The sequence below is a fragment of the Plantactinospora mayteni genome, assembly GCF_016862935.1.
GTDB lineage: Bacteria > Actinomycetota > Actinomycetes > Mycobacteriales > Micromonosporaceae > Plantactinospora > Plantactinospora mayteni.
The window spans coordinates 57672-173014 of record NZ_BONX01000044.1 but is presented as its reverse complement, the minus strand read 5'-3'; the positions used below and the strand labels follow the sequence as shown (position 1 = coordinate 173014).

109 protein-coding genes, 4 tRNA genes, 2 pseudogenes and 1 riboswitch (2 of these 116 cut by a window edge) are annotated in these 115343 nt (G+C 71.4%); of the genes and pseudogenes, 98 read left to right on the top strand and 17 right to left on the bottom strand.

Going from position 1 to position 115343, the window contains the following annotated elements:
- Positions 1 to 358, top strand: partial view of a ferritin-like fold-containing protein gene (locus Pma05_RS29430; RefSeq protein ID WP_203860727.1) — the 3' portion only. Its footprint begins 347 nt before the window's first position; 358 of the gene's 705 nt are visible here — the last part of the coding sequence; its start codon lies off the left edge, out of view; it ends in the stop codon at positions 356 to 358.
- A 64-nt stretch (positions 359 to 422) separates the two neighbouring features.
- Here Pma05_RS29430 and Pma05_RS29425 read toward each other — a convergent pair whose 3' ends face one another.
- Together Pma05_RS29425 and Pma05_RS29420 are read right to left on the bottom strand one after the other, a co-directional pair.
- A complete protein-coding gene (locus Pma05_RS29425) occupies positions 423 to 650 on the bottom strand; it encodes a DUF3107 domain-containing protein (protein WP_203860726.1) in 228 nt (75 codons plus the stop codon).
- 66 nt (positions 651 to 716) lie between these two features.
- On the bottom strand, positions 717 to 1355 hold the full coding sequence (locus Pma05_RS29420; protein WP_203860725.1) for a TetR/AcrR family transcriptional regulator: 639 nt from the start codon (positions 1353 to 1355) through the stop codon (positions 717 to 719).
- Positions 1356 to 1503: 148 nt separating this feature from the next.
- Here Pma05_RS29420 and Pma05_RS29415 point away from each other — a divergent pair, with 148 nt between their 5' ends.
- The 7 genes from Pma05_RS29415 to Pma05_RS29385 all read left to right on the top strand — a co-directional run bounded on the left by Pma05_RS29415 (position 1504) and on the right by Pma05_RS29385 (position 10424).
- Complete coding sequence (locus tag Pma05_RS29415) at positions 1504 to 4683, top strand: hypothetical protein (protein WP_203860724.1); 3180 nt, start codon at positions 1504 to 1506, stop codon at positions 4681 to 4683.
- Between the two features lie 145 nt (positions 4684 to 4828).
- A complete protein-coding gene (locus tag Pma05_RS29410; protein ID WP_203860723.1) occupies positions 4829 to 5797 on the top strand; it encodes an alpha/beta fold hydrolase in 969 nt (322 codons plus the stop codon).
- A 116-nt stretch (positions 5798 to 5913) separates the two neighbouring features.
- Positions 5914 to 6810 carry a DUF3152 domain-containing protein gene (locus Pma05_RS29405; RefSeq protein WP_203860722.1) on the top strand — a complete coding sequence of 299 codons (897 nt, stop codon included), beginning with the start codon at positions 5914 to 5916 and terminating at the stop codon, positions 6808 to 6810.
- 203 nt (positions 6811 to 7013) lie between these two features.
- Positions 7014 to 8216 (top strand): adenylyltransferase/sulfurtransferase MoeZ, encoded by a 1203-nt coding sequence (gene moeZ / locus Pma05_RS29400; protein WP_307836932.1) that lies wholly within the window; start codon positions 7014 to 7016, stop codon positions 8214 to 8216.
- 146 nt (positions 8217 to 8362) lie between these two features.
- The gene (locus Pma05_RS29395) at positions 8363 to 9334 is read left to right on the top strand and encodes an ABC transporter ATP-binding protein (protein WP_372441575.1); all 972 of its coding nucleotides are present in this window, start codon (positions 8363 to 8365) and stop codon (positions 9332 to 9334) included.
- Positions 9331 to 10182 carry an ABC transporter permease gene (locus Pma05_RS29390; RefSeq protein ID WP_203860720.1) on the top strand — a complete coding sequence of 284 codons (852 nt, stop codon included), beginning with the start codon at positions 9331 to 9333 and terminating at the stop codon, positions 10180 to 10182. Before Pma05_RS29395 ends, Pma05_RS29390 begins: the two co-directional genes overlap by 4 nt.
- Entirely contained in the window at positions 10182 to 10424 is a 243-nt protein-coding gene (locus Pma05_RS29385; RefSeq protein ID WP_203860719.1) for a helix-turn-helix transcriptional regulator, read from the top strand. The genes Pma05_RS29390 and Pma05_RS29385 overlap by 1 nt, the downstream gene beginning before the upstream one ends.
- Before the next feature lie 38 nt (positions 10425 to 10462).
- Here Pma05_RS29385 and proB read toward each other — a convergent pair whose 3' ends face one another.
- Positions 10463 to 11653 carry a glutamate 5-kinase gene (gene proB, locus Pma05_RS29380; protein ID WP_203860718.1) on the bottom strand — a complete coding sequence of 397 codons (1191 nt, stop codon included), beginning with the start codon at positions 11651 to 11653 and terminating at the stop codon, positions 10463 to 10465.
- A gap of 71 nt (positions 11654 to 11724) precedes the next feature.
- Between proB and Pma05_RS29375 the strand changes: the two genes are divergently transcribed.
- Complete coding sequence (locus tag Pma05_RS29375; protein WP_203860717.1) at positions 11725 to 12048, top strand: MGMT family protein; 324 nt, start codon at positions 11725 to 11727, stop codon at positions 12046 to 12048.
- 110 nt (positions 12049 to 12158) lie between these two features.
- Here the strand turns inward: Pma05_RS29375 and Pma05_RS29370 are convergent, their stop codons facing one another.
- Entirely contained in the window at positions 12159 to 12806 is a 648-nt protein-coding gene (locus Pma05_RS29370) for a hypothetical protein (RefSeq protein ID WP_239313315.1), read from the bottom strand.
- A 173-nt stretch (positions 12807 to 12979) separates the two neighbouring features.
- Between Pma05_RS29370 and Pma05_RS29365 the strand changes: the two genes are divergently transcribed.
- Positions 12980 to 13921 (top strand): TAXI family TRAP transporter solute-binding subunit, encoded by a 942-nt coding sequence (locus Pma05_RS29365; protein WP_203860806.1) that lies wholly within the window; start codon positions 12980 to 12982, stop codon positions 13919 to 13921.
- 122 nt (positions 13922 to 14043) lie between these two features.
- Here the strand turns inward: Pma05_RS29365 and Pma05_RS29360 are convergent, their stop codons facing one another.
- Both Pma05_RS29360 and Pma05_RS29355 read right to left on the bottom strand, forming a co-directional pair.
- The gene (locus Pma05_RS29360) at positions 14044 to 15420 is read right to left on the bottom strand and encodes a sensor histidine kinase (protein WP_203860716.1); all 1377 of its coding nucleotides are present in this window, start codon (positions 15418 to 15420) and stop codon (positions 14044 to 14046) included.
- 13 nt (positions 15421 to 15433) lie between these two features.
- Positions 15434 to 16090 (bottom strand): response regulator transcription factor, encoded by a 657-nt coding sequence (locus Pma05_RS29355; protein ID WP_203860715.1) that lies wholly within the window; start codon positions 16088 to 16090, stop codon positions 15434 to 15436.
- A gap of 225 nt (positions 16091 to 16315) precedes the next feature.
- Between Pma05_RS29355 and Pma05_RS29350 the strand changes: the two genes are divergently transcribed.
- The 8 genes from Pma05_RS29350 (at position 16316) to Pma05_RS29315 (ending at position 28159) form a co-directional block, all read left to right on the top strand.
- Positions 16316 to 18910: a M14 family metallopeptidase gene (locus Pma05_RS29350; protein WP_203860714.1), complete on the top strand. Its 2595-nt coding sequence runs from the start codon at positions 16316 to 16318 to the stop codon at positions 18908 to 18910.
- Between the two features lie 72 nt (positions 18911 to 18982).
- A complete protein-coding gene (locus Pma05_RS29345) occupies positions 18983 to 20362 on the top strand; it encodes an MFS transporter (RefSeq protein ID WP_203860713.1) in 1380 nt (459 codons plus the stop codon).
- A 225-nt stretch (positions 20363 to 20587) separates the two neighbouring features.
- Positions 20588 to 22081, top strand: a complete 1494-nt coding sequence (locus tag Pma05_RS29340) for a pyridoxal phosphate-dependent decarboxylase family protein (protein ID WP_203860712.1) — start codon at positions 20588 to 20590, stop codon at positions 22079 to 22081.
- Between the two features lie 150 nt (positions 22082 to 22231).
- Entirely contained in the window at positions 22232 to 22975 is a 744-nt protein-coding gene (locus tag Pma05_RS29335; RefSeq protein ID WP_203860711.1) for a lytic polysaccharide monooxygenase, read from the top strand.
- 108 nt (positions 22976 to 23083) lie between these two features.
- On the top strand, positions 23084 to 23701 hold the full coding sequence (locus Pma05_RS29330) for a DUF305 domain-containing protein (RefSeq protein WP_203860710.1): 618 nt from the start codon (positions 23084 to 23086) through the stop codon (positions 23699 to 23701).
- Between the two features lie 73 nt (positions 23702 to 23774).
- Positions 23775 to 24353, top strand: coding sequence for an NADH-quinone oxidoreductase subunit B (locus Pma05_RS29325; protein WP_203860709.1), 579 nt, complete (start codon positions 23775 to 23777; stop codon positions 24351 to 24353).
- Between the two features lie 197 nt (positions 24354 to 24550).
- Complete coding sequence (locus Pma05_RS29320; RefSeq protein ID WP_203860708.1) at positions 24551 to 25867, top strand: DUF2252 domain-containing protein; 1317 nt, start codon at positions 24551 to 24553, stop codon at positions 25865 to 25867.
- A gap of 147 nt (positions 25868 to 26014) precedes the next feature.
- Positions 26015 to 28159 (top strand): thioesterase domain-containing protein, encoded by a 2145-nt coding sequence (locus Pma05_RS29315; protein ID WP_203860707.1) that lies wholly within the window; start codon positions 26015 to 26017, stop codon positions 28157 to 28159.
- Between the two features lie 15 nt (positions 28160 to 28174).
- On the opposite strand, the gene Pma05_RS29310 is transcribed toward Pma05_RS29315, so the two are convergent.
- Positions 28175 to 29221, bottom strand: coding sequence for a glucose 1-dehydrogenase (locus Pma05_RS29310; RefSeq protein WP_203860706.1), 1047 nt, complete (start codon positions 29219 to 29221; stop codon positions 28175 to 28177).
- A gap of 102 nt (positions 29222 to 29323) precedes the next feature.
- Between Pma05_RS29310 and Pma05_RS29305 the strand changes: the two genes are divergently transcribed.
- Complete coding sequence (locus Pma05_RS29305; RefSeq protein ID WP_203860705.1) at positions 29324 to 30193, top strand: NADH-quinone oxidoreductase subunit C; 870 nt, start codon at positions 29324 to 29326, stop codon at positions 30191 to 30193.
- Positions 30193 to 31158 carry an NADH-quinone oxidoreductase subunit NuoH gene (nuoH, locus tag Pma05_RS29300; RefSeq protein ID WP_203860704.1) on the top strand — a complete coding sequence of 322 codons (966 nt, stop codon included), beginning with the start codon at positions 30193 to 30195 and terminating at the stop codon, positions 31156 to 31158. The genes Pma05_RS29305 and nuoH overlap by 1 nt, the downstream gene beginning before the upstream one ends.
- A 113-nt stretch (positions 31159 to 31271) precedes the next feature.
- Here the strand turns inward: nuoH and Pma05_RS29295 are convergent, their stop codons facing one another.
- Positions 31272 to 31532 (bottom strand): hypothetical protein, encoded by a 261-nt coding sequence (locus Pma05_RS29295; protein ID WP_203860703.1) that lies wholly within the window; start codon positions 31530 to 31532, stop codon positions 31272 to 31274.
- Between the two features lie 304 nt (positions 31533 to 31836).
- On the opposite strand from Pma05_RS29295, the gene Pma05_RS29290 reads away from it, so the two are divergent.
- The 8 genes from Pma05_RS29290 (at position 31837) to Pma05_RS29255 (ending at position 41106) form a co-directional block, all read left to right on the top strand.
- Positions 31837 to 32427 (top strand): NuoI/complex I 23 kDa subunit family protein, encoded by a 591-nt coding sequence (locus Pma05_RS29290; protein ID WP_203860702.1) that lies wholly within the window; start codon positions 31837 to 31839, stop codon positions 32425 to 32427.
- Positions 32424 to 32927 (top strand): NADH-quinone oxidoreductase subunit J family protein, encoded by a 504-nt coding sequence (locus Pma05_RS29285; protein WP_203860701.1) that lies wholly within the window; start codon positions 32424 to 32426, stop codon positions 32925 to 32927. The genes Pma05_RS29290 and Pma05_RS29285 overlap by 4 nt, the downstream gene beginning before the upstream one ends.
- The gene (gene nuoK / locus Pma05_RS29280; protein WP_203860700.1) at positions 32924 to 33448 is read left to right on the top strand and encodes an NADH-quinone oxidoreductase subunit NuoK; all 525 of its coding nucleotides are present in this window, start codon (positions 32924 to 32926) and stop codon (positions 33446 to 33448) included. The genes Pma05_RS29285 and nuoK overlap by 4 nt, the downstream gene beginning before the upstream one ends.
- On the top strand, positions 33445 to 35385 hold the full coding sequence (locus Pma05_RS29275; protein ID WP_203860699.1) for an NADH-quinone oxidoreductase subunit 5 family protein: 1941 nt from the start codon (positions 33445 to 33447) through the stop codon (positions 35383 to 35385). Before nuoK ends, Pma05_RS29275 begins: the two co-directional genes overlap by 4 nt.
- A complete protein-coding gene (locus tag Pma05_RS29270; protein ID WP_203860698.1) occupies positions 35382 to 36905 on the top strand; it encodes a complex I subunit 4 family protein in 1524 nt (507 codons plus the stop codon). Before Pma05_RS29275 ends, Pma05_RS29270 begins: the two co-directional genes overlap by 4 nt.
- Positions 36906 to 36933: 28 nt before the next feature.
- A complete protein-coding gene (locus Pma05_RS29265) occupies positions 36934 to 38529 on the top strand; it encodes an NADH-quinone oxidoreductase subunit N (RefSeq protein WP_203860697.1) in 1596 nt (531 codons plus the stop codon).
- Positions 38530 to 38659: 130 nt separating this feature from the next.
- Entirely contained in the window at positions 38660 to 39544 is an 885-nt protein-coding gene (htpX, locus tag Pma05_RS29260) for a zinc metalloprotease HtpX (RefSeq protein ID WP_203860696.1), read from the top strand.
- A gap of 293 nt (positions 39545 to 39837) precedes the next feature.
- A complete protein-coding gene (locus Pma05_RS29255; RefSeq protein WP_203860695.1) occupies positions 39838 to 41106 on the top strand; it encodes an MFS transporter in 1269 nt (422 codons plus the stop codon).
- A 104-nt stretch (positions 41107 to 41210) separates the two neighbouring features.
- On the opposite strand, the gene Pma05_RS29250 is transcribed toward Pma05_RS29255, so the two are convergent.
- Positions 41211 to 41705: a YajQ family cyclic di-GMP-binding protein gene (locus Pma05_RS29250; RefSeq protein ID WP_107269378.1), complete on the bottom strand. Its 495-nt coding sequence runs from the start codon at positions 41703 to 41705 to the stop codon at positions 41211 to 41213.
- A gap of 145 nt (positions 41706 to 41850) precedes the next feature.
- Between Pma05_RS29250 and Pma05_RS29245 the strand changes: the two genes are divergently transcribed.
- The 4 genes from Pma05_RS29245 (at position 41851) to Pma05_RS29230 (ending at position 43986) form a co-directional block, all read left to right on the top strand.
- A tRNA-Tyr gene (locus Pma05_RS29245) sits at positions 41851 to 41934 on the top strand.
- Between the two features lie 289 nt (positions 41935 to 42223).
- A complete protein-coding gene (locus Pma05_RS29240) occupies positions 42224 to 42634 on the top strand; it encodes a hypothetical protein (protein WP_203860694.1) in 411 nt (136 codons plus the stop codon).
- A gap of 343 nt (positions 42635 to 42977) precedes the next feature.
- Positions 42978 to 43586: a cadmium resistance transporter gene (locus Pma05_RS29235; protein WP_203860693.1), complete on the top strand. Its 609-nt coding sequence runs from the start codon at positions 42978 to 42980 to the stop codon at positions 43584 to 43586.
- 238 nt (positions 43587 to 43824) lie between these two features.
- Positions 43825 to 43986 carry a hypothetical protein gene (locus Pma05_RS29230; protein ID WP_203860692.1) on the top strand — a complete coding sequence of 54 codons (162 nt, stop codon included), beginning with the start codon at positions 43825 to 43827 and terminating at the stop codon, positions 43984 to 43986.
- A gap of 131 nt (positions 43987 to 44117) precedes the next feature.
- Here the strand turns inward: Pma05_RS29230 and Pma05_RS29225 are convergent, their stop codons facing one another.
- Together Pma05_RS29225 and abc-f are read right to left on the bottom strand one after the other, a co-directional pair.
- Positions 44118 to 45017, bottom strand: coding sequence for a Vgb family protein (locus Pma05_RS29225; RefSeq protein WP_203860691.1), 900 nt, complete (start codon positions 45015 to 45017; stop codon positions 44118 to 44120).
- Between the two features lie 108 nt (positions 45018 to 45125).
- On the bottom strand, positions 45126 to 46760 hold the full coding sequence (gene abc-f / locus Pma05_RS29220) for a ribosomal protection-like ABC-F family protein (protein WP_203860690.1): 1635 nt from the start codon (positions 46758 to 46760) through the stop codon (positions 45126 to 45128).
- Positions 46761 to 46972: 212 nt separating this feature from the next.
- Between abc-f and Pma05_RS29215 the strand changes: the two genes are divergently transcribed.
- The 58 genes from Pma05_RS29215 (at position 46973) to truA (ending at position 92979) form a co-directional block, all read left to right on the top strand.
- A complete protein-coding gene (locus Pma05_RS29215; protein ID WP_203860805.1) occupies positions 46973 to 47545 on the top strand; it encodes a TetR/AcrR family transcriptional regulator in 573 nt (190 codons plus the stop codon).
- Between the two features lie 441 nt (positions 47546 to 47986).
- A complete protein-coding gene (locus tag Pma05_RS29210) occupies positions 47987 to 48148 on the top strand; it encodes a hypothetical protein (RefSeq protein WP_203860689.1) in 162 nt (53 codons plus the stop codon).
- A 66-nt stretch (positions 48149 to 48214) separates the two neighbouring features.
- The gene (locus Pma05_RS29205; RefSeq protein WP_203860688.1) at positions 48215 to 50746 is read left to right on the top strand and encodes a putative bifunctional diguanylate cyclase/phosphodiesterase; all 2532 of its coding nucleotides are present in this window, start codon (positions 48215 to 48217) and stop codon (positions 50744 to 50746) included.
- Positions 50747 to 50863: 117 nt separating this feature from the next.
- Positions 50864 to 50936: transfer RNA gene (locus Pma05_RS29200), tRNA-Thr, on the top strand.
- A gap of 25 nt (positions 50937 to 50961) precedes the next feature.
- Positions 50962 to 51034, top strand: a tRNA-Met gene (locus Pma05_RS29195).
- Positions 51035 to 51166: 132 nt separating this feature from the next.
- Positions 51167 to 51334: a 50S ribosomal protein L33 gene (gene rpmG / locus Pma05_RS29190; RefSeq protein WP_203860687.1), complete on the top strand. Its 168-nt coding sequence runs from the start codon at positions 51167 to 51169 to the stop codon at positions 51332 to 51334.
- A 273-nt stretch (positions 51335 to 51607) separates the two neighbouring features.
- Entirely contained in the window at positions 51608 to 52054 is a 447-nt protein-coding gene (locus tag Pma05_RS29185) for a MaoC family dehydratase N-terminal domain-containing protein (protein ID WP_203860686.1), read from the top strand.
- Between the two features lies 1 nt (position 52055).
- Positions 52056 to 52448, top strand: a complete 393-nt coding sequence (locus tag Pma05_RS29180) for a MaoC family dehydratase (RefSeq protein WP_203860685.1) — start codon at positions 52056 to 52058, stop codon at positions 52446 to 52448.
- Positions 52449 to 52639: 191 nt separating this feature from the next.
- Positions 52640 to 52712 (top strand) — tRNA-Trp (locus tag Pma05_RS29175).
- A gap of 276 nt (positions 52713 to 52988) precedes the next feature.
- Positions 52989 to 53378: a preprotein translocase subunit SecE gene (gene secE, locus Pma05_RS29170; RefSeq protein WP_203860684.1), complete on the top strand. Its 390-nt coding sequence runs from the start codon at positions 52989 to 52991 to the stop codon at positions 53376 to 53378.
- Positions 53379 to 53416: 38 nt separating this feature from the next.
- The gene (gene nusG / locus Pma05_RS29165; RefSeq protein ID WP_203860683.1) at positions 53417 to 54136 is read left to right on the top strand and encodes a transcription termination/antitermination protein NusG; all 720 of its coding nucleotides are present in this window, start codon (positions 53417 to 53419) and stop codon (positions 54134 to 54136) included.
- Positions 54137 to 54319: 183 nt separating this feature from the next.
- Positions 54320 to 54751 (top strand): 50S ribosomal protein L11, encoded by a 432-nt coding sequence (gene rplK / locus Pma05_RS29160; protein WP_203860682.1) that lies wholly within the window; start codon positions 54320 to 54322, stop codon positions 54749 to 54751.
- A gap of 90 nt (positions 54752 to 54841) precedes the next feature.
- Complete coding sequence (gene rplA, locus Pma05_RS29155; protein ID WP_203860681.1) at positions 54842 to 55555, top strand: 50S ribosomal protein L1; 714 nt, start codon at positions 54842 to 54844, stop codon at positions 55553 to 55555.
- A gap of 170 nt (positions 55556 to 55725) precedes the next feature.
- Positions 55726 to 56877, top strand: coding sequence for an ATP-binding cassette domain-containing protein (locus tag Pma05_RS29150; protein WP_203860680.1), 1152 nt, complete (start codon positions 55726 to 55728; stop codon positions 56875 to 56877).
- Positions 56874 to 57563 (top strand): hypothetical protein, encoded by a 690-nt coding sequence (locus tag Pma05_RS29145; protein ID WP_203860679.1) that lies wholly within the window; start codon positions 56874 to 56876, stop codon positions 57561 to 57563. The genes Pma05_RS29150 and Pma05_RS29145 overlap by 4 nt, the downstream gene beginning before the upstream one ends.
- A 381-nt stretch (positions 57564 to 57944) precedes the next feature.
- Positions 57945 to 58487, top strand: a complete 543-nt coding sequence (gene rplJ, locus Pma05_RS29140; RefSeq protein ID WP_203860678.1) for a 50S ribosomal protein L10 — start codon at positions 57945 to 57947, stop codon at positions 58485 to 58487.
- A gap of 62 nt (positions 58488 to 58549) precedes the next feature.
- On the top strand, positions 58550 to 58933 hold the full coding sequence (rplL, locus tag Pma05_RS29135; protein WP_203860677.1) for a 50S ribosomal protein L7/L12: 384 nt from the start codon (positions 58550 to 58552) through the stop codon (positions 58931 to 58933).
- A 663-nt stretch (positions 58934 to 59596) separates the two neighbouring features.
- A complete protein-coding gene (gene rpoB / locus Pma05_RS29130; protein ID WP_203860676.1) occupies positions 59597 to 63028 on the top strand; it encodes a DNA-directed RNA polymerase subunit beta in 3432 nt (1143 codons plus the stop codon).
- Positions 63029 to 63160: 132 nt separating this feature from the next.
- Positions 63161 to 67048 (top strand): DNA-directed RNA polymerase subunit beta', encoded by a 3888-nt coding sequence (locus Pma05_RS29125; RefSeq protein WP_203860675.1) that lies wholly within the window; start codon positions 63161 to 63163, stop codon positions 67046 to 67048.
- An 86-nt stretch (positions 67049 to 67134) separates the two neighbouring features.
- Positions 67135 to 67494 carry a hypothetical protein gene (locus tag Pma05_RS29120; protein WP_372441573.1) on the top strand — a complete coding sequence of 120 codons (360 nt, stop codon included), beginning with the start codon at positions 67135 to 67137 and terminating at the stop codon, positions 67492 to 67494.
- A 182-nt stretch (positions 67495 to 67676) separates the two neighbouring features.
- Positions 67677 to 68777, top strand: a complete 1101-nt coding sequence (locus tag Pma05_RS42930) for a hypothetical protein (protein ID WP_239313308.1) — start codon at positions 67677 to 67679, stop codon at positions 68775 to 68777.
- A gap of 491 nt (positions 68778 to 69268) precedes the next feature.
- Positions 69269 to 69643: a 30S ribosomal protein S12 gene (gene rpsL / locus Pma05_RS29110; RefSeq protein ID WP_101368150.1), complete on the top strand. Its 375-nt coding sequence runs from the start codon at positions 69269 to 69271 to the stop codon at positions 69641 to 69643.
- A 1-nt stretch (position 69644) separates the two neighbouring features.
- Complete coding sequence (gene rpsG / locus Pma05_RS29105) at positions 69645 to 70115, top strand: 30S ribosomal protein S7 (protein WP_203860674.1); 471 nt, start codon at positions 69645 to 69647, stop codon at positions 70113 to 70115.
- 98 nt (positions 70116 to 70213) lie between these two features.
- Complete coding sequence (gene fusA, locus Pma05_RS29100) at positions 70214 to 72310, top strand: elongation factor G (RefSeq protein WP_203860673.1); 2097 nt, start codon at positions 70214 to 70216, stop codon at positions 72308 to 72310.
- A 236-nt stretch (positions 72311 to 72546) separates the two neighbouring features.
- The gene (gene tuf / locus Pma05_RS29095; RefSeq protein WP_203860672.1) at positions 72547 to 73740 is read left to right on the top strand and encodes an elongation factor Tu; all 1194 of its coding nucleotides are present in this window, start codon (positions 72547 to 72549) and stop codon (positions 73738 to 73740) included.
- 355 nt (positions 73741 to 74095) lie between these two features.
- Positions 74096 to 74404 carry a 30S ribosomal protein S10 gene (rpsJ, locus tag Pma05_RS29090; RefSeq protein ID WP_007073037.1) on the top strand — a complete coding sequence of 103 codons (309 nt, stop codon included), beginning with the start codon at positions 74096 to 74098 and terminating at the stop codon, positions 74402 to 74404.
- Positions 74405 to 74415: 11 nt separating this feature from the next.
- The gene (gene rplC, locus Pma05_RS29085) at positions 74416 to 75081 is read left to right on the top strand and encodes a 50S ribosomal protein L3 (protein WP_203860671.1); all 666 of its coding nucleotides are present in this window, start codon (positions 74416 to 74418) and stop codon (positions 75079 to 75081) included.
- The gene (rplD, locus tag Pma05_RS29080; RefSeq protein WP_203860670.1) at positions 75078 to 75731 is read left to right on the top strand and encodes a 50S ribosomal protein L4; all 654 of its coding nucleotides are present in this window, start codon (positions 75078 to 75080) and stop codon (positions 75729 to 75731) included. The genes rplC and rplD overlap by 4 nt, the downstream gene beginning before the upstream one ends.
- The gene (rplW, locus tag Pma05_RS29075) at positions 75728 to 76030 is read left to right on the top strand and encodes a 50S ribosomal protein L23 (RefSeq protein ID WP_101368144.1); all 303 of its coding nucleotides are present in this window, start codon (positions 75728 to 75730) and stop codon (positions 76028 to 76030) included. The genes rplD and rplW overlap by 4 nt, the downstream gene beginning before the upstream one ends.
- Before the next feature lie 12 nt (positions 76031 to 76042).
- The gene (rplB, locus tag Pma05_RS29070) at positions 76043 to 76882 is read left to right on the top strand and encodes a 50S ribosomal protein L2 (protein ID WP_203860669.1); all 840 of its coding nucleotides are present in this window, start codon (positions 76043 to 76045) and stop codon (positions 76880 to 76882) included.
- Positions 76883 to 76897: 15 nt separating this feature from the next.
- Complete coding sequence (rpsS, locus tag Pma05_RS29065; protein ID WP_101368142.1) at positions 76898 to 77179, top strand: 30S ribosomal protein S19; 282 nt, start codon at positions 76898 to 76900, stop codon at positions 77177 to 77179.
- 37 nt (positions 77180 to 77216) lie between these two features.
- A complete protein-coding gene (rplV, locus tag Pma05_RS29060) occupies positions 77217 to 77705 on the top strand; it encodes a 50S ribosomal protein L22 (RefSeq protein WP_203860668.1) in 489 nt (162 codons plus the stop codon).
- Positions 77705 to 78565 carry a 30S ribosomal protein S3 gene (gene rpsC, locus Pma05_RS29055; protein ID WP_203860667.1) on the top strand — a complete coding sequence of 287 codons (861 nt, stop codon included), beginning with the start codon at positions 77705 to 77707 and terminating at the stop codon, positions 78563 to 78565. The genes rplV and rpsC overlap by 1 nt, the downstream gene beginning before the upstream one ends.
- Before the next feature lie 3 nt (positions 78566 to 78568).
- Positions 78569 to 78994: a 50S ribosomal protein L16 gene (rplP, locus tag Pma05_RS29050; RefSeq protein ID WP_192765393.1), complete on the top strand. Its 426-nt coding sequence runs from the start codon at positions 78569 to 78571 to the stop codon at positions 78992 to 78994.
- Positions 78994 to 79230 (top strand): 50S ribosomal protein L29, encoded by a 237-nt coding sequence (rpmC, locus tag Pma05_RS29045; RefSeq protein ID WP_101368138.1) that lies wholly within the window; start codon positions 78994 to 78996, stop codon positions 79228 to 79230. Before rplP ends, rpmC begins: the two co-directional genes overlap by 1 nt.
- The gene (gene rpsQ, locus Pma05_RS29040; RefSeq protein WP_203860666.1) at positions 79227 to 79502 is read left to right on the top strand and encodes a 30S ribosomal protein S17; all 276 of its coding nucleotides are present in this window, start codon (positions 79227 to 79229) and stop codon (positions 79500 to 79502) included. Before rpmC ends, rpsQ begins: the two co-directional genes overlap by 4 nt.
- A gap of 116 nt (positions 79503 to 79618) precedes the next feature.
- Complete coding sequence (gene rplN, locus Pma05_RS29035) at positions 79619 to 79987, top strand: 50S ribosomal protein L14 (protein ID WP_007073026.1); 369 nt, start codon at positions 79619 to 79621, stop codon at positions 79985 to 79987.
- 3 nt (positions 79988 to 79990) lie between these two features.
- Entirely contained in the window at positions 79991 to 80305 is a 315-nt protein-coding gene (gene rplX, locus Pma05_RS29030) for a 50S ribosomal protein L24 (RefSeq protein ID WP_203860665.1), read from the top strand.
- Complete coding sequence (gene rplE / locus Pma05_RS29025; RefSeq protein ID WP_372441572.1) at positions 80302 to 80871, top strand: 50S ribosomal protein L5; 570 nt, start codon at positions 80302 to 80304, stop codon at positions 80869 to 80871. The genes rplX and rplE overlap by 4 nt, the downstream gene beginning before the upstream one ends.
- 41 nt (positions 80872 to 80912) lie before the next feature.
- A complete protein-coding gene (locus tag Pma05_RS29020; RefSeq protein ID WP_007073023.1) occupies positions 80913 to 81098 on the top strand; it encodes a type Z 30S ribosomal protein S14 in 186 nt (61 codons plus the stop codon).
- Between the two features lie 154 nt (positions 81099 to 81252).
- Positions 81253 to 81660 carry a 30S ribosomal protein S8 gene (gene rpsH, locus Pma05_RS29015; RefSeq protein WP_093403619.1) on the top strand — a complete coding sequence of 136 codons (408 nt, stop codon included), beginning with the start codon at positions 81253 to 81255 and terminating at the stop codon, positions 81658 to 81660.
- Between the two features lie 16 nt (positions 81661 to 81676).
- Positions 81677 to 82219: a 50S ribosomal protein L6 gene (gene rplF, locus Pma05_RS29010; protein ID WP_203860663.1), complete on the top strand. Its 543-nt coding sequence runs from the start codon at positions 81677 to 81679 to the stop codon at positions 82217 to 82219.
- Positions 82216 to 82605, top strand: coding sequence for a 50S ribosomal protein L18 (gene rplR / locus Pma05_RS29005; RefSeq protein WP_203860662.1), 390 nt, complete (start codon positions 82216 to 82218; stop codon positions 82603 to 82605). The genes rplF and rplR overlap by 4 nt, the downstream gene beginning before the upstream one ends.
- A 68-nt stretch (positions 82606 to 82673) precedes the next feature.
- Positions 82674 to 83288 carry a 30S ribosomal protein S5 gene (gene rpsE, locus Pma05_RS29000; RefSeq protein ID WP_101368132.1) on the top strand — a complete coding sequence of 205 codons (615 nt, stop codon included), beginning with the start codon at positions 82674 to 82676 and terminating at the stop codon, positions 83286 to 83288.
- Entirely contained in the window at positions 83288 to 83470 is a 183-nt protein-coding gene (gene rpmD / locus Pma05_RS28995) for a 50S ribosomal protein L30 (RefSeq protein WP_013735939.1), read from the top strand. The genes rpsE and rpmD overlap by 1 nt, the downstream gene beginning before the upstream one ends.
- A complete protein-coding gene (rplO, locus tag Pma05_RS28990; RefSeq protein ID WP_203860661.1) occupies positions 83470 to 83913 on the top strand; it encodes a 50S ribosomal protein L15 in 444 nt (147 codons plus the stop codon). Before rpmD ends, rplO begins: the two co-directional genes overlap by 1 nt.
- Positions 83914 to 84150: 237 nt before the next feature.
- Positions 84151 to 85482 (top strand): preprotein translocase subunit SecY, encoded by a 1332-nt coding sequence (gene secY, locus Pma05_RS28985; RefSeq protein ID WP_203860660.1) that lies wholly within the window; start codon positions 84151 to 84153, stop codon positions 85480 to 85482.
- Positions 85483 to 86136 (top strand): adenylate kinase, encoded by a 654-nt coding sequence (locus tag Pma05_RS28980; RefSeq protein ID WP_203860659.1) that lies wholly within the window; start codon positions 85483 to 85485, stop codon positions 86134 to 86136.
- Positions 86137 to 86146: 10 nt separating this feature from the next.
- Entirely contained in the window at positions 86147 to 86998 is an 852-nt protein-coding gene (gene map, locus Pma05_RS28975) for a type I methionyl aminopeptidase (protein WP_203860658.1), read from the top strand.
- A 176-nt stretch (positions 86999 to 87174) separates the two neighbouring features.
- Positions 87175 to 87762, top strand: coding sequence for a DUF1707 SHOCT-like domain-containing protein (locus Pma05_RS28970; RefSeq protein ID WP_239313305.1), 588 nt, complete (start codon positions 87175 to 87177; stop codon positions 87760 to 87762).
- A 214-nt stretch (positions 87763 to 87976) separates the two neighbouring features.
- A complete protein-coding gene (gene infA / locus Pma05_RS28965) occupies positions 87977 to 88198 on the top strand; it encodes a translation initiation factor IF-1 (protein WP_007073013.1) in 222 nt (73 codons plus the stop codon).
- A gap of 127 nt (positions 88199 to 88325) precedes the next feature.
- Positions 88326 to 88439, top strand: a complete 114-nt coding sequence (rpmJ, locus tag Pma05_RS28960) for a 50S ribosomal protein L36 (protein WP_012184307.1) — start codon at positions 88326 to 88328, stop codon at positions 88437 to 88439.
- A 219-nt stretch (positions 88440 to 88658) separates the two neighbouring features.
- Positions 88659 to 89039: a 30S ribosomal protein S13 gene (gene rpsM, locus Pma05_RS28955; RefSeq protein ID WP_203860657.1), complete on the top strand. Its 381-nt coding sequence runs from the start codon at positions 88659 to 88661 to the stop codon at positions 89037 to 89039.
- A 208-nt stretch (positions 89040 to 89247) separates the two neighbouring features.
- Entirely contained in the window at positions 89248 to 89655 is a 408-nt protein-coding gene (gene rpsK, locus Pma05_RS28950; protein ID WP_030329919.1) for a 30S ribosomal protein S11, read from the top strand.
- A gap of 16 nt (positions 89656 to 89671) precedes the next feature.
- Positions 89672 to 90298, top strand: coding sequence for a 30S ribosomal protein S4 (gene rpsD / locus Pma05_RS28945; RefSeq protein WP_203860656.1), 627 nt, complete (start codon positions 89672 to 89674; stop codon positions 90296 to 90298).
- Between the two features lie 114 nt (positions 90299 to 90412).
- The gene (locus Pma05_RS28940; protein ID WP_101368124.1) at positions 90413 to 91435 is read left to right on the top strand and encodes a DNA-directed RNA polymerase subunit alpha; all 1023 of its coding nucleotides are present in this window, start codon (positions 90413 to 90415) and stop codon (positions 91433 to 91435) included.
- A 68-nt stretch (positions 91436 to 91503) separates the two neighbouring features.
- The gene (gene rplQ / locus Pma05_RS28935) at positions 91504 to 92058 is read left to right on the top strand and encodes a 50S ribosomal protein L17 (RefSeq protein ID WP_203860655.1); all 555 of its coding nucleotides are present in this window, start codon (positions 91504 to 91506) and stop codon (positions 92056 to 92058) included.
- 81 nt (positions 92059 to 92139) lie between these two features.
- A complete protein-coding gene (truA, locus tag Pma05_RS28930) occupies positions 92140 to 92979 on the top strand; it encodes a tRNA pseudouridine(38-40) synthase TruA (protein ID WP_203860654.1) in 840 nt (279 codons plus the stop codon).
- A 61-nt stretch (positions 92980 to 93040) separates the two neighbouring features.
- On the opposite strand, the gene Pma05_RS28925 is transcribed toward truA, so the two are convergent.
- Positions 93041 to 93976, bottom strand: a complete 936-nt coding sequence (locus tag Pma05_RS28925; RefSeq protein ID WP_203860653.1) for a hypothetical protein — start codon at positions 93974 to 93976, stop codon at positions 93041 to 93043.
- Positions 93977 to 96029: 2053 nt separating this feature from the next.
- Between Pma05_RS28925 and Pma05_RS28920 the strand changes: the two genes are divergently transcribed.
- The 5 genes from Pma05_RS28920 to Pma05_RS28900 all read left to right on the top strand — a co-directional run bounded on the left by Pma05_RS28920 (position 96030) and on the right by Pma05_RS28900 (position 101796).
- Entirely contained in the window at positions 96030 to 96635 is a 606-nt protein-coding gene (locus tag Pma05_RS28920) for a class I SAM-dependent methyltransferase (RefSeq protein ID WP_203860652.1), read from the top strand.
- Between the two features lie 84 nt (positions 96636 to 96719).
- Positions 96720 to 98399: an ABC-F family ATP-binding cassette domain-containing protein gene (locus Pma05_RS28915; protein ID WP_203860651.1), complete on the top strand. Its 1680-nt coding sequence runs from the start codon at positions 96720 to 96722 to the stop codon at positions 98397 to 98399.
- Positions 98400 to 98518: 119 nt separating this feature from the next.
- A complete protein-coding gene (locus Pma05_RS28910; protein WP_203860650.1) occupies positions 98519 to 99640 on the top strand; it encodes a lysylphosphatidylglycerol synthase domain-containing protein in 1122 nt (373 codons plus the stop codon).
- A gap of 45 nt (positions 99641 to 99685) precedes the next feature.
- Complete coding sequence (locus Pma05_RS28905; protein ID WP_203860649.1) at positions 99686 to 100957, top strand: glycosyltransferase; 1272 nt, start codon at positions 99686 to 99688, stop codon at positions 100955 to 100957.
- Positions 100954 to 101796: a class I SAM-dependent methyltransferase gene (locus tag Pma05_RS28900; protein ID WP_203860648.1), complete on the top strand. Its 843-nt coding sequence runs from the start codon at positions 100954 to 100956 to the stop codon at positions 101794 to 101796. Before Pma05_RS28905 ends, Pma05_RS28900 begins: the two co-directional genes overlap by 4 nt.
- 110 nt (positions 101797 to 101906) lie before the next feature.
- On the opposite strand, the gene Pma05_RS28895 is transcribed toward Pma05_RS28900, so the two are convergent.
- The gene (locus Pma05_RS28895) at positions 101907 to 103718 is read right to left on the bottom strand and encodes a hypothetical protein (RefSeq protein WP_203860647.1); all 1812 of its coding nucleotides are present in this window, start codon (positions 103716 to 103718) and stop codon (positions 101907 to 101909) included.
- Positions 103715 to 104662, bottom strand: a complete 948-nt coding sequence (locus Pma05_RS28890; RefSeq protein ID WP_203860646.1) for a glycosyltransferase family 2 protein — start codon at positions 104660 to 104662, stop codon at positions 103715 to 103717. Before Pma05_RS28890 ends, Pma05_RS28895 begins: the two co-directional genes overlap by 4 nt.
- 290 nt (positions 104663 to 104952) lie before the next feature.
- Between Pma05_RS28890 and Pma05_RS28885 the strand changes: the two genes are divergently transcribed.
- On the top strand, positions 104953 to 105900 hold the full coding sequence (locus tag Pma05_RS28885; RefSeq protein WP_203860801.1) for an aldo/keto reductase: 948 nt from the start codon (positions 104953 to 104955) through the stop codon (positions 105898 to 105900).
- A gap of 128 nt (positions 105901 to 106028) precedes the next feature.
- Here the strand turns inward: Pma05_RS28885 and Pma05_RS28880 are convergent, their stop codons facing one another.
- The 3 genes from Pma05_RS28880 to Pma05_RS28870 all read right to left on the bottom strand — a co-directional run bounded on the left by Pma05_RS28880 (position 106029) and on the right by Pma05_RS28870 (position 113897).
- Positions 106029 to 106967: a type IV toxin-antitoxin system AbiEi family antitoxin gene (locus tag Pma05_RS28880; RefSeq protein WP_203860645.1), complete on the bottom strand. Its 939-nt coding sequence runs from the start codon at positions 106965 to 106967 to the stop codon at positions 106029 to 106031.
- Between the two features lie 325 nt (positions 106968 to 107292).
- Entirely contained in the window at positions 107293 to 107850 is a 558-nt protein-coding gene (locus tag Pma05_RS28875) for a hypothetical protein (RefSeq protein WP_239313303.1), read from the bottom strand.
- Positions 107851 to 108038: 188 nt separating this feature from the next.
- A complete protein-coding gene (locus Pma05_RS28870) occupies positions 108039 to 113897 on the bottom strand; it encodes a ThuA domain-containing protein (protein ID WP_239313301.1) in 5859 nt (1952 codons plus the stop codon).
- Positions 113898 to 114283: 386 nt separating this feature from the next.
- A riboswitch (TPP riboswitch) is annotated at positions 114284 to 114394 on the top strand.
- On the opposite strand from Pma05_RS28870, the pseudogene thiE reads away from it, so the two are divergent.
- Positions 114389 to 115009, top strand: a pseudogene (gene thiE, locus Pma05_RS28865) (thiamine phosphate synthase); the annotation flags it as partial. (Overlaps the previous riboswitch by 6 nt.)
- A gap of 98 nt (positions 115010 to 115107) precedes the next feature.
- Positions 115108 to 115343 (top strand): annotated as a pseudogene (thiO, locus tag Pma05_RS28860) (glycine oxidase ThiO); its annotated part runs 886 nt beyond the window's last position; the annotation flags it as partial.

Below are 115343 nucleotides of genomic sequence, written 5' to 3'. Positions count from 1 at the left end.
GTACGTCGGGGACGCCGTCGCCGACGACTTCCTGCGGGAGATGGCGGGCTTCCTGGCCGAGCCGGACCGCCAACTCGTGCGCGACGTGCTGCACGGCTCCCGGTACGACGAGTTCGCCGGTCAGGAGATCCGGCTCGCCATCCAGGCCGACCCGAAGATCGCGAACCGGCTCTCGATGTGGGCCCGGCGGCTGGTCGGCGAGGGACTGTCCCAGGCGGGACGGACCGCCGGCGAACGGGTGGCGCTGACCGCCCTGATCGCGACCGGCTTCGACGACCAGTCGGGGGTGCAGGCGCTCTTCAAGCGCCTGACCGCCGCGCACACCGCCCGGATGTCGGCGGTCGGCCTGAACAACTGACCCCGGCAGGTCGGGTCAAGGATTCCGGCCTGGTCGGCTGGTCGCTCGGCCTGGCCGGTGTGGGTCAGCGGGCGACGAAGCCGACCGCGCGGGGCGAGGCCTCGGCGATCTCGACGTAGGCCACCTTGCCGACCGGCACGATGACCCGACGGCCCTTCTCGTCCGTCAGCGACAGCGTGCCGTCGTTGCTGCTGAAGGCGTCGGTCACGATCTGCTCGATCTCGGCCGGCGTCTGCGCGCTCTCCAGTACCAGCTCGCGCGGCGCGTACTGCACGCCGATCTTGACCTCCACGTGACCTCCTCGTTCGGGGCGAAAGATCCGCCGTCGGAAAGGCTATCCGATCCGCGCCGGTTACGTTCAGGCTGACTCGCCCTGCAACGGAAAGCTCGCGATTCCGCGCCAGGACAGTCCGGTGAGCAGTGCCTCGGCCTCGGCCTTCGGCACCTGCCGTCCGCCGGCGAGCCAGAACTGGGCCGCGGTCTCGGCCGCGCCGACCAGTCCGGAGGCGAGCAACTCGGCCCGGGACCGGCTCACTCCGGTGTCCGAGATGATGGTGTCGGTGATGGCCGCGATGCAGCCCTGCTCCACCCGTTCGACCCGCTCGCGTACGGCCGGCTCGTTGCGCAGGTCCGACTCGAACACCAGCCGGAACGCGCCGCTCTCGTGGTCGACGAAGTCGAAGTACGCCCGGACGGCCCCGCTGACCCGTTCCTTGTTGTCGGTGGTCGCGGCCATCGCCTCCCGGACCTTGGCCACGATCGAGTCGCAGTGCGTGTCCAGCAGCGCCAGATAGAGTTCCAGCTTTCCCGGAAAGTGCTGGTAGAGAACGGGCTTGGAGACCCCGGCCCGCTCGGCGATGTCGTCCATCGCGGCCGAGTGGTATCCCTGGGCGACGAACACCTCCTGGGCCGCCGCCAACAGTTGCTTTCGCCGTGCCGAGCGCGGCAGACGCGTTGGGCGGCCGGCCGTCTGCGCGCCGTTTCCCACCTGGGTCATGGTCACCTCCGCTTCACCTCCCACGCCGTCGACTCATTCCGACCGGGAGCAGGGATCCGTCACTCGACTGCCGAATTAGCCCGCCGCTGTAACTTATCGGCACTGCCACCACACGGTAGCCTCAGCGGGGGCGACCAAGGAGCGCACGGTGGACGAAACAGGGCAACCCGGAGCCCCCACACCGGGAGAGAACGGTAACGGGGCAGGCCCGCAGGGTGACCCGGCCCGTCCGGCCAACGGCTGGGCGGCCGACGCGGGCTGGTCCGGCGCCGAGATGGGCGTCGATCCGAGTGGACGGCGGTGGCACCAGGCGGTCGAGCCGGCGGTGAGCCGGGGCTGGGGTGACCGCGCGGCCTACAGCCCTCGGCCGCTACCGGCGTCGCCCGGCATCCCGATCCACGAACTCCGGCAACCGGTCAACGGCGTGCACCTGGGCGAGGTGCCCGAGCCGGAGCGGGGCTGGAGCGGCGGACCGGGCTATCCGTACGAGGCGGAGGGGGTCGATCCGGCCGGCCGGCAGGGAGCCGGGCCGGAGCTGCCGAGCGCCGCCGTCACGGACTATCCGGGGCAGCCGGGGCAACTCCTTCCGCCGGGCGAGCCGGATCTGGCCGGTACCGCCCGGCACGCCTTCGGCGACCCCGGTTACGGCGAGCCGGAGCGCGCAGGCACCGGGCCGGCCGGCCAACCGCCGCGCTGGGCGGAGCCGCCGTCATCGGCCCACCCGGGTCCGACCTCCGCCCCGCCGGCCGCGGTCTCGGGACCGCCCAGCGCCGCGCAGGCACCACCGATGGTGACGTCGGGCCCGCCGGCAGCCATCTCCGGACCGCCGGCCGTGACCTCCGGGCTACCGGCCGTGACCTCCGGGCCGCCGCTCGGACCGCCCGGACAGGTGGGCGGCGGCGCATCCCCCGACTACCTGGTCGCGACGGACTTCGAGCGCGGGCATGGCTTCCGGCCGCCGTCCGAGCACGACCATCCGCCGGTGACCGAGATGACCGCGCTGATGCCCGCCGTACCCCGGCAGCCGGACCGTTCCTCGGCCCCGCCGCCCGGTCCCGAGCAGGTCGGCCCGGCGGCGGGACCGGGCTGGCGTCCGGCGGAAGCTGACGAGCGCGGGCCGGTGCCGATCCATCCGGCCGAGGTCCGTGGCCAGGAACCGGCGAACTGGTCGCCCGGCTGGGCTCCGCCGTGGGCCCCGACCGGCGTGCCCCCGGAGCAGGAGAGTGCCCGGCACCCGGAGAGCCAGCACCCCGCCGACGCCGTTCCGCAGGCCGAGCCGGCGTACGAGCCGGAGATGCCCGGCGGGCGCGAACAGCACTGGTCGCCGAGCTGGGCCGACCAGTCGGCGCAGCGGGTGGCCGAATCGCCGACCGGGCCGATCTCCCGGGAGGGACACGCCCTGTCGCCGTCGACCGGGGCGGGCTTCGCCGCCAACCCGGCGGCCCCGCGGAACGTCCCGACGATGCCCGAGAGCGCGGGCCGGCGGGCGGTGCCGAACGAGCCCACCGGCTATCCCGGGCCGGCCGCGCTCGGGCCGGACGCACCGGGTTACCTGCCGGGTCCCGGTGGGCTGTCCGGGCCGCCCGGGCCGGAGCCACCCCGCTACCTGACCGGGCCGGCCGGGCTGGCCCCCTCGGCGCCGCCGGGCGCGGAGCCGCTGGGCCCGCCAGGCCCGCCAGGCCCGTCGTCCGGGCCGACCCTGAGTACGGAATCGGCGAATCATCCGTCGTCCGGGCCCGTCCCCGGTGCCGAACCGGCTGGCTATCAGTTCGGCCCGCCGCCGAGCGTGGAACCGGTTGGCTATCAGTCCGGCCCGCCGCCGGGTGCCGAACCGGCCGGCTATCCGTCCGGGCCGCCGCAGAGCGTGGAGCCGGTTGGCTATCAGTCCGGGCCGTCCGGGCCGCCGCAGGGTGTGGAGCCGGCTGGCTATCCATCCGGGCCGTCCGGGCCGCCGCACGGCGTGGAGCCGGCTGGCTATCCATCCGGGCCGTCCGGCCCGCCGCACGGCGTGGAGCCGGCCGGTTATCCGCCGGTCGGGCAGGCGCCCGGGTACCCGTACCGGCGGGAGGCCCTGGCGTTGCCGACCGGGCCCAGCTATCCGGGTGCGCCGTACCGCTATCCGGAGTCGGCCCCGGCGGAGCCCGCGCCCGCCGCCCGGCCGGCGGATCCGGGCGACGTGTTGCCGCAACGCGTCCCCGCCGAGCCAGACGTGCCCACCGTGCCGGAGCCACCCGCCGTGGAGCCGCCCGCCGAGACGCCCGAACTGGCCCGGATCGCCACCCATCTGCGTCGGGAGGACGGAGCGGCACAGCTGCGCGAGCGACCGGACGGCTTCGACGTCAACGCGATCCTGGACGCGGTCCGGGGAGTCGCCGGGGTACGGGACGCCTCGCTGCGTACCACCCCGGCCGGGGCGCACAGCCTGCGCCTGGACCTCGCCGACGGCGCCGATCCCGCCGAGGTGAGCCGGCACGTGGCACGGCTGCTCCAGGAACGGATGGGCCTGGCCGCCGCCCCGCAGAACCTGCCCGGCGCGCCGCCACCGACCCCGCCCGGCTTCACCGGGACGGCCGCGCCGACCCCGCCCGGCTTTACTGGGACGGCCGCGCCGACCCCGCCCGGGTTCACCGGGACCGCCGCGCCCACCCGGCCCGGTGTGGCGCAGCCCCGGCAGACGCCGCCGGCCGAGCCGGACCCCCGGCCCCAGCCGGCGACCGAGGAGCCACGCCGCCGGCACCAGGCACCGGGGCACCGGGGTCGGGCCACCGTCGGCGAGCCGGCGACGGTGCAGCCCGCGGAGGCCACCCGGGGCGGGTCTCCGCTCGGCGTGCAGCCCAGCACCGGGGGCAGTTCCTATTCCGGCAGCCCGGTGACCAGCACCGAGACCGCGCCGTCCCGGCCGCTGAACCCGGGCTCGCCGCCCGGTCCCCGGGTGATCATCGACCACGTGCAGGTGAGCACCTTCGGCCTGGACGCCACCGTCGAGGTACGCCTCGCCGCCGGGAAACAGCCGGCGGCCGGGCTGGCCACCGGCCCCGCCGTTGACGGGTACGTGCTGCGGCTCTGTGCCGTGGCGGCGGCTGCGGCCATCGACGAGCTGCTCAGCGCCTCCACCCGGGTCACCGAGCGGGGTCGCTGCTTCGTCGAGCACGCGGCGGTGGTGCCGTTCGGCAGTTGCGAGGTGGCCACCGTGGTGGTGCTGCTGGTCTGTGACGGCTGGGTCGAGCAGCTCGCCGGCTCGGCGCTGGTCTCCGGCGACCCGCGTCAGGCGGTGGTCCGGGCCACCCTGGCCGCGGTGAACCGCCGGCTTGAGGCGTTGCTCACCTGACCCGAGCGCCGGCCGGTCCGACCGGCGGGGCAAACGGAACGAACCGGGGCGGAGTCATCCAGACGATGCGTCCGCCCCGGACCGTTCCCGCCCCGGCCTGCTCCGGCCCGCCTCGTGATCTCCGTACGGCCGGCACACTTGGTTCATGAAACGTGCGCTGCTGGCGGCGGACGAGTCGATCGCCCGGGACGAGATGCCGCCGCCCTGGCCAGGCCGGGGCGTACGGATCGACGGCTCGATCACCCACGTCCGGGAGACCCCGGCCACCCGGTCGGACGCCGAACCGGCGCTCTACGTGCACGGGCTGGGCGGCTCGGCCCAGAACTGGACGGATCTCGCGGGTCTGCTCGCCGACCGGCTCGACGGGCACGCCATCGACCTGCCCGGCTTCGGGCTCAGCGACCCGGCCCGGAGATACACCATCCCGGCCTTCGCCGACCGGGTGATCCGGTATCTCGAACACGCCGACCGGGGACCGGTGCACCTGTTCGGCAACTCGCTCGGCGGAGCCGTCTCGGTACGCGTCGCCGGCCTCCGCCCCGACCTGGTGCGTACGCTCACCCTGGTCTCACCGGCGATGCCGTTCCTCGACCCGCGCCGGTCACTCCAGGGTCGGGTACTGCCGCTGCTGGCGGTGCCCCGGGCGGAACTGTTCGCCTCGCGCTGGCTGACCCAGTTGCCGCCGGAGGAGATGGCCCAGCAGGTGATGGAGGCGTGTGTCGCCGACACCGCGCGGATCTGCGACCAGCGCCGGGTGGAGGCGGTCGAGGAGATCCGGATCCGGTACACCGCCGCGCACTACCCGAGGGCCTACCTGGGTACCCTGCGTGGCCTGGTCGGCAGTTTCGTCCGGGCGTACCTGCCGGGGGCCGGCTCGCTGTGGCGGATCGCCAGCCTGATCACGGCGCCGACGCTGGTGATCGGCGGCGGGCAGGACCGGCTGGTGGACGTCCGGGTACCGGCCCAGGTGGCCCGGCTGATCCCGGACAGTCGACTGCTGCTGCTGGCCGGCGTCGGGCACGTCCCGCAGATGGAGGTGCCCCGGACGGTGGCCCGGGCGGCGTTGGCGCTGCTGGACGAGACCAGCCCGCTGCCGACGACCGTCCCCCGCTGACCGTCCCCGCTGACGGTCACCCGCCAGCCCAGGAGTGATCATCGTCTCCCGATCTCGGCAGGTGATCCGGAGTTATGGGTGCAACCAACCGGGTGGGTCAGGCGTACTAAGTAAGCGTGTGGAACAGAGAGCGTCGCCGCCCCCCGGCACCGGGTGTCGTACCCCAGGCATCCGACCAGCCGCACCGGCGACGGACCCGGCGGTTCCGGCACGGCCGGGTGCTGGCGGTGCTCCTGCTGGCGGTGGCCGGCGCGGTCGGTGTGGTGGGAATCCTGGTCCCACCGGCCGAGCGGTTGACCGGGGACGAGTCGCAGGCCGCCACCCAGCCGACCGCGCCGACGACGACGCCGGCCGCCCTCCCGACCCTCACCCCGACTCCCACGCCGAGCCCGGTGGTGACCCCGGTACTGCGGCTCAGCGACCCGGTGCCGTCGACCGGGCCGGGCAGTTTCACCTACGCCACCGGCCGGGGCGAGGTGCTGGGCCGGGCCGGGACGCTGCGGCGCTACCGGGTGGCGGTGGAGCGGAACGTCGACGAACACGTCGCGGAGTTCGCCGCGAAGGTGGACGCCTCGCTGGCCGACCCGCGCAGTTGGATCGGCTCCGGGCGGCTGCGGTTGCAGCGGGTACCGGACCGGGCCGGGCACGACTTCACGGTGTACCTGGTCACCGCCGGTACCGCCCGGCAGATGTGCGCCGCGTCCGGAGTGGACATCCGGGTCGGCGGCAAGCCGTACACCTCCTGCCGGGGCAGCGGTCGGGTGATCATCAACCTGGACCGCTGGATGCGGTCCGTCCCGCACTACGTCTCCGCGAAGGTGCCGCTGGAGCGGTACCGGACATATGTGGTCAACCACGAGGTCGGGCACGAGTTGGGGCACGGCCACGAGCGCTGTCCCCGGCGGGGTCGGGCCGCCCCGGTGATGATGCAGCAGACGCTCTTCCTCAACGGCTGCGTGCCGAACCCGTGGCCGTACCTGGAGGGGGAGCGGTACGCCGGCCCCTCGCTGTAGCCGGCCGGGACGCGATCCTGGCCGCTGACCCTTCGGCATGGAACGGAGGCGGTGGGTCGGTCCGCCGACCCCCTGACCGGCGGTCGTATTCCCCGCTCCCGGATTTCGGGCAGGTGTTTCAGCTCATGGTCTATTCGCGCCCGGGCGAGGAACAATGGCCGAACATGCCACTGTCGATGCGCTCAGCCGCCGGCTGAGCGAGGATCCGAACCGGGGAGTCCACCGTGTCGCTGCCCCCGCTCGTCGAACCCGCCGCCGAGCTGACCGTTGACGAGATCCGCCGCTACTCGCGCCACCTGATCATCCCGGACGTCGGGGTCGAGGGGCAGAAGCGGCTGAAGAACGCCCGGGTGCTCTGTGTCGGCGCCGGCGGCCTCGGCTCGCCCGCCCTGATGTACCTGGCCGCGGCCGGGGTCGGGACGCTCGGCATCATCGACTTCGACACCGTCGACGAGTCGAACCTCCAGCGGCAGATCATCCACGGCCAGTCGGACGTCGGCCGGCCGAAGGCCGAGTCCGCGGCGGCGAGCATCCGCGAGATCAACCCGCTGGTGCAGGTGGAGATCCACAACACCGCACTGGACCGGGACAACGTGCTGGAGATCTTCGGCCAGTACGACCTGATCGTCGACGGTACGGACAACTTCGCCACCCGCTACATGGTCAACGACGCGGCCGTACTGCTCGGCAAGCCGTACGTCTGGGGGTCGATCTACCGGTTCGACGGGCAGGCGTCGGTGTTCTGGGCCGAGCACGGCCCCTGCTACCGCTGCCTCTACCCGGAGCCGCCGCCGCCCGGCATGGTGCCGTCCTGCGCCGAGGGCGGGGTGCTCGGCGTACTCTGCGCGTCGATCGGGTCGATCCAGGTCACCGAGGCGATCAAGCTGCTCACCGGGATCGGCGAGCCGCTGGTCGGCCGGCTGACCGTCTACGACGCGCTGGAGATGTCGTACCGGAAGATCAAGGTCCGCAAGGACCCGAACTGCGCGCTCTGCGGGGAGAGCCCGACCGTCACCGCCCTGCTGGAGGACTACGAGGACTTCTGCGGCGCGGTCTCGCCGGAGGCCGAGGAGGCGGTGGCCGACTCGACCATCACGGCCCGCGAGCTGAAGGAGTGGCAGGACGCCGGCAAGGACATCTTCCTGGTCGACGTCCGGGAGGCGGCCGAGTGGGAGATCGTCCGGATCCCCGGCGCGACGCTGATCCCCAAGGGTGACATTCTCTCCGGCGCGGCGCTGGCCACGCTGCCGCAGGACAGGCAGATCGTGCTGCACTGCAAGTCCGGCGTACGCTCCGCCGAGGCGCTGGCCGCGGTGAAGGCCGCCGGGTTCCGGGACGCGGTGCACGTCCAGGGCGGGGTGCTCTCCTGGATCAAGCAGATCGACCCCTCGCTGCCCGCCTACTGAACCTTTTCACCTCCCGGTCATCCCGACGCGGGGCGGCTCCCTCCCGGAGCTGCCCCGCGTCGCGTTTCCGGCAGAGCACTCTTGCTCTGTGATGTAGTAGATGTACTATCTCCTCGCGTATAGATTGGACGAGGGGGTGTAGATCTATGACCATCGCCGAGACCCCGGGCCGGACGTCCGAGCCCGCCGGGTCCCCGGTCGAGCAGCCCGTGCTGGACGTCCGTGATCTGCGGATGCGCTATGGCAGCACCGACGTGCTGACCGGCGTCACGTTCACGGCCCGGCCCGGCGAGGTGCTGGCGCTGCTCGGTCCCAACGGTGCCGGCAAGACGACCACCATCGAGATCCTGGAGGGGTTCCGGATGCGCTCGGCCGGCGAGGTCGCCGTGCTCGGCGCGGACCCGGCACACGGGGACGAGCGCTGGCGGGCCCGGCTGGGCGTGGTGCTCCAGTCCTGGCGCGACCACGCCAAGTGGCGGGTACGCGAGCTGCTCGCCCACCTCGGCTCCTACTACCTGCCCTACTCGACCGACCAGATCCGGCGGCCGTGGGACGTCGACGACCTGATCGACGCCGTCGGGCTCAACCCGCACGCCGGCAAGCGGATCGGCCAGCTCTCCGGCGGGCAGCGGCGCCGGCTGGACGTCGCGATCGGCATCGTCGGCCGTCCCGAGCTGCTCTTCCTCGACGAGCCCACCGCCGGGTTCGACCCGGAGGCCAGGCGCGAGTTCCACGACCTGGTGCACCGGCTCACCGACCTGGAGCAGACCACGATCCTGCTCACCACGCACGACCTCGACGAGGCCGAGAAGCTCGCCGACCGGATCCTGATCCTGGCCGGCGGCTCGATCATCGCGGACGGCTCGGCCGACCAGCTCTCCCGGCGGATGTCCTCGGAGGCCGAGGTCAAGTGGAGCCGGGACGGGCAGCGGTTCGTGCACGCCACCACCGATGCCACCACGTTCGTCCGGGAGTTGTTCCAGCAGTACGGCGACGGCATCGCCGACCTGGAGGTCCGGCGCGCGAGTCTGGAGGACACCTACATGGCGCTGGTCCGGGACTTCGAGTCCGGCCGGAGCCTCGCCACGCTGCGCGAGTTCGAGGAGGCGAGCCGGTGAACCCGACGGTGGTGGGGCTGCGGGCCGGGGTACGCCGCGGCGGGATCGAGATACGGCAGAGCCTGGTCAACGTGCAGGACCTGTGGAACTACTTCTTCCCCAACCTGACGTTCCTGGTCGTCATGTTCTTCATGCGGGACGCCACGGTACCCGGCACGACCTTCTCGCTCAGCGCCCGTACGCTGCCCAGCGTGCTCGGCGGCGGGCTGGCGTTCGGGGCGCTGGTGACGATGATGATGGCGCTCACCATCGAGCGCGAGGACGGCACCCTGCTCCGGGCCAAGGCGATCCCGAACGGCATGCTCGGCTATCTGGTCGGGAAGGTGGTGCAGGTCTCCGGGATGACGCTGATCGGCTCCGTCATCCTGGTGATCCCGGGAGTGCTGCTGGTGGACGGCGTGGAACTGCGCGGTCCGGGCGCCTGGCTGACCCTGCTCTGGGTACTCGTCCTCGGTCTGGTCGCCTGCCTGCCGATCGGTGCGATTCTCGGCTCGCTCTTCGCCAACCCCCGCAACGTCGGGGTCATCATGCTGCCTATCATGGGGCTCGTCGCGACCTCCGGGATCTTCTATCCGATCACCACCTTCCCGGTCTGGTTGCAGTGGATCGGCCAGGCGTTCCCGGTCTACTGGCTGGGCCTGGGCACCCGATCGGCCCTGCTGCCGCCCGAGCTGGCGGCGGTGGAGATCGGCGAGTCCTGGCGACACCTGGAGACCTTCGGCATGCTCGCCGGCTGGGCCGTGCTGGGCCTGGTGGTGGCGCCGATCGTGTTGCGCCGGATGGCCCGGCGGGAGTCCGGTTCGAGCGTCGCCGCTCGGAAGGAGAAGGCGATGCAGAGGATCAACTGATGAGCGAGGCGATCTACAACCGCATCGCGGTACTCCGGGCCGAGCGCGGGATCTCCCGCCGGGACCTCGCCGACGCGCTCGGGGTGCACTACCAGACGATCGGCTACCTGGAGCGCGGCGAATACAACCCGAGCCTGCACCTGGCGCTGCGGATCGCGCGATACTTCGAGGTCTCGGTGGAGGTGGTCTTCTCCACCGAGCCCTTCCCGAGGATCGGGGCCGCCGAACGCGTCACGGCCTGAGCCGACCGCCAGGGCTGTTGGACCGGTGTCGGCCCGGTTCAGACCAGCAGTACCAGGTCGTCGCGGTGCACGACCTCGCGCTCGTACCCGGGGCCGAGGGCGGCGGCGAGTTCCGAGGTGGAGCGGCCGAGCAGGCCGGGCAACTCCACCGCGTCGTAGTTGACCAGCCCACGGGCCACCGCCGCCCCCGCGTCGTCCACCAGGTCGACCGGATCACCGGCGGTGAAGGTACCGTCCACCGCCGTGATGCCGGCCGGCAGCAGGGACTTGCGCCGGGCCACCACCGCCTGCACCGCCCCGGGGTCGAGGTGCAGCCGGCCCCGGGGCGAGGTCGCGTGGGCCAGCCAGAAGAGCCGGGCCGCCGGCCGTTGACGTACCCGGTGGAAGAAGGTGCCGACCGGCTCGCCGGCCAGCGCCTCGGGAGCCAACGGTGCGGCGGTCAGCACCACCGGGATGCCGAAGCCGGTGGCGATCCGGGCCGCCTCGACCTTGGTGACCATGCCGCCGGTGCCGACCCCGGCCCGGCCGGCCCGGCCGACCGCCACCTGGGCGAGGTCCTGCTCGTCGCGGACCTCCTCGATCCGGACCGTGCCGGGGCGGGCCGGGTCGCCGGTGTAGAGGGCGTCCACGTCGGAGAGCAGCACCAGCAGGTCGGCGTGGACCAGCGCGGCCACCAGCGCGGCCAGCCGGTCGTTGTCGCCGAACCGGATCTCGTCGGTGGCCACCGTGTCGTTCTCGTTGACGATCGGCACCGCGCCGAGGTCGAGCAGTTTGCGCAGCGTCCGGTAGGCGTTGCGGTAGTGCGCCCGCCGGGTCACGTCGTCGACGGTGAGCAGCACCTGGCCGACCGTACGGCCGTGCCGGGCGAAACCGGCCGAGTAGCGGCCGATCAGCAGGCCCTGCCCGACGCTGGCCGCGGCCTGCTGGGTGGCCAGGTCACGGGGGCGGGCGGCCAGCCCGAGCGGGGCCAGGCCGGCGGCGATCGCCCCGGACGACACCAGCACCAGCTCCCGCCGGTCCGCCGGTCCGACCCGCTTGCGGCCCGCCCCGGACGGTCGGGCACCGGCCTCCGCCGGAGGGGCGTCGGCCGCCCCGTCGGCCAGCCAGCCGGCGAGTACGTCGGCCAGCGCGTCGACCCGCGCCGCGTCCAGGCCACCGGCGGCGGTGGTCAGCGAGGACGAGCCGACCTTGACCACGATCCGGCGAGCTGTGGTAACTGCTTCCCGCACCCGCCCATTCTGCGGTGCCCGGGTCGGCCCGCCCCGCCGGCCCGTCCCGTACTCCCATATCGTGACAGCTCGTGACGCCCGAGGAGTACGTCGAAGAGGTGCTCGCGCTGGTCGAGCGGATCCCGCCCGGCCGGGTGATGTCGTACGGCGCGATCGCCGACCACCTGGCCGACCGGTCCGGCCGGGCGTCGGCCCGACTGGTCGGCTCGATCATGGCTCGGCACGGTGGCGGAGTCCCCTGGCACCGGGTGGTCAACTCGACCGGCCGGCTGCCACCGGGGCACGAGAACGAGGCCCGGGCTCGACTGCGCGCCGAGGGCACCCCGCTGCGCGGCGCCGGAGTCGACCTGGCGGCGGCCGACTGGCAACCGACCGACTGGGAGCCGACCGACTGAGCCCGGTGATCCGGCTGACCGGCTCGGCCGGGGCGGGTCGAGCAGCATCGCCATCTGGAGGACTCGCGTCGCCGGGCGGGCGGTCGGTTCCGGCGTGACCCGGCCGGCGGTCAGCTCGCCAGCGGGACCGGCTGGGCGCTGCGGCGCAGGATGCGTTCCTTGTCCGGGCCGCCCGGCACGGTCACCAGCAGGCACCCCGAGCGGGGCGCGACCGAGGCCGGCGAGCCGAGCAACTGGGCGCTGCGTACCAGCACCGCCGCGAGTTCGGTGTCGCGGATGCGTACCCCGAGAATGGTGGTCCGGACGTGCCGGCCGGCGGCCAGCAGCGCGGCGCGCCAGGCGGCGGCGGCCAGCGCCTGCCGGCGGGCGTTCCGGGGCGCGGAGGCGCCGACGGCGGCCGGGTCGAGCAGGGCCGTCCGCCCCTGCCGCCAGCCCATCGACAGTACGGCGGGCTGCCCGGGCTCGGTGAGGTGCAGCCGGTGCAGTTCGTAGCGGCGGCGGACGCCGGCGGTGATCCGTTCCGACCGGGCCGGTGTGCCGAGCCGGGCCAGCAGCTCGGCCAGGCGAGTGGCGGCAGCCTCCGAGCTGAACTCGGCCACCATGGTGGTCGGCTGCCGCACCCCCTCCACCTGGATGCACCTGATCAGGCACGCCGCCTCGAAGGCGTCTGCCAGCGACGTCCGGTCCAGCAGGCTGGTACTGCCGGACGGCCGTAGGGGCGGCCGCGTTGAGGCGTACGCCCCGGTGCTCCAGACCATCTCTGTCGCCCCCCGTATTCGCGACGACCAACTACTTTCAACGGTGGCCGTTACCGCGCCCAGGCGGTAGACATCCGTTGAAGGCTTGAGCAAAATTTGCGCTGAGTGTCGATCATCGCCGGGGTGGTGGTGGGGTGGGCGGGGCACGGTGGCACCGACGCGCTGGCCGGGGACTGCCCGGTCGGCGGCTCGGCACGCTCGCCGTGACGCTGGTCGTGGTCACGATCGCGTTGCCGGCCACCGCCGGCTGCACCGCGGAGCCGGCCGAGCCGACCCGGCTGCGCATCGCGACCGGCAGCGCGACGGCGGTCTACTACGCGGTCGGTCAGTCCCTGGCCGGGATCCTCAACCGGGAGTTGCCGGACGTCACGGCGAGCGTGGTGGTGACCGCCGCGTCGGCGGAGAACGTCTCGCTGGTCTCCACCGGGCGGGCCGAGCTGGGCTTCACCCAGGCCGACATCCTGGCCGCCGAGCCGGGCCAGGGCGCCGAGCTGAGCGCCGTCGCCCGGGTCTACGACGACCTGCTGCACCTGGTCACCCTGACCCAGCAGCCGATCCGGCAGTTGACCGACCTGAGCGGCAAGCGGGTGGCGATCGGCGCGCCGGGCTCCGGCACCGCGGTCACCGCCGAACGCCTGCTCGACGTGGCCAAGGTCGGCGACAAGCTGGCCGAGACGCTCCGGCTCGGCATCGACGACTCGGTGGCCGCGCTGCGGGCCGGCGAGATCGACGCGTTCTTCTTCTCCGGTGGCCTGCCGGTGAAGGCGGTCGCGGACTTCGCCGCCCAGACCCGGGCCCGCTTCGTCGACCTCGGACAGTGGGTCGAGCCGCTGCGCCAGTCCTACCGCGAGGTGTACGTCCAGCGGGACATCCCCGCCTCGGCGTACGGGTCGGCGCCGGTGACCACGGTGGCGGTGCCGAACTATCTGGTGGTGGCCACCAGCATGCCGGAGCAGCTCGTCTACGACGTGACCCGGCTGCTGATGCAGCGCCGGGACGAACTCAGCAGCGCCCATCCGGCCGCCGCTCGGCTGAACGTCCAGTCGGCGATCACCACCACCCCGCTGGCGCTGCACCCCGGCGCCGCTCGCTATTACCAGACGCACAAGCCCTGAGCGCCACCTGCACGCCTCGCCGGCCCGTAACCGGCGTTGCACCCGGGCGCCGCCCGCGACCACCAGCCGGCACAAGCCCTGACCGGTACCGCTCACGCCTCGCCGGCCCTGACCACTACCGCTCACGCCTCGCCGGCCCTGAACCAGGCGTCGGCGGTGAGTCCGGTCGGCTCGGCGGGGCGCATGGCGAGCCGACCGCCGGAGGCGTCGACCAGGACCGCCACGATGGTCAGGCCGAGTCCGGCACCGTCGATGTTCTGGGTGTCCGGGGCCCGCCAGAAGCGTTCCGTGGAGGATTCGAGCTGCGCACCGGTCATCCCGGGCCCGTCGTCGGTGACCCGGACGACCACGCCGTCGTCGGCACGGTGCACCGAGACCTCGACCCGGCCGCCGGGGTGGCCGAACTTGACCGCGTTGTCGATCAGCGCGTCAAGCACCTGGTCGACGGCGGTACGCACCGCCCGGGCGGGGACCGGGCCGGTCACCGGATCGAGGGTGAGGGTCATGCCCCGGTGGTTGGCCAGCGGTTGCCAGGCGGCGACCCGGGACCGGGCCACCGCCGCCGCGTCCACCACCACCATGGTGTGCTGGGCGCGCTCGGCGCGGGCCAGGGTGAGCAGCCCGTCGAGTACCTGGGCCAGCCGGTCGGTCTCCTCCAGTGCCAGCTTGTGCTCGTCGCGGCCGTACTCGTCGGTCAGGCTCGGCCCGAGTTCCTCGACCCGCAGCCGCAGCGCGGTCAGCGGGTTGCGGAGCTGGTGGCTGGCGTGCGCGACGAAGGCCCGCTGCCGTTCCAGGGCGTCGGCGACCGCGTCGGCCATCTCGTTGAAGCTGGTGGCGAGCCGGCGCAGCTCGGGCGGACCCTGCTGGGTCGGTACCCGGGCCTTGCCGTCGCCGGCCGCGATGTCGTGGGTCACCACGTCGAGTACGGTCACCGGGCGGAGCACCCAGCCGGCCAGCCGGAACGCCGTCATCACCCCGGCGGAGACGGCGAGCAGCCCGACGGCGGCCAGCGCCGCCCACCAGATGGTGACGGTCCGGCGTACCCGCTCGGTGGCGGAGACGGTGATGACGGCGCCGATCACCTCACCGCCGTCGTTCACCGGTACGGCCACCACCAGCGGGCCGACCTGCCAGGGCCAGAGCACCTCCGGCACGGTCATCTGCCGGCCGGCCAGGGCGCCGAAGATCGCCCTGTCGATCAGTTCGGTGTCCAGGCGCGGGCCGGCGGGGGCGGCCACCTGACGGCGTTCCCGGTCGATCACCGCCGCGCTGATCCCGTACAGCTCCTGGTAGCGCTGCAACTCATCGTTGATCGCGCTGACCGCACCGGTACGCAGGGCGGGGCCGGAGAGCGAGGCGAACCGGTTGGCGTCGGCGAGCCGGTCCGCCCGGATCCGTTCGGTCTCCCGGTTGGCGAGGGTGATCGCCAGCGGGGTCTCCAGGGCGAGCAGGACCAGGATCATGAGCAACGAGTAGCTGAAGACCAGGCGGCGGCGCACGGACGGACTCCGGTCACTCGGCCCGGAGCCGGTAGCCGACACCGCGTACGGTCTGCACCAGGTCGGGATCGCCGAGCTTGCCGCGCAGCGAGCCGACGTGCACCTCCACGGTGTGCCGGGCGGCGCCGGTGGTCGGCCAGACGTCCAGGACGATCCGCTCGTGCGGCACCACCACGCCCGGCTGCCGGGCCAGCGAGACCAGGATGTCGAACTCCTTGCGGGTCAGCGCGACCGCGCCGCCGCGTACGGTGACCAGCCGGGCGGCGACGTCGATCCAGATCGGGCCGACCTCGACGACCTCGGGCCGGGGCGCGCCGGCCCGGGCCCGGCGGAGCACGGCGACGATCCGGGCCTCCAGTTCGGCCATCGAGAACGGTTTCACCACGTAGTCGTCGGCACCCATCCGCAGCCCGATCACCCGGTCGCGTTCCTCGCCGCGCGCGGTCACCGCGATGATGCCGAGCTGTGCGCTGCGCTGCCGCAGTGACCGGCACACCTCCACCCCGTCGCCGTCCGGCAGGGTCAGGTCGAGCAGCACCAGGTCGCAGGGGGCGGCGGCGAGCGCGGCAGCGGCGGTACCGGCCCGCTCCACGTCGTAACCCCGCCGGGACAGGGCGGCGGCCATCGCACCGGCCACCCGGGCGTCGTCCTCGACCAACAGGATCCGCATGCCGGCCGCTCCTAATCTGTCGTACCAGCCGCTGCGATCATCCCGCATCGACCCGGCTGAACACAGCGGGGCGGAATGCCGAGACACTCAAGATTGGCTCAATTTCCCTGCCTCGATGTTCCGTGAGCTGCGGTGGCGGGCGTTAGATCAACATCATCCGAGTTGGCGCGGCCGCCCCTGCCGGACCCTTTTCCGTCGTACATCGTCGAATGAAGGGGTTTGCTGGTGAACCGAAGACTCTCCGGAATAGCCATGCCGACCGCGGTCGCGGTGGCATTGCTGGGCACGCCGTTGCTGACCACGGCGAGCGCCGGCGGGGCCACCGCTGCCGGCCGGGTACCCAAGCCGCAGTCGGTGCTCGGCTGGGCGCCGTGCACCGACTACAAGTTGGCCACCTACGAGCAGATCGCCGACTACTACCGCAAACTGGACCAGGCCAGCGATCGGATGAAGCTGGTCGAGATCGGCAAGACCAGCGAGGGCCGGCCGCAGTTGATGGCCGTCGTCTCCTCCGAGGAGAACCTCAAGGCCGAGAACCTGGAGCGCTACCGGCAGACCTCGGTGCGGCTCTCCCAGGGCGACGGGCTCTCCGAGTCGGTGGCCCGGGGGCTGTCGCAGAGCGGCAAGGCGGTCGCCTGGGTCGACTTCGGCATCCACTCCACCGAGGTCGCCGGGCACCAGACCGCGCCGCAGTTCGCGTACGACCTGGTGACCAGTGAGACGCCGGAGGCGCGGGAGATCCGGGACAACGTCATCACGCTGCTGGTGCCGAACACCAACCCGGACGGCGGTACCAAGGTCGCCGAGTGGTACCGGCAGAACCTCGGCGGTCCCTACCAGGACGCCGGCTACCCGGAGCTTTACCAGAAGTACGCCGGGCACGACAACAACCGTGACTGGTACATGTTCAACCTCCAGGAGACCCAGAACGTCGGCAAGCAGCTCTTCCACGAGTGGCTGCCGCAGGTGATGCACAACGTGCACCAGACGGCGGTCTTCCCGGCCCGGATCAGCATCCCGCCGTTCGAGGACCCGCTGAACCCGAACATCCACCCGCAGGTGGTCCGGGGCGTCAACCTGGTCGGCGACGCGATGGGGCAGCGGCTGGAGCGCGAGGACAAGGGCGGCGCGCTGGCCCGGCAGTCGTACGACATCTGGTGGAACGGCGGCGCGCGGACCGCGCCGTACTACCACAACCAGGTCGGCATCCTGACCGAGACCGCACACGCCTCGGCGACCCCGAGGGTGTACGACCCGAAGGACTTCCCGGCGACGTTCGCCGACGGCACCTCGACCAGCAAGCCGTCGGTGTTCTACCCGAGCCCGTGGCAGGGTGGCGAGTGGCACCTGTCGCAGAGCTGCGACTACATCAAGACCGCCTCCTGGGCGATGCTCCGGCTGGCCAGCGACGACCGTGAGGGCTGGCTCTACGGGGCGTACCAGATGGCCCGGGATGGCGCCCGGGACGGTGCCGGCGTGACCTACGTGATCCCGGCGGACCAGGCGGACTTCCCGACCGCGACCAAGCTGGTCGACAAGCTGCGCTGGAACAACATCCGGGTCGAGCAGGCACTCAGCTCGTTCAAGGTGGGCAAGCGGACCTACCCGGCCGGCTCCTACCTGGTCCGGGAGGCGCAGCCCTACCGGGCGGCCGTGCTGGACCTGCTGAACCCGCAGGTCTACCCGGACCGGCGGCTCTATCCGGGTGGCCCGCTGGAGCCGCCGTACGACATCACCGGCTACACCCTGTCGTTCCAGATGGGCGTCACCGTCGACAAGCTGGACAAGAACGTACGGGTCAGCACCAGCGAGGTCGGCTGGCCGAAGGTGCCGACCGGGGTGGTGGCCGGGGCGCCGAAGCACGCGTACGCGCTGGACCCGCGGGTCAACGACAGCGCGACCGCGGTGAACGCGCTGCTGGCGGCGGGGGAGCAGGTGTCGCGCAGCACCGGTGAGGTGACCACCCGCACCGGCAAGCTGCCGGCCGGCACCTTCCTGGTGAAGGCGGGCCGGGACACCGGGGACCGGGTCACCGCGCTCGCCACCGAGTTGGGCCTGAGCGTCGCGGCGGTGGACGCCAAGCCGGCCGGCGTCACGGCGCTGGCCGCGCCCCGGATCGGCCTGTACGACGGCTTCAACAACTACGACGAGGGCTGGACCCGGCTGATCCTGGAGCAGTTCCGGTTCGGGTACGCCAAGCTGACCAACGCGCAGGTGCGGGCCGGTGACCTGCGGGCGAGGTACGACACCATCGTGCTGCCCGACGCCACCTACAACTCGATGCGCAACGGCCGGGCGGCCGGCTCGCTGCCGGACGCGTACACCGGCGGGATGACCGACGCGGGTATCGCCAACCTCAAGGCGTTCGTCGAGGCCGGCGGTACCGTGGTCACGCTGAACCGGGCCGCCCAGTTGCCGATCCAGGCGTTCGGGGTACCGGTCAAGGACTTCACCGCCGGAGTCGAGGAGACCGAGTTCAACATCCCCGGCTCGGTGCTGAACCTGAACGTCGACGCCAGCGACCCGGTCGCGGCCGGCTTCGCCCCGACCGCCTCGGCGTTCGTGGCGAATGGCCCGGCGTTCGAGGTGACCGAGGGTGCCAAGGGCGTCTCGGTGGCGGCCACCTGGCCGACCAGCAACGTGCTGAAGAGCGGCTTCCTGCTCGGCGAGGACGTCATCGGCGGCAAGGGCGCCGTGGTGACCGCCAAGGTGGGCCAGGGCCAGGTGGTGCTGCTCGGCTTCAAGCCGCAGCACCGGGCCCAGTCGCACGGCACGTACCGGCTGCTCTTCAACGCGATGTACCTGGGCGGTCAGCGCTGACCTGACCCGGGTGTCCGGGGTGGCCGGTCGGCGGATACGTCGACCGGCCACCTTCGCGTACGTTCCCGGGCCATGGACGCCGTGCCCGGCACTCGCGCCGACTCCGCCGCCACCCCACCCCGGGCCGGGCTGCCCCGCCGGGTACACGCCGGGTACGCCCTCGGTTCGCTCGCCACCGGCGCCTTCGGTACGGTGCCCGGCCTGGTACTGCTGCCGTACCTGACCGACACCCTGGGGGTGGCCGCCGGGCTGGCCGCCCTGCTGGTGCTGCTGCCGAAAGCCTGGGACGTACTGGTGAACCCGGTCGCCGGGCGGATCTCGGACCGGACCCGGTCCCGCTGGGGCGCCCGCCGGCCGTACCTGCTCGGCGGTGGGCTCGGCCTGGCCGTCCTCTTCGCCGCCATCTTCGCGGCGCCGTTCCCGCCCGGCCCGGCCGCCGCCGGGTACGTCGCGCTGGCGTTCCTGCTCACCGCGACCGCGTTCGCCTTCTTCCAGGTCCCGTACGTCGCCATGCCGGCCGAGTTGACCGACGACTACACCGAGCGAACCCGGCTGATGACCTGGCGGGTGGCGGTGTTGGCGCTGGCCATCCTGGTCTCCGGCGCGCTCGCCCCGGTGGTGGTGAGCGCCGGTGGCGACGGCATACCCGGGCACCGCTGGCTGGGGCTCTTCGTGGCGGTGCTGATCGCGGTCGGCGCGGTCGGCGCGTTCCTCGGCACCCGGGCCGCGCCGACCGGGGTGGCGATGGCCAGCGAGCCGAGCCTGCGGGCCCAGCTCGCGGTCGCCGCCGCCAACCGGCCGTTCCGACTGCTGCTGGTCTGCTTCGTGGTCCAGGCGGCCGGCATCGCGACCGTGCTGGCCGGGGTCAACTACTTCGCCGAACACGTGCTGCGCGATCCGGAGACCGGGCCGACGCTGCTCTTCGGGTGTTTCGTCGGGCCGGCGCTGCTGGTGATGCCGCTCTGGAGTCGGGCCGGCGCCCGGCTGGGCAAGCCCCGGGCGTTCACCGTGGCGTCGCTGCTCTTCGCGGCCGGCGCGCTGGCCCTGGTCGCCGCCCCGGTGCTGCCGGCCCCGGCGGTCTATCTGGTCGTCGCGGCGATCGGCTGCGGGTACGCCGGCCAGCAGGTCTTCGGGTTGGCGATGCTGCCGGACTGCATCGCGTACGACACCGCGCGTACCGGCCGCCGCCAGGCCGGGGTCTTCACCGGGGTGTGGACGGCCGGCGAGACCTTCGGGCTGGCCCTCGGGCCGGGCATCTACGGCCTGGTACTGCAACTCTCCGGCTACGTCTCCTCGTCGACCGGCCAGGCGGCGGCCCAGTCCGTTTCCGCCCGAGCCGGCGTGCTGGTCGGCTTCACCGTGCTGCCCGCCCTGCTGGTCGGCCTCGCCCCGCTGACCATGCGCCACTACAACCTCACCCCGGACCGCCTGGCGGCGCCGCCCCGCCGGTAGGAGATCACGCAGTATCAGGGAAGTTGTGGCGTCTATGCGCCTTGGCTTCAGGTGGTTGTTGCAACGGGGTTTGAACCCGTCTGCGTTGAGGGCCACTACTTCCGGGAAGTAGCACGATCTTGCGCGCCGCCCGCGCGCCGGGCCGGGATGACGGCAGGGAATCGTGCCGTGGTCTGCGGGTTTAGCGGGCTCGTGCGCGATGTTTCGACTGTTACGGTGGCCGCCATGATCGAGGCGTTGCCGCCGGTGGGCGTACCTGCGGACAAGGTGCTGGCCGAACTCCGCGACCTGCGCGCCGCGGACCTGCCGACGCACGGCGGCCGGCTCTTCGCCTACGTCTACGACTCCGCCGTACCGGGGCTGGACGAGCTGGCGAACGCGGCGTACGCGCTGGCGGCGCACGTCAACGGGCTGGACCCGACCGCCTTCCCGTCCCTGCTGGCGCTGGAGAACGTCCTCGTCGGGGCGGCTGCCCAACTGCTCGGTGCCGGGCCGGGCACGGCGGCACCGGAGGTGGTCGGCAGTGTCACCGGCGGCGGCACCGAGTCGCTGATCCTGGCCGTCAAGGCGGCCCGGGACGCCCGGCCGGAGGTGACCCGGCCCCGGCTGGTGGTGCCGACCAGCGGGCATGCCGCGTTCGCCAAGGCGGCGCACTACCTCGGGGTCACCCTGGACCAGGTGCCGGTTTCGGCGCGTACGCTCCGGCCGGAGCCCGGTGACGTGGCCGCGGCGATCGGCCCGGAGACCGTACTCGTCGCCTGCTCGGCGCCGTCGTATCCGTACGGGGTGGTGGATCCGGTCGCCGAGATCGCCGAGATCGCCCGGGTGGCCGGGGTGCGCTGCCACGTGGACGCCTGCTTCGGCGGCTGGACGCTGCCCTATCTGCGCCGGCTCGGCGTACCGGTGCCGCCGTTCGACCTGCGCCTGCCCGGCGTCACCTCGATCTCGGTGGACCTGCACAAGTACGCGTACGCCCCGAAGGGCGTCTCGATCCTGCTGCACCGCGATCCGGAGCTGCGCCGGTCGCAGTACTTCGCCTTCGCCGGCTGGCCCGGCTACACCATGGTCAACCCGGTGCTCTCGTCCACCCGGTCCGGCGGCCCGGTCGCCGCCGCGTACGCCACGCTGCGATACCTCGGCGACGCCGGCTACCTGACCCTGGCCGAGCGGACCCTCACGGCGGTACGCGGACTGGCCGACGCGGTCTCCGGAGTGGACGGACTGCGGCTGCTCGCCGAACCGGAGTCGACGGTGGTCTGCTTCACCGGCACCGACCCGGGGCTGGACCTGTTCGTCCTCGCCGACGAGCTGACCCGGCGCGGCTGGCACACCCAGCCCCAGCTCTCGTACGCCGGTCTGCCGGCCAACATCCACCTGTCGGTGACCGCCTCGGTGGCGCCCCGGGTGGCGGAGTTCGGCGCGGACCTGCGGGAAGCGGTGGCGGACGCCCGGTCGGCCGGCCCGGTCGAGCTGCCCGCCGAGCTGCTGGAGACGCTCGGCGTGCTGACCCCGGAGCTGCTCACCCCGGAACTGGTCGCCGGGGTGGCCGCCGGGCTGGGCCTGGACCCGGCCGCCGCCGGCCGGCCGCCGGAGCGGATGGCACCGGTGAACACCCTGCTGGACGCGGCACCGATCGCGGTCCGGGAACGGCTGCTGGCCGAGTTCCTCGGCCTGCTCCAGCGCCCCGGCTACCGAGCGGACGCTCGGCCCGGCTGCTGACCGGACGCTCGCCCCGGCTGCTGGCCGGACGCTCCGGTGGCCGGCAGCTCGCTGCCGGCAATCCATCGACGAATGTGCCGCTGGCTATTTACTGTTAACAATCTTTCTTTTATGTTGAGGAGACCTTCCCGATGAAGTAAGGAGCCCACGATGCGAAGAACCGTGGTCCTGGCGGTGACGACGGCGGCGACCGTCATCACCGCCCTCCTCGTGGCCCCGCAGGCCGCCCAGGCGCACGGCTACATCTCCTCGCCGCCGAGCCGGCAGGCGCTCTGCGCGCAGCGGGCGGTGTCGTTCGACTGCGGCCAGATCCAGTGGGAGCCGCAGAGCGTGGAGGGCCCGAAGGGGCTGCGCAACTGCCACGCCAACATCGGGCACTTCGCGGTGCTGAACGACGACAGCCGGCCCTGGCCGGCCACCTCGGTCGGGCAGACGGTGAACTTCAACTGGGTACTGACCGCCCGGCACGCCACCAGCACCTGGGAGTACTACATCGGCGGCTCCCGGATCGCCCTCTTCGACGACGGCGGGCGGCAGCCCGGTGCCACCGTCTCGCACAACGTGAACATGGGTGGCCGGAGCGGCCGGCAGAAGCTGCTGGCGATCTGGAACATCGCCGACACCGCGAACGCCTTCTACGTCTGCGTCGACCTCCAGATCGGCGGCGGCGGAGGCAACCCGAACCCCACCCCCACGCCCACCCGCACCACCAACCCGCCCACCCCGCCGCCGACCACCGCACCGCCGGCCGGTGGCACCTGGCAGGCCGGTACGGCGTACCAGGTCGGTAGCCAGGTGACCTACGGCGGCGCGACGTACCGCTGCATACAGGCGCACACCGCGATCGCCGGCTGGGAACCGCCGAACGTGCCGGCGCTCTGGCAGCGCGTCTGACGCCAGCCCGCCCGCCTGGACGCACCCGTTCGCGGATACGGACCCGTACCCCCTGCGGGTCCGTATCCGCCACCGGTCCGCTCCCGGGGCCGTACCTGGAGACGATTGATGAACCGCTTCCGCCGTACCCTGATCGTCACGACGCTGTTGCTGCTCGGCGGCTGCGCGCCCGCACCGGCCGGGACCGGCGCCCCGGTCGCCGGGCCGGCACCCGCCCCGACCGGCGCCACCCCGGCGGCGACCGCGCCCGGCGGCGCCTTCAACGACACCGACGTGATGTTCCTCCAGATGATGGTGACCTCGCACGGTCAGGGGCTGGCGCTGGTCCGGCTGGCGCCCGAGCGTGCGCAGCGGGAGGAGGTGAAGATCCTGGCCGCCGCGATAGACGTCACCCAGGAGGCGGAGCAGCAGACCATGCGAGCCTGGCTGCGCGGCTGGGGCCGGGGCACCTCGGCGGATCCGGACGCGAACGCGCACGCCGACCACGGCGGGCTGCCGGTACTCGGGCCGGAACAGCTCTCGACGCTCTCCCGGAACAGCGGGGCGACGTTCGAGACGGATTTCCTCAACCTGCTGATCGGGCACCAGCACAGCGCCGTCGAACTGGCCCGGATGGAGACGAAGTCCGGCGTCCATCCGGAGGTACGCGACCTGGCCCAGCGGATCGACCTGTCCCGGACCGCCCAGATCGACCAGATGCTGAAGATGCTGCGGTCGGCCGGATAGCGGGTCGGCGCCGGTCCGGTGGTACCCGGTCCTGTGGTTCACTGTCGGGTGGGCGACGGGAAGGAGGCCGGCCGTGCAGCTACCCGCGGTGCTCGGTGAACCGATCCGGTTCGTGCTCAACTGGGGCCGGCGCTATTCGCTCTGGGTCTTCAACTTCGGGCTGGCCTGCTGCGCGATCGAGTTCATCGCGACCAGCATGGGCCGGCACGACTTCATCCGGCTCGGCGTGATCCCGTTCGCGCACGGCCCCCGCCAGGCCGACCTGATGGTGGTCTCCGGGACGGTCACCGACAAGATGGCCCCGGCGATCAAGCGGCTCTACGACCAGATGCCCGAGCCGAAGTACGTGATCTCCTTCGGTGCCTGCTCCAACTGCGGCGGGCCGTACTGGGACTCCTACTCGGTGACCAAGGGCGTGGACCAGATCATCCCGGTCGACGTCTACGTGCCGGGCTGCCCGCCGCGCCCGGAGGCGCTGCTGCACGGGATCCTGCGGTTGCAGGACAAGATCGCTGCCGAGCACTCCGGCCTCGGCGGGGTGGCCCGCCCCGACGAGCTGGCCTCGCCGGCCGACCGGGTCGGCCCGCCGGTCGGGCGGAGCACCGAGTCGCTCACCGCGCCGCCGGTGCCGCCGCCAGCCGCGCAGCAGTGACCCGGTGCGGCGCCCCGTCCCAGCGCTGACCCCGTAGCCGGCCCGTCCGGGCACTGACCCCGTAGGCGGCCCTGACCCCGTAGGCGGCCCGTCCCGGCACTGATCGGTGGGCGCGCAGGCCGGAGGTTGGCCGCGCCACGGCGCGTCGGTAAGCCTGACCACCGTCGTAGGTGGCGGAGCGGAACTAGCCTGCGATCATGGCTAGCACCCTCGGTCGTCGGGCAGAATGGCTGGTCGACGTCCTGATCGCCGAGTTCGGCGAGTCGATGGCCGTCGACCCGGCCGCGTTCCGGCGCAAGTTCCGGAAGATGGCCGCGTCGCCGTTCGCGTTCTACCGGGGCAGCGCCTCGGTCTTCTACGCCGACCTCGCCGAGGACTTCGCCGACGAGCGGTTCCTCGACGGCCGGACCAGCCGGGTCTGGATCCACGGCGACCTGCACGCGGAGAACTTCGGCACGTACATGAACGGCTCCGGGCAACTCGTCTTCAACGTCAACGACTTCGACGAGGCGTACGTCGGGCCGTTCTCCTGGGACCTGAAGCGCTTCGCGGCCAGCGTGGCGCTGCTCGGGTACGGCAAGGCGCTCTCCGACTCCGCGATCGGTGACCTGGTGACCCGGTTCGCCACCGCGTACCTGACCGAGCTGCGGGCGATCGCCAGCGGCGGGGACGACGCGATCGGGTCGATCCGGCTGGACAACGCCGACGGGGTGCTCCGCCGGGTACTCCAGCAGGCCCGGCTGCGGACCCGGGTCGACCTGCTCGCCCAGCAGACCACCGTCGACCAGTACGAGCGGCGGTTCTCGATCGGCGACGGGGTCTACGAGGTCGACCGGGACGTCCGGGCCGCCGTCGTGGCCGCCTTCGCGCACTACCTGGGTACGCTGCCGCCGGCCACCGCCGAGCAACGTCCGGTGAGCACGCAGATCAAGGACGTGGTGCTCCGCAAGGGCGTGGGGATCGGCTCGGCCGGGCTGCCGTCGTACAACCTGCTGCTGGAGGGGCACACCCAGGCGCTGGAGAACGACGTCGTGATCTACATGAAGCGCGCCCAGGTGCCGGCGGTGGCCCGGTACGTCACCGACGACGGGGTCCGGAGCTATTTCCGGCACCAGGGACACCGGACCGCCGAGTCGCAGCGGGCGTTGCAGGCGCATGCCGATCCGTGGCTGGGCTTCACCGAGCTGGACGGGCACGGCCAGCTCGTCGCCGAGGTCTCCCCGTACGCCGCCGATCTGGACTGGTCGGACGTCAACGAGCCGGAGGAGCTGGCCGGGGTACTCGGCGACCTGGGCCGGGCGGTGGCCCGGATGCACTCGGTCGCCGACGACGAGTCCAGCCACGACCTGGTCGACTTCTCCACCGAGGAGGCGATCGTGGCCGTGGTCGCCGCCGACGAGGCCGGGTTCGTCGCGCACCTGGTCGACTTCGCCCACGCGTACGGGGCCCGGGCCCGGCAGGACCACCAGATCTTCGTGGACCTGTTCCGCAACGGCGAACTGCCGGGGCTTTAGTGCGGTAGGCCGAGGCAGCTTGCCGCGACGCCAGCACCGGATGGCCCGACCTCCGGTGCGGGGGCTGTTTCGTCGGTCGGGGTCGATAGGCTCCGCCCCGCGTCCCGGCGACGGTCGTCGGGGCGGGGACCGGCACCGGGGGGCGGCGTGTTCGCGGGACTGGACGAGATCGACTGGGCTGGCATGTCCCACGCGTACGGGCCGGCGACCGAGGTGCCCGAACTGCTCCGGGGACTGGTCTCGGCCGACCCCGCCACCCGGGAGGTCGCCCTCGACGGCATGTACGGCGCCGTGCACCACCAGGGCGACGTCTATCCGTGCACGGTCGCCTGCGTGCCGTACCTCTTCGAGGTGGTGACCCACGGCGGGCCGGGCCGGGGCCCGGTGGTGAGCCTGCTGGCCAGCATCGGCGGCGCCGAGGTCGACGATCCCGACGAGCTGGTCCGGTCGGCCGAGGCGAGCCGCGACGACGAGGAAGACGACGAGGAGGCGGGCTGGGCGGAGAACTACCGCCGGGCCGAGACGGCGGTCGCCGACGGCCTGCCGGTCTTCCTCGACCTGCTCACCGACCCCGATCCGGCGGTACGCCGGGCGGTGCCGGAGGCGCTGCTGGTGTGCCGGGCCGAGGCGCCCCGGATACTCGACACCCTGCGGCACCGGCTGCCCGCCGAGCCGGACGGCGAGGCCCGGGCCGCGCTGGTCGAGGCGGTCGGCACCCTGGTCCGCCGGGCCGCCGCCGGCCACCTGCCGAGCGTGCCCGAGCCGAGCCTGCGGGCGGCGACCACCTGGCTGTTGGAGCTGGTCGACGACAACTCGGCCGGGTCGGCCCTGCGGCTGACCGCGCTCACCTCGGTCAGCGCGGGAGCGCCGAGGATGCTGCCGGCCGACCTGGTGCCCCGGGCCCTGGCGCTGCTGGACGGGGCATACCAGGAGCCGTCCCCCGCACCCGAGCCGGCCGGCTTCAGCACCGACACCCTGATCGGCGCCGTCCGGGTACTGCACGAGCGGGCCGACGCCGGCCGGCAGGGTGCCCGGCTCGGGCCGGCCGTCGGCAGCCTGAGCCGGGCACTCGGCGACCGGGTCGACGACCGGATCCGGCTGGTCGGCACACTGCTGGACGGTTCCGACTGGGAACGCCGGTTGGACGCGTTGCCGGCCGCCGGTCAGCTCGTGGACGGCTGGCGGGGCGACTACCGGGGACTGGTCGCGCTGGTCGGGCGGCAGTTGGCGGAGCCGCAGCCGAAGCTTTCCCGGGCGGCGGCCCGAGCCCTCGTACACCTCGGCGAGCTGAACCGGCCAGCGGCGGACGCGCTCGCCGACGCCGTGTCCGGAACGGCGCGGGAGGAGCCGTACAACAGCACGGCCGGGCTGCCGGCCTGGGTGATGGTCTGGCCGAGCCACGGGCCGACGGTCGGCGGCACCCTGTCGGCGCTCGCCCGGCTCGGTGACCTCCGCGCGCTGCCACCGCTGCGCTGGGCGCTGGAGCGCGACGAGCCGCCGAAGGACGTCGGTGCCGCGCTGAGCGGGCTCGGCCCGGCCGCCGTCGAGCTGCTGCCGCTGCTCCGCCGGCAGTTGCGGCGGCTCTCCCCGACGGAGCGGGACTTCCAGGAGCGGCGCGGCGGGCTGGCCCGGGCGGTGGGCAGCCTCGGTCCGGCCGGCGCGGCGGCCCTGCCCGAGCTGCTGCCGCTGGCCACCGACGGGTGGGTGATCCGCCAACTGGGCCGGCTCGGCCCGGCTGCCCGGGACGCCGTACCGGTGCTCCGGCCGCTGCTCGACGCCCCGGAGCGCGGGCCGGCGCTGGCCGCCGCCTCGGTGCTGCACCGGATCACCGGCGATCCGGCACCCCTGCTTCCGGTGCTCGGCCGGTTCCTCGCCGGCGACCATCACGACGCCGCCGACGCGGCCCAGGAGATCGCCGAGATCGGCCCGGCCGCCGTCGAGTGGCTGCCCCGGCTGCGGGACCTGCTCGGCCGGCCGGACCCACACGGCTGGCTGCACCTGCGAGCGGCCGGGGCGGTGTGGCGGGTGGGTGGCGACGCCGAGGCCGTGCTGCCGGTGCTGGCGCGGGTCTGGGAACGAAACGTACACACCCGGCGGGTGGTGGCGACGCGCTGGGCCGAGATCGGCCCGCCGGCCGCCGCCGCGCTGCCACTGCTCCGCGCCGAGCAGGCCCGGCCGCGCCGGCACACCGCCCGGGACAACGGCTGGAGCAGTGGGCAGGTCAGCGAGGACGAGGAACTGCTCCGGCTGATGGCCGCCGCCGTCTCCGCACTCGCCCCGGCTGCGCGCTGAACCGGACCCGGCCGGTCAGTGCGGGAACTCGAGGACCACCTTGATGTCGTCGGGCTGCGGAGCGTACGCCTCGGCGTACCGGTCGACCGGCACCCGGCGGGTGATCATCCTGGCCAGCCAGTCCCGGTCGGCGGCGGCGAGTGCGGCGGCGGCGAGTTCCCAGTGCCGACGGTTCGCGTTGACCGTGCCGAAGACCACGTTGTTCTCCAGCACCAGCGCCCGGTTGAGCGCGCCCGCGTCGAAGTCGATCGTCCGGCCGCCGGAGGAGACGCCGGTCAGGCAGACGATCCCGTTCGGTGCCGCCTGGCACATCACGTCCAGCACCACCGCCGGGGCGCCGGTGCACTCCAGCACGATGTCGAACTCGACGCCCAGCTCGGGGACCGTACCGGTGTGGAACTCCCCGCCGAGCGCCGCCACCAGTCCGGGCTTCTCACCGTTCGCCGAGCGGTTCAACACGTGCAACTCGTAGCCGCGCTGCGCGGCGAGCAGGGAAGCCAGCAGGCCGATCGGTCCCGCCCCGGCGACCAGTACCCGCTTCGGCTCCCAGGCGGACCGGGCGCCGATCCGCTCGATGTGCTCCCACGCCTTCGCCAGCACACTGGTCGGTTCGAGCAGCATGCCCAGCTCGGCCAGCCCCGGTTCGAGGCGTACGGCGAACTTCGGCGAGATCCGCCAGCGATCCCGGGCGAAGCCCTGGAGGCACTTGATGCCGTGCTCGGTGTAGAGACCGTTCCGGCACATGTCCCACTCGCCGACGGCACAGTTGGGGCAGGGCACCGGGTCGGGGTGCCGGACGATCCCGGCGACCAGGTCACCCGGGGCGAACGATCCACTCGGGTCCTCCAGTACCCGGCCCAGCGACTCGTGCCCGAGCACCAGCTCGGTGCTGCCGGGCGGCGGCTCGCCGTACTCGCCGCGGATGATCTCCTGATCGGTGCCGCAGATGCCGACCGCGACAGCCTCCACCAGCAACGCGCCCTCGTCGAGGCTCGGCTCCGGGAAGTCCTCGGCCAGCCGCAGCGAGTCGGCCCGACCCGGGGTCACGGTAATCGCACGCACCTGGTCATTCTTCCCCGCCGACCCGCCCGGTAGCCGGGGAGTTGCCGAATAACCGGTCCGCGACCCGGCGGTACGGCCGGAGATGGCCCTAGGATCGCGGACATGACCCCGGAACAGGTCGGTGACCGGTTGGGCACGCTGCTCGCGGACGCGGAGGTGACCGCGAGGAGTGAGCCGGGTTTGCGAGCCCCGCAGTCGGGAGCGGGCGGGGGATCGGTGACCGTCGGGCAGTCCGGCGGCCAGGGGTACGCCCGGGCGACCGTGGACGTGCCGGCCGGCAGTTGGCGGGACGCCGTCCGGGCGGCCCGGGACGACACCGAGCTGGCCTGCGACTTCTTCGACTGGCTCTCCGCCGTCGACGAGCTGGCCGACGGGTTCGACGTGGTGGCGCACCTCTGGTCGACCCGGCACCGGCACGGGATACTGCTCCGGACCCGGGTGCCCCGGGACGCCGCGACCGTCGGGTCCGTGGTGGACCTGTTCCCCGGGGCGGCCTGGCACGAGCGGGAGACACACGAGATGTTCGGCATCGACTTCGCCGGCCATCCCGACCTGGCGCCCCTGCTGTTGCCGCCGGAGTTCGAGGGGCATCCGCTGCGCAAGGAGTTCGTGCTCGCCTCCCGGGTGGCCAAGGCGTGGCCGGGCGCGAAGGAGCCGGGCGAGTCCGGGGCTGGTACGGCCCGGCGGCAGGCGATGCGCCCACCTGGCGTACCGGCGCCGGGCGAGTGGGGCGTCTCCGCCGCCCTACCGGTCTCCGCCGCCCCCGCTCCCGCCTCCGACCGACCGGCCCGCACCCGGCGCCCCACCTCGGGTCCGCCGGCCGCGCCCGCCTCCGGCCCGCCGGCCGAGCCCGCTTCGGCTCCGCCGGCCGCGCCCGCTCCGCCCGCGCCCGCTTCGGGTCCGCCGGTCGAGGGGCGCCGGGCGGCGGACGGACCCGGGGCGGCGGACGACGGCAGCGACGGGGGTGCGTGATGCCGCTCTGGCTGGAGCTGCTGGTCCGGGTCGTCGGGGTGGTCGCGGCGTTCCTGGTCCTGCCGCTGGTCGTCGGGCAGGCCGAGCACAAGGTGATGGCGCACATGCAGGGCCGGCTCGGCCCGATGTACGCGGGCGGCTTCCACGGCTGGGCACAGTTGATCGCCGACGGCGTCAAGTTCGTGCAGAAGGAGGACGTCACCCCGCGCGAGGCGGACCGGGCGGTGTTCCGGCTCGCCCCGGTGGTGGCGTTGGTGCCCTACCTGCTGGCCCTGCTGGTGATCCCGCTCGGCCCGAACGACCTGGTCGGGCAGCCGCTGGACATCGGACTGTTCTTCGTACTCGCGGTGGTCGGCGTCGGGGTGGTCGCGGTACTCATGTCGGCCTGGGCCTCGGCCAACAAGTACAGCCTGCTCGGCGGGATCCGGGGCGCGGCGCAACTGCTCGGCTACGAGCTGCCGCTGGTGCTCGCGGCGGCGAGCGTGGCGATGGCGGCCGGCACGCTGAGCCTGCCCGGCATCGTCGAGGCGTGGCAGCCGTGGTGGCTGCTCTGGCAGGCCCCGGCGATGGTGGTCTTCTTCGTCGCCGGGCTCGCCGAGATCCGCCGCCCGCCGTTCGACATGCCGATCGCCGACTCCGAGCTGGTCTTCGGGTACATGACGGAGTACACCGGGCTCCGGTTCGCCTTCTTCCTGCTGGCCGAGTACGTCGGCATCGTGGTGATCGCCGCGCTGACCACGGTGCTCTTCCTCGGCGGCTGGCAGGGGCCGTTCGGCGACGAATACCTCGGCTGGCTCTGGACCCTGATCAAGGTGTTCGTCGTCTCGTTCGTGATCATCTGGTTCCGGGTGACGTACCCACGGTTGCGCGAGGACCAGTTGCAGCGGCTCTGCTGGCTGGTGCTGGTCCCGGTGGCGCTCGGCCAGCTCGTGCTGACCGTCGGGGTGAAGCTGGCCCTCGCCTGACGGCGCCGGTCACTCGGCTTCCCGGGCTCCCGGGGTCGTGGAGTCGGACCGTCGTTGCCGCGACGGACCGACTCCACGACCCCGGGAACCTTCCGAGCAGCCCGACACGCCGATCAGGAACCGCCGGACGCGGACTGATCGAAAAGCGTCATCGGGTTTTGCCGGCACCATTCCACCGCTATCGCGGCTTTGAAGCACCGGCCCTCCGGACCGGCCCGCTCGCCACACGCCTGACACAATCCGCCGATCATCCGATGCAGCCGGATTGTCTCGACCAGGCGTGTCCAGACGACCTCGTGGGGTAGCGGCGGACCGGTCGCCGCGACGTCCAGGTGGCCGCTGAGGATCAGTGCCTCTCGCGCGTCGAGTTCCACCGCCGTCCCCTCCATGTCGCCAGACGTACCCGGATTCCTTCCGCAGTGCTCTCCCGAGCAGTCTGCGGCGGTCCGCCGCGCCGACCCCACCCACGATGTCCGTCGTCGTCGGCTCGGCCCGGCCGGTCGAACGGGTGCCGACCGCTGACGGGAACAGGCGCCCGTACCGCTTCAACTGGCCCGGGGTGGTCGCGCCGGAACGGCCGACACGGCAGGATGGGCCCATGAGCGAGCGCAGTGAGCGAATCGTCAGGCTCAGCGCCGATGAGTCTCGTGGCGGCACGCAGCGCAGCGGAGTGCCGGCATGAGCATCCCGGGCGAGGGACTGGCGAAGGGGCTGGCCGTCACCCTCAAGACGATGACCCGCCGCTCGCACACCCAGCAGTACCCGGACGTCGCCCCCGAGCTGCCACCGCGCTCCCGGGGCGTGATCGCGCTGCTGGCGGAGAACTGCACGGTCTGCATGCTCTGCGCCCGGGAGTGCCCGGACTGGTGCATCTACATCGACTCGCACAAGGAGGAGGTCGCGGTCCCCGGTGCGGCCCGGCCGCGCCAGCGCAACGTACTGGACCGCTTCGACATCGACTTCTCGCTCTGCATGTACTGCGGCATCTGCATCGAGGTCTGCCCCTTCGACGCGCTCTACTGGTCGCCGGAGTTCGAATACGCCGAGTACGACATCCGGGACCTGCTGCACGACAAGGAGCACCTCGGGGAGTGGATGGCGACCGTGCCGCCGCCGCCCGCGCATGACCCGAACGGTGAGCCGGCCAAGGAGGAGGCCGCCGCGCGCAAGGCCGCCGCCCCGCCCGCCACCGACCAGCCGTCCTCCGGGCCACCGAACGCCAGGCGCCGCCCCGGCTCCGGCTCCCGAACCGACGAGGAGCCGCCGTGACCGCCGCCGACGTGCTGATGCTGGCCCTCGGTGCGGTGGCGGTCGGGGCCGGCGTACTCGTGGTCTCCACCCGGCACCTGGTCCGGGCCGGGCTCTACCTGGTGGTCTGCCTGGGCGCCGTCGCCGGGCTCTATCTGGTGCTCACCGCCGAGCTGGTCGCCTGGGTGCAGTTGCTCATCTACGTCGGCGCGGTGGTGGTGCTGCTGCTCTTCGCGGTGATGCTGACCCGGGCACCGATCGGCGCCGCAGACGACCTGGACCGGCCCGGCTGGCCGGCCGCGCTGATCGGCGGCGGTACCGGGCTGGGCCTGGCCGCCCTGCTGGTCGACGCGTACCGGTGGTCCAGCGTGGACCTGCCGGATCCCGGCACCGCCGAGCGGCTCGGCACCGAGATCTTCCGCTCCTGGGTACTCCCGTTCGAGGTGCTCTCGGTGCTGCTGCTCTCCGCGCTGGTCGGAGCGATCGCGATCAGCGTACGGATTCCGGGGCGGCGGCAGTGAGGCCCGCCATCCCGTACGTCGTCGCCGCCCTCCTCTTCGGCCTGGGCGTGTACGGCGTACTCCGCCGCCGCAACGCCGTACTGGTGCTGATGGCCGTCGAGCTGATGCTCAACGCCGTCAACCTGCTGCTGGTCACCGCCGACGCCGCCCCGCTGCACAGGGCCCTGGGCACTCCGGCCCCCGGTGCCGACGGGGTCACCCCGCTGCCGCTCACCGGGCAGGTGTTCACGCTCTTCGTGATCGTGATCGCCGCCGCCGAGGTGGGGGTGGGGCTGGCCATCGTGCTCCAGCTCTACCGGCTGCGCGGCACCGTCGCCGTCGACGACGTACGCCTCGACACGCACACTCCGGACGCCGGCCCGCAGGCGATCGTGTCGGCTCCGGCCCGCGCCGGCACGGCCGCGACAGCGGGACCGGCGACCGGAGCAAAGAGAGCACCAGGAGCATCAGAATCACCGGGTACGGCGGGACCGGCAGGACCGCCAGGGTCGGCGGGACCGGCGACGGGAGCGGCCCGATGAGCGGCGCGACGGTGCTCGCCGCGCTGCTGCCGGCCGTACCCTTCGGACTGGCCCTGGTCGGACTGCTGCTGCCGCAGCGGTCCCGGGCCGGCGCGGCGGCGCTCGGCATCTGCGGCGCGGCGGTGGCGCTGGCGGCGGCGATCGGCCTGGTCGTCGCCCTCGACGGGCGGGGCAGCGAGGCGAGCGCCGAGTGGATCGACTTCGGCGGGCTGTCGGTCACCCTCACCCTCCGGCTGGACCCGGCCGCCGCGCTGGTCGCGGTCGCGGTGGCGACGGTCGCGCTGGCGGTGCAGGTCTACTCGGTCGGCTACCTGCACGACGACGACCGGTACGCCCCCTACGCCGCCCAGGTCGGCCTCTTCACCGCCGCGATGCTGCTGGTGGTGGTGGCCGGTGACCTGATCATGCTGCTGGTCGGCTGGGAGGTGATGGGCATCTGCTCCTACCTCCTCATCGGCCACGACCGGCGGCTGCCGGAGGCGCCCGCCGCCGCCGTGAAGGCGTTCCTGGTGACCCGGGTCGGTGATGTCGGCTTCCTGCTCGGCATCGTGATCCTGGGCGTCTCGGCCGGCAGTTTCCGGATCACCGACGTGCTGGCCCACGACTTCAGCACCGGTACGCTCACCGCCGCCTGCCTGCTGCTGCTCGCCGGGGTGGCCGGGAAGAGCGCCCAGTTCCCGCTGCACACCTGGCTGCCGGACGCGATGGCCGGCCCGACCCCGATCTCGGCGCTGATCCACGCCGCGACCATGGTGGCGGCCGGGATCTACGCGGTGACCCGGCTCTTCCCGCTCTTCGCGCGGGCTCCGGCCGCGCTCGCCGTGCTCGGCGTGATGGCCGCGGTCACCCTGCTGCTCGGCGCGCTCGCCGCCACCGCGCAGGACGACATCAAGCGGGTGCTGGCCTGGTCGACGGTCTCGCAGCTCGGATACATGTCCGGGGCGCTGGCGGTCGGCTCGCCGCCGGCCGCGCTCTTCCACCTGCTCAGCCACGCCGCCTTCAAGGCGCTGCTCTTCCTGGCCGCCGGCGCGGTGATCCACGCCGTCGGCAGCAACCTGATGTCGGCGATGGGCGGGCTGCGCCGGCCGATGCCGGTCACCTTCTGGTGCACGGCGATCGGGCTCGCCGCGCTGGCCGGGGTGCCGCCGCTGGCCGGGTTCTGGAGCAAGGACGGCATCCTGGTCGTCGCCGAGCGGGCGGCCCGGCACCACGACAGCCCGGCCCCGGCCTGGGTGGGCTGGCTGGTCTGGCTCGCCGGGCTGGTCGGGGTCGCGCTGACCGCCTGGTACGCCACCCGGCTGCTGTTGCGGACCTTCCTCGGCGCCTCCCGGGCCCAGACGCATCCGGTCGACACCCCGGCCGCACACGCCAGCCCGGCGTCCGCGATCGACGCGCCGGCCGGTTCGCCCGCGCACACCCCGGCCGGCCCGCCGCACGACCCGCCCGGCCTGCTGCGCTGGCCGGTGGTGCTGCTCGCGGTGCCGAGCGTGGCGCTCGGGCTGGCCGTCTTCGTCACCCCGTTCCGGGACGCGCTGGCGCTGGACGAGACGCACCTGGACAGCTTCGTGATCATCCCGGTGGCGCTGCTGGTAGCGGGTGCCGGGCTCGCCTGGTGGCGCTGGCGGGCCGACCCGGCCGCCGATCCGGCGACCGGACTGGGTCCGCTGCGCCGGGCCTTCGCCCGGGCGTTCTGGCTCGACGAGGTCCAGCACGCCCTGGTCGTACGCCCGGTGCGGGCGCTCGGCCGGCTGGCCCGGCGCGCCGACGAGGGGCTGGTCGACGGGGCGGTCGAGGGGACCGGCCGGGGGACCGCCGGACTCGGCGGCGGGATCGAGCTGCTGCACCGGGCCGGGGTACCCCGGGCGGTGGTAGCGCTGCTCGGCGGCGCCCTGCTGCTCGGCCTCGCCGCCGCGCTGGCGCTGGGCGGTGCGACGTGACCCTCGGCGGGATCGGCCTGGTCGCCACGCTGGCGGTGCCGGCGGTCGGCGCGGCGGTGCTCGCCGTGCTGCCGGGCCGGTTCGACCGGGCCGCCCGGATCACCGGTACGGGCTTCGCGGCGGTGACCCTGGTGCTCGCCGTACTGCTGGCGGTCGGCGCCACCGACACCTGGGCGGCATACCAGCCGCAGACCGCCGAGTCGCCCGGCGTCCACCCCTGGCACGAGCTGGACCTGACCTGGGTACCCGGACTCGACCTGCGGTTCCAGCTCGGGGTCGACGGGGTCTCCTATCCACTGGTGGTACTGACCGCGCTGCTGACCCTGCTCTGCTGCGCGTACACCTGGTGGCGGGTGCCGGCGCCGGGCCGGGGCCGTACCCTCGTCGCCCTGTTGCTGGTGGTCGAGGTCGGCATCCTCGGCACCTTCCTCGCCCTCGACCTGGTGCTCTTCTTCCTCTTCTTCGAGGTCGTGCTCCTCCCGATGTACGCGATCATCGCGATCTGGGGCGGCGAGGAGCGGCAGCACGCGGCCCGGAAGTTCGCCCTCTACACCCTCTTCGGCTCGGTGTTGCTGCTGGTCGGCGTCTTCACCGTGGTCACCGCCGCCGGCACCGCCGACCTGACCGAGCTGACCGGCGGCACCGGCCTGTCCAAGGGCACCCAGATCGCGGCGTTCATCCTGCTGGCGATCGCGTTCGCGGTGAAGAGCCCGCTCTGGCCGCTGCACTCCTGGCTGCCGGACGCGCACACCCAGGCCCCGACGGTCGGCAGCGTGATCCTGGCCGGCGTACTGCTGAAGATGGGCACGTACGGGCTGATCCGGGTGGCGGTCGGGGTGGCGCCGGAGGGGGCCCGGGAGGCCGCTCCGGTGCTCGGGATACTCGCCGTGGCGGCGATCATCGTCGGCTCGCTGGTCTGCCTGGCACAGAGCGAGCTGAAGCGGCTGATCGCCTATTCGAGCGTCGGGCACATGGGTTTCGTGCTGCTCGGCATCGCCACGCTGAGCGGCACCGGCATCCAGGCGGCGCTGATCGGCAACATCGCGCACGGCGTCATCACCGGCCTGCTCTTCTTCCTCGCCGGGGCGGTCAAGGACCGGGCGCACACCGGGGCCCTGGCCGAGCTGGGCGGGCTGCGCGAGAGTACGCCCCGGCTCGCCGGGCTGCTCGGCTTCGCCGCCATCGCCTCGCTCGGACTGCCCGGCCTGGCCGGATTCTGGGGCGAAGCCTTCGCGGTGGTGGCCGCCTGGCGGGTGGGCGGCCCACTCTGGACCACCCTGGCGGTGCTGGCCGCGCTCGGCGGTGCGCTGACGGCGGCGTACCTGCTGCGGCTGCTGCGCCGGGTCACGCACGGGCCGGCGAGTCCGGCCGTACTGACCCTGACGCCGGGACTGCACGGGGCCGAGCTGGCCGCCTGGGGGCCGCTGGTGCTGCTCGCCCTCGCCATCGGGCTCGCCCCGACCCTGGTACTCGGCTACGCCGAGGTGCCGATCGGGGCCCTGCTGGAGGCGATCCGATGAGCCGTCACGGGGTGGGGCGGGGAGCGTCGTGATCCAGACCGTGGACAACGTGGCGCTGCTGCCGGCGTACCTGGCGGCCGGCACCGCCGTACTCGTGCTGCTGGCCGACCTGCTGGTGGCCCGGCGCGGCGCGACGGTGGCCGTCTTCGCGGCCGGGGCCGCCGCCACCGCGTTCGGTGCGGTACTGGTCGGTGCCGCCGGACCCCGGCGGACGTTCTGCGCCGGCCCGGACTGCTCCTACCTGGCGAACGGCCGGGCGGCGCTGGTCGGCTGCCTCTTCGCGCTGCTCACCCTCGGGGTGCTGGCGCTCTCCGCCCCGCTGCTGCGCTCCGGCCAGGTGCCGCCGGGGGAATACTGCTTCCTGCTCGCCTGCTCGATGACCGGCGGCGTGGTACTCGGCGCCGCCGGTGACCTGATCACCCTGGTCGTGGCGCTGGAGACGCTGACCCTGCCGCTCTACGTGCTGGTCGGGCTCCGGCACCGCAGCGTCGCCGGTGCCGAGGCGGCGCTGACCTTCTTCGTGGTCAGCGTGGTGGCCACCGCGGTCACCCTGCTCGGCGCCGCGCTGCTCTACGCGGTCACCGGGACGGTGCACCTGAGCCGGCTCGGCGCGGTCTTCGCGGCGGAGGCGAACCGACCGGTCCCGCTCGGCGGCGACGTCCCGACCGGCCCGCCGCTGCTGGACCTGCCGCTGACCGTGGTCGCGGTGGCCCTGGTCGTGCTCGGGCTGGCCTTCAAGGTGGCGGCGGTACCCTTCCACGCCTGGGCGCCGGCCACCTACGACGGCGCACCGGTGCCGGTCGCGGCATACCTGTCGACCGCCTCCAAGCTCGGCGGGGTGGTGGCGCTGCTCGCCGTCACCGCCACCGCGCTGCCGGCCCGGGTGACCGGCCCGCTGCTGGCGGCGGTGGCGGTGCTGACGATGACCGTCGGCAACCTGGTGGCGCTCCGGCAGCGCCGGATGGTCCGGCTACTGGCCTGGTCGTCGATAGCCCAGGCGGGCTACATCGTCGCCCCGCTCGGCGCGCTGGCGCTCTCGTCGGGGCGGAGTGCGGAGGCGATCGACACGGCGGTGGCCGCCGCGGTCGCGTACACGGTCTTCTTCGTGGTGCTGGAACTGGCCGCGTTCGGGGCGGTGGTGGCGCTGCGGCCGGCGGTCGCCGACGGCGGCGAGATCGCGGACTACCGGGGTGCGGCCCGGCGCCGGCCGTGGGTCGGGGCGGCGTTCGTACTGGCGCTGGTCGGGCTGGCCGGGTTGCCGCCCGGGCTGGCCGGGCTGTTCGCCAAGGTCACCGTCGTACGGTCGCTGCTGGCCGGGGACGCCGGCTGGCTCGCCGTGCTGGTGGCGCTGAACGCGGTGGTCGGGCTCGCCTACTACGTACGGGTCGCCGCCACCCTCTACGCCGCGGAGCCGGCCGCCGACCGGGCCGGCGAGGCCGCTGCCGCGCCGGTCGTACCCGCCGAGCCGGGCGCCCCCGCCGCACCCACCGACGCCCCGGTACTGCCGGACGCCGGACCGATCCGGCCGGCCTGGGCGGTTGTCGCCGCACTGGCCCTGGCGACCCTGGTCGCGATCGTCGTCGGGTTCGCCCCGCAACTCATCCTGGACGTCGCCGCACTGTGACGTTCGCCGCCCCAGGCCCTGATGAGGCCCCTTTCCCAGGCAACTCACAGTCATATCCGGATTGTTGACGGGGTACCCCGGTGTTGTACCGGTCAGCGGGTCCATCGGCCCGCGCACCGAAGGAGTTATCGTGCATAGCCATCACAACCGGCTCAAGACAGCCGCGCTTCTTGGCCTGCTCACCGCTCTGATCCTCGGCGTCGGCTACTGGTTCGGCGGCAGCGGCGGTCTGGTGATCGCCGTACTGGTCTCGCTGGGCATGAACGCCGCCAGCTACTTCTGGTCGGACAAGCTCGCGTTGCGCTCGATGCGGGCCCAACCGGTCACCGAGGCCGAATTCCCGGCGCTCTACCAGATGGTCCGGGAGCTGGCGACCGAGGCGAAGCAGCCGATGCCCCGGTTGTACGTCAGCCCGACCATGCAGCCGAACGCGTTCGCCACGGGTCGTAACCCGAAGAACGCGGCGGTCGCCGTGACCCAGGGCATCACCCAGATCCTGGACTACCGGGAGCTGCGGGGCGTCATCGGTCACGAGCTGTCCCACGTCTACAACCGGGACATCCTGATCTCTAGCGTGGCCGCCGGCCTGGCCGGCATCATCACCATGCTGGCAAACATCGCCTGGTTCATCCCGCTGGGCGGCGGGGACGACGAGGACTCGCCGAACCCGGCCGTACTGCTGCTGACGCTGATCCTCGGCCCGATCGCGGCCACGCTGATCCAGCTCGCCATCAGCCGTAACCGGGAGTTCCAGGCGGACGCCTCGGGTGCCGCGCTGACCCGCGACCCGCTGGCGCTGGCCAGCGCCCTCCGCAAGATCCACGCTGGTACGAAGGCGCTGCCGCTGCCGGCCGACAACCGGCTGACCAGTACCGCTCACCTGATGATCGACAACCCGTTCAAGGGTGGCGGCGTGGCGAACCTCTTCTCCACCCACCCCAAGATGGAGGAGCGGGTACGCCGCCTGGAGCAGATGGCGAACGCCAACGTCGGCCCGGTCCAGTACCAGCGCTGACGGCGACGGCGCGGGCGGGACGACCCGCCAGCCAGGCCAACCAGCGACCGGCCCCGGTTCCCCGAGTGGGAGCCGGGGCCGATTCGTGTCGGGTCAGTCCGGGCTCGTCCCGACCCCGGTGCGTCGAAGCCCCAAGATCGTGATGTCCAGCTAATCGGGTTCAACGCGAGGTCTGGCCACGTTAGGGTCGGAAGGTCACCCACTCGTTACAGTCGCCGACTGGCGCCGACTGGCGACGGCCTGGCTTCGACGGCCTGGCTTCGACGACCGACGACCCGAGGAGGTTCGGACCCGTGACCGCGCTGCGGCAGTACCTGGGAGTGTGGCGGATTCCCGGAGCGCCGATGCTGCTGATCGCCGGCATAGTCGGCCGGCTCGGCATCGGCATGACCCCGCTGGCGCTGTTGATGGTCGTCGAGCAGGTCACCGACCGGTACGCCCTGGCCGCCGTGGCCGGCGGCGTCTACGCGCTCGCCGGTGCCGCGCTCAGCCCGGTCGCCGGCCGGATCGCCGACCGGGTCGGGCCGAGCCCCGTGCTGCTGGTCACCGGCGTGGCGCACCCGGTGGCCCTGGTCGGGCTGCTGCTCGCCAGCCGCGCCGGCTCGGACGCACTGGCGTTGATCTTCACCGCGTCGGCGGTGGCCGGAGCGACGTACCCGCCGTTGACCGCCGCGATCCGGGGTGCCTGGAACGACCTCACCGACCCCGCCTCCGGCCGGTACGCCCTGCGCAACACCGCACTCGCCGCCGAGACCACGCTCTTCGAGGTGGTCTTCGTGGTCGGCCCGCTGCTGGTCGCGGCCTTCGTCCTGCTGGCCGACGCCGGATCGGCGCTGCTCGGGGCCGCCGTGGTGACCCTGGTCGGCACCACGATCGTGGCACTCGGCCGGGTGATGCGAGGCTGGCGGCCCCATCCCCGGGGCAGCCACGCCAAGGGGCTCGGCCCGTTGCGGGTCAGTGGATTCCCGGCGCTGCTGTTCTGCGTGGCGGGCCTCGGCATCGCGTTCGGCGCCGCCGGGGTGGCCGTGCCGGCGTACGCCTCCGCGCACGATCCGGTCGACGCCGAGAGCGTGGCCGGCGTACTGCTGGCGATGTGGGGGACCGGCAGCGCGCTCGGCGGCCTCTGGTTCGGCACCCGCAAGCCGGCGCGGAACGCCGCCCGTCAGTTCGGGCAGCTCCTCGGCCTGCTCGCGGCCACCTTCGTCGTCTTCGCGGTGATGCCCGGCCCGATCGCGCTCGGCGTGGCGCTGGTGGTCGGCGGGGCCACCATCGCCCCCGCACTGACCGTGGAGAACACCATGGTCGGCCGGATCTCCCCGGTGAGCATGCTGAACGAGTCGTACACCTGGGTGGTCACCGTGGCGGTCGGGGCCAGCGCGGCCGGCGGTGCGGTGGCCGGCGTACTGGCCGACCAGGTCGGCGTACCCTGGGCCTTCATCTTCGCCGGTGCGGCGGTGGCAGCCGCCGCGGTGGTCGCGGCGCTACCCACCGGCTCGATCGCCCGCGCCGAAGCCCTGGCCGAGGTACGCCTGGAGCAGGCGCTCGCCACCGATCCCACGTAGCGCCGACCGTTTCAGCGGCTTGCTGGCGCTGGTTGGTCCCGATCGGTGCCCGCGGTTGTGGCGGAGTGCTTCGCCGCTGGTCACGGGCACGGATCGGGCGGACGTCACCGGTAGTTCGTGAACTGGAGGGCGACGCCGAAGTCCTCGCTCTTGAGCAGGGAGATCACTGTCTGGAGGTCGTCCTTCTTCTTGCCGGTCACCCGGAGTTGGTCGCCCTGGATCTGCGCCTGTACGCCCTTCGGCCCCTCGTCGCGGATCTTCTTGCTGATCGCCTTGGCCTTGTCCGAGTCGATGCCCTGGATGATCTTGCAGTCGATCTTGTGGACCTTGCCCGAGGGGCGCGCCTCGCCGGCGTCCAGCGACTTCAGCGAGATGTTTCGCTTGACCAGCTTCTCCTTGAAGACCTCCAGGGCCGCCTTGACCCGCTCCTCCGTCTCGGCCTGGAGACTGACCCCCTCCTCGCCCGACCAGGAGATGTCGGCGCCGGTACCCCGGAAGTCGAAGCGGGTCGAGAGCTCCTTCTCGGTCTGCCGGAGGGCGTTGTCGATCTCCTGCCGATCGACCTTGCTGACGATGTCGAACGACGGGTTGGCTGCCATGATTCCGCTCCTGCTGTGGACGACATGAAGGTGTACCGGGCCGCCGGGCGGCGGTACGACATGCCGACGGTACCCGCTTGCGCGGCGGCCCGATGTAACCGCTATCCTTGCTTCCGCTGCCGCGTTACACGTGGCGGCACGCCCTGGCGGGTTGCCCGAGCGGCCAATGGGAGCGGACTGTAAATCCGTCGCGAAAGCTACAGAGGTTCGAATCCTCTACCCGCCACCAGGTGCACAAAGAAGGCCCCTGACCAGTGCGAACGCCGGTCAGGGGCCTCTTCCGTGAGTCTCCCTCGATCTTGCTCCGTCTAGCTGCGGCTGCTGTCCGCGTCCTCCGCGCCGGGAGAGTGCACCACGCACAGCCCGATGAGGAATCTGAGCACCGTGCACGGTGGCTCCTGCCGGATGCCGGGTCATAGCGTGCTCCCGGTGCGGATATCCGCAGCTGAGGCGCGGGTCCGTGTGTGCGGGCCCGGTCCTAGCGCGGATCAACCTGTTGATCATCGGGAAGGGAACTCATGAAATCTCGACGCATCCTGTCCGGTCTGGCCGCAGCCGCGCTCGCCGCCGCCGCGTCCCTGACGTTCGCGGCCCCGGCGTCCGCCGCCACGTGGGACGAGTGGATGTACACCGATGACGCCGACCCGGGCGGGGTCGTCCGGTTCCGCGCCGACGGTGACGTCGTGCAGCTCTGCGACATCGAGGCCGACGGGTGGAAGGTCTATTTGGATGTCGACGACAACACCCAGAGCCTTCACAAGTACGAATTGAGCGTCGGCGGCAACGGCAACTGCATCGAGACTCGGGCATCGTTCGGCAGCCCGTACGACCTGCGTGAGGGCAACGTGTTCAGGTTCACCATCTGGTTGGACAACGACGATAACCCTGGGAGTTACGGAGACACCGCATACTGGGCGAACGTGAACTGACGGGCGCATGCGACGAGGGGCCGGTCCCAGTGGGGCCGGCCCCTCACCAGTGTGGCGGAGGTACGACTGCCACTCTGGTGAGCCTGTCTGGAGGCGTCTCGGACGACACGCGGAGAAGTTGACCAGTAAGGGGCAGAGATGCCCTGTCGGGTGAAGGGTTGATCTTGTTTGGTCCCGGCCCGTCCAGTCGAGTCCGGAGCTCCACAGCAAGTTGTGGGTAGACAGTGGGCGGGTCGATCTTGTCGCCCCCGGCGCGCATCGTGCACGGGGACCGCCGATAACCGAGCCCGTCGCGGCGACCGTCTGCGCCGCTTGGGCCTCGCCGGCCCGTACAGTCCCTCGGGTGGGAGATCTTGTCGGGACCCTGGTCGCGGCGATCGGGGTGTTCGCCGGTACGAACGTCGACGACATCATCGTGCTCACCGTGCTCTTCCTCTCCGCCCGGGCGGCCGGTAAGCCCCGGCCGTGGCAGATCTGGGCCGGCCAGTACGCCGGGATCGGTGTCCTCGTCGTCATCTCCGCCGTGACCGCTCTCGGCCTGACGATCGTGCCCGACCAGTGGGTGGGGCTGTTGGGCCTGGTCCCGTTCGCTCTCGGGGTCAAGGGGCTCGTCGCGGCGATCCGAGCCCGTGGCGACGCCGAGCCACCGGCACCCGCCGTCGCCACCGGGCTGTTCTCGGTGCTGGGGGTGACCGTGGCGAACGGGGCGGACAACATCTCCGTCTACACGCCGTTGTTCCGCACCATCGGGGTCACCGACAGCCTGGTCACCGTGGCGGTCTTCGCCGTCGGGGTCGCGGCCTGGTGTCTGGCCGGGTCCTGGCTCGGCTCGCACAAGAAGGTCATCGAGGTTGTCCAGCGCTTCGGGCACTGGATCGTGCCCGTCGTCTTCATGTCGATCGGCGCGGTGATCGTGGCCGAGTCCGGCGTACTCGGTCGGCTCGCCGGCTGAGCACCCGCCTCGCCGCCTGAGACTCCCCTCCGACACACCACGGTCCCGCAGCCAAACCGGCACGTCGGGGCCCCGACTCGGCCAGTACCACCAGCCCGTTCCCGCCGGCCAGCACCTGGAACCGAGGGCAGCCGGCGCGAGCGGCGCAGGGTCGGGGCTGGCCCGGCAGACACGGCTGTGTCGCGTCCGGCTCAATCGCGAGGCGGCACCAACGGCACGGCTGGCCTAGCGTCTGTGCATGGTTTCCGCCGACCAGATCCCCGCGTTGCTGTTCGTCCTGACCGTGTACCTCGCGCTCGCAGTGGTCATGCTCGTGGCGCTGTACTGGGTCGTCCGGCTGGCGGTACGCCACGCGATCGAGGACGCCGACCGCCGCCGTCAGGTCAGCCAGCGGCGCTGAGTCCGTCGGCGTTTCCGGCGACGGGCGGCTGGCATCCGCTCCCCGGCGGCCGATCCCACCACCGAACCGCCCGGGTAGCCGGGACACCGAAGCCGGACGCACCGAAGCCGGACGCACCGACGCGACCCCGCTCACCACGCCAGCCGCGCCACCGCACCGATCTCCAGGGCGACCCAGACCACCCCGTCCGGACCGACCGCGATCCCATGCGGCTCCGACTTCGGCGTCGGCAGGTCGTACTCCCGGATCGTGCCGTCCGGGCCGAGCTGCCCGACGCGGTTGGCGCCCCACTCGGTGAACCAGTAGCTTCCGTCCTCCGGCCTGGCGGCGATCGCGTGTGGCCGGGCGGCCCGGTCCGGCAGCGGGATCTCGATGATCCGCCCGTCCGGGGTGATCCGACCGAGTTGCCCGGCCGCGATCTCGACAAAACAAGCTCCGCCGGCCGCTCCGGCCGCGATGCCGACCGGTCCGGCGCCAGCCGTCGGCAGCGGGTACAGGGTGACCTCGCCGTCGAGATCGATCCGGCCGACCGCGTTCGCCTGGTTGAGCGTGAACCAGAGCGCCCCGTCGCCACCGGCGGTGATCATCGAGGGGTAGCCGCCCGCCTCGGGCAGCGGAAACTCCTCGATCGTGCCGTCGACAGCGATCCGGCCGATCCGATCGCTGTTCATCTCGGTGAACCAGAGCGCACCGTCCGGCCCGGCCGTGATCCCGTACGGGCCGCCGGCCGGCGACGGGATCGGATACGAGCTGACCTGCCCGGAGAGCGACAGCCGGCCGATCCGGTGGTCCCGGAACCGGGTGAACCAGAGTGCACCGTCCGATCCGGCCGTAATGACGGAGGGTCCGCTCGCCGATTCGTCGAGTTGGTAACGCCGTACCTCCCCGTCAGCGGTCATTCGGACGATTTCCCCGGCATGCACCAGGGTGACCCATATTGCGCCGTCCGGCCCGATAGCTACGCCGTACGGGCCGGCGGTGGAATCGGCTATCGGAAACTCCCGGACCGACGGATGGCGCGGGGAAGTCATTAAGTTTCCTTTCTTTAGAATTCGAGCTGCCGGCAGCACCCGAAATCGCGAAGCTGCCCAACGGCGACGCCGCCAGCCCTGCTGATCGCCACCACCGGGGGTTCGCAATCAACCCGTGACCGAGACCGGTTCGGAAGCGAGTACCCCGGAAGTCATCACCCTGTGCTCCCCGCGCCACCGCTCGCGCAGCCGCCGGTCGTGACTGACCACCACCACCGCGCCCGGATAGTCCGCGAGGGCGGCCTCCAACTCCTCGACCAGGCCCGGCGAGAGGTGGTTGGTCGGCTCGTCGAGCAGCAGCAGGTCGGCCGGCTCGCTGACCAGCCGGGCCAGCGCGAGCCGTCGCCGCTGGCCGGTGGAGAGCTCCCCGACGGGTACACCGAGCCGCTCCCGGTCGAACAGCCCCAGCGACAGCAACTCGTCGAGATACTCGGTCGGCCGCCCGGGCCGGCCCTGCCCGAAGGCGGCGAGCAGCGGCTCCTTCGGGCGCTCCACCTCGACCTCCTGGGGCAGGTAGCCGATCCGCCCCCGCCGGACCACCCGGCCGGCGTCCGGGACCAGTTCTCCGGCGAGTACCCGCAGCAGGGTGCTCTTCCCGGCCCCGTTCGCCCCGCTGATCAGCAGTCGCTGCCCGCTACTCAGCGTCAACCGGGTCGCCCGCAGCCGCCCGTCGACCGCCACACCATCGGCGTCCAGCAGCACTCCGACGTTGCCACCGCCACCGGAGAGGGTCGGGGTGAACCGGAGCGGCTGGGGTGGTGGCGGCACGGGGCGCTCGGTCAGCCGGCGGAGTCGCTGCTCGGCGTTGCGTACCCGGCTGGCGACGGACTGCTGCACCCGGCCGCCGTTCCGGTCGTACGCCATCTTGTTGCGGTCCTTCATCTCCCGGCCCGGTGCGACCTGCCGGGCCGTGGTCGCCACCGCCTCCCGCAGCCGGCCGACCTCGGTCTGCCAGTCCAGGTGGGCCTGGGCCCAGCGCCGCCGAGCCGCCGCCCTCTCGGCGAGATATCCGGCATATCCGTCGCCGTGGCGGACCAGGGTGTGCCGGTCGCCGTCCACTTCGATCAGTGTGCCGGCGACCCGGTCGAGGAAGACCCGGTCGTGCGAGACCAGCACCGTGCTGCCCCGACGGCCGCGCAGGTGCTCCTCCAGCCAGCTCAGCGAGTCGTCGTCGAGATGGTTGGTCGGCTCGTCCAGCAGCAGTACCTCGGAGCCGGCCGACAGCACCGCGGCCAGGTGCAGCCGGGCCTGCTCGCCGCCGGACAGCTCGCCGAGCCGGCGGCTCCGGTCGACCCCGGCCAGGCCGAGCGCGTGCAGGGTCCGTTCCACCCGGGCGTCGGCGTCGTATCCGCCGCGCAGCTCGAAGACGGTGGCCAGCTCGCCGTACTCGGCCAGCCACCGCTGGCCGCTGTCGCCGAGCAGCGGCTCCAGTTCCCGCAGCCTGGCCTCGATCCGGCGCAGTTCGGCCAGCGCGTCGTCGATCGCCTGCCGCACCGTCAGGTACGCCGGCAGTGGTGCGTCCTGCCCCAGATAGCCGAGGCCGCCGGTGGTGACGACGGTTACCCGCCCCTCGTCGGGCCGCTCCCGTCCGGCGAGCAGCCGGAGCAGTGTCGACTTGCCGGAGCCGTTCTCGCCGATGATCGCGGTGCGCTCGTCGGCGGCGATGGCGCAGCTGGCCCCGTCGAACACGATCCGGTCAGCGTAGCGCTTGGTGACGTCGTGCAGGCTGAGCTGGGTAGGCATGGGAGCGACTCCGGTCGTCGGCGGATCAGCCACCGGTCGTGCGGCGGCTCGGGACGCGGGGTGGCGCTCACCTGATCATCGGACTGGTGCCTACCTTAAGTCTACGGATGTAGCAGTAAGATGGTGCCATGTCGCCGGCCCGACCGCCAACCGATTCCGACACCGGGCCCGTCCGCCGCCCCGGTGGGCGCAGTGCCGAGGTCCGCCGCCGGGTGCTCGACGCGGTCCGAACCCACCTGGTCGAGTACGGCTACGAGGCGCTCGGCATCGACGCCGTGGCGGAGCGGTCGGGGGTGCACCGCACCACGGTCTACCGGCGCTGGCGCGACGTCGGGGGGCTGCTCGCCGACGTACTCGCCGAGGCCACCGACGACGATTGGCGACCACCCGACACCGGTTCACTGGAGGGCGACCTGCACGCCCTCAACTCCGAGGTGTACGCGGCACTGACCGCCGAACCCCCGGTCACGACGGCGCTGATCGCCGCGTCGTTCCGTTCGGCGCCGGCCGCGGACGCGCTCCGCTCCTTCTGGGCCGACCGGTACGACCGCTGCGCCGTCATCGTGCACCGAGCCGTACGCCGCGGCGAGGTCCCGCCGGAAACCGACAGCCGGCGGCTGCTCGTCGCCGCCACCGCACCGCTCTACCACGAGCTGGTACTGCTGCGGTCCGCCCCCGGCGCGCGGATCGCCGCCGAGGCCGCCCGGAGCGCGCTCCTCGCCGCCCGTGCCGGCGCCTTCGCGGAACGTGGTCACCTGCCGGTCGCGGCAGCCGGAAGCGCATGAACATCCGGGGTGGACCGGTCGAATCCTTGGTAACGCAGAGCGACGGACGCGGCCGGGTGTGCCCCGGCTGCTTGCCCGAGAGAGTGCCCGGCTCGGGCGGACTCCGTCCGGAATGGTCAGACTCCTGCTGTTGAAGTGATTTGAGCGGAATCTACCTACGATGGCATTTGGTGCGCCTGATCGCGTACGTGCGGTGAGTCTTATTGAGCGCTGAGTGAATCATGTCGGCCATTTGCCTGTGAGATGCTTGCAGCCGGGCGGGGGAGTTCTAGCTACCGAACGGTTAGACTTTGCCGATCCCCGGCTGGTCGCTCTTCCGATGGCTTTGCCGGTTCCCCGGACTGTGGCACCATCATGGAACATCTAGCTTTCAACTCACCATCTCGACGGGAGCAACCAATGCCTGCATGGAGGTTGGGCCGGATCGTAGGCTCTCTTCTTGTGCTCGCCGTGCTCGCCGTCGGCGGTTTCGCCGTGAGCGTGGGCGCGGCCGGCTGGTCGGAGCGGGGCGGCGTCACGGCCTCCGACCAACTGTCCGGCGACAGCACGCAGGTCACCACTCCAGGGAGTGCCCTGCTGACCTTCGGCTTCGAGTGGGGGTAGGGAGACTCCTTGTAGCGGAGCGGTCTTCCGGAGTTGAGGAGCAATCTCCCGTAGATGGGGAGTGGCATGCCTAGGGGCTCTTCCGCGACACGTCGGTCCCCCGAGCATGCCTGGCTGGTCACCGGTCCGCTCGGAATTTTCGCCGTCGTCCTGACGGTCGCGCTCGGCGTCCTCAGCAAGGAATCCACTGGCGAGTGGGCGCTCGCCGCCCTGGTCCTCGGGCTGGTCCTGGCCTCCGAGATGCCGATGTTCTACATCGTCATCCGGCGCCAGACGATTCCCTTCACCATCACCGAGATCCCGCTGCTCTTCGCGCTCTTCGTGCTGCCGCCGCTGACCGTCGTACTGGTCTTCACCCTGGGCTCGTTGATCGCCCAGCTTCGCCGCCGGTTCGCCCAACCCAAGCTCTGGTTCAACGTCGCCAAGGCGGCGGCGGCCAGTTCGCTGGCCAGCCTGGTCGTCCTCGCCCTGCCGGAGATGCGCGGGTTCGGGCCGGGGACCTGGGGCATCCTGTCGGCCGCCGTCGGCAGTCACACCCTGATGACCCTGGTCGCGGTGGCGGCGCTGATGATGGTGATCCACGACACCTCGGCCGGCTGGGAGATGATCCGCTCCTCCGGCCCGGGCCTGATCACCGCGGCGATCAACGTCGCGGTGGGCCTGGTCATCATGCTCTGCCTCCGCACGACGTGGTGGTCCGCCCTGCTGCTGGTGGCGCTCGGCGCCGCCCTGGCGGTGCTCTACCGGTCATACTCGCGGTTCTTCCGGCAGCACCGCACCCTGGCCGACGTCTACGAGCTGACCAAGGCGATGAGCGAGCGCGGCCAGGACGGCACGCTTGCCGACTCGCTGCTGGGTCGGGTCCGGGCCATCATGCAGGCCGAGAGCGCCACCCTCTGGTTGCCGGCGCAGGGTCGCCATCCGGAGGTGCTGCTGACCGCGCGGGTCGAGGAGCGCGGACTGCTCGACATCTCCCGGACTCCGGTCCTCGCCCGCCAGCGGGCCTGCGAGGAAGGCCGTACGGTCGCCGCCGGTGGCCGGGTGGGCGGAGACCGGGAGGTCCGGGAGGCCCTGCGCGGCGCGGGCGTCAAGGAGGTCATCGTCACGCCGTTGCGATCCGGCCAGGCGGTCATCGGCTCCCTGGAGGTGGTCAACCGGCTCGGCGACACCGGCCACTTCACCGAGGCCGACCTACCGGTCTTCGAGACGATCGCGGCGCACACGGCGGTCGCGCTGGAGAACTCGCGGCTGGTGGACCGGTTGCGCCACGACGCGTACCACGACGGCCTGACCAACCTGCCCAACCGGCGGCGGGTCAGCGGCGCGCTGGAGGAGGCGGTCCGGGTACGCGCCCCGAACGAGGTCGTCGCGCTGATGCTCTTCGACGTGGCCGGGCTGCGCCAGGTCAACGAGTCCGTCGGGCACGCGGCCGGCGACCGGGTACTCGTCGAGGTGGCGACCCGGCTGCGCGCCTCGGCTCCCTCCGCCGCTCTGGTGGGCCGGGTCGGGAGTGACGAGTTCGTGGTGACGCTGCGGATGGAGAGCATCGACGCGGCGCTCGACCTCGCCGCCGAGCTGCGCGAGGAGATCCGCGACCGGATGGTCTTCGACGTGCTGGTCCTCGACATCGACACCGTGGTCGGGGTCGCGGTGCACCCGGACCACGGTGACGACCCGGCGACCCTGCTCCAGCGCGCCGACCTCGCGGTGACCAGGGCGAAGTCGGCACCGGACGGCATCCAACTGTTCAGCCCCGGGCTGGAGTCCCGGTCGTCGCGCCGGCTCGGCCTGGCCGGCGACCTGCGCCGCGCGCTCGACCACGCCGAGGTGGAGGTCTACTACCAGCCCAAGGTCACCCTCACCGACCGGCGGCTGGTCGGGGTGGAGTGCCTGGCCCGGTGGGTGCACCCGGCGCACGGGACGGTAGCCCCGGAGGACTTCGTCGCAGTGGCGGAGCACACCGGCCAGCTTCCCGAACTGACCGGGCTGGTACTCGGCGAGGCGCTGCGGCGCAGCCGCGACTGGACCAGCGGCGGCAACCCGCTCGCCGTCTCGGTGAACATCTCTCCGCGTACGCTCGCCGACCAGCAGTTCCCGGCCCTGGTGCAGGGGATGCTCGCGGAGTACGGCGTCGCACCGGAGCTGCTGACGCTCGAGATCAAGGAGGCCGGCGTACTGGACGGCACCGAACGCGCGGTGCCGGGGCTGCGCCGACTGCGCGACATCGGGGTACGCCTCGCCGTCGACGACTTCGGCACCGGCCACTCCTCACTCTCCTACCTGCGCCGACTGCCGGTCAACGAGGTCAAGGTCGACCGCTCGTTCGTGCAGGGGATGGCGACCGACCCGGTGGACCTGGCGATCGTCAACGCGGTGGTGACGCTCTCCCAGCAGTTCGGCCTGGCGGTGGTGGCCGAGGGGGTGGAGAGCGAACTCACCCTGGAACTGCTCCAGGACATCGGGTGCCAGATCGGGCAGGGCTTCCTGTTCAGCCGTCCGCTGCCGTACGAGCGCCTGGAAGCCTGGTTCGCGGCCCAGACGGAGTCCGACGCCCAGCCCGGCCCGGCCGACGTACGACGGCTGCGGGCGGTGCCCTGACCTGCTCCGACGGCCTGGGATCGATGTCCCGGTATGGCAGCCGGGGATCTGATTTCACCTCGTGCCCCACGACGTGTACTCTTACCTCTGCGCGCCACCGGGAAAGATCGCGTGCGTGCCCCCTTAGCTCAGTCGGCAGAGCGTCTCCATGGTAAGGAGAAGGTCTACGGTTCGATTCCGTAAGGGGGCTCAGAGGGTTCTGTTGGACCCGCCACGGCGGTGTAGCTCAGATGGCAGAGCAAGCGGCTCATAATCGCTGTGTCGCCGGTTCAAGTCCGGCCACCGCTACTCTCGGGCGCCGGGCCCAACCCGGAGACCGAAACAACAGGGCGCCGACGGCGCCCACTTTGCGTGTCCGCGTGGCAGGCGTCTACGCTGGTACGTCGTAGTTCAGTCCGCTAACGAGGAAGGCGCCCCGCCGTGGCCAAGGCGACCGATGTCCGTCCCAAGATCACTTTGGCGTGTGTGGAGTGCAAGGAGCGCAACTACATCACGCGTAAGAACCGCCGGAACGACCCGGACCGCATCGAGATGAAGAAGTTCTGCCCCCGGGACGGCAAGCACACCCTGCACCGCGAGACCCGCTGATCCGCCGCCGACGTCGGTCGGCTCACCCAGACGCCCAGGATCGCCGTTCCGGCCCCGGTGAGCGCGCCCCGAGCCCGCTCCGCCGAGGCGCCCGGGGCGGCGATTCTGCTGCCTGCGGCCGGCTCTCTCCGGGCATCCGCCGGGCTCGCTCCGGCCGCTCGTTTGTGGTCCCGGTGGGCTCGTTCAGCACGCTCGTTTGTGGTCATGGCGGGCTCGTTCCGGCCGCTGGGCGGTGGCCCCGGCGGCTCGCCCCGGCCGTGTAGGTTCGGCGGCATGTCCCTGGACCCGTCCTTCGTCGGCCGCAGCTATCCGCCGACCCCGCCCTACCAGGTGGGCCGCGAGAAGATCCGAGAGTTCGCCACGGCGATCGGCGCAGTCGAGCCGGCGTACCACGATCCGGATGCCGCCCGGGCGCTCGGGCACGCCGACGTGGTGGCGCCGCCGACCTACCCGTTCACGATCACCATGGCGGCCAGCCGGCAGATCGTCGAGGATCCGGAACTCGGCATCGACTACAGCCGGGTGGTCCACGGCGACCAGCGGTTCCGGTACACCCGGCCGGTGGTGGCCGGCGACGAGCTGGTCTGCGTGAACACCGTCGAGGAGATCGTCAACCGGGCTGGGAACAGCTTCATGACCACCCGTACCGAGGTCAACACGACCGCCGGGGAGCCGGTGGTCACCGTCTGGACCAAGCTCGTCGTACGCGGAGAGGGCTGAGATGGATCTTTCACCTCGTACCTTCCGGATCACCCGCGCGGACCTGGTCCGATACGCGGGCGCCTCGGGCGACTTCAACCCCATCCACTGGAGCGACCGGTTCGCCACCAAGGTGGGACTGCCCGGGGTGATCGCACACGGCATGTTCACCATGGCGCTGGTCGGGCGGGCGGTCACCGACTGGGCCGGCTCGCCGGACGCGGTGGTGGAATACGGAGTCCGGTTCACCCGGCCGGTCGTGGTACCTGACGACGACGAGGGCACCGAGATCGAGGTGCGCGCCGCCGTCCGGGGCGAGCCCGAGGACGGACTCACCCGCCTCGACCTGACCGCCACCTGCCACGGCGAGAAGGTGCTGGCCCAGGCGCGGGCGGTGATCAGGACCCCGGCCTAGGGGCTGTCTCGCGGATCTCGCTCCACCGAGATCCACGAGACAGCCCCTAGTTCCGCCGGCGGACCAGCTACGACGAGCTCGCCGGGGCAGACCGGTTGGGAAACTCGTGCCTCTACCCGTACACTGGTCCGCCGTGGGGCAAGTGGCCTCTACTCAGGCGTGCGTGTCTGGGTGGGTCCAGCTGTCCGCACAGGGGTGTAGCTCAATTGGCAGAGCAGCGGTCTCCAAAACCGCAGGCTGCAGGTTCAAGTCCTGTCACCCCTGCGCCTACGGCCTGACCGATCCCGGGATCGGCGTCGCCATCACCTGTGGCGGCCGGCTCGTGTTGGTGGTATCGGCGGGGTCGAGCCGAGGCGGTGCGTCCGCCCGGTCCGTTCCCTGACGGATCCGCCGGCCGCGGGCCGTTCCGGGGACGGTCGTCCGGGGGTTCGGTCGAGGGCGGTTGGCGCCCGCGGCGGAGACTCCGGGTTCCGGCCGGCGTGAAAAGCGCAGCGCGCGTCCACCGACGCGCGTACCAACCACCCGGCGACGGAGGGCGAAGTGGCCGAGAAGAATCGGCGCGACGAGGACGACAACGACCGTCTCGACGACGAGACGATCGACGACGTTGTCGACGATGACGCCGACGACGAGGCGGACGAGCCGGTCGGGCGTGGCGGCACCGCCACCCGGGAGCGCACCAAGGCCGATTCGGCGGACAGCAGGCCCAAGACCAGGACCGAGGGTCGGGTCGGAATATTCGGCCGGCTTGCCCGGTTCTTCCGCGAGGTCGTGGCAGAGCTGCGTAAGGTCATCTGGCCGACCCGTAAGGAGCTGCTGACCTACACCGCCGTGGTGGTCGTGTTCGTCGCCGTGGTGCTGACGATCGTGGCCGGGCTGGACTACGCCTTCGCCCGCGCGGTGCTGTGGGTCTTCGGCGGCTCCAGCTGACCACCTGCCCCACCTGATAGTGACGGAAGTGAGCGAGCGTGCCTGAGTACGACGAGACCGCCGAGACCCCGGACGAGCAGTCCGCGGTGGCGACGGCGAGCGGTACCGAGTCGGTCGAGGCCGCCAACGACCCGGAGTTCGGCGCCGCCGAGGCGCCGGACGAGGACTACGACCCGGTTGCCGAGCTGCGGCAGAAGCTGCGCTACGCGCCCGGCGACTGGTTTGTGGTCCACTCGTACGCCGGTTACGAGAACAAGGTCAAGACGAACCTGGAGACCCGGATCACCAGCCTCGACATGGAGGAGTTCATCTACCAGGTCGAGGTGCCGACCCGGGAAGAGATCGAGGTCAAGAACGGCAAGCGCCTCCAGGTCCAGAACAAGGTCTTCCCGGGCTACATCCTGGTCCGGATGGAGCTGACCCCGGAGTCATACTCCTGCGTGCGCAACACCCCAGGGGTGACCGGCTTCGTCGGCGCGACCGACCGGGCCGACCGGCCGGCGCCGCTCTCGCTCGACGAGGTGCTCAAGTGGCTCGCCCCGGCGGTGGAGACCGAGACCAAGAAGGCGAAGCCGGAGGTCAAGGTACTCGACTTCGAGGTCGGTGACTCGGTCACCGTGACCGACGGCGCCTTCGCGTCGTTGCCGGCCACGATCAGCGAGATCAACGCCGATCAGCAGAAGCTCAAGGTGCTGGTGTCGATTTTCGGTCGGGAGACTCCGGTCGAGCTGAACTTCAACCAGGTCGCCAAGATCTGATCGGCGGCCCGCGCCGCGCCCGGCCCCGGCCAGCCTCAAACCGGCCCCGGTCGACCTCGACGCAGCGCCCTCACGGGCGCTGCGCTACTCTTGAACGTCGCCCGCCACGGAGGCGCGTTTGACCGTGCGCGCCGACGGGTGACCTCAGGTGCACGTTCCCCAGTTTCAAGCCCAGGAAGAGACATGCCTCCGAAGAAGAAGCTCGTCAAGACGTTCACGCTTCAGCTCCCGGCGGGCCAGGCCACCCCGGCGCCGCCGGTCGGTCCGGCGCTGGGTCAGCACGGCGTCAACATCATGGAGTTCTGCAAGTCCTACAACTCGCAGACCGAGGCGCAGCGCGGTGACATCGTGCCGGCCGAGATCAGCGTGTACGAGGACCGGACCTTCACCTTCGTGCTGAAGACCCCGCCCGCCGCCCGGCTGCTGATCAAGGCCGCCGGCGTGCAGAAGGGCTCCGGCGTACCGCAGAGCGAGAAGGTCGGCTCGGTCACCCGCGCCCAGTTGCGCGAGATCGCCGAGAAGAAGATGGCCGACCTGAACGCCAACGACCTCGACCAGGCCGAGAAGATCATCGCCGGCACCGCCCGGTCGATGGGCATCACGGTCAAGGAATAGGTCCTCCTTTCCACCCCTGACCGGCACGACCAGTTCGTGGGAGGGCCGCGGCACTCCGCAGCCCGCCAGACACCACAGGAGTAATCAGAGATGCAGCGCAGCAAGAGCTACCGCAAGGCCGCCGAGGCCATCGACCGGGACAAGCTCTACACCCCGGCCGAGGCCGTCAAGCTGGCCAAGGGGAGCAGCACCGTCAAGTTCGACGCCACGGTCGAGGTCGCGATGCGCCTCGGCGTCGACCCCCGTAAGGCCGACCAGATGGTCCGGGGCACGGTCAACCTGCCGCACGGCACCGGCAAGACCGCCCGCGTGATCGTCTTCGCGGCTGGCGCCAAGGCCGAGGAGGCAACCGCAGCCGGAGCCGACGTGGTCGGCACCGACGAACTGGTGGCCCGGATCCAGGAGGGCTGGCTGGATTTCGACGCGGCGATCGCCACGCCGGACCAGATGGCCAAGATCGGCCGGATCGCGCGGATCCTGGGCCCGCGCGGTCTGATGCCGAACCCGAAGACCGGCACGGTGACCATGGACGTCACCAAGGCCGTCTCGGAAATCAAGGGCGGCAAGATCACGTTCCGGGTGGACAAGCACTCCAACCTGCACCTGATCATCGGCAAGGCCTCGTTCTCCGAGACCCAGTTGGTCGACAACTACGCCGCGGTGCTCGACGAGGTGCTCCGCTCCAAGCCGTCCGCGTCCAAGGGCAAGTACCTCAGGAAGGTCACCCTCACCACCACCATGGGCCCGGGCGTTCCGATCGACCCGAACGTGGTGAAGAACCTGCGGGAGTCGGACGCGGCCTGAGCCCCGACCGACCCGGTCAGTCCCGTCCGACGCGGGGCGCCCTGCGAATTTTCGCGGGCGCCCCGCGTCGGCGTTTCCGGAGTACCGGCGGGCTTTGCGCCGCTGCCGTCGCCATCCGCCGACGCGCGGCGCCTCCGCGTTCCGGGCGGCCCTGTGGCACCCTCCTATCCGTGCGACTGGATCAGGTCTGGCTGCGGTACGGCGTCCGCGCCCCGTGGGTGCTGCGCGCGGTCGAGGTGGAGATCAGCCCCGGGCAGAGCGCCGTGGTGCTCGGCCGCAACGGCGTGGGCAAGTCGACGTTGCTCCAGGTGGCCGTCGGGGTACTGGACCCGACCCGGGGAGTGGTACGGGACCGGCCTGCGACGGTCGGCTGGGTGCCGGAGCGGTTTCCGGCGGACCAGCCGTACACCGTCGGGCAGTACCTCACCGGGATGGGCCGGATCCGGGGGCTCTCCGGCGCGGCGGCGGCCCGTACCGTGGCCGGCTGGATCGAGCGCCTCGGGCTGGCGGCGTACCGCGACGTCCGGCTGCCGGCGCTCTCCAAGGGCACGGCCCAGAAGGTCGGGCTGGCCCAGGCCCTGCTCCGTCCGCCCGGTCTGCTCGTCCTCGACGAACCGTGGGAGGGGCTGGACGCGCCCACCCGCGAACTGGTCCCCGAGCTGATCGGAGAGGTACTGGACGGCGGCGGCGCCGTACTGGTCAGCGACCATCGCGGCGAGACGGTCCGGCTGCCGCACGCCGCACGGTGGAACGTGGCCGACGGGACCGTGACCGTGTCGTCGCCGGCCACCGCCGACCGCCGGGTCGCCGGATCCAGGACGCCGGTCGGGACCGTCCCCGCCGTGCCTCCGGTCGCCGCCGACCGGCGGGTCTCCGGGGCAGGGACCTCCGTGGTGGAGATCGCGGTGCCGACCGTCCAGGCCCTGGAGACGGTCGCCGCGCTGCGCCGCGCCGGCCACCAGGTGCTCGGAGTACGCCTCGCCGAGCCGCCGCCCGCCGGGCACGGTGACACCCCGGCCGAGCTGCCGGCTCCGCCCCGCACCCCAACCGCCTCGGGTACCCGGGCCGCCCCCGGCGCCCAGGCGGTTCCGGCCGTCCCCGCTGTTCCGGCTGTTCCGGGTGGCTCGGTTGTCCCCGCTGTTCCGGCTGTCCCCGCTGTTCCGGCTGTCCCCGCTGGTCCGGCTGTTCCGGCTGTTCCCGCTGTTCCGGGTGGCCCGGGTGTCCCCGCTGTTCCGGGTGGCCCGGGTGTTCCGGCTGCCGGGGTCGACGGGGGCGGGGAGCAGCCGGCGAAGCCCGTCGTGGCGACCGGGGAGGAGTCGTGACCGCGCTGGCCCGGATGCGGCTGGTGGGCTTCGTCCGGACCGCCCGGGCGCTGCCACCGCTGATCGCCGGGCTGGTCGCGCTCACCGTGCTGTACGGGGGCGGCGCCGCGCAGGCCACCGAGGCGTACGGGGTCTCCGCCGTGGTGCTCTTCCCGGTACTTGCCTGGCAGACCAAGCTGCTGCTGGACACCGAGCCGGACACCCAGCGCCGGCTGGCCGTGGTCGCCGCCGGTCGCCGGGCGGAACTCGCCGGCGGGGTCATCGCCGCCGGGCTGGCCGGGCTGGCCCTGGTCCCGGTCGCGCTGCTGCTGCCCTGGCTGGTGGGCGGAGTGACCGGGCCCGAACGGCCGGGTGACCTGCCGCTCGCGCTGGGCCTGACGGTCGGGCTCTGGGCACACCTGCTGGTCCTGCCGGCCGCCGTCGCCCTGGGCGCGCTGGCCAGCCGGGCGGCCACCAGCAGCCCGCTGTACGGGCTGGCCGCCCTGGTCGGCGGAGTCGTCGGCGTGTACGTCCTCGGGCTGAAGGACTCGGTGCTGCCCTGGATCGCACCACCGGTACTCGCCACCGCTCGGGCCAGCACCGCCGGGCCGGACGGCTGGTCGGTGGCGCTGTTGACCGGGCACGCCCTGCTCTGGAGCGCGGTGGCGCTGGCCGGTTACGCCTGGCTGCGCCGCCGCCGGAGGTGACCCGGGGACGGTGGCGGGTGCGCGGCGACGAGCCGGGGGTGCCCCCGGGACGCTTGGACGTGAGCGGGGGCACCTCAGGCGATTTGGCCGCCAGGGCATCCGTCCCGTACTCTGGTGAGTCGGTCAAGGTAACTTGGCCGACGTTCTAACCCAGAGACCGCTGGTCACCGTGCCCCGGCACGGTCGAAGGTCCCGCTCGACGGGCAGCCCGCGCAGGGGAGACGGTAGCGTGTCAGGTTGTGTCCGCATGACCTATCCGCCCCGTGCGCCCTGCGCCGGGGCTTCTCTCGTTGCGGCGGAACCTCCGATCCCGCCCGGGCTCCGATCGCGCCGACGGCCGATCGGGCCGTGGCCAGCCTGGAGCAACGAGAGAGGAGGGACATGGCGGACAAGCCGGTTCGGGCCGACAAGGCCACCGCCGTCGCCGAGCTCACCGAATACTTCCGCAACTCGGGAGCCACCGTGCTCACCGAGTACCGCGGTCTGACGGTCGCCCAGCTGACCCAGCTGCGCCGCTCGCTGGGTCGGGACACGACCTACGAGGTGGCGAAGAACACGCTGGCCAAGCGTGCCGCGACGGACGCTGGCATTGCCGGTCTCGACGAGCTGTTCAGCGGTCCCACCGCGCTGACCTTCGTCTCCGGTGACGTGGTCGAGGCGGCGAAGGGTCTGCGGGAGTTCGCGAAGGCCAACCCGAAGCTCGTCATCAAGGGTGGCGTCTTCGAGGGCCGGGCGATCACCGCGGACGAGGTCAACAAGCTCGCCGACCTCGAGTCCCGCGAGGTGCTGCTGGCCAAGATGGCCGGCGCGATGAAGGGCAGCCTGAGCAAGGCCGCTGCCCTGTTCCAGGCGCCGCTGGCGCAGACCGCCCGCCTGGCGGCTGCCCTACAGGACAAGCGTGAGAAGGAGGAGCAGGCCGCCTGAACGGCCAGCTCTCCCGGTACCCCGATATTCGTGTAAGAGACTCAGAAAGGACGCCAGACACCATGGCGAAGCTCAGCACCGACGAGCTGCTCGACGCGTTCAAGGAGATGACGCTGATCGAGCTCTCGGAGTTCGTGAAGCAGTTCGAGACCACCTTCGACGTGACCGCCGCCGCGCCGGTGGCCATCGCCGGCGGTGGCCCGGCGGCCCCGGCCGCCGAGGCCGAGCCGGAGCAGGACGAGTTCGACGTCATCCTGGAGGCCGACGGCGGCAAGAAGATCCAGGTCATCAAGGTCGTGCGTGAGCTGACCGGCCTGGGCCTGAAGGAGGCCAAGGACCTCGTCGAGAGCGCGCCGAAGGCGGTCGTCGAGAAGGCCAACAAGGAGACCGCGGAGAAGGCCAAGACCAAGCTGGAGGCCGAGGGCGCGAAGGTCACCCTCAAGTAGTTTCCGCAGCACGTCGCCGCCGGGCGTCCGTACCGACCAGCTCTCCGTTCCGCCGAGCGGGAGGCCGCAGGGGTACGGGCCACCGGAGGCGGCTCGCGTCGGCCGAGTGAGCTGACGCACAGCAATGTCGCCGACGGGCGGCGGTCCGGCGTCGGATCGCCGCCCGTCTCCGTCCGCTGACAGGCTGCGACCGTCGATGATCAGGGCTTTGGCGGCTCGGACGGCTGCCGGCGGCCCGTCCGGCCGGCCAGGCTCGGATGGCGACCCGGGTAAAGACGTCGCCCGACCCGGGCATCAGCCCTTGACGCGGCACGAACCGGCAGGCACGCTGACATCAGCAAGACCTTCCGCGCTTGCGACGGCCGACACCTGGGTAAGGGCCACGGCAGCACCACGAGCCGCTGGTCACTACGAGGCCTAGCGGGATGCGTGCGGGACGTGTGAGCGCGCTCAGCGCGCGCCAGTCGACGGCTGGCGACACGTTCTGCAACGCCCTGCCGTGGTGGGCTGGACAGCGGTTAGCCGCTCGGCTACACTGCTAGTTTGCGCTGCCTTCCGACTTGACCCCTGCTCGGAATGTCCAGTTATGGGCGTTTGGAGTGGGGCCATTGGAGTGCACGCGTAACAGCCGTTCTGCAGCACCGGTCCTCGGAAGGACGCATCTTGGCAGCTTCCCGCCCTGCGAAGACCAGTCGTACGTCGAGCGCTTTCGCGCCCCGCCGAATTTCCTTCGGCAGGATTACCGAACACCTCGAGGTCCCCAACCTCCTCGCCATCCAGAACGAGTCGTTTGACTGGCTGGTCGGCAACGAGGCTTGGCAGGGCCGGTCGGCCGACGACCCGCACGCTCGATCGGGTCTCGCCGAGATCCTCGACGAGATCAGTCCCATTGAGGACTTTTCTGGCACTATGTCGCTCTCCTTCTCCGCGCCCCGCTTCGACGAGGTCAAGGCCTCGATCGAGGAGTGCAAGGAGAAGGACCTGACCTACTGCGCCCCGCTGTTCGTGACCGCGGAGTTCACCAACAACACCACCGGCGAGATCAAGAGCCAGACGGTGTTCATGGGTGACTTCCCGATGATGACGCCGAAGGGCACCTTCATCATCAACGGCACCGAGCGCGTGGTGGTCAGCCAGCTCGTCCGGTCCCCGGGCGTCTACTTCGACAAGCAGCCGGACAAGACCTCCGACCGCGATCTCTCCAGCGTCAAGGTCATCCCGAGCCGGGGTGCCTGGCTGGAGTTCGACATCGACAAGCGCGACACCGTGGGTGTCCGCATCGACCGTAAGCGCCGGCAGGCCGTCACCGTCCTGCTCAAGGCTGTCGGCTGGACCAACGAGCAGATCCGCGAGCGGTTCGGCTGGTCCGAGCTGATGATGACCACCCTGGAGAAGGACCACATCGCCGGGGTGGACGAGGCGCTGCTCGACATCTACCGCAAGCTCCGGCCGGGCGAGCCCCCGACGCGGGAGAACGCCCAGACCCTGCTCGACAACCTCTTCTTCAACCCGAAGCGGTATGACGTAGCCAAGGTCGGTCGATACAAGTTCAACAAGAAGCTCGAAGTCGGCGTGCCGATGAACACCGGCACGCTGACCGAGGACGACATCGTCGCCACCGTGGAATACCTCTGCCGGCTGCACGCCGGTGAGGAGGGCTACGAGGCCGACGACATCGACCACTTCGGCAATCGCCGGCTCCGTACCGTGGGCGAACTGATCCAGAACCAGGTTCGGGTCGGTCTCTCCCGGATGGAGCGGGTCGTCCGGGAGCGGATGACCACCCAGGACGTCGAGGCGATCACCCCGCAGACCCTGATCAACATCCGCCCGGTGGTGGCGGCGATCAAGGAGTTCTTCGGTACGTCGCAGCTGTCCCAGTTCATGGACCAGACCAACCCGCTGGCGGGGCTGACCCACCGGCGCCGGCTGAGCGCGCTCGGCCCGGGTGGTCTGTCCCGGGAGCGGGCCGGCTTCGAGGTCCGGGACGTGCACCCGTCGCACTACGGCCGGATGTGCCCGATCGAGACGCCGGAAGGCCCGAACATCGGCCTGATCGGCGCCCTGTCGACCTTCGGTCGGGTCAACCCGTTCGGCTTCATCGAGACGCCGTACCGGAAGGTGGTCGAGGGCCGGGTCACCGACCAGATCGACTACCTGACCGCCGACGAGGAGGACCGGTTCGTCAAGGCGCAGGCCAACACCGCGCTGCGCGCGGACGGCACCTTCGCCGAGGATCGGGTCCTGGTCCGCCGGAAGGGCGGTGAGGTCGACTACGTCGCTCCCACCGCGGTCGACTACATGGACGTGTCGCCGCGCCAGATGGTGTCGGTCGCCACCGCCATGATCCCGTTCCTCGAGCACGACGACGCCAACCGGGCACTGATGGGCGCGAACATGCAGCGCCAGGCGGTGCCACTGGTCAAGGCCGAGTCGCCGCTGGTCGGTACCGGGATGGAATACCGGGCCGCGGTCGACGCCGGTGACGTGGTCGTCGCCGAGGTCGGCGGCGTGGTCGAGGACCTGTGCGCCGACTACGTGACGGTGCACCAGGACGACGGCCACCGGCGTACCTACCTGCTGCACAAGTTCCGCCGCTCCAACGCGGGCTCCTGCGTCAACCAGAAGCCGATCGTCTTCGAGGGCGACCGGGTGGAGGCGGGCCAGGTCATCGCGGACGGTCCGTGCACCGACGACGGCGAGATGGCGCTCGGCCGCAACCTGCTGGTCGCGTTCATGCCGTGGGAGGGCCACAACTACGAGGACGCGATCATCCTGTCGCAGCGCCTCGTCCAGCAGGACGCCCTCACCTCGATCCACATCGAGGAGCACGAGGTCGACGCCCGGGACACCAAGCTCGGTCCGGAGGAGATCACCCGCGACATCCCGAACGTCAGCGAGGAGATGCTCGCCGACCTCGACGAGCGCGGCATCATCCGGATCGGCGCCGAGGTCGTCACCGGCGACATCCTGGTCGGCAAGGTCACGCCCAAGGGCGAGACCGAGCTGACCCCGGAGGAGCGGCTACTCCGCGCGATCTTCGGCGAGAAGGCGCGCGAGGTCCGGGACACCTCGCTGAAGGTGCCGCACGGCGAGACCGGCACGGTCATCGGCGTACGCACGTTCAGCCGGGAGGACGGCGACGAACTGCCGCCGGGCGTCAACGAGCTGGTCCGGGTCTACGTGGCACAGAAGCGGAAGATCCAGGACGGTGACAAGCTCGCCGGCCGACACGGCAACAAGGGCGTCATCTCCAAGATCCTGCCGGTCGAGGACATGCCGTTCCTGGAGGACGGCACCCCGGTCGACATCGTGCTCAACCCGCTCGGTGTGCCGAGCCGGATGAACATCGGCCAGGTGCTGGAGACCCACCTCGGGTGGGTCGCCAAGACCGGCTGGCAGGTCCAGGGTGAGGACGCCGACTGGAAGCGGGCGCTGCGTTCGATCGACGCGCACGAGTCCGAGCCGGACACCAACGTGGCGACGCCGGTCTTCGACGGCGCCAAGGAGGAGGAGATCTCCGGTCTGCTCTCGTCGACCCTGCCCAACCGGGACGGCAAGCAGCTGATCGGCGCGAGCGGCAAGGCGCAGCTCTTCGACGGACGTTCCGGCGAGCCGCTGCCCGACCCGATCGCGGTCGGCTACATCTACATCCTCAAGCTGAACCACCTGGTCGACGACAAGATCCACGCTCGGTCGACCGGCCCGTACTCGATGATCACGCAGCAGCCGCTGGGTGGTAAGGCGCAGTTCGGTGGCCAGCGGTTCGGCGAGATGGAGTGCTGGGCGATGCAGGCGTACGGCGCCGCGTACGCGCTCCAGGAGCTGCTGACGATCAAGTCCGACGACGTACTCGGCCGGGTCAAGGTGTACGAGGCGATCGTCAAGGGCGAGAACATCCCCGAACCGGGCATCCCGGAGTCCTTCAAGGTGCTGCTCAAGGAACTCCAGTCGCTGTGCCTCAACGTAGAGGTGCTCTCCAGCGACGGTGTGGCCCTGGAGATGCGCGAGACCGACGACGAGGTCTTCCGGGCTGCGGAGGAACTCGGCATCGACCTGTCCCGGCGTGAGCCGAGCTCGGTCGAAGAGGTGTGAGGTGCGTGGTGGGGTTGGGGCGGAGCAAACCGCTCCGGGCGGTCAGGCTTGATCCCTCCGCGGGTTGCTCCGCCCCAACCCTCCAGCACGGTGAGCTAGTGGTAAAACGACACGACACGAGGGACATATAACGTGCTCGACGTCAACTTCTTCGACGAGTTGCGGATTGGCCTGGCCACCGCCGACGACATCCGTCAGTGGTCGCACGGCGAGGTCAAGAAGCCTGAAACGATCAACTACCGCACCCTGAAGCCGGAAAAGGACGGGCTCTTCTGCGAGAAGATCTTCGGCCCGCAGCGGGACTGGGAGTGCTACTGCGGTAAGTACAAGCGGGTCCGGTTCAAGGGCATCATCTGCGAGCGCTGCGGCGTCGAGGTGACCCGCTCCAAGGTGCGGCGTGAGCGGATGGGCCACATCGAGCTGGCCGCGTCGGTCACGCACATCTGGTATTTCAAGGGTGTGCCGAGCCGGCTGGGCTACCTGCTGGACCTGGCGCCGAAGGACCTCGAAAAGATCATCTACTTCGCGTCGTACGTGGTGACCAGCGTCGACGCGGAGGCGCGGCACCGCGACCTCGCCACGGTGGAGAACGAGATCCTGGCCGAGAAGCGGCAGGCCGAGAACAGCCGCGACTCGGAGATCGAGAAGCGGGCCGCCAAGCTCGAGGCCGACCTGGCCGAGCTGGAGGCCGAGGGTGCCAAGGCGGACGTGCGGCGCAAGGTCAAGGAGGGCGGAGAGCGCGAGATGCGCCAGATCCGCGACCGGGCGCAGCGCGAGATCGACCGTCTCGACGAGGTGCTGGACACCTTCCGCAAGCTGGAGCCGAAGCAGCTGGTCACCGACGAGCTGCTCTACCGCGAGCTGCGGGACCGGTTCGGCGAGTACTTCACCGGTGGGATGGGCGCCGAGGCGATCAAGGCGCTGGTCCAGAACATGGACCTGGACGCCGAGGCGGACAACCTCCGCGAGATCATCCGTACCGGCAAGGGCCAGCGGAAGATCCGGGCGCTCAAGCGGCTCAAGGTCGTGGCGGCGTTCCTGAACACCCGCAACTCGCCGCTCGGCATGGTGCTGGACTGCGTACCCGTGATCCCGCCGGACCTGCGCCCGATGGTGCAGCTCGACGGTGGCCGGTTCGCGACCTCGGACCTGAACGACCTCTACCGCCGCGTGATCAACCGGAACAACCGGCTCAAGCGACTGATCGACCTCGGCGCGCCCGAGATCATCGTCAACAACGAGAAGCGGATGCTCCAGGAGGCCGTCGACGCGCTGTTCGACAACGGACGGCGGGGTCGGCCGGTCACCGGCCCGGGTAACCGGCCGCTGAAGTCGCTGTCGGACATGCTCAAGGGCAAGCAGGGCCGGTTCCGGCAGAACCTGCTGGGCAAGCGGGTCGACTACTCCGGTCGTTCCGTGATTGTGGTCGGTCCGCAGCTCAAGCTGCACCAGTGCGGCCTGCCCAAGCAGATGGCGCTGGAGCTGTTCAAGCCGTTCGTGATGAAGCGGCTGGTCGACCTCAACCACGCGCAGAACATCAAGTCCGCCAAGCGGATGGTCGAGCGGCAGCGGCCGGTCGTCTGGGACGTGCTGGAAGAGGTCATCGGCGAGCACCCGGTACTGCTGAACCGGGCGCCGACCCTGCACCGGCTGGGCATCCAGGCGTTCGAGCCGCAGCTCGTCGAGGGCAAGGCGATCCAGATCCACCCGCTCGTCTGCACCGCGTTCAACGCGGACTTCGACGGCGACCAGATGGCGGTACACGTGCCGCTGTCGGCCGAGGCGCAGGCCGAGGCCCGGATCCTGATGCTCTCGTCGAACAACATCCTCAAGCCGGCCGACGGCAAGCCGGTCACCATGCCCACCCAGGACATGGTCATCGGCCTCTACCACCTGACCCACCTCACCCCGGGTGAGGTCGGCGAGGGCCGGGTGTTCAGCTCGGACGCCGAGGCGCGGATGGCCTTCGACAACGGTGAGCTGCACCTACAGACCCCGGTGAAGATCCGGCTGCGCGGTGTGGTCGAGGTCGACAACGGGCCGGCCGCGTCGCGCTGGACCGCGCCGGAGGGCTGGGTTCCGGGTGAGCCGCTGACCGTGGAGACCACGCTGGGGCGGGTGCTCTTCAACGAGACCCTGCCGGTCGGCTACCGGTTCGTGAACTACGAGATCCGCAAGGGGCAGCTCTCCGCGATCGTCAACGATCTCGCCGAGCGGTTCCCGAAGGTGGCCCTGGCCGCGACGCTCGACGGGCTCAAGGAGGCCGGTTTCCACTGGGCCACCTGGTCCGGCGTGACGATCGGCATGGAGGACGTCATCGCGCCGCCGCGCAAGCGGGAGATCCTGGAGCGGTACGAGAAGGAAGCCGAGCGGATCGACAAGCAGTACCAGCGGGGTCTGATGACCGCCGAGGAACGTCGCGGCGAGCTCATCGAGATCTGGACCAAGGCGACCAACGAGGTCGCCAAGGAGATGGAGACCGCGCTGCCGCAGGAGAACCCGCTGTGGAAGATGATCAACTCGGGTGCCCGCGGTAACCTGCTCCAGCTCCGCCAGATCGCCGCGATCCGTGGTCTGGTGGCCAACCCGAAGGGCGAGATCATCCCGCGGCCGATCAAGGCCAGCTACCGGGAGGGTCTCTCCGTGCTGGAGTACTTCATCTCCACGCACGGCGCCCGGAAGGGTCTCGCCGACACGGCGCTGCGTACCGCCGACTCGGGTTACCTGACCCGTCGTCTGGTGGACGTCTCGCAGGACGTGATCATCCGCGAGGAGGACTGCGGCACCGACCGCGCCATCCCGATGCAGATCGCGACCCAGCTCGACGGCAGGCTGGTGGCACACGAGCACGTGGAGACCAGCGTGCACGCCCGTACCCTGGCCGACGACATCAAGGGGCCGGACGGCAACCTGGTCGCCGAGCGGGGTGCGGACATCAACACGATCCTGGTCGACCGGATCGTGGGGGCCGGGGTGGACACCGTACGGGTCCGCAGCGTGCTCACCTGCGAGTCCAAGCTCGGCGTCTGCGGGGCCTGCTACGGCCGCTCGCTGCCGACGGGCAAGACCGTGGACGTCGGCGAGGCGGTCGGCATCATCGCCGCCCAGTCGATCGGTGAGCCGGGTACGCAGCTCACGATGCGTACCTTCCACACCGGTGGTGTCGCGGGTGAGGACATCACCCAGGGTCTGCCCCGGGTCCAGGAGATCTTCGAGGCCCGGGTCCCGAAGGGCAAGGCGCCGATCGCCGACACCCCGGGCCGGATCCGGATCGAGGACGGCGAGCGGTCGCGCAAGATCATCGTGGTGCCGGACGACGGCAGCGACGAGATCGTGTACGACAAGATCTCCAAGCGGGTGCCGCTCCAGGCGCACGACGGTGATCACGTCGACGTCGGGCAGAAGCTCACCAAGGGCACCATCGACCCGCACGAGTTGCTGCGGATCCTCGGCCCGCGGGCGGTCCAGGTCCACCTGACCCAGGAGGTCCAGGAGGTCTACCGGTCGCAGGGTGTGCTCATCCACGACAAGCACATCGAGATCATCATCCGCCAGATGCTCAAGCGGGTGACGGTGATCGACTCCGGCGCGACCGAGTTCCTGCCGGGTGTGCTGGTCGACCGGGCGCTCTTCGAGTCGGAGAACCGCCGACTCGTCTCCGAGGGCGGCGAGCCCGCGGCGGGCCGGCCGGTGCTGATGGGTATCACCAAGGCGTCGCTGGCCACCGACTCGTGGCTCTCGGCGGCGTCCTTCCAGGAGACCACCCGGGTACTCACCGACGCGGCGATCCACGCCCGGAGCGACTCGCTGATCGGTCTCAAGGAGAACGTCATCATCGGTAAGCTCATCCCGGCCGGTACGGGCATCAGCAAGTACCGCAACATCCGGGTCGAGCCGACCGAGGAGGCGAAGGCCAAGGTCTACTCGATGACTGGCTACCCGGAGACCGACTACGGGTTCGGGCCGGCCAGCGGCCAGGCGGTGCCGCTGGACGACTTCGACTTCGGGTCGTACCGCTAAGGCGATATCCGAGGCGCCCCGCTCGTCGGTCGACGGGCGGGGCGCCTCGGTTTTCCGGCCGGGTACGCCGGCTTGGGTAGGCTGAGATGGTGACGACGATGCCGGCCGCGAGCCCGGCCACGCGCCATCCGTTCGACCCGGATCCGGTGCGCTCCACCAAGTCGCGGGCGGTCTTCGCCCTCGGTCTGGTGGCACTGCTGACCGGTCCACTGGTCGGGGGAATCGTCCCGGCGACGCTGGCGATGCTGCTGGCCCGGCAGGCCCGCCGCGAGGCGTACGCCTCGGGGGGTTACCTGACCGGTGCCGCCTGGCTGCGTCGCGGTGAGCGGTTGGCCTGGGCCGGAGTCGTGCTCGCCGCGACCGCGGTGGTGGCGGCGACCGTGATCGGGGTGGTGAATCTGGCCGACGGCTCCGGCGGCCAGGACTTCGCCCCCGGGGTCGACTGACCGGCCCGGCGTCGACGGGTGGTGTTCGGCGGCAGGGCCACCGGACGTAACCGGGCCGGTGGTGGTTGGCCGCACGGCGGTAACCTGACCTTGGCGCGACGTGTCGGGCCCGGTCGACGGATTCTCCTCGGCCGGTCGGTTCCGCCGTGGTTGGCGGCTCGGTGGTTTCCAGGGGGAGTTCCGTGACGGAGGAGGCGCAGCCACCCGGGGTGGAGCGCGCGGCGGACGAGACGCCGGGGCAGCCCGCCGAGCACGAGCCTCGTTACCACGAGCCCTCGTACACGCTCCCGGCGGAGGACGCGGCCCTGCCGACGAGCGCCCCGGGACGGCCGGCCGGGCCGGTCAGCGAATGGTCGCGCCCTGCGCCGGCCGGATCCGAAGCCGGGCCGGGGCTCGCCGGTACGGGCTGGTCAGCCGCCTCCACCGCCCCGATCCCGGTGACCCCGACCTCCGGACCGAGCCCGTCCACGCCCCCGACCCCGGCGACCGTCGCCTGGGGGTCGGGCCAGGATTCCGGCCCTGTCCCGGCGACTCCGACCTCCGACCCGGGCCTGCCGACCTCGACCTCCGGCCCGGGGCCGGGGTCGACGCCGGGGGTGAGCACCCCGATGGCCGGGGCCGCCCCGGGGACTCCGACCTCCGGTCCGGGCCCGGCGGGCGCGCCGGGGGCGGCCGGCGTCGTCGGGTACGTGGTGGCGGAGCCGGTCCGGGCCGCGACGTCGGGCGGTGCGCCGACGGCGTACCCCGGGATGCCCGGGCTGGCCGGCGGGCCGGGTGCCGACGGTGCCCAGTTCGCGGCGGTGCCGGCGCCGCCCCGGGAGTCGCTGCGGGCGCCCAGCCGGGTCGACGCGGTCCCGGGTACGCCGTTCGGCCTGGTGCACCTGGAGGTGGCTCCGGTCACGTCCGGGCCGGCGGTGGCCTCGCTGGTGACCGGGGTCGGGTCCGTGCTGGTCGCCCTCGTCGCCGGCTGCCTGGGCCTGGTCGGCAGCAGCCCGCAGGACTGGGGTGGCTGGGTGGCGGGCGCCTTCGCGGTGCTCGCCGGGCTGCTCGGGGTGGCCGGCGTGCTGTTGGGGGAACTGGGTCGACGGCAGACCTCGCCCGCGGGTGGGGCGCTCTGGCCGGGCCGGCGCCGGGCGGCCGGGGCAGCCGTGCCGGGCCCCACGGCGCCGCCGGTCCGGTTCACCGGCCGGGGTCTGGCGATCGCCGGGCTCAGCTGTGCCGGGGTGGGCCTCGCGCTGACCGTGCTCGCGCTGGCCGTGGCGGTACTGCTGCAACTGGTCTGAACGCCGTTCCGGCCGGGTACCCTGCGCGGGCGGCTGTCGGGTTGCCGGGCCGACGGGCCGATCGCTGGATCAGCCGGTACACTGGGAAACCGGCAGTGCTTGTCGGGAGCGACGCGGAGATCTGGGCCCGGCCGGGGGTTGGTCGACAACCTCCCGGAGTCCTGTTTTGACGTGCCCACTCACGGTAGGTACTCTTTCCTCTCGTGCCCGGGCATGCCCGGGCAACTCGTGCGTGTGCCCGAGTCCACGTGGTGGCAATCGAGCAACGTCACGACAAAGTCGAAACGAGTCGGCTACGCCCCAGCGTGCCGACGAGCTGGAATCCGGCGTCGACGAGCGACGGCGGAAACCGCGAGCGGGCGACACGCCCGACCGCGGGTGCCGGGACCGTCGCAAGACGGCCCTGGTGGGAATGTAGGAGAGCCACCCGCGCGGGGGGCTAAAGACAACGGCGCGGTCGCAGAGGGCGGCCGAAGGGAGCGGAAAACCCGGTGCCCACCATCCAGCAGTTGGTCCGCAAGGGCCGCCAGGCGAAGACGAGCAAGACCAAGACGCCGGCGCTGAAGGGGAGTCCTCAGCGGCGCGGCGTGTGCACGCGCGTGTACACCACCACCCCCAAGAAGCCGAACTCCGCGCTGCGCAAGGTCGCTCGGGTGAAGCTCAGCAGCCAGATCGAGGTGACCGCCTACATCCCGGGCGTCGGGCACAACCTCCAGGAGCACTCCCTCGTGCTGGTCCGTGGCGGCCGGGTGAAGGACCTTCCGGGCGTGCGTTACAAGATCGTCCGCGGTTCGCTGGACACCCAGGGCGTCCGCAACCGCAAGCAGGCGCGCAGCCGCTACGGCGCGAAGAAGGAGAAGAGCTGACATGCCGCGTAAGGGCCCTGCTCCGCGCCGGCCGCTGGTCGCCGACCCGGTCTACAACTCCCCGCTGGTCACCCAGCTGGTGAACAAGATCCTGCTCCGCGGCAAGCGTCAGCTCGCCGAGCGCATCGTCTACGAGGCCCTGGAGGGCTGCCGGGAGAAGTCCGGCACCGACCCGGTGGTCACCCTCAAGCGGGCGATGGACAACGTGAAGCCGACCCTGGAGGTGCGCAGCCGCCGGGTCGGTGGCGCGACCTACCAGGTGCCGGTCGAGGTGAAGCCCACTCGGGCCACCACCCTCGGGCTGCGCTGGCTGGTCACCTACTCCCGCGCCCGCCGGGAGAAGACGATGGTCGAGCGGCTGATGAACGAGCTGCTGGACGCGAGCAACGGTCTTGGCGCCGCCGTCAAGCGGCGTGAGGACACCCACAAGATGGCCGAGTCCAACAAGGCCTTCGCGCACTACCGCTGGTAACGGCCATCCGGGTTCCGGCGCGGTCCGCCGCGCCGGAGCCCGGCAAGGGTCGCGATCACACCGACGAGACGACGACGAGACGACAAGTAGGGATTGAAGTGGCCGCCGCAGACGCGCTCGCCAACGTACGCAACATCGGCATCATGGCGCACATCGATGCCGGTAAGACCACTACCACCGAGCGGATCCTGTTCTACACCGGCATCACCTACAAGATCGGTGAGGTCCACGAGGGCGCCGCCGTCATGGACTGGATGGAGCAGGAGCAGGAGCGGGGGATCACCATCACCTCCGCCGCCACCAAGTGTGAGTGGAAGGGCCACACGATCCAGATCATCGACACGCCCGGCCACGTCGACTTCACGGTCGAGGTCGAGCGGTCGCTGCGGGTGCTCGACGGTGCGGTGGCTGTCTACGACGGTGTCGCCGGCGTGGAGCCGCAGACGGAGAACGTCTGGCGTCAGGCCGACAAGTACAACGTTCCCCGGATGTGCTTCGTCAACAAGCTCGACCGGACCGGGGCGGACTTCAACCGCTGCGTGCAGATGATGATCGAGCGGCTCAACGCCACCCCGCTGGTGCTCCAGGTGCCGATCGGCCTGGAAGGCGACCACATCGGTGTCGTCGACCTGATCGGGATGCGTGCGCTGACCTGGCGCGGCGAGACCCAGAAGGGCGAGGACTACGCGGTCGAGGAGATCCCGGCCGACCTCGCTGACGCCGCCGCCGAGGGGCGCGAGAAGCTGATCGAGACCCTCGCCGACGTCGACGACTCGGTGATGGAGAAGTACCTCGAGGGCGAGGAACTCTCCGTCGAGGAGATCAAGGCCGCCATCCGGCGGGCAACCATCGCAGGCAAGGCCAACCCGGTGCTCTGCGGCTCGGCCTTCAAGAACAAGGGCGTCCAGCCGATGCTCGACGCGGTGGTGGACTACCTGCCGTCGCCGCTGGACGTACCGGCGATCGAGGGCGTCGCGACCGACGGCGAGACCCCGATGCTGCGTAAGCCGGACAAGAAGGAGCCGTTCTCCGGGCTGGCCTTCAAGATCCAGACTGACAAGCACCTGGGCAAGCTGACCTACGTCCGCGTCTACTCGGGCACGGTGGAGTCCGGATCGCAGGTGATCAACTCCACCAAGGACCGCAAGGAGCGGATCGGCAAGATCTACCAGATGCACGCCAACAAGCGGGAAGAGCGCAGCTCGGCCCAGGCTGGCGACATCATCGCGGTGCAGGGTCTGAAGCAGACCACCACCGGCGACACCCTCTGCGACCCGGCGAACCCGGTCATCCTGGAGTCGATGACCTTCCCGGAGCCGGTCATCGAGGTCGCGATCGAGCCGAAGACCAAGGCCGACCAGGAGAAGCTGGGCACCGCCATCCAGCGGCTTGCCGAGGAGGACCCGACCTTCCGGGTCAAGCTCGACGAGGAGACCGGCCAGACCGTCATCTCCGGCATGGGCGAGCTGCACCTGGACATCCTGGTGGACCGGATGCGCCGCGAGTTCAACGTCGAGGCGAACATCGGCAAGCCGCAGGTGGCATACCGCGAGACCATCCGCCGCAAGGTGGAGAAGATCGAGTACACCCACAAGAAGCAGACCGGTGGTTCGGGGCAGTACGCCCGGGTCATCGTCAGCCTGGAGCCGCTGCCGCTGGACAACGACTCGCCGACGTACGAGTTCGCGAACGCGGTCACCGGTGGGCGGATTCCGCGGGAGTTCATCCCCTCGGTGGACGCCGGTGCGCAGGACGCCATGCAGTACGGCATCCTCGCCGGCTTCCCGCTGGTCGGTCTGAAGCTGACCCTGCTCGACGGCCAGTACCACGAGGTCGACTCGTCGGAAATGGCCTTCAAGATCGCCGGTTCGATGGTGCTGAAGGAGGCGGCCCGCAAGGCCGACCCGGCACTGCTCGAGCCGATGATGTCCGTCGAGGTCACCACGCCCGAGGAGAACATGGGCGACGTGATCGGCGACCTGAACTCCCGCCGAGGCATCATCCAGGCGATGGAGGAGCGCAGCGGCGCTCGCATCGTCCGGGCACTGGTGCCGCTGTCGGAGATGTTCGGCTATGTCGGCGACCTGCGGTCGAAGACCCAGGGCCGGGCTAGCTACAGCATGCAGTTCGACTCCTACGCCGAGGTTCCCGCGAGCGTGGCGAAGGAGATCATCGCGAAGGCGACGGGTGAGTGAGCGGAAACGCGCACTGACCCGCTGCCGGGCCGGTGATACCGCGAGTGCCGCAGGCGGGTAATCTCGCCCGCGGCGCCCACGGGCCGGGCTGCTAGACCGGGCCTGAAGGTTTCACCGCCGCAAGACCCACATGACTTCCCGGCCGGGAATCCTCGGTCGGAAAGGCTGTCGACAGAGTCCTGAGCGCCGAATGGCGTGCCGGGCGTACGAACCAAGAAGTCCACAGGAGGACACCAGTGGCGAAGGCGAAGTTCGAGCGGACTAAGCCGCACGTCAACATCGGCACCATTGGTCACATCGACCACGGTAAGACGACGCTGACGGCGGCCATCACCAAGGTCCTGCACGACAAGATGCCGGACCTGAACCCGTACACGCCGTTCGACGAGATCGACAAGGCGCCGGAGGAGAAGGCCCGGGGTATCACGATCTCGATCGCACACGTCGAGTACCAGACCGAGGCGCGGCACTACGCACACGTCGACTGCCCCGGTCACGCCGACTACATCAAGAACATGATCACCGGTGCCGCGCAGATGGACGGCGCGATCCTGGTGGTCGCGGCGACCGACGGCCCGATGCCGCAGACCCGCGAGCACGTGCTGCTGGCCCGTCAGGTCGGCGTTCCCTACATCGTCGTGGCGCTGAACAAGAGCGACATGGTCGATGACGAGGAACTGCTCGAGCTGGTCGAGCTCGAGGTCCGCGAGCTGCTCTCGGCGCAGGAGTACCCCGGTGACGACCTGCCGGTCGTCCGGGTCTCGGCGCTGAAGGCGCTGGAGGGCGACCCGGAGTGGACCGACAAGCTCATGGACCTGATGAGCGCCGTCGACACCGCCATTCCGCAGCCGGAGCGGGAGACCGAGAAGCCGTTCCTGATGCCGATCGAGGACGTCTTCACGATCACCGGCCGGGGCACCGTGGTGACCGGTCGCGCCGAGCGCGGCATCCTCAAGCCGAACGAGGAAGTCGAGCTCGTCGGTATCCGGGAGAAGTCGCAGAAGACGGTCTGCACCGGCATCGAGATGTTCCGCAAGCTGCTCGACGAGGCCCGCGCGGGCGAGAACGTCGGTCTGCTGCTCCGGGGCATCAAGCGCGAGGACGTCGAGCGCGGCATGGTGGTCGTCAAGCCCGGCACCACCACCCCGCACACGGAGTTCGAGGCGACCGTCTACATCCTCTCCAAGGAGGAGGGTGGCCGGCACACCCCGTTCTTCCAGAACTACCGTCCGCAGTTCTACTTCCGGACCACGGACGTTACCGGTGTCGTCACGCTGCCCGAGGGCACCGAGATGGTCATGCCGGGTGACAACACCACGATGGCCGTCAAGCTGATCCAGCCGATCGCGATGGAGGAGAACCTCAAGTTCGCGATCCGTGAGGGTGGCCGGACGGTCGGCGCCGGGTTCGTCACCAAGATCGTCAAGTAATTCAGGTAATTCAGGTAACCCCGATTAGCGTTGCCGTGCGGTAGTACGGCATACTAGTCAGGTTGCGTACCGGCGGGGTGGCTGGCTGCCCAGCAGTCAGCCACCCTTGCTGGGCGTCCGGAGGTAGTTGATCTACTCCCGGCGCCCCGATACTTCCCGCACGGGCGGGACCGCCTCGGACTTTCCGGGGTGGAGTCCGGCCCCGGGGTGCGACACGCCCGACCGCGGGGGTCGGACAGCACGGGACCTGGGCAGCGCCCGAGCCCGGCATGGCACATCCCGCTCCCCCGGGAGAGCGGCTCCGCTGGAGCGGGCGGGCGGGACGGACAAGGCGAGAGAAGGAACAGAGGCCACCATGGCGGGACAGAAGATCCGCATCCGGCTCAAGGCGTACGACCACGAGGTGGTCGACTCCTCGGCGCGCAAGATCGTTGAGACGGTGACGCGTACCGGGGCTCAGGTCGCGGGCCCGGTGCCGCTGCCCACGGAGATCAACCGTTTCTGCGTGATCCGTTCGCCGCACAAGTACAAGGACTCGCGTGAGCACTTCGAGATGCGCACGCACAAGCGTCTGATCGACATCATCGACCCGACCCCCAAGACGGTCGACTCGCTCATGCGCCTCGACCTGCCGGCTGGCGTCGACATCGAGATCAAGCTGTAGGGACCGGACTAATGGACAGGCAAGTGAAGGGCATCCTGGGCGCCAAGCTCGGCATGACCCAGGTCTGGGACAACAACAAGGTTGTCCCGGTGACCGTGGTGCAGGCCGGACCGTGTGTCGTCACCCAGGTTCGCACCGCTGAGAAGGACGGCTACTCCGCGGTCCAGCTGGCGTACGGCGCGATCGACCCCCGGAAGGTCAAGAAGCCGATCACCGGCCACTACGCCAAGGCGGACGTGGCGCCGCGCCGGCACATCGTCGAGCTGCGCACCACCGACGCCGCGGACTACGAGCTGGGCCAGGAGGTCAGCGTCGAGGCGTTCGCCGTCGGCACGCCGATCGACGTGACCGGCCGGACCAAGGGCAAGGGCTTCGCCGGTGTCATGAAGCGGCACGGCTTCCACGGCCTGCGCGCCAGCCATGGTGTCGAGCGCAAGCACCGCTCGCCGGGCTCGATCGGCGCCTGCGCCACCCCGGGTCGGGTCTTCAAGGGCGTCCGGATGGCCGGCCGGATGGGTGGGGCGCGCTACACCGTGCAGAACCTCACCATCCAGGCGGTGGACCCGGAGAACAACCTGCTGCTGGTCCGCGGTGCCATCCCCGGCCCCAAGGGCGCGCTGGTGCTGGTCCGCTCGGCGGCGAAGGCCGAGGCGAAGAAGGGCGGTGTCGCCAAGTGACCACCGTTGACGTGCTGGACGCCGAGGGCACCAAGAGCGGCTCCGTCGAGCTGCCCGCCGAGGTCTTCGACGTGCAGGCGAACATCGCGCTGATGCACCAGGTCGTGGTCGCCCAGCTCGCCGCCGCGCGGCAGGGCACGCACAAGGTGAAGACCCGCGGCGAGGTCGCCGGTGGCGGCAAGAAGCCGTACAAGCAGAAGGGCACCGGTCGGGCCCGGCAGGGTTCGATCCGCGCGCCGCAGTTCGCCGGCGGTGGCGTCGTGCACGGGCCGGTCCCGCGTGACTACAGCCAGCGGACCCCGAAGAAGATGAAGGCCGCCGCGCTGCGTGGCGCCCTCTCGGACCGGGCCCGCGGCGGCCAGGTGCACGTGGTCGAGACCCTCGTCAGCGGCGAGAAGCCGTCGACCAAGGCGGCCCTCACCGCGCTGCGCAAGGTGACCGAGGCCAAGCGGGTGCTGGTGGTGCTCAGCAGCACCGACGAGCTGAACTGGCTCTCGCTGCGCAACGAGCCCCGGGTGCACCTGCTGGAGGCCGGCCAGCTCAACACGTACGACGTGCTGGTGGCCGACGACGTGGTCTTCACCAAGGAGGCCCTGGACGAGTTCCTGGGTGTCCGCGGTGGGACGCAGGGTGAGGAGAGCGACAAGTGAGCACCATCGCCGACCCGCGGGACATCATCTTCGCGCCGGTCGTCTCGGAGAAGAGCTACAGCGAGCTGAACAAGAACTGGTACACCTTCCTGGTGCACCCGGACGCCAACAAGACCGCCATCAAGATCGCGATTCAGCAGATCTTCGACGTGCGCGTCCTGACGGTGAACACGCTCAACCGCGAGGGCAAGCGCAAGCGCACCCGCACCGGGTACGGCAAGCGCAAGAACACCAAGCGGGCGATGGTGAAGCTGGCTGACGGTGACCGTATCGAGGCCTTCGGCGGCCCGGTCAGCTGAGGGGTATAGACAATGGCTATCCGTAAGTACAAGCCGACGACGCCGGGCCGGCGTGGCTCCAGCGTCGCCGACTTCGCCGAGATCACCCGGTCGACCCCGGAGAAGTCGCTGCTGGTTCCGCTGCCGAAGAAGGGCGGGCGCAACGCCCACGGCCGGATCACCACGCGGCACCACGGTGGCGGGCACAAGCGGCAGTACCGTCTGATCGACTTCAAGCGGGTCGACAAGGACGGCGTGCCGGCGAAGGTCGCGCACATCGAGTACGACCCGAACCGCACCGCGCGGATCGCGCTGCTGCACTACGCCGACGGCGAGAAGCGGTACATCATCGCGCCGAAGGACCTGAAGCAGGGCGACCGGGTCGAGTCCGGTCCGGGCGCCGACATCAAGCCGGGCAACAACCTGCCGCTGCGCAACATCCCGGTCGGTTCCACGATCCACGGGGTGGAGCTGCGTCCCGGCGGTGGCGCCAAGCTGGCCCGCTCGGCCGGCGTCGGCATCCAGCTGCTGGGCCGGGAGGGCGCGTACGCCACGCTGCGGATGCCCTCCGGCGAGATTCGGCGGGTGGACGTGCGCTGCCGGGCCACCATCGGCGAGATCGGCAACGCCGACCAGTCAAACATCAACTGGGGCAAGGCCGGCCGGATGCGCTGGAAGGGCCGTCGCCCGACCGTCCGTGGTGTGGCGATGAACCCGGTCGACCACCCGCACGGTGGTGGTGAGGGTAAGACCTCCGGTGGTCGTCACCCGGTGAACCCGCAGGGTAAGCCCGAGGGTCGTACCCGGCAGAAGGGCAAGGCGAGCGACCGCCTCATCGTCCGCCGCCGCTACGCCACCCGTAAGCGCGGCTAAGGGAGATAGGTAGACATGCCTCGCAGCCTGAAGAAGGGCCCGTTCATCGACGACCACCTGCTCAAGAAGGTGGAGACGCAGAACGAGAAGGGCTCGAAGAACGTCATCAAGACCTGGTCGCGCCGCTCGACGATCATCCCGGACATGCTCGGGCACACGATCGCCGTGCACGACGGGCGCAAGCACGTCCCGGTGTTCATCACCGAGGCGATGGTCGGGCACAAGCTCGGTGAGTTTGCGCTGACCCGTACGTTCAAGGGTCACGAGAAGGACGACCGGAAGAGTCGCCGGCGCTGAGCGCCGACCACGGATAAAGGATCAAGGGGTTTCAGCGATGCCAGTAAAGGGCGACGCTCCGGTGCTTCCGGGCGCGCGGGCGGTTGCGCGACACGTGCGCATCTCGCCGACCAAGGCGCGCCGGGTGGTCAACCTCGTCCGCGGTCTGCCCGCGAAGGAGGCGCTCACGGTGCTGCAGTTCGCGCCGCAGGCGGCGAGTGAGCAGGTTTACAAGGTGCTCGCGAGCGCGATCGCCAACGCGGAGAACAACGAGCGGCTGGACCCCGACGCGCTGCTCGTCAGCGAGGCGTTCGTGGACGAGGGCCCGACGATGAAGCGGTTCCAGCCGCGGGCCCAGGGCCGGGCGTACCGGATCCGCAAGCGGACCTGCCACATCACCATCGTGGTGGAGGCCGTGGCGCCGACGGCGTCGGCCGGGCGGGGCGCGGCGAAGAAGGCCGCCCCGGCCAAGGCGACCGCGCCGGCCGAGGCCGAGCCGACGACCGAGGCAGCGGAGACGCAGAGCAAGACGGAGGGTGCCGAGTAATGGGTCAGAAGGTTCACCCGCACGGGTTCCGGCTCGGCATCTCGACCGACTGGAAGTCCCGCTGGTACGCGGACAAGCTCTACAAGGACTACATCGCCGAGGACGTCAAGATCCGGCGGATGATGTCCAAGGGCCTGGAGCGGGCCGGCATCTCCAAGGTCGACATCGAGCGGACCCGGGACCGGGTCCGGGTCGACATCCACACCGCCCGGCCGGGCATCGTCATCGGCCGTAAGGGTGCGGAGGCCGACCGGATCCGTGGCGAGCTGGAGAAGCTGACCGGCAAGCAGGTGCAGCTCAACATCCTCGAGGTGAAGAGCCCGGAGTCGGACGCGCAGCTCGTCGCGCAGGGCGTGGCCGAGCAGCTCTCCAGCCGGGTCAGCTTCCGGCGGGCGATGCGTAAGGCCATGCAGTCCGCGATGAAGAACCCGATCGTGCGGGGCATCCGGGTGCAGGTCTCCGGCCGGCTCGGCGGCGCTGAGATGAGCCGTACCGAGTTCTACCGCGAGGGCCGGGTGCCGCTGCACACGCTGCGGGCCAACATCGAGTACGGCTTCTTCGAGGCCCGGACCACCTTCGGCCGGATCGGCGTGAAGGTCTGGATCTACAAGGGCGACGCCGTACCCGGTCGGGAGGCCCCGGCCGAGGCGGGTCCGGCGCGTCCGCGCCGCGAGCGGGGCGACCGTCCCGACCGGCCGCGTCGTGGCCGCTCCGGCTCCTCCGGCACCACCGCCGGTGGCACCGAGGCGGGCCGGGCCGCGCAGGCGGAGATCTCCGGTACGCCCGCCGAGGCGACGAACGACACCGCCGCGCCGGCTACCGCCGCGGCGACGACGGACAGCTCAGCGCAGGAGGGCTGACAGATGCTGATGCCGCGCAAGCCCCCGAAGGGCTTCCGCAAGCCGCACCACCCCGACCGCCATGGCGCGGCGAAGGGTGGCACCCGGGTGGTGTTCGGCGAGTTCGGAATCCAGGCGCTCGAGTCCGCGTATCTGACCAACCGGCAGATCGAAGCGGCCCGTATCGCGATGACCCGGCACATCAAGCGTGGTGGCAAGGTCTGGATCACCGTCTTCCCGGACCAGGCCCTGACCAAGAAGCCGGCCGAAACCCGGATGGGTTCCGGTAAGGGTTCGCCCGAGTGGTGGGTGGCCAACATCAAGCCGGGGCGGGTGCTCTTCGAGATGTCCTTCCCCAACGAGCAGATCGCGCGAGAGGCGATGCGTCGCGCGATCCACAAGCTCCCGATGAAGTGCCGCATTGTGACGCGCGAAGTGGGTGAAAGCTGATGGCCGCGGGCGTGAAAGCCGGCGAGCTGCGTGAGCTCTCCGAGGAGGAGCTGGTGAGCCGGCTCCGGGAGGCCAAGGCGGAGCTGTTCAACCTCCGTGTCCAGTCGGCGACCGGTCAGCTGGACAACAACCGCCGGCTCCAGGTCATCCGCCGGGAGATCGCCCGGATCTACACGATCATGCGTGAGCGTGAGCTTGGGCTTTCGGCCGCGCCGACTGAGGTGACTGCATCATGAGTGACGAAACCACCGCCAAGGCGCGGGCCCAGCGTAAGGTCCGCGAGGGCCTCGTGGTCAGCGACAAGATGGAAAAGACCGTGGTCGTCGAGGTCGAGGACCGGGTCAAGCACGCGCTGTACGGCAAGGTCATGCGCCGCACCAGCAAGCTGAAGGTGCACGACGAGCAGAACGCGTGCGGCACCGGCGACCGGGTGCTGATCATGGAGACCCGTCCGCTGTCCGCCACCAAGCGGTGGCGGGTCGTGGAGATCCTCGAGAAGGCCAAGTAAGAGCCGTACGGCAGGCTCAAGGGTTCCGCCAAGCTCAGCCGGCCGGGGACTTAGCCCCGACGGAGTCAGGGTCGGAGAAGCCGCCGGCTGAGAACTGGCAGACATAGGAGATAGACGTGATTCAGCAGGAGTCGCGACTGCGCGTCGCCGACAACACGGGTGCCCGGGAGATCCTGTGCATCCGGGTACTCGGTGGCTCCGGTCGGCGCTACGCGAGCATCGGCGACGTCATCGTGGCCACGGTCAAGGACGCCATCCCCGGTGCCGGTGTGAAGAAGGGCGACGTCGTCAAGGCGGTCGTCGTCCGCACCGCCAAGGAGAAGCGGCGGCCGGACGGCTCGTACATCCGATTCGACGAGAACGCGGCCGTGATCATCAAAGATGGTGGCGACCCGCGCGGTACCCGTATCTTTGGCCCGGTTGGCCGTGAGCTGCGGGACAAGCGGTTCATGAAGATCATCTCGCTCGCGCCGGAGGTGTTGTAAACCGTGAAGGTCAAGAAGGGCGACACGGTCGTCGTCATCGCCGGCAAGGACAAGGGTGCCAAGGGCAAGGTCATCGCGGCCTACCCGCGGCAGGACAAGGTCCTGGTCGAGGGCGTGAACCGGGTCAAGAAGCACACCCGCATCCGCACCACCCAGCGCGGTGCGAAGACCGGTGGCATCGTCACGCAGGAGGCCGCGATCCACGTCTCGAACGTGATGGTCGTGGACTCCGACGGCAACCCGACGCGGGTCGGGTACCGGATCGACGAGGGTGGCCAGAAGGTCCGCATCGCGCGTAGCACCGGTAAGGACCTGTGATGACGGCAACCGAGACCAAGACGCTGCCCCGGCTCAAGCAGCGGTACCGCGAGGAGATCGCGGGCCAGCTCCGCGAGCAGTTCCAGTACGGCAACCCGATGCAGGTGCCCGGGCTGGTCAAGATCGTCGTCAACATGGGCGTCGGCGAGGCGGCCCGGGACGCGAAGCTGATCGACGGCGCCGTACGCGACCTGGCCACCATCTCCGGCCAGAAGCCGCAGGTACGCCGGGCCCGCAAGTCCATCGCGCAGTTCAAGCTCCGCGAGGGCATGCCGATCGGTGCCAAGGTGACCCTGCGCGGCGACCGGATGTGGGAGTTCCTGGACCGGCTGCTCTCGATCGCGCTGCCCCGGATCCGGGACTTCCGTGGTCTGGACGGGCGCAAGCTCGACGGGCACGGCAACTACACGTTCGGCCTGACCGAGCAGTCGGTGTTCCACGAGATCGACCAGGACCGGATCGACCGCGTACGGGGCATGGACATCACGGTGGTGACCACCGCCAAGACCGACGACGAGGGCCGGGCGCTGCTCAAGCTCCTCGGCTTCCCGTTCAAGGAGAGCTGAGCGGCCGTGACGGATCGAAACAAGGAGAACTGAGGACTGATATGGCGAAGAAGGCGCTGATCCTCAAGGCCGCCGCGAAGCCGAAGTTCTCGGTTCGCGCGTACACCCGCTGCCAGCGTTGCGGGCGGCCGAAGGCGGTCTACCGCAAGTTCGGCCTCTGCCGGGTCTGCATCCGGGAGATGGCCCACCGCGGTGAGCTGCCCGGCGTGTCGAAGGCTTCCTGGTGACACTGCGCCCCATCCGTGGGTGGCGGAGCGAGGACCGCGACGCCACCCGCTTTGGGCCCAGCCACGTCCCGACCGATATCCGGGGCGAGGATCGCAACGCCGTAGGCCCGGGCCACTGCCCCGGGAACCCCGGCGAGAAAGGCTGACGAGATCCATGACGATGACCGACCCGATCGCAGACATGCTGACGCGTCTGCGTAACGCCAACCAGGCGTACCACGACCGGGTGACGATGCCCTACTCGAAGATCAAGGCGAACATCGCCGAAGTCCTCAAGTCCGAGGGCTACATCGCGACCTGGGCGGTCGAGGAGCCCGAGGAGGGCGCCGTCGGCAAGCGACTGGTCGTCGAGCTGAAGTACGGCCAGAACCGGGAGCGGAGCCTGGCCGGCATCAAGCGCGTGTCCAAGCCCGGCCTCCGGGTGTACGCCAAGTCGGACGGGCTCCCGCGGGTGCTCGGTGGACTGGGCGTGGCGATCATTTCGACGTCCCAGGGGCTGCTGACCGACCGGCAGGCCCGCAAGCGGAGCGTGGGCGGGGAAGTCCTCGCCTTCGTCTGGTAACGGGAGACAGAGAGAAATGTCGCGTATTGGACGTAAGTCGATCCCGGTGCCGTCCGGCGTCGAGGTGACCATCGACGGCTCGACCGTCAAGGTCAAGGGACCCAAGGGCGAGCTGTCGCACACCCTGGCGGAGCCGATCACGGCCGAGCGGGGCGAGGACGGCCAGCTGCACGTCAACCGGCCGAACGACGAGCGCAAGGCCAAGGAACTGCACGGCCTGAGCCGTACGCTGGTGGCGAACATGATCACCGGGGTGACCGAGGGCTACCGCAAGACCCTGGAGATCGCCGGCACCGGCTACCGGGTCACCGCCAAGGGCAGCGACCTGGAGTTCGCGCTCGGGTTCTCGCACCCGGTGCAGGTGAAGGCCCCGGCCGGGATCACCTTCACCGTCGAGCGGCCCACCCTGTTCCACATTGCCGGCATCGACAAGCAGCAGGTCGGCGAGGTGGCCGCCAACATCCGCAAGATCCGCCCGCCGGAGCCGTACAAGGGCAAGGGCGTCAAGTACCAGGGCGAAGTGATTCGTCGCAAGGCTGGAAAGGCAGGTAAGAAGTGACCGCCACACTGCTCAAGCGTCGCCGCGGGGTCGCCGCCAAGCGCGCCATCGGGCGGGCGCGTCGGCACTTCCGGGTCCGCAAGACCGTCGTCGGCACCGCCGAGCGGCCGCGTCTCGTGGTCACCCGCTCGCTGCGGAACATCACCGCGCAGATCGTCGACGACGGCAAGGGGCACACCCTGGTCTCGGCCTCGACCCTGGACGAGTCGATCCGGGGTACCGAGGGCGACAAGAGCGCCCTGGCCGGCAAGGTCGGCGCGCTCGTCGCCGAGCGGGCCAAGGCGGCCGGGATCGGCAAGGTCGTCTTCGACCGCGGTGGCAACCAGTACGCGGGGCGGATCGCTGCGCTGGCCGACGCGGCCCGCGAAGCCGGGCTCGAGTTCTGACGGCATCTGATGCGCAGTCAGACGAGGATCGAAACTAACCCCGTCACGAGGAGAGAGGAAGGCTGCTGATGCCAGGTCAACAGCGCCGTGGCGGCGGGTCCGGTGGCAACGAGGGTGGTCGCCGCGACAACCGCCGTGAGGGCGGCCGCGGAAACGCGCCCGCCGAGAAGACGCCGCACCTTGAGCGGGTCGTCGCCATCAACCGGGTTGCCAAGGTCGTGAAGGGTGGTCGTCGCTTCAGCTTCACCGCCCTGGTGATCGTGGGCGACGGCGACGGCACGGTCGGTGTGGGTTACGGAAAGGCCAAGGAGGTGCCCGCGGCGATCGCCAAGGGCGTCGAGGAGGCCAAGAAGCACTTCTTCAAGGTGCCCCGGATCGGTGCCTCGATCCCGCACCCGGTGACGGGCGAGGACGCCGCCGGCGTGGTGCTGCTGAAGCCGGCCAGCGCCGGTACGGGCGTCATCGCCGGTGGTCCGGTTCGGGCCGTGCTGGAGTGCGCGGGCATCCACGACGTACTCTCCAAGAGCCTCGGCTCGTCCAACCCGATCAACATCGTGCACGCCACCGTGGCGGCCCTGAAGGGGCTGGAGTCGCCGGAGGCGGTCGCGAAGCGTCGGGGCCTGCCGGTCGAGGACGTCGCCCCGGCCGCCATGCTGGCGGCCCAGGCGGGGGTGACGGCCTGATGGCACGCCTGAAGGTGACCCAGGTCCGGTCCGGCATCGGGACCAAGCACAACCAGCGCGAGTCGCTGCGGTCGCTCGGTCTCAAGCGGATCAACGACGTGGTGGTCAAGGAGGACCGCCCCGAGATTCGGGGCATGATCTTCACCGTGAGCCACCTCGTGAAGGTCGAGGAGGTCGAGTAATGACGATCAAGGTCCACCACCTGCGCCCGGCCCCCGGAGCCAAGACCGAGAAGACCCGGGTGGGTCGCGGTGAGGGTTCCAAGGGGAAGACCGCCGGTCGCGGTACCAAGGGTTCCAAGGCCCGGAAGAACATCTCGGCGGCGTTCGAGGGTGGGCAGATGCCCATCCACATGCGGCTGCCGAAGCTGAAGGGCTTCAAGAACAAGTTCAAGGTCGTGTTCCAGGTGGTCAACCTGGACCGGCTCGCCGAGTTGTTCCCGGAGGGCGGCCAGGTCGGTCCGCTGGAGCTGGTCCAGGCCGGCGCCGTCCGCAAGGGCCAGCCGGTGAAGGTACTCGGTACCGGGGAGCTGGGCGGGGTCGCCCTCCAGGTGTCGGCGCACGCGTTCAGCGCGTCGGCCAAGGAGAAGATCACCGCTGCCGGCGGCTCGGTGACGGAGCTGTAGGGACGTCGCGGTCGAGGCGCTCGCTCAGTTCACGGCAACTGGCGGGCGCCACGACCTACTAGGGGGCCATTCGCCCCGTTAACATCGGAACCGGTGAATGTTCTCCGGGTGGATCTGCCCGGGAGCGCGCCAGACTGTTAGAGTCCGAACCCAGCTATGGGTATCGGGTCGATCGCCCGACAACCACCCCGTCCCGCCAGGAACCACCGGCGGCCCGCCTCGCGCAGGAGGAAGAAGTTGCTCTCCGCCTTTCTCAGTGCGTTCCGCACGCCTGACCTGCGCAAGAAGCTGCTGTTTACAGTAGGCATCATCGCGGTCTACCGGCTCGGTGCGACGCTGCCCAGCCCGGGCGTCTCCTACGGCAACGTGCAGCAGTGCATCCGGACCATGGAGTCGGGTGAGGGCAACGGTGTCTTCAACCTGCTCAACCTCTTCTCCGGCGGCGCGCTGCTCTCGTTGTCGGTCTTCGCGCTGGGCATCATGCCCTATATCACCGCCTCGATCATCCTGCAACTGCTCACCGTGGTCATCCCGCGGCTGGAGTCGCTCCGCAAGGAGGGTCAGGCCGGTCAGGCGAAGATCACGCAGTACACCCGTTACCTGACCCTCGGCCTGGGCATCCTCCAGGCCTCGGCGTTCGTGGCGCTGGCCCGCTCCGGGCAGCTCTTCAACGGGATGTGCCAGGAGTTCCCGATCATCCCGGAGGGCACCGGCCTGCCGACCTGGCTGACCGTGACGGTCCTGGTGATCACGATGACCGCCGGCACCGGCATGGTGATGTGGCTCGGTGAGCTGATCACCGACCGGGGCGTCGGCAACGGCATGTCGGTGCTGATCTTCACCTCGATCGCGGCCCGGCTGCCCAGCGAGGGCTGGACCATCAAGAACAACAAGGGCTGGGCGATGTTCGGCCTGGTGCTGGTCCTGGTCCTGGTGGTCATCACCGCGGTCGTCTTCATCGAGCAGGCGCAGCGCCGGATCCCGGTGCAGTACGCCAAGCGCATGATCGGCCGGCGGATGTACGGCGGCACCTCCACCTACATCCCGCTCAAGGTCAACCAGGCGGGTGTGATCCCGGTCATCTTCGGCTCGTCGCTGCTCTACCTGCCGTCGCTGTTGCTCCAGTTCTTCGACCAGAACAACCTCAACGGCTGGCAGACCTGGGTGCAGAACCACCTCGTGCAGCCGGACAGCCCGACCTACATCAGCGTGTACTTCCTGCTGATCATCTTCTTCACGTACTTCTACGTCTCGATCACGTTCAACCCGACCGAGGTCGCGGACAACATGAAGAAGTACGGCGGGTTCGTCCCGGGCATCCGGCCCGGCAAGCCGACCGCCGACTACCTCGACTTCATCCTGAGCCGGATCACCCTCCCCGGCGCGCTCTACCTGGGCCTGATCTCGATCCTGCCGAACTTCTTCTTCATCTGGCTGGACAACCAGCAGTTCCAGAACTTCCCGTTCGGTGGTACGGCGGTGCTGATCATGGTCGGCGTCGGGCTGGAGACGGTGAAGCAGATCGAGAGCCAGCTCATGCAGCGGAACTACGAAGGGTTCCTGCGGTAGATGCGACTCGTTCTGGTCGGTCCCCCCGGGGCGGGCAAGGGGACCCAGGCCGAGTTCATCGCCGCCCACCTCGCCGTGCCCAAGATCTCGACGGGGGACATCTTCCGGGCCAACGTGTCGCAGGGAACCCCGCTCGGCGTCGAGGCGAGGCGCTACATGGACGCCGGCAAGCTGGTGCCGGACGAGGTGACGATCAACATGGTCCGGGATCGGCTCGCCGAACCGGACGCGGCCGAGGGGTTCCTGCTCGACGGGTTCCCCCGGACCACTCCGCAGGCCGCCGCGCTGGACAAGCTGCTGGCCGATCTCGGCACGGCGCTCGACCTGGTGATGGAGCTGGTGGTCGACGACGACGAGGTCATCCGGCGGCTCTCCGGCCGGCGTACCTGCCGGGGCTGCGGCAAGGTCTGGCACATCGAGTTCGACCCCTCCTCGGTCGAGGGGCTCTGTGACCGCTGCGGCGGGGAGCTGTTCCAGCGCGACGACGACAAGGCCGAGACGATCGCCGAGCGGCTGCGCGAGTACGCCAGCAAGACCGCGCCGCTGATCGACTACTACGGCGCGCAGGGCAAGCTCGTCGGCATCGACGCCACCGGGCCGGTGGAGGACGTCACCGTCCGGGCTATCGACGCCCTGCGGTCGTACGGCGGATAGGCTGGGCACCATGCGCCGTCCCCAGCTGGACATCCAGCTGAAGACCCCGGAGCAGATCGAGCTGATGCGCGCTGCCGGGCTCGTCGTCGCGGCGGCTCTGGAGCGGATGCGCGCGGCCGTGGCCCCCGGCGTCTCCACCGCCGACCTCGACGCGATCGCCGAGTCGGTGATCCGGGAGGCTGGCGGCACGCCCTCGTTCAAGGGCTACCACGGCTATCCGGCGTCGATCTGCTCCTCGGTCAACGAGCAGATCGTGCACGCCATCCCGGCCCCGACCCAGGTGCTCCGGGACGGCGACCTGATCTCGATCGACTGCGGCGCCATCCTCGACGGCTGGCACGGCGACGCCGCGATCACGGTCGGGGTCGGCGAGGTCCGTCCAGAGCTGCTCCGGATGGCCGAGGTCGCCGAGGACGCGATGTGGGCCGGGATCCGGGCCGCGGCGCGCGGCATGCTCAGCGGTCGCGGCCGGCTGACCGACATCTCGTACGCGGTGGAGCGCACGGTCCGGGCCGCCGGCCGGTACGGCATCGTCGAGGGGTACGGCGGGCACGGAATCGGCACCGAGATGCACCAGGACCCGCACGTGCTCAACCACGGCCGGCCCGGGCGCGGCCCCAAGCTCGTGCCGGGGATGGCGCTGGCGATCGAACCGATGGTGACCATGGGCTCGCCCCGGACGGTGGAGCTGGACGACGGCTGGACGGTGATCAGCCGGGACGGTTCGATCGCGGCCCACGTCGAGCACACGATGGCGCTGCTGGACGACGGTGTCTGGGTGCTGACCGCGCCGGACGGCGGCCGGGCCCGGCTCGGCGACCTGGTGACCGCCCGGGAACCGGCCAGGTCCTCCGCCGGCTGACCACCCGTCGGCCGTCACCGTTCAGACGGCCCCGGACAGACGGCCCCGGACAGGTGGACCGGACACCACCACCGGCTTCCTCGCAAGCGCCCCGCGACTCGACGGCCCCGCGCTCGACTGCCCTGCGGCTTGGCGCCGGTAGGCAGGGCTGGCGAGGCAGTGGCATCCTCGTAGTCATGGACCGGCGGGACCAGATGCGTGCTGCGGACTCCGATCGCGCGGCCGTGGCCGACCAGCTCCGGCAGGCCCTGAACGAGGGCCGCCTCGATCTGGCCGAGTACGACGACCGACTCCAGCGGGCCTACGCCGCGAAGACGTACGGGGACCTCGACGGGCTGCTCACCGATCTGCCGGGTACGGTGCCGGTCGACCAGGCCCAGTTGGTGCCGACCGGCGACCCGAAGCGTCCGGTGCTGCGCCCCGGTCCCGACGGCCGCTATCCGGGCGCCACCCGGGCCTGGCTGGCCGACACCTGGGACGGCTACTTCGGGCTGGTCGGCGTCGTCGTCGCGATCTGGGCGGTCACCTCGGTGCTGGCGACCGACTTCCTCTACTTCTGGCCGGGCTGGGTGGCCGGACCGCTGGGCGCACTGCTGCTGGTCGGTACCGTCACCGGGCTGGCGAAGGGGGAGCCGCAGCGCTGGGCCGCCAAGCAGGCGGCCAAGCAGGCGGCGAAGGAACGGGCGAAGATCGAGAAGCAGGCCCGGGTCGAGGAGCGGAAACGCCGCCGGGACGAGCAGGCCGGCCAGGAGGAACCCGCCTGATATAGTCGCCTTCGTCCGATCCGACCACCCGGGAGTCCCCGGGTTGGCGCTGGCGTGCGGGCGCGCGTACACTGGCTGATCGGCGCACAGCGTCCACTCCGGCATGCCCACCCGCGCTTCGGTGGGGCCGGAGCCGCGGCTGGCTCGGATGTTCTCCGTCCGGGAAAGGCGTTGTGAGCCGTCCGGAGTAACCGACGTCAGGACAGCGGAGGACATGCCGAAAAAAGACGGAGCCATCGAGATCGAGGGTCGGGTGATCGAGCCACTCCCGAACGCCATGTTCCGGGTGGAACTCGCCAACGGCCACAAGGTGCTGGCTCACATCAGCGGCAAGATGCGGCAGCACTACATCCGCATCCTGCCCGAGGACCGGGTCGTCGTCGAGCTTTCGCCGTACGACCTGACCCGAGGGCGCATCGTCTACCGCTACAAGTGAACATCGCCGGGCCGGGTGCCGGTCCGGAGTTCGTGAACTGCCTGACGACGGCCGGGTGTCCGTGTCCGTCCTCAAGACTCGACGGCGTCAGCGCGCTGCCGGGCACAGATGGGAAAGTAAGGCAACCGTGAAGGTCAAGCCGAGCGTCAAGAGGATCTGCAACAAGTGCCGGGTGATCCGCCGGCACGGCCGGGTCATGGTCATCTGCACCGACCCGCGCCACAAGCAGCGCCAGGGCTGAGCCACGCCCGCCGGCCACGTGCCGGTGGAGTCGACGGGAAGTCCGGGTCGCAGATCCCCTACAACAACACAAGCTCGTCCCAGCCGCGAGCAGCGAGATCGCCCAGCGAGAACGCAGTCGTGGCCGACCCCCGGTCGGAGGCCGGGGCCCGCAGGTTTGGGCAGGCGGGGTGGGACGGGTACAGACCTCCGCGAAGAAATCCGAGGAGTACGCCCGCATATGGCACGGCTAGCTGGCGTCGATCTTCCCCGCGAGAAGCGGCTGGAGATCGCGCTCACCTACATTTTCGGGGTCGGTCGGACCCGCGCGGTCGAGACGCTCGCCGCCACCGGCATCTCCCCCGACAAGCGCGCCAAGGACCTCACGGACGAGGAGCTGGTCCAGCTCCGCAACCACATCGAGGCCAACTACAAGGTAGAAGGCGACCTGCGCCGCGAGGTCGCCGCTGACATCCGCCGCAAGGTCGAGATCGGCTGCTACGAGGGCATCCGGCACCGCCGGGGCCTGCCCGTCCGTGGTCAGCGGACCCGTACCAACGCCCGGACCCGGAAGGGCCCGAAGCGGACCGTCGCCGGCAAGAAGAAGCCCGGCAAGAAGTAGAACTGAACCGGAATTCGGGTCGATCTCCGCCGAGGTAGGCCGGACTCCAACCCGCACCGGAAAGTTCTCCGGAATCCGGGTCGGCGTTCGCCGAACTAGGCCGGACTCCAACCCGCACCGGGAAGTTCTCCGGAATTCGGGTCGGTCTCCGCCGAGGTAGGCCGGACTCCAACCCGTTTCGGAAAGTCAACTAGGAGCGCACAGACTTATGCCACCGAAGGCTCGCGCCGGGGCCGCCGTCAAGAAGGTCCGGCGCAAGGAACGCAAGAACGTCGCCCACGGGCAGGCGCACATCAAGAGCACGTTCAACAACACCATCGTCTCCATCACGGACCCGACCGGTGCCGTCATCTCCTGGGCCTCCGCCGGCCAGGTGGGCTTCAAGGGTTCCCGCAAGTCGACTCCGTTCGCCGCGCAGCTCGCCGCCGAGGCCGCCGCGCGCCGGGCCATGGAGCACGGCATGCGCAAGGTCGACGTGTTCGTCAAGGGCCCCGGCTCCGGCCGGGAGACCGCCATCCGTTCGCTACAGGCCGTCGGCCTTGAGGTCGGTCAGATCGCCGACGTCACGCCGCAGCCGCACAACGGGTGCCGTCCGCCGAAGCGTCGTCGGGTCTGAGAGGTAGACGAAGAACATGGCTCGTTACACCGGTGCCGACTGCCGCCGTTGCCGTCGGGAGAAGATGAAGCTGTTCCTCAAGGGCAGCAAGTGCGATGGCCCGAAGTGCCCGTTCGAGTCCCGGCCGTTCCCGCCCGGGCAGCACGGCCGGGGGCGTACCAAGGAGACGGAATACCTGCTCCAGCTTCGGGAGAAGCAGAAGGCCCGCCGGGTCTACGGCGTGCTGGAGAAGCAGTTCCGTGGGTACTACGAGGAGGCCGTCGCCAAGAAGGGCAAGACCGGCGAGATCCTCCTCCAGATCCTCGAGTCCCGGCTCGACAACGTGGTCTACCGGTCCGGCCTGGCGAAGTCGCGCGACCACGCGCGGCAGCTCGTCAAGCACGGCCACCTGACGGTGAACGGCCGCAAGGTCGACATCCCGTCGTACCGGGTGAAGGAGCACGACATCGTCGAGGTCCGGGCCAAGTCCAAGGAGCTGACGCCGTTCATCGTGGCGCAGGCCGAGGCCGGCTCGAAGACGGTGCCGGCCTGGCTGGAGGCGATCCCCAGCCAGATGAAGGTGCTGATCCACTCGCTTCCGGCCCGGGGCGTCATCGACACCCAGGTCCAGGAGCAGCTGATCGTCGAGCTCTACTCGAAGTAGCGGTTCCTGGCGCCTCCGCGCCGGCTCCCGGCCTTTCCACCGGGAGCCGGCGCGGAGCGCCGGACATGAGTTTGGGCATCAAATAGCGGGTGCCCCGAACGAGAAGGAAACAACATGCTCATCACCCAGCGGCCGACCCTCACCGAGGAGTCGATCAGCGAGACCCGGTCCCGGTTCACCATCGAGCCGCTCGAGCCGGGTTTCGGGTACACCCTGGGCAACTCGCTCCGGCGGACCCTGCTCTCCTCCATCCCGGGCGCGGCGGTCACCTCGATCAAGGTCGACGGTGTGCTGCACGAGTTCACCACCATCCCGGGCGTCAAGGAGGACGTGGTCGAGCTCGTCATGAACGTGAAGGAGCTCTGCGTCAGCTCCGACCACGACGAGCCGGTCAGCATGTACCTGCGCAAGCAGGGCCCCGGCGACGTCACCGCCGGTGACATCCAGCCCCCGGCCGGTGTCTCCGTGCACAACGCCGACCTCAAGCTCGCCACCCTGAACGGCAAGGGCCGGCTCGACATGGAGCTGACCGTCGAGCGGGGCCGTGGCTACGTCACCGCCGCGCAGAACAAGCAGGCCGGCGCCGAGATCGGCCGGATCCCGGTCGACTCGATCTACTCGCCGGTGCTGAAGGTGACGTACCGGGTCGAGGCGACCCGGGTCGAGCAGCGTACCGACTTCGACCGGCTGATCATCGACGTCGAGACCAAGGCGTCGATCGGGCCGCGTACCGCGCTGGCCTCGGCCGGCTCCACCCTGGTCGAGCTCTTCGGGCTGGCCCGGGAGCTGGACGAGAGCGCCGAGGGCATCGACATCGGCCCGTCCCCGCAGGACGCGCAGCTCGCCGCCGACCTGGCGCTGCCGATCGAGGAGCTGGACCTCACCGTCCGGTCCTACAACTGCCTCAAGCGCGAGGGCATCAACACGGTTGGCGAGCTCATCGGGCGTACCGAGGCCGATCTGCTCGACATCCGGAACTTCGGTCAGAAGTCGATCGACGAGGTCAAGATGAAGCTCGCCGGCATGGGGCTGGGGCTGAAGGATTCGGCGCCCAACTTCGACCCGGCGCACGTCGTCGACTCCTTCGGCGAGGCCGACTACGACACCGACGACTACCGCGAGACCGAGCAGCTTTAGTCCGGGGCTAGCCGGATTTCCGGCCACCCACTGGAGATCCGGCCACCCACTATTGAGGAGCACCAAGAATGCCCACGCCCACCAAGGGCCCCCGCCTCGGCGGTAGCCCCGCGCACGAGCGGATGATCCTGGCCAACCTGGCCACCGCGCTGTTCCAGCACGGCCGCATCACCACCACCCAGACGAAGGCCAAGCGGCTCCGTCCGCTCGCGGAGCAGCTCATCACCAAGGCCAAGCGGGGCGACCTGGCGTCCCGCCGGCGGGTGCTGACCGTCGTACGGGACAAGGACGTGGTCTTCGCCCTGTTCGACCAGATCGCTCCCCGGTTCGCCAACCGCCCCGGTGGCTACACCCGGATCGTGAAGACCGTCCCGCGCAAGGGTGACAACGCGCCGATGGCCATCATCGAGCTGGTCGAGGAGCTGGTCGAGGCTCCGGCGGCGCCGGCGAAGAAGACCGCCGCCCGCAAGGCGGCGCAGCAGGACAAGGTCGAGGCGCTCGCCCCGGACGAGGAGACCCCGCGCGCCTCGTCAACCGCCGACCAGGACGCCGAGGCACCGGAGTCGCGCTCCGGCGACACCGAGGCGGCCCGGGAGGACACCGACGAGGCGGACAACAAGTAACACCGACGAACGACGCCGGGCCCGGCATCCCTGCGGGGGTGTCGGGCTGCGGCATATCTGGAGCTGGTCGTGGAGCACGAGGTGGATGAGGAGCAGACCCGGATTCGGGTACGCCTGGACGTCGCCTACGACGGCGGCGACTTTTCCGGCTGGGCGGCCCAGCCCGGTCGGCGTACCGTCGCCGGGGTGCTGGTCGAGGCGCTGACCAGGATCGTCGGGCCGGATCGGGTCAGTGGGCTGACCGTGGCGGGCCGGACCGACGCCGGGGTGCACGCCAGCGGGCAGGTCTGCCATCTCGACCTGCCCGGCGAGGTGTGGCGGCAGTGGTCGGCGACGCTGCTGCGCCGGCTCGCCGGAGTACTGCCGCCGGACGTCCGGGTCCGAGCCGTCGCCGAGGTACCGGCCGAGTTCGACGCCCGCTTCTCGGCCACCTTCCGGCGTTACGAGTACCGGGTCACCGACGCCCCGTACGGCGCCGAGCCGCTGCGCCGGCACGAGGTGCTCGGCTGGCCCCGTCCGCTCGACCTGACGGCCCTGAACGAGGCCGCCGCCGGGCTGGTCGGCGAGCACGACTTCGCGGCGTACTGCCGGCGCAAGGAGAACGCCACGACGGTGCGGGAACTGACCCGGCTGGACTGGCGGCGCGACCCGGACGGTGTGCTGGTGGCCACCGTGCAGGCCGACGCGTTCTGCCAGTCGATGGTGCGCAGCCTGGTCGGGGCGATGCTGGTGGCCGGGGACGGGCGGCGCCCGGTCGACTGGCCGGGTGGCCTGTTGGGGCGACGGGAACGGGCCAGCGAGGTGAGCGTGGCGCCGCCGCACGGGCTGACCCTGGTCGCGGTCGGCTACCCCGAGGACCCGGCCGAGTACGCCAGCCGCGCGCAGCGTACCCGTCGACTCCGGCTCACCGCCTCGGCCTGAACGCCGCCGACGGGCCCGGCGGTGTCGCGCCGCCGGGCCGGGTGGTGCCGCCCGCCGGTGCTCAGTCGGACTGCGCCGGGCTCGGCGGCCCGGACGGGGCGATGGTGCGCTGGTCGAGCACCTTGCCGCGCAGGTACACCTCGATCATGTCGGAGAGGATCTGCCGGGCGAACAGGTCGGCCTCACCGATGGTCTTGCCATCGGTCTTGGCGACGACGCAGTAGATCAGGAAGTGGCCACGGACGTGCCAGCCGGCCTGGGCCGAGGCGGCCGTGACGGCCTCGGTGCCGCGTCCGGCGGCGAGGCCCAGGAAGCGCCCCTTCCGACCGTCCACGATCGGCTTGATCTTGTCGCGTGCCGAGGTCGCCCCCGCCTCGTCGGCCAGGTTGACCATGCCGGCGGTGGCGACGTACAGGCCGGTGGGGGAGCGTACGGTGCCACGGACGAACTGACTGCACCCCGCGTCCCGCAGCACGGTGGTGAGCTGGCCGTCGCCGGCGAGTTCGCAGTCCTCCGCCTCCTGGGTCTTGAGCAGCTCGTACGGCGACTGCTCGGGGTCGACCAGTACCTCCTTGCCGCCCGGGAAGACCTCCTTCACGGTCAGCGGAGCCGGGTCGGCGGCGCGGGAGCTGATGTCCCGGGGTGCGCTGCCGGCACCGGTGCCGTCGGCCGCCCGGGAGTCCCGGCCGACGGGATCGTCGACCACGAAGAAGTAGGAACTGAGCCCGCAGATGCCGAGTAGGAGCAGTACACCGAGTGAGCCGATGACCAACTGCCAGGTCCGCTTGGAACTGCGCAGCGGTGCGCCGGCGTTGCCGGATGTCGACGAGACGGTGGCGAGGGCGGTGCCGGCGGCCGGCTTGCCCGACGTCTTGCCCGACGTCTTGGCCGGGGCGGGAGCGGGCGAGGCGGTCCCGGCCGAGGTGGGCGCCCGCTCCGGGACCGGTGCGCGGGCCGGAGAGTCCGGGGAGGCGCCACCGGTCGGCCCGGTACGCACACCCTGCGCCGACGGCCCCGGCCGACCGGCGGCGGGCGGCCCGGAGCGTGGTCCGGCGGGCGAACCCGGGGCGCGGTCGTGCGGCGGCCCGGAGCGTGGTCCCGCGGGTGATCGTGGTACGCCGTCGGGTCCGGGCCGTGGTCCGGCCGGTGCGCCCGGGGCCCGGTCCAGGGGCGCGGCGCCGGCCGCCCGGCCGCGTGGTCCGGCGGGTGATCGTGGTGCGCCGTCGGGTCCGGAGCGCGGTCCGGCGGGCGAGCCGGGGCCCCGGTCCAGGGGTGCGGAGCCCGGTGGGCCGGAGCGGGGACCCGCAGGTGAGCCCGGAGCCCGGCCGGAGCGCTGCCCGGCGGGTGAGCCGGGCGGGAGCCCGGCGTTCCGGGACCGGCGCGGGGGCGGTGGACCGGCCTGTGCCGGCCTGCCCGGCTCGGCGTCGGGCCGGGTGACACCATCCGCCCCGGGATCTCCCGGTCGGGGTCGTGGCGACCCCGACGGCGGGCCGCCGGACGAAGGACCGGAGCGGGGGGAGCCACGGGTGCCGGCCCGGCCGGCGGGGGGAGGTTCGGCGGGGGCGGGCCCGCCCGGCCGTCGTACCCCCGGATTCTCCGGACCCGGCCGGGGTGGCATGGCGCGGTCCAGCGGCGGTCGGGCCGGGCCACCCCGGTCGCCGTGCCGCTCCGCCGGGCCGTCGCCCGGCCGGTCGGCGGACCTGCGCCGCCCACCGGATGGCCCGGCGGGATCGGGAAGACCGGGCCGGAGCGGGTCCTGGTCGGCCGAGGGGGCGCGCCGCTGCCGTGGTACCGGAGCGGACCGTTGCCCGGCGAGCGGACCCTCCCCGGGACCAGGCCGGTACGGGCCGGGCGGCCCGGAGGCGGGATCGGGCTCGGCACGACGTCGACCGCCGGGGGCACGCTCGCGCGAATCGGTGCTCCCGGGCGCGGCCGGGCCCGACGCGGTTCGGGGCGCGCTGGTCGGAATCGGGCGATCGGGGACGCCGCGTCCATCCGCACGGGGCGGTCGGCCGCCCGGGCCCGGCCTGCCGTCGGCGCCGGGCAGGTCGTCGGCGGGCATCCGGGTGCCGGGAGCCGGCCGGCCGCCGGGGACCATCCGGTCACGAGGGCTGGGGCGGTCGCCGGCGCCCGACCGGCCGTCGCCCAGGGGCGGCCGGCCACCGCCGGGATGCCCGTCCCCGGGAGCGCTCAGATGGCGCCCGCCACCTGTGCCGTGGGCCGGGCCGCCCGGGGGCAGCCGGTCGGGGCCGGGACGATTCGAGGGCAGCCGGTCGCGGGACTGGCTGCCGGGGGGCCCGAGCGGGCCGGAGACCGGCATGCCCACCGGTGGATAGCCGGCGCCCGGCCCGGGGGCGTCGGGCTCGGGCGCGCCGTGCCGGGCCCGACGGGACCGACCGGAGGGCTCCACCGAACGCCCCGGGCCGTCCGGCGCGCGCCTGGGCGCCGCCTCCGGGTATCGGCCGGCTGGCCCGTCCTGGTATCGGTCGGCCGGTCCGTCCGGGTGCCGGGCGGTCGGCCCGTCCGCACGCTGGCCGATTGGCCCGTCCGCACGCTGGCCGATTGGCCCGTCCGCGTGCCGGCCCGGCGCGTCCTGGTATCGGCCGGAGGCGTCGATGGAGCGGCCCGGCGCGGGCGACCGAACCGGACGGTCTGTCGGTTCCCCCGGCCCGTCGCCCGGCCAGCCGTGCGAGGGGCCGGGCGTCGTGGGCTCCGGAGTGGACAGACCGAAGCGGGACGCCGCCGGCAACCCGTCCGACCGGTCGGCTCCAGATCGGCGCCGGCCGGCCCGCCCGGGCGGCGGACCGGCCGCCGGATCCGGATCGACCGAAGGCTGATCGGCGGGATCTCGTCGAGACCGTGGCGGCTCACCGCCCGGTCCGGGTCCACGCCCATAAACCATGTCGCACAGGGTAACGGAAATGCGGATCGGCGCGCCGCCGCAACTGAGTCAGAGTTGGTGAGAGAGTGGGCATTTGCCCGGAAGCCGGGCAGGGCTCGGAGTACGACCACCGGCGAGGGCGCCCGCGCGATAGGCGAGAATGCGTGGCGTGACCGGCGACCACTATTTCAGCACCGAGCCCGCGACCAGCGCCGACCGGCGTACGGTGGTGTTCTCCGTCGAGGGGCAGGACTATTCGCTGACCTCTTCGGCCGGGGTCTTCTCCGCCGACCGGCTCGATTCGGGCACCGCCGTACTGCTGCGCAAGGCCGAGCTGCCCGGGCCGGAGACCGGCGGGGCACTGCTCGACCTGGGCTGCGGTTACGGGCCGATCACCTGCGTACTCGCCACCCGGGCGGGCACGGCCTCGGTCTGGGGGGTCGACGTCAACGCCCGGGCCCGTGAACTCACCAGCGAGAACGCCGAGCGGCTCGGCCTGGCCGACCGGGTACGCGTCGCCGCGCCGGACGAGGTGCCCGACGACCTCACCTTCGCCCAACTGTGGTCGAACCCACCGATCCGGGTCGGCAAGGAGGAGTTGCACGGCATGCTGCGGCGCTGGCTGCCCAGGCTGGCCCCGGACGGCGTGGCCTGGCTGGTGGTGGCCCGGCATCTCGGCGGCGACTCGCTCCAGCGCTGGCTGGTCGAGGCCGGCTGGCGGGTCGCGCGTCATGCCAGCCAGAAGGGGTACCGGATACTCCGGGTCACCCGCTGACCGCCGCGCCCAGCGGAACGGACCCGGCGTCACCGCGCCGAAACCGGGTGTCGTCGGGTGGGGTGGTTGGGGCAGGATGCCGACGTGGGTTATGTGGACGTCGCCGGAGTCGGGTACATCCTGCCGGATGGTCGGCAGTTGTTCGCCGACGTCTCGTTCCGGGTCGGCGAGGGCGCCAAGATCGCCCTGGTCGGGCCGAACGGCGCAGGCAAGACCACCCTGCTGAAGATGGTGGCCGGAGACCTGCCCACCCGGACCGGAGCCATCGCCCGCTCCGGCGGGCTGGGCGTGATGCGGCAGTTCATCGGCATGATCGGCGACGAGTCGACACTGCACGACCTCGTACTCTCGCTCTCGCCACCCGGGCTGCGCGCGGCGGGTGAGCGGCTGGCGGTGGCCGAGACGGCGCTGCACGCCGCCGAGGTGCGCGGCAAGTTCAGCAGCGCCGCCGGCAAGGCCCAACTGGCGTACGCGGAGGCGCTGACCGCCTGGGGCGAAGCCGGCGGCTACGACGCCGAGGTGCTCTTCGACACCGTCTCCACGATCGTGCTGGAGCTGCCCTGGGAGAAGACCCGCAGTCGACCGGTACGCACCCTCTCCGGCGGGCAGCAGAAGCGGTTCGCCCTGGAGCTGCTGTTGCGCGGCGTCGACGAGGTGCTGCTGCTCGACGAGCCGGACAACTTCCTCGACGTGCCGGGCAAACGCTGGCTGGAGGGGCGGCTGCGGGAGTCGGCGAAGTCGGTGCTCTACGTCTCGCACGACCGGGAGTTGCTGGCCCGTACCGCCGATCGGGTGGTCGCGGTGGAGGGCGGCAGCGCCTGGGTGCACCCCGGCGGCTTCGACAGTTGGCACGAGGCCCGGCTCGCCCGGCACGACCGGCTGGAGGAGCACCGCCGCCGCTGGGACGAGGAGCACCAGAAGCTGCGCGAGCTGATGCTGATGTACAAGCAGAAGGCGGCGTACAACAGTGGAATGGCCTCCCGTTACCAGGCCGCGCAGACCCGGCTGCGCAAGTTCGAGGAGGCCGGACCGCCGCCCGCACTGCCGAAGGACCAGGACATCCGGATGCGGCTGACCGGTGGGCGTACCGGCAAGCGGGCGATCGTCTGCGAGCAGGTCGAGCTGGAGGACCTCACCTTCCCGTTCGACCTGGAGGTCTGGTACGGCGACCGGGTCGCCGTGCTCGGCGCCAACGGGACCGGGAAGTCGCACTTCCTCCGCCTGCTCGCCCGGGGCGGCACCGACCCGGACCCGGCCAACGGTCCGGTGGACGGCGGTCTGGTCCTGGCCCCGGTCCGGCACGGCGGGGTGGCCCGATTGGGCGCCCGGGTCAGGCCCGGCCACTTCTCCCAGACCCACGACCGGCCGGAGTTGCTCGACAAGACCCTGGTCGAGGTGTTGTGGCGGGGCGACGACCACCGGGCCGGGATGGACCGGCACACCGCGATGAAGGCACTGAACCGCTACGAGCTGGCCGGTCAGGGTGACCAGCGGTTCGGCACGCTCTCCGGTGGACAGCAGGCGCGGTTCCTGGTGCTGCTGCTGGAACTCTCCGGCGCGACCCTGCTGTTGCTGGACGAGCCGACCGACAACCTGGACCTGGCCTCGGCCGAGGCGCTGGAGGCCGGGCTGCGGGCGTTCGAGGGGACGGTGCTGGCGGTCACCCACGACCGCTGGTTCACCCGGTCGTTCGACCGGTTCCTTCACTTCCGGGGCGACGGTGAGGTGGTCGAGACGCCGGAACCGGTCTGGGACGTGGCCTGAACGGGGTGCACCTTCAGCCCCGTCGGCGGCGCCCGGGGTGGCGCTGAGGCAGTCGGGGCACCGACGGCCGCGTGGCTCTCCGGGGTGATGGCGTCACGCCGAGTATCGTCCGTGCCGTGATGCCGAGCAGAACCGGCAGGTGGCGGCTGGCGCGCAGGGTCGCCCAGGTCGCGGTGACCGGGGCGTTCCTCGGCCTCGTCGGCTGGTCGGTAGCGAGGCGCTGGGACGAGGTACCGGCCGTACTCGGCGAACTGTCGGTGCCGGGCCTGCTGCTGGCCGGACTGGCCGCCGTCGCCGGCGGGCTCTGCGGCTGCCTGGCCTGGCGGGCCATCCTGACCGACTTCGGCGCCGAACTGCCACTGCGCGGGGCGGCCCGGATCTTCTTCGTCGGGCAGTTGGCGAAGTACCTGCCCGGCAAGGTCTGGCCGATCCTGGTGCAGGCCCGGCTCGGCCGGGCGTACGGGGTGCCGGGGCGGGCGTCGGCGGTCGCGGCGTTACTGGCGATGCTCGTCACGCTCGGCACCGGCCTGCTGCTCACCGCCGTCGCCCTGCCGGTGCTCGGCGACCGGGCCGTCGCCGACTACTGGTGGATCCTGCTGGCCGTCCCGCCCGCGCTGCTGGTGCTCTGGCCGCCACTGGTCAACCGGATCCTCGCCATGCTGCTCCGGCTGGCCCGCCGCGAGCCGATGCCCCGGCCGCTGACCCTGCGCGGCATCGGCGGGGCCGTCGGCTGGTCGCTGGCGACCTGGCTCGGCTACGGTACGCACCTCTGGCTGCTCCTGGCCGACGTCGGGGTGGGCGGCCCGGACCTGCTGCTCCGCTCGATCGGCGCCTTCGCCGGCTCCTGGTCGGTCGGGTTCCTGCTGGCCGTGGCGCCGGCCGGGGTCGGCCCCCGGGAGGTGGCGCTGCCCCTGCTGCTCGGGCCGACCGTCGCCGGGCCGGCCGCGCTGGTCGCCACCGTGCTGTCCCGGCTGCTGCTGACCCTGGTCGACCTGCTCCTGCCGGCCGTCGCGATCTCGGTCCAGTGGTCGGGGCGCCAGCTCTCCGGTCGGGTACCCCGGCAGTCGCCGTCACCCGAGTCCCCGGCACCCGAGCAGTCAGCATCGGTCGGGTCTCCGTCGGCTGGGTCCTCGTCGGCTGGGTCCCCGTCGGTTGGGTCCCCGTCGGTTGGGTCCTCGTCCTTGGGGGTGTCGGAGGTGCGGGGGGCGGGGTCGGCGGATTCTGCGACGCGCCAGTCGTGACGACGGAACGTGCTGGTGGGCGTACGGTGGGTTACGCTGCTGCTCGTGCGCTGGCTGGTGTTCGGCAGCTATGACGTACGGCGACACCCCCGGGTCGGCGTACTCGTCGAAGGGCTCCAGGGAGCCGGCGACGAGGTGATCGAGCTGAACGAGCCGCTGACCCTGGACACCGCCGCGCGGATAGCCGTGCTCCGGCAGCCGTGGCGGCTCCCGCTGCTCCTCGGCAAACTGGCCCGGTGCTGGACCCTGCTGGTGGTGCGGGCCCTCCGGCAGCGGCGGGGCAGCACCGCCGGCCCGGTCGACGCCGTACTGGTCGGCTATCTCGGGCACTTCGACGTGCACCTGGCCCGGCTGCTGTTCCGGGGTACGCCGATCGTGCTGGACCACCTCGTCTCGGCCGCCGGTACGGCCCGGGACCGGGGACTGGCCGGCGCCGGCGGTGCCCGGGAACGGCTGATGCGGGCGATCGACGATGCCGCGCTGCGCCGGGCCGACGTCGTGTTGGTGGACACCGCGGAGCACCTCGCCGCGCTGCCGGCACCGGCCCGGGACCGGGGAATCGTGGTACCCGTCGGAGCCGGCGCCCAGTGGTTCGCCGCCGGTGCCCGTACCGTCCGACAGCGCTGGCCCGGTGGCCCGGCCGGTGGCGGCCGGTGGCGGCTGCGGGTCGTCTTCGTCGGGCTGTTCACCCCGTTGCACGGCACCCGGACCCTGGGCGCGGCGCTGGCCGCGCTGGCCGCCGACGACTCGATCGAGGTGACCGTGGTCGGCACCGGACAGGACCATCCGGCCTGCCGCCGGGCCGCCGCCGACAACCCGCGAGTGACCTGGCACGACTGGATACCCGCCGGAGAACTGCCCGCGCTCGTCGCCGGGCACCACGTGTCGCTGGGCATCTTCGGCGAGACGGCGAAGGCCGGCCGGGTGGTGCCGACGAAGGTGTTCCAGGGCGCCGCCGCCGGGTGTGCCATCGTCACCTCCGACACCGCACCGCAACGTCGTGCGCTCGGCGACGCGGCTGTCTTCGTGCCGGCCGGCGACCCGGCCGCGCTGGCCAGCGCGCTCCGCGAACTGGCCGGGGACCCGGACCGGCTCGCCCGGTTCCGGCGGGCCGCCCGGCGGCGGGCCGTCGAGCACTTCTGGCCGGCGACCGTCGTGACGCCGGTCCGACACCGGATCGACCCCACCGTCCGGCGGGACGCTGCCATACCCACGCCGTCGCCGGACGCGTCCGGCGGGCCGACCTCGGACGGGTCCGGCGCGCCGACCCCGGCCGGCGGCAACCTGACCACCGGCCCGGCCTGGTGGGTCGGATGACCGCGCTGGCGGCCGACCCGCCGCTGCCGCCCCGGGCGGCGCTGCGCTGGAACGTCGTACGCCGGATCGTCGCGGAGTGCCGGCCGCGTACCATCCTGGAACTCGGCTGCGGGCTCGGCTCCGTCGGTACCCGGCTGGCCCGGCTCGCCAGCTACACCGCGGCCGAACCCGACCCGCGCAGCTTCGCGACCGCGTACGCCCGGATCACCCCGCTGGGCGGGACGGTGCTGAACGGGGATCACCGGCAGGTGTCGGCGACCGGCGGTTACGACCTGGTCTGCGCCTTCGAGGTGCTGGAACACATCGCGGACGACCTGCCGGTCCTGACGGAGTGGCTGACCCTGGTCAGGCCCGGCGGCCACCTGCTGCTGTCGGTACCCGCCGATCCGGAGCGGTTCGGTGCCTGGGACACCCTGGTCGGGCACTACCGGCGGTACTCCGCCGGGCAGCTCCGGCAACGGCTGCTCGACGCCGGAGCCACCGACGTACGGATGGTGCACTACGGCTGGCCGCTCGGCTACCTGCTCGACTCCGTACGGGACCGCTGGGCGGGCCGCCGGGCCGACCGCCCCGCCGGAACTGGCGACGCCCGCGCGAACACCGCCGAGCCCGGTTCCACGCCGGCTTTCGGCCCGGTGAGCGCCCCGGACGCGCCGGAGAGGTCGGGTCTGGTGGGCGGGACGGCGGAGGAGCGCACCTCGACCTCGGGGCGGATTTTGCAACCGCGCGGGATCCTGGCCGGCGAGGCGATCCGGCTGGCCGTCTCGCCGTTCGTCGTCCTCCAGCGGATGCGTCCAGACCGTGGCCCGGGACTCGTCGCGCTCGCGACCAGACCGTAGCTGCCCCGTCCGGGATCACCTCCCTGGCCCGGAATCCCCAACTGGTGGCGCTGCCGAGGGCACGGCGATCGGATCACGGGCCGGTGGCGCTGCTGGGTACGGCGATCGGATCACGAGTCGGCGGCGCTGGTGAGGACGGCGACCGGGAAGAGGGCGTACGGTCCGTCGCGGGCCACGGCCCGGGTCTCGGCCGACTCGGGCAGCCAGTCCGGGCGCCTGTCCAGGTTGACCAGTACCAGGTCCTCGGGGCGGGTCGGCTCGGTGTGCAACGTCGTGGCGGTGAGCAGCCGGGGCTTCAGTCGCCAGTAGTAGGCGAGCCACCGTGGACTGGTGGCGCCCGTGCCGGCGACCCAGGCGTACCGCTGACCGGCCGGTGGCGGGTGCTCGGCCACGAGCCGGCCGGCCCGGGCCGGTTCGTCCAGCAGGCGCTGCCGGTCCGGTCCGACGACCAGCACCCCGAGGTACGCCCCGAGCGCCGTCCCGGCCAGCACCGCCACCGTCACCCGGACCCGCCGTCGGGCCAGCCGCCTCCTGGTCCGGACGAACCGGCGCACCGCCTCCGGCGTCCCACCACCGTCCCCCGAGCCACCACCGTCCCCCGAACCACCACCGTCCCCCGAACCACTACCGACCTCGCCCTCCCGGGCGGACCCGTCGAAGCCGCCGCCTCGGACGGACCCGTCCCACCCGTCCCCTCGGGCCTGCGTGTCGAGCCCGTCTGCACAGTTCCGGCCGTCGAACCGGCCGTGGAACAGGTCGACGAGCCGGTCCAGCAGTACACCCATCCCGACGAGCCCGACCACCAGGATCGGGTAGGACCAGTACGAGTGCACGAAGGCGCCGTTGCGCAGTCCGAGGATCCAGGCGGCGGTGAAGGTGACCGCCATCGCCAGGTAGACCCGGGTACGCCGGTCCAGCAGTCCGACGACCGCACCGATCGGCAGCGCGCCGATATACCAGACCGGCAGCAGGTCGTACGCGTACTGCCACTGCCGGCGGAGGAACTGCCGGACGGTGTAGCCACCACCGGTACTGCGCAGCTCGGCCTGCCCGCCGAGCATGGTCATCCCGGTCACCCCGACCACGAAGGCGAGGCTGAGCACGACCCCGGCCAGCATGCTCGCGCCGACCAGCACCGTCACCCGGTCGACCCGGCGGGCCGCCAGCAGCCACAGCCCGAGTACGGCCGCGAACCCGACGCCGGGCCAGGAGACCAGGGTGGTGAGCAGCGCGGCGACGCAGGTTCCGGCGACGAGCCGGCCGCCCGGATCGGGGCGGGCACGCAGCCGTACCACCAGGGCGGAGAGGGCCAGGATCGGCCCCAGGTCGAACATCAGCGGGCTGTAGGCCCAGTAGAAGGGGGTGGCCACCATCAGGCCGAGCGCCAGCAGGGTCGCCGACCAGCGCAGGCCGAGCCCGCGCAGCAGTGCGGCGCCGGCCGGGATGATCAGCAGGGCCAGCAGGTACGCCGGCAGCCACACCTGGTATTCGTCGTCGCCCGGCAGCAGACCGGTCAGCGCGGTGAGCAGGTTGAGCAGCGGCGGATGGTGCGCGTACGGCGCCGAGGCGTACGGGAGCCAGTCGGCACCGAAGTGCGAGCCCAGGATGCCCTGTTCCTGGAGGTTCCGCAGGTGCAGTGCGTACCGGCCGATGATCCGGCCCAGGTGGTTGTCGCCGAACGGCATGCCGAGCAGCGGGATCCAGGTCAGCGCGACGATGCCGGTGATCGCGGCGACGCCGGCCCAGCCCCGCCGCTCGACCCGGCGGGCGTCCGAGCCGGACGGCTCGTCGACCGGCACCTCCGATTGCCCGGCGGGCGGCGCCGGCCCGCTCTCGCGTACCCGGGCGACCGTGTCCCGGACCCGCAGGCCGAGCCCCCGGACCCGGAGCAGCGCGGTGCCGGCCGACACCGCTCCGTTCACGAGCGGTTTCCGGGCGGCCAGTCGATTCTGGACCGCACGATGAGGTCGGCGAGCAGCGCCACCGCGCCGACGATCAGGCCGGCGCAGAGCAGCAGCACCGTGTTGGTGGCGATCCGGACCGGGTGCGCGACCAGGTCGTAGACGACTTTTCCGGAGCCGACGGCGAGCAGCGACAGCGACGGCGGCATCAGCACCTTGAGCGGGTTGAAGTACATCACCATCCGGAGTACCTGGAGGAAATAGCGGTAGGCGTCCCGGACGAAGTGGAACTTCGACGAGCCCGACCGGCGCGCGTAGGAGATCGGCAGGTAGTGCACGTCATGCTGGTTGTGCAGGAACGCCATCGTGATCGTGGTGACGCAGGAGAACCCGGGCGGAAGCAGCCGGAGATAGGGCAGCGACACGTCCCGGCGGAAGGCGCGCAGCCCGGAGTTGAGGTCGGGGATTCGGGTGCCGGCCAGTCGCTCGGCGATCTTGCGGATGAGCCACTTCGCCGGTACCCGGAGGAACTTGTGGCTGCCCTGCTCACTCGTCCGGGCGCCGACGACCTGGTCGACATGCGGGTCCCGGAGCAGCAGCCGGACGAACTCGGGGATCCGCTCGTTCGGATAGGTCATGTCCGCGTCGGTCCACACCACGATGGTGCCGCGCGCCTGTTCGGTGCCGATCCGGCGGGCGGTGCCGGAACCACCGTTACGGTGGAACGCCAGCAGCCGGAGCCGGGGAAATCGGCCGGCCGCCCCGCGCAGGATCTCCAACGTGTCGTCGGTCGAGGCGTCGTCGATCGCCAGCAATTCGTAATGCAGGCCGCTGGCGTCCATTGCCGCGCAGATGCGCTCGATTTCCGCCAGTACGTGCGCCTGCTCGTTGTAGCAGGGAAGTACGACGGTCACCTCGACCGGTGCGTTGCTGTCCCTGCTGACCTGGGCGGGGACGACGGACATCTCCGTGCCGGGCCGATCGAATCGGCCGTTCACCGCCATGTGAACCCGCCTTCCGGCGCCTCGGGTGGCGACCATGAATGGGCGGGGTTATCGCAGAGGTCGCCGTATCCGTGCCCACGATATAGCAGTTTTCGGCATACGCACGCGACGCGCCGGTACGTCAGTTGATTCGTATACGTGAATCGGCGTCGAATCATTTTCTCGAATGGTCGTCCCCTGGCCGGGTGAGTGGACTCCGGTGCGGCGTGTCGGGCCGGGGCCGGCGACATAGGGTTGATCTCGTGACTGAGATGACCTACCGCCGGTTGGGCGACTCCGGGCTCGTGGTGTCCGTCGTCGGGATCGGGTGCAACAACTTCGGCCGCAAGCTCGACGCCGCCGGCACCCGGGCCGTGGTCGACGCGGCCCTCGACGCCGGCATCAACTTCTTCGACACCGCCGACATCTACGGCGAGCCGCACGGCGGCTCGGAGGAGCAACTCGGCGCCGCGCTGCGCGGCCGGCGGGACGATGTCGTGCTGGCGTCCAAGTTCGGCATGAGCATGTCCGGGATGAACGGGCCGGACCACGGCGCCCGGGGCGCCCGCCGCTACGTCGCGCGGGCGGTCGAGGCGTCGCTGCGCCGGCTGGGCACCGACCACATCGACCTCTACCAGCTGCACGAGCCCGATCCGGGTACGCCGATCGAGGAGACGTTGAGCGCGCTGGACGACCTGGTCCGGGCCGGCAAGGTCCGCTACCTCGGCAACTCCAACTTCACCGGCTGGCGGATCGCCGACGCGGCCTGGACGGCGCGTACCCGGGGCTGGACGCCCTTCGTCAGCGCGCAGAACGAGTACAGCCTGCTGAACCGGAGCGTGGAGACCGAGGTGGTGCCGGCCGCCCAGCACTTCGGGCTCGGCCTGTTGCCGTTCTTCCCGCTCGCCGACGGGCTGCTCACCGGCAAGTACAAGCGGGGCGCGCAGCCGCCGTCGGACAGCCGGCTCGCCGGCAGCAGCCCGAGGTACGCCGCCCGGCTCGCCTCCGCTCCCTGGGACACCATCGAGGCCCTGGAGAAGTACGCCGCCGAGCGGGGCCGATCCCTGCTCGACATCGCGATCGGTGGCCTGGCCGCCCAGCCGGCGGTGACCTCGGTGATCGCCGGTGCCACCACCCCCGACCAGGTACGCGCCAACGCCGACGCCGGCCGCTGGCAGCCCACCCCCGACGACCTCACCACTCTCCGCACCCTCCTCTGAGCACCCCGCCCCGACAGCACAGCCGCCTGCCCGCAGCGACGCGCCCGCCCTCGTGCCGCCAGCGATGCGCCCGCCCGTGCGGGTGGCGATGCTGGCGACCTGGACGCCAGAGGCGCTATCCCGAACGGTTAGCGCATCTGGCGTCCAGGTGAGCGGGTGTCCGAGCCGGCGGCGGAGCGCTCCCGGACGGCCTGGGTCACCTGGGCGACGAGTCGGGCGGGGTGGCGCAGGACGTCGTCGGCGGTGAAGCGGAGTACGACCCAACCGGCGGCGCGGAGGTCGTTCAGCCGGGCGACGTCCTGGCGGAAGTGTGCCCGTTCGCGGTGGTGGTCGCCCTCGTACTCCAGCGCGATCCGCAGCCGGGGATAGGCCAGGTCCACCCGGCCGACGAACCGCCCCCGGGCGTCGTACACGTCGTGCTGCGCGATCGGCACCGGCAGGCCGGCGTCGACGAGCAGGAGCCGGAGGCGGGTCTCCATCGGTGACTCGCTGAGCGGTTCGGCCAGGCCGAGTACCTCGCGCAACAGGAGTACGCCGGGCCAGCCCGGACGCGCCGCCAGGTAGTCGGTCAGCGCGGCGGGCTTCACCACCCGACGGTTCAGCAGTGCGTCCACCGCCACCACCGCCTCGGTACGCGGCAGCGTCCGCCCCAGGTCGAAGGCCGTACGCAGTGGCGTGCTGACCGGCAACCCGCCGAACCGGGTCACGTCCTCGGCCGGGAGGCGGGCGAGCGTGCAGCGCACCCGGGGCCGGGGGCGGGGTCGGGTGGCGCCCGGAACCAGCGCGGTGACCGGGGCATTCCTGGCCAGCAGGTCGACGCCCCACAGGTATGCGGCGCTCAACCCGCCGACAGCGCCGCCGGGCGGCAGGGTGAGTGCGACCGCGTCGCACCACATCCGGTGGTCGTCCGCCCGGTAGCCGTCGCGGTGCACGTAGATGTCGGGAAGCAGCCTGAGCCAGGCCCGGCTGCGCAGCATGCTCCGGGTGACCAGCCCCTCCGCCACGGCCGCCCGGGCCGAGAACGGCAGGAACGCCAACCGCGCCGGAACCAGGGGCGAGCGAGGCATCGAGCCAGCTTGCCGCACTCCCCGCCCGCCCGCTGCCCCATCCACCAACGACACCACCGTCCATCGGCGATGCGGCCGTCCACCAACCGTCCCGCCGTCCACCAACCGTCCCGCCGTCCAGCAACGACGCCGCCGTCCACCAATGGTGCCGCCGTCCACCAACGCCGTCGGCCCAGCGCCGCTCGGCTGCCGGAGCGGCGTGCGGGCAACGGGCGACGCACCGCTCGGCACCGTCCGAGTGTTTGCGGTCGACCTGGACGACAGATGCGCTACGCCGGGCGGTTAGCGCATCTGGTGTCCAGGTGAGGGGAGGCGGCCGGGAGAGTCAGGGGCGGTGGCGGGTGCGGGTGCGTACCAGGAGGGCGCCGAGGGTGGCGACGGCGGCGAGCGCCACCGCGGCCCCGGCCACCCACCACAGCCAGGTGGTGGTGTCAGCCGGGTCCGGGGCACCGGCCGCATCCGGCGCGGGCGCCGGTGGGGCGGCCTGGGCGGCGCGGGCCTGCACGACCACGCGTACCTCGGCCGGGGTCGGCTTCGGTGCGGTGACCGTGACCTGCCAGGGGCCGGGGGTGAGCACCGGTCCGGTGGTGTAGAAGCCTTCGCCCTCGCCGGCCGGGTTGAGCTGGAGCGGGCCGACCGTCCGGCCGCCCTCGGCGGTGGCGGTCAGCACCAGCCGTACGCCGGTGTCCACCGGATGGCCGTCCTGGTAGGTGGCCTGCACCGTCACCCCGGTCGCGCCGTCGCCGGCGACGGCGAGCTTGATCTTGTCGCCGTGCGCGGCGGCCGGCGCCGCCGGGACCAGCCCGGCGGCGAGGAAGAGCGCGCAGAGCAGCGGTACGAGCGCCCGCCACCCCAGTGTTCTCGGAGGAGGTCGACGTCGCATTCGGGGTACTCCTTCCCGGCGGGTTGTCCGCCGGACGGCTGTTCCCGGCGGGTTGTCCGCCGGACGGCTGTTCCCGGCGGGTCGTCCGCCGGACGGGTGTTCCCGGCGGGTGGTTCGCCGGACGGGTGCGGGGGCGGCCGCCGGATGGTGACCGCCCCCGCGCTTACCTGACGTGCCGAACTACCGGGTCAGAGCCTTCCGCCCCGCTTCACCCGGGTCGGGTCCTCGGCCAGCCGACCGGTGCCCTGCACCGACTTGCCGTCGTTGGCCCTGATCCCGGCGGCGCTCGGGCTGCCGCCCAGCCGGACGATCATCGCGTCGGCGTCCCGGATCAGTACGTCCCGGATCTCCGCCTCGGTGACCAGCCCGGTGTCCGCGGCGAGTTCCTTGAACTGGCCGAGCAGCTTGATCGCCCTGCTGTCGTTGCCGCTCGCCTCGGCCTGGCGGACCGCGTCGAGCTTGCTCGACAACTGCTTGTGCCCCTTGGCCGACAGTCGACTCGTCGCCTTGAACCGGTCCAGCAGCATCTGCATGTCCCGGAACGAGGTGGTGACGAAGAACCGTACGGTCGAGGTCGTCGTGTTGCCGGCCTTGTCCGTCGCGGTCACGGTCAGCTCGTGCAGGCCGAGCGGCAGCTCGTACATCGCCTGCAAGGTGTTGGGCTGGTACGGGCGACCGTCCAGGGTGCCGACCGTCGCCTTGATGCCGGAGGTCGGGTCGACCGCCGACCAGTTCACCCGGACGTCCTGGCTGTCGCCGTAGAGCTGACCGTCGGCCAGTCCGGAGACCAGTACGGTCGGCTTCACGCCGTCGATCTTCAGGATCGCCGACTTGAGCGTCTCGGCGTTGCCCGCACCGTCGGTGGCCCGGTAGAGCAGCTCGTGCTGCCCGTCCCCGGTCACGTTCACCGGCTCGGTGTACGCCGTCCAGGCGCCGCCGTCAAGCGACCACTCCAGCTTGGCCACCCCGGCACCGGCGTCGGTCGAGGCCAGCGTCACCGGGATGGTGCCGCTGTGCCAGCCGTCGTCGGTCGGCGGGGCGAACGCGGCGGTGCTGACCGGCGCGGTGGCGTCGATCTTCACCTCGACCGACTTCGTCTCCTCGACGTTGCCCGCCTCGTCCACCGAACGGAACCGCACGGTGTGCGGCCCGTCCCCGGCGACCAGCACCGGCTCAGAGTAGGCCGTCCAGGTCGTCGCGGTGTCGAGTTGGTATTCGGTGCGGGCCACCCCGCTGCCCCCGGCGTTGTCGGTGGCGGCCAGGGTCACCGTCACCGGGCCGGTGTGCCAGCCGCCGGTCGGGGTCCCCGACACGGTGGCGGTGGTCACCGGGGCCGCCTCGTCGACAGCTTCCGTGCTGAGCCGGAAGTAGTCGAACGAGACGGTCTTCGACGCGGTCTGCGCCGCACCGAGGCTGAACAGACCGATCCGCGGCGTGGCACCCACCGCGGCGTTGGTCAGCGGCGGGAACTCCGTCCAGGTCGTCCCGTCCGCCGAGTACGCAGCCGTGTAGGCGTTACCCGACTTCGCCAGTCGCAGGTGCCACACCGACTCGGTGAGGTTGGTGATCTGCGGCTGCGGGTCCTGCACGGCCGCGCCGATCTCGCTGCGGAACTCGATCCGCCGCGCCACCGGCTGGCCCACCTGGTTGTCGGCGATGAAGTCGAACTTCAGGTAGTTGTCGTCGTCGCCGTAGACGATCAGGCCGGCCTGCTGGTACTGCTCGTTCAGCCTGCTGGCGTCGACCTTCGTCTCGATCGTCCAGTCGCCCTCGGGAGCGGTCTGGAGTATGAAGTTCGTCGGCCCGGTGTTGTTGCCGGTGTAGATGTCACCGTTCGGCACGTCGACGTGCAGCGCGCCGTCGGCGACCCTGTACGCCGTCGGGTCCTCCCGGACGATCCCGTCCCACCGGCACTTGTCCAGGCTGGTCCCGGTGAACTCGTCGCTCGGGGTCACCTCGCCGGCCGGCTCGTCCGGCGTGATCTGGAACCAGTCGAAGCTGGCGTCCACCACCGGTGCGGTGGTGCCGCCGTTCAGCGCGAACAGCCCCACCTTCGGGTTGGTGATGCCGGCCAGCGCCGCCGACCGGCCGACCGGGGTGAAGGTCTGCCCGTCGGCCGAGAAGGCCGCCGTCAGGTTCACTCCGTCGCTGGTCAGCCGCAGGTAGATCGAGTCACCGGCCGGTGCCGCCGCCGAGTCGCCACCCTCGTTGCGCGGGGTGCCGGCGGTTTCCCGGATGAACTCGACCCGCTGGTTGCCGCCGTACAGCAGGTCCAGTTTGGCGTAGTTGTCGTCGTCGCCGTACACGATCAGGCCGGCCTGCTGGTAGTCGGCGACCGCCGCCAGGCTCACCTTGGTGGTGGCCTGCCAGCTTCCGCTCGGCGCCGGTTGCAGTACGACGTTGGTGGCGTCGTTGCGGGTGCCGTACAGGTCGCCGACCGAGGTGGGCAGGACGAGCGAGCCGCCCCGTACACCGTAGAGCTGGTTCTCCCGGACCACCGTCGACCAGCGGGCCTTGTCCAGCTCGCTGCCGGTGAAGTCGTCCGAGCGGGCACCGAAGCAGGAGGTGTTCGGCGCCTGCACCTTCACCGTCACCGTGGCGTACGCGGCGGCGCCCCGCGCGTCCGTCACGGTCAGGGTCGCGGTGAACGTCCCCGGGCCGGTGTACGTGTGCGTGGCGTCCAGGGTGTTCGCCGTGCCCCCGTCCCCGAAGTCCCAGGCGTACGTGAGCGGGTCGTCGCCCTCGGCGTCGGTGGCGGTGCCGTCGAAGCTCACCGCGACCGGCGCGGTACCGGTGGTCGGGGTGGCGGTGGCGGTCACCGTCGGCGGCGCGTTGTCGGTGACGCCGCGACCGAGGAAGTCGACCCAGTTGACGTTGAGGATCGCACCCGTGCCGGTGGCCCCGACCGGGTTGCGCGCCACGAAGAACAGGGGACCAGTTACCGTGCTCGGGGTCGCCAGCTCTGCCGTGGCGTTGGTGAAGGTCTGCCAGCCGCCGGTGTCCGGCACCGTGGCGGTGGCCAGTACCGGGCCGTCGACCGCGCCGGACCGTACCTCGATCCGGGCGCCGCCGCCGGCCGAGGAGGCCCGGAACCGGAACCCGGTGATGCCGGTCAGGTTGGTCGGGTCGAAGGTCCAGTAGTCGCCGTCCTCGATCCAGCCGATGTTCTCGAAGCCGCCCTCGACGTCCGTGGTGGCCTGGGTCTGCACGCCCGGGTCACCGCCGCCGACGCCGTCCGGCGCCCGACCGGTCGCCGAGTAGTATTCCGCCTGCTTGCGCTTTGGCTGGAGCTGCTCGATCGCCCGCCCGGTCAGCGGGTTGGAGCCGCCGACCCCGCCGCCGTCGGTGTAGCTGGCCTCGAAGACCGCGAAGACGTCGGCGTCGGCGCCGTGCCCGGAGGCGAGCGAGGTCTGCACCGTGCCGGTGCAGCCGGTCTGGTCGTCCAGCGGGTGGGCGTGCTCGTCGTGACCCAGGAAATACTGGAGGGTCACCCGGTCACAGTCGATCTCCCCGTCCTCCGGGTCGGTCACCTTGACCGTGTACTTCACCTGGTCGCCCCAGTCGAAGAAACCACCGTCCGGCGGGAACTCGATGGTCACCGTCGGGGCGGTGTTGCCGACCGTCACCGGTACGTTCGCCACCGCCGTCCGGCCGGTGTCGTTGGTGACGGTGAGCTGGGCGGTGTAGTTGCCGGCCGCCGGGTAGGTGTGCGTCGGGTTCGGCTCGGTCGAGGTGCCGCCGTCGCCGAAGGTCCAGGCGTAGGTGATCGGGCCGCCGTCCGGATCCCGGGAACCCTCGCTGGAGAAGGCCACGGTCAGCGGGGCGGGCCCGGAGGTGGGGTCGGCGGTGGCGACCGCGATCGGCGCCCGGTCACCGGCGATGTACTCGATCCGGTACACCCCGGAGTTGTCGTTGTTGCCGCCGAAGCCGCTGCCCCACTCGATCAGGTACAGCGCGCCGTCCGGGCCGAACTCGAAGTCCATCGGCCGGATGAAGGTCATCCCGGTGAGCAACTGGTTGATGTCGACCAGCGACCTGCCGTCGTCGGTGACCTGGAAGGCGTACATCTTGTTCTGGTTCCACTCGCCGAACATCGCCTTGCCGTCGTAGTACGCCGGCCACTTGCGCTCGGACGGGTTCTCCGGGTCGTACCGGTAGGCCGGGCCCCCCATCGGGGCACCGCCGCCGCCGATCTCCGGGAAGAGCGGGTTGCCGCTGTAGTCGTAGTCGACGGTGGCCGGGATCGCCGGGGGCAGGTTGGTCAGCCCGGTGTTGTTCGGCGAGTTGTTCACCGGAGCGGCACAGTCGAACTTCGCCCCGCTCGGCCCGGACGGGAACTGGTAGTCGTTGTAGGCGTAGTTCGCCCCGTGGCAGTACGGCCAGCCGAAGTTGCCGGCCTGCCCGATCGCGTTCCACTCGACGGTCCCCTCCGGGCCCCGGTCCGGGTTCGCCGCTCCGGCGTCCGGGCCGTAGTCGGCCACGTAGAGGGTGTCGGTCTTCGGGTCGACACCGATCCGGAACGGGTTCCGGAAGCCCATCCCATAGATCTCCGGCCGGGTCTTCTCGGTACCCGGCGCGAAGAGGTTGCCCTGCGGGATCGTGTACGTCCCGTCGTCCTCCGGGTGGATCCGGAGCACCTTGCCGCGCAGGTCGTTGGTGTTGCCGGAGCTGCGCTGCGCGTCGAAGTCCTGCCGGCCCGGCCGCTCGTCGATCGGGGTGAACGAGTTCGACTCGAACGGGTTGGTGTTGTCACCGGTGGCCAGATAGAGGTTGCCGGCGCTGTCGAAGGTCATGCTGCCGCCCGCGTGGCAGCAGGTGTTCCGCTGCGTCGTCACCTGGAGCACGATCTTTTCGCTGGCCAGGTCGAGGGTGTCACCGACGACCGTGAACCGGGAGAGGTAGTTGCGTGGGCCGCCGCCGGTCGGGGCGTAGTAGAGGTACACCCACTTGTTGGTGGCGAAGTCCGGGTCGAGCCGGATGCCGATCAGCCCGTCCTCGTTGCCGGTGAAGACGTCGAGGTCGGCGGCGGTGACCGTGGTGCCGGTGTCCGGCTTGATGATCTGGACCCGGCCGTCCCGCTCGACGTAGAAGACCCGCCCGTCGGCGGCGACGTCCAGCTCCATCGGGTTGTTGGTGTTGCTGTCCAGGGTGATCTTCTCGAAGCTGCTGGTCAGCGAGGCGGAGCAGTCGGCCTCCACCGCACCGGCCGCGGTCTGGATGCCACCGAGCAGGTGGGCCAGGAACTCCGGCTCGGCGTACGACTGCTGGGTGTGGCCGCCGGCCGTGTACCAGGCCCGGCCGCCGTCGTAGTCCTGGCACCAGGCGAACGGGTGGTCGTGGCCCATCGCCCCGGCGCCGGGGGAGTAGCTGGTCTCGTCCAGCGAGGCGAGCACGTGTACGTCGCCGCGCGGGTTGTCGCGGAAGTTGTACCACTCGTCGTACCGGGACCACTTCGCCGGCAGGTCGTCCGTGGACTCGTGCGCGGGGTCCTCGACCTTGACGGTGGCCTGCTGGTTGGCCGGGTGCGAGGCGAAGTACGCGCCGACCAGCTCGCCGTACCAGGGCCAGTCGTACTCGGTGTCCGAGGCGGCGTGCACGCCGACGTACCCGCCGCCGGCCTGGACGTAGCGCTCGAACGCGGCCTGCTGCTCCGCGTTCAGTACGTCACCGGTGGTGGAGAGCCAGATCACCGCCTGGTACTTGCCGAGGTTGGCGTCGGTGAACGCCGTCGAGTCCTCGGTGGCGTCGACGGTGAACCCGTTCTCCGCGCCGAGCTGCTGGATGGCGGCGATGCCGGCCGGGATGGAGTCGTGCCGGAAGCCGGCCGTCTTGGAGAAGACCAGCACGCTGAAGGGCTCGGCCTGGGCCTGGACCGGTGCCCGCGCCGGCAGCGCCGCCGGGGCGGGCGGGGCGGCCGAGGCGGGGGTGGCGGCCAGTACGGTCGTGCCGAGGAGTACGGCCGCCGCCGCGCCGACCAGGCTGCGGGTGAGTCTGCGGTGGGGGTGCGGGGGATGCGATGTGCCGCCGGAGCGGCCGGGACTGGACACGGAGGATCTCCTTGGTCCGGTGAGGACAGCAGGGATCCCGGGTCGGTACGCCGAAGACCGTCACGGGGTGTGGGGGTATGGCCGGAGCTCGCCGAAGCACCGGCTGTCGAATTTTGCCTTGTCGTTGAACAAATTAGGGCCGGCTGCTGGCCGCTCGGAATACGGCGGTGAGGTTAATTCAGGTAACGGTTGCGTAACGAGGTGGAATCATCCGGATAGGACAGACATATCCGCCGGCCGCCGGTCCCGCCTCGGGCAGAGATGCGAAACGCCGTCGCGTTCGGAGAGTTGCCCGGCCCGGGTCGGCGTTACGTGGTCGAACGCTGACGCTGTGCGATTTGTCGTGGCCCTTTACGGATCCGTGACCGGCCGCGTACGCTCGCCCTCAAGTAACCCACGGGAGCCCGGTGGACCGGGCTGAGAGGGGGGCTGTCGAGCCCCCGACCGTCGAACCTGATCCGGGTAATGCCGGCGCAGGGAGGAGTGTTGCCGTGCTACATATCGGACGACTTCACCTCATCACCGACACCCGGCCGGGGCGGGACCCGCTCGCCGTGGTCGACGCGGCCCTCTCGGTCGCCGGCCCCGAACTCGTCGTGCAGGTCCGGGTCGAGGACGACACCGACGACCGGACGGCGTACGAGCTGGCCGTCGAGGTCGCCCGCCGGTGTGCCGCCGTCGGGGCGTCCTGCCTGGTCAACGACCGGCTGCACCTGGCACTGGCGATCGGGGCGGCGGGCGGGCACGTCGGGGCCCGGGACCTGCCGGTCGACGCCGCCCGCCGGGTACTCGGCCCGGCCGCCGTACTCGGCGCGACCGCCCGGGACCCGCGGACCGGTACGGCGGCGGTCGAGGCCGGGGCCAGCTACCTCGGCGTCGGCCCCTGCCACGCCACCTCCACCAAGGACGGACTGCCCGCGCCGATCGGCCCGGAGGGGATCCGCCGGGTCGCCTCGGCGGTGCCGGTACCGGTGATCGCGATCGGCGGGATCACCCCGGAACGGGTACCCGCGCTGCTGGCCGCCGGGGCGTACGGGGTGGCGGTGGTCGGTGCCGTCTCCGGCGCCGCCGACCCGGCCCAGGCCACCGCCGCCCTACTGACCGCGCTCACCGCCAACCCGCCCCCACCCCAGCCGAAGTGGGGAACATCGCCGGGGTGGGACCCCCGGCGGGGTTCCCCACTGTCGGGCCGGGGTGCGGGGGCGGACGGATGGTAGGCGGCAGCCGGCCGGACGTGGCGGTGGTGGGCGGAGGGCCGATCGGGCTCGCCGTCGCCTGGCGCTGCGCCGCCCGGGGCCTGCGGGTCAGCCTGTACGACGCCACGCCCGGCTCGGGTGCCTCGGATGTGGCGGCCGGAATGCTCGCCCCGGTCGCCGAGAGCTACTTTGGCGAGCGGGTACTGACCGGACTGCTCGTCGAGTCCGCGGGCCGCTGGCCGGGCTTCGC

Coding starts and splice junctions, on each gene's coding strand:
- rpmD (WP_013735939.1), top strand. CDS start 83,288: ATGGCACGCCTGAAGGTGACCCAGGTCCGGTCCGGCATCGGGACCAAG.
- rplF (WP_203860663.1), top strand. CDS start 81,677: ATGTCGCGTATTGGACGTAAGTCGATCCCGGTGCCGTCCGGCGTCGAG.
- infA (WP_007073013.1), top strand. CDS start 87,977: ATGCCGAAAAAAGACGGAGCCATCGAGATCGAGGGTCGGGTGATCGAG.
- rpsM (WP_203860657.1), top strand. CDS start 88,659: ATGGCACGGCTAGCTGGCGTCGATCTTCCCCGCGAGAAGCGGCTGGAG.
- Pma05_RS29020 (WP_007073023.1), top strand. CDS start 80,913: ATGGCGAAGAAGGCGCTGATCCTCAAGGCCGCCGCGAAGCCGAAGTTC.
- Pma05_RS28885 (WP_203860801.1), top strand. CDS start 104,953: ATGACCTACCGCCGGTTGGGCGACTCCGGGCTCGTGGTGTCCGTCGTC.
- Pma05_RS28970 (WP_239313305.1), top strand. CDS start 87,175: ATGGACCGGCGGGACCAGATGCGTGCTGCGGACTCCGATCGCGCGGCC.
- rplP (WP_192765393.1), top strand. CDS start 78,569: ATGCTGATGCCGCGCAAGCCCCCGAAGGGCTTCCGCAAGCCGCACCAC.
- Pma05_RS29275 (WP_203860699.1), top strand. CDS start 33,445: ATGAGCGGCGCGACGGTGCTCGCCGCGCTGCTGCCGGCCGTACCCTTC.
- Pma05_RS29335 (WP_203860711.1), top strand. CDS start 22,232: ATGCGAAGAACCGTGGTCCTGGCGGTGACGACGGCGGCGACCGTCATC.
- Pma05_RS29330 (WP_203860710.1), top strand. CDS start 23,084: ATGAACCGCTTCCGCCGTACCCTGATCGTCACGACGCTGTTGCTGCTC.
- rplB (WP_203860669.1), top strand. CDS start 76,043: ATGGCTATCCGTAAGTACAAGCCGACGACGCCGGGCCGGCGTGGCTCC.
- Pma05_RS29240 (WP_203860694.1), top strand. CDS start 42,224: ATGAAATCTCGACGCATCCTGTCCGGTCTGGCCGCAGCCGCGCTCGCC.
- Pma05_RS29230 (WP_203860692.1), top strand. CDS start 43,825: ATGGTTTCCGCCGACCAGATCCCCGCGTTGCTGTTCGTCCTGACCGTG.
- Pma05_RS28890 (WP_203860646.1), bottom strand. CDS start 104,662: ATGTCCGTCGTCCCCGCCCAGGTCAGCAGGGACAGCAACGCACCGGTC.
- Pma05_RS29320 (WP_203860708.1), top strand. CDS start 24,551: ATGGCTAGCACCCTCGGTCGTCGGGCAGAATGGCTGGTCGACGTCCTG.
- rpmC (WP_101368138.1), top strand. CDS start 78,994: ATGGCCGCGGGCGTGAAAGCCGGCGAGCTGCGTGAGCTCTCCGAGGAG.
- rplQ (WP_203860655.1), top strand. CDS start 91,504: ATGCCCACGCCCACCAAGGGCCCCCGCCTCGGCGGTAGCCCCGCGCAC.
- Pma05_RS29225 (WP_203860691.1), bottom strand. CDS start 45,017: ATGACTTCCCCGCGCCATCCGTCGGTCCGGGAGTTTCCGATAGCCGAT.
- rplO (WP_203860661.1), top strand. CDS start 83,470: ATGACGATCAAGGTCCACCACCTGCGCCCGGCCCCCGGAGCCAAGACC.
- Pma05_RS28880 (WP_203860645.1), bottom strand. CDS start 106,967: ATGCCTCGCTCGCCCCTGGTTCCGGCGCGGTTGGCGTTCCTGCCGTTC.
- Pma05_RS29395 (WP_372441575.1), top strand. CDS start 8,363: ATGACCATCGCCGAGACCCCGGGCCGGACGTCCGAGCCCGCCGGGTCC.
- Pma05_RS29345 (WP_203860713.1), top strand. CDS start 18,983: ATGGACGCCGTGCCCGGCACTCGCGCCGACTCCGCCGCCACCCCACCC.
- Pma05_RS28875 (WP_239313303.1), bottom strand. CDS start 107,850: ATGCGACGTCGACCTCCTCCGAGAACACTGGGGTGGCGGGCGCTCGTA.
- Pma05_RS29410 (WP_203860723.1), top strand. CDS start 4,829: ATGAAACGTGCGCTGCTGGCGGCGGACGAGTCGATCGCCCGGGACGAG.
- rpsH (WP_093403619.1), top strand. CDS start 81,253: ATGACGATGACCGACCCGATCGCAGACATGCTGACGCGTCTGCGTAAC.
- Pma05_RS29120 (WP_372441573.1), top strand. CDS start 67,135: ATGGTGACGACGATGCCGGCCGCGAGCCCGGCCACGCGCCATCCGTTC.
- rplL (WP_203860677.1), top strand. CDS start 58,550: ATGGCGAAGCTCAGCACCGACGAGCTGCTCGACGCGTTCAAGGAGATG.
- rplK (WP_203860682.1), top strand. CDS start 54,320: ATGCCTCCGAAGAAGAAGCTCGTCAAGACGTTCACGCTTCAGCTCCCG.
- rpsS (WP_101368142.1), top strand. CDS start 76,898: ATGCCTCGCAGCCTGAAGAAGGGCCCGTTCATCGACGACCACCTGCTC.
- Pma05_RS29370 (WP_239313315.1), bottom strand. CDS start 12,806: ATGGTCTGGAGCACCGGGGCGTACGCCTCAACGCGGCCGCCCCTACGG.
- Pma05_RS28980 (WP_203860659.1), top strand. CDS start 85,483: ATGCGACTCGTTCTGGTCGGTCCCCCCGGGGCGGGCAAGGGGACCCAG.
- Pma05_RS29355 (WP_203860715.1), bottom strand. CDS start 16,090: ATGCGGATCCTGTTGGTCGAGGACGACGCCCGGGTGGCCGGTGCGATG.
- Pma05_RS28900 (WP_203860648.1), top strand. CDS start 100,954: ATGACCGCGCTGGCGGCCGACCCGCCGCTGCCGCCCCGGGCGGCGCTG.
- Pma05_RS29420 (WP_203860725.1), bottom strand. CDS start 1,355: ATGACCCAGGTGGGAAACGGCGCGCAGACGGCCGGCCGCCCAACGCGT.
- Pma05_RS29290 (WP_203860702.1), top strand. CDS start 31,837: ATGAGCATCCCGGGCGAGGGACTGGCGAAGGGGCTGGCCGTCACCCTC.
- rplV (WP_203860668.1), top strand. CDS start 77,217: ATGCCAGTAAAGGGCGACGCTCCGGTGCTTCCGGGCGCGCGGGCGGTT.
- rpsJ (WP_007073037.1), top strand. CDS start 74,096: ATGGCGGGACAGAAGATCCGCATCCGGCTCAAGGCGTACGACCACGAG.
- Pma05_RS28940 (WP_101368124.1), top strand. CDS start 90,413: ATGCTCATCACCCAGCGGCCGACCCTCACCGAGGAGTCGATCAGCGAG.
- Pma05_RS29305 (WP_203860705.1), top strand. CDS start 29,324: ATGACCCCGGAACAGGTCGGTGACCGGTTGGGCACGCTGCTCGCGGAC.
- Pma05_RS29250 (WP_107269378.1), bottom strand. CDS start 41,705: ATGGCAGCCAACCCGTCGTTCGACATCGTCAGCAAGGTCGATCGGCAG.
- rplA (WP_203860681.1), top strand. CDS start 54,842: ATGCAGCGCAGCAAGAGCTACCGCAAGGCCGCCGAGGCCATCGACCGG.
- rpsK (WP_030329919.1), top strand. CDS start 89,248: ATGCCACCGAAGGCTCGCGCCGGGGCCGCCGTCAAGAAGGTCCGGCGC.
- Pma05_RS29385 (WP_203860719.1), top strand. CDS start 10,182: ATGAGCGAGGCGATCTACAACCGCATCGCGGTACTCCGGGCCGAGCGC.
- map (WP_203860658.1), top strand. CDS start 86,147: ATGCGCCGTCCCCAGCTGGACATCCAGCTGAAGACCCCGGAGCAGATC.
- rpsG (WP_203860674.1), top strand. CDS start 69,645: ATGCCGCGTAAGGGCCCTGCTCCGCGCCGGCCGCTGGTCGCCGACCCG.
- abc-f (WP_203860690.1), bottom strand. CDS start 46,760: ATGCCTACCCAGCTCAGCCTGCACGACGTCACCAAGCGCTACGCTGAC.
- rpsQ (WP_203860666.1), top strand. CDS start 79,227: ATGAGTGACGAAACCACCGCCAAGGCGCGGGCCCAGCGTAAGGTCCGC.
- Pma05_RS29180 (WP_203860685.1), top strand. CDS start 52,056: ATGGATCTTTCACCTCGTACCTTCCGGATCACCCGCGCGGACCTGGTC.
- rplJ (WP_203860678.1), top strand. CDS start 57,945: ATGGCGGACAAGCCGGTTCGGGCCGACAAGGCCACCGCCGTCGCCGAG.
- rplC (WP_203860671.1), top strand. CDS start 74,416: ATGGACAGGCAAGTGAAGGGCATCCTGGGCGCCAAGCTCGGCATGACC.
- rpsD (WP_203860656.1), top strand. CDS start 89,672: ATGGCTCGTTACACCGGTGCCGACTGCCGCCGTTGCCGTCGGGAGAAG.
- Pma05_RS29340 (WP_203860712.1), top strand. CDS start 20,588: ATGATCGAGGCGTTGCCGCCGGTGGGCGTACCTGCGGACAAGGTGCTG.
- rpsE (WP_101368132.1), top strand. CDS start 82,674: ATGCCAGGTCAACAGCGCCGTGGCGGCGGGTCCGGTGGCAACGAGGGT.
- rpsC (WP_203860667.1), top strand. CDS start 77,705: ATGGGTCAGAAGGTTCACCCGCACGGGTTCCGGCTCGGCATCTCGACC.
- Pma05_RS29205 (WP_203860688.1), top strand. CDS start 48,215: ATGCCTAGGGGCTCTTCCGCGACACGTCGGTCCCCCGAGCATGCCTGG.
- nuoH (WP_203860704.1), top strand. CDS start 30,193: ATGCCGCTCTGGCTGGAGCTGCTGGTCCGGGTCGTCGGGGTGGTCGCG.
- Pma05_RS28910 (WP_203860650.1), top strand. CDS start 98,519: ATGCCGAGCAGAACCGGCAGGTGGCGGCTGGCGCGCAGGGTCGCCCAG.
- Pma05_RS29185 (WP_203860686.1), top strand. CDS start 51,608: ATGTCCCTGGACCCGTCCTTCGTCGGCCGCAGCTATCCGCCGACCCCG.